At 40.0% G+C, this 115,343-nt stretch carries 108 protein-coding genes (1 of these 108 running past the window's edge); 67 read left to right on the top strand and 41 right to left on the bottom strand.

Translation table 11 applies throughout. The annotated features are described in order from the left end of the window. The 3 genes from JWG40_RS17825 to JWG40_RS17815 all read right to left on the bottom strand — a co-directional run. Positions 1 to 271 carry the 5' portion of a hypothetical protein gene (locus JWG40_RS17825; RefSeq protein WP_232369478.1) on the bottom strand. Its footprint begins 1,382 nt before the window's first position, so the window shows 271 of its 1,653 coding nt (coding positions 1–271); it begins with the start codon at positions 269 to 271; its stop codon lies off the left edge, out of view. A 188-nt stretch (positions 272 to 459) separates the two neighbouring features. After that, positions 460 to 918, bottom strand: coding sequence for a putative lipoprotein (locus JWG40_RS17820; protein WP_205287432.1), 459 nt, complete (start codon positions 916 to 918; stop codon positions 460 to 462). Positions 919 to 993: 75 nt separating this feature from the next. Continuing rightward, positions 994 to 2,880 carry a glycoside hydrolase family 36 protein gene (locus JWG40_RS17815; protein WP_205287117.1) on the bottom strand — a complete coding sequence of 629 codons (1,887 nt, stop codon included), beginning with the start codon at positions 2,878 to 2,880 and terminating at the stop codon, positions 994 to 996. A gap of 54 nt (positions 2,881 to 2,934) precedes the next feature. Between JWG40_RS17815 and JWG40_RS17810 the strand changes: the two genes are divergently transcribed. The 4 genes from JWG40_RS17810 (at position 2,935) to JWG40_RS17795 (ending at position 7,223) form a co-directional block, all read left to right on the top strand. Further along, positions 2,935 to 3,573, top strand: a complete 639-nt coding sequence (locus tag JWG40_RS17810) for a ribonuclease D (protein ID WP_205287116.1) — start codon at positions 2,935 to 2,937, stop codon at positions 3,571 to 3,573. Beyond that, the gene (gene radA, locus JWG40_RS17805; RefSeq protein ID WP_205287115.1) at positions 3,573 to 4,940 is read left to right on the top strand and encodes a DNA repair protein RadA; all 1,368 of its coding nucleotides are present in this window, start codon (positions 3,573 to 3,575) and stop codon (positions 4,938 to 4,940) included. Before JWG40_RS17810 ends, radA begins: the two co-directional genes overlap by 1 nt. 254 nt (positions 4,941 to 5,194) lie before the next feature. Continuing rightward, the gene (locus JWG40_RS17800; protein WP_205287114.1) at positions 5,195 to 6,106 is read left to right on the top strand and encodes an esterase/lipase family protein; all 912 of its coding nucleotides are present in this window, start codon (positions 5,195 to 5,197) and stop codon (positions 6,104 to 6,106) included. Between the two features lie 94 nt (positions 6,107 to 6,200). Beyond that, positions 6,201 to 7,223 (top strand): lipase secretion chaperone, encoded by a 1,023-nt coding sequence (locus tag JWG40_RS17795; protein WP_205287113.1) that lies wholly within the window; start codon positions 6,201 to 6,203, stop codon positions 7,221 to 7,223. A gap of 52 nt (positions 7,224 to 7,275) precedes the next feature. Here JWG40_RS17795 and JWG40_RS17790 read toward each other — a convergent pair whose 3' ends face one another. Continuing rightward, the gene (locus JWG40_RS17790; RefSeq protein ID WP_205287112.1) at positions 7,276 to 8,238 is read right to left on the bottom strand and encodes a putative glycoside hydrolase; all 963 of its coding nucleotides are present in this window, start codon (positions 8,236 to 8,238) and stop codon (positions 7,276 to 7,278) included. An 86-nt stretch (positions 8,239 to 8,324) separates the two neighbouring features. Here JWG40_RS17790 and JWG40_RS17785 point away from each other — a divergent pair, with 86 nt between their 5' ends. Both JWG40_RS17785 and JWG40_RS17780 read left to right on the top strand, forming a co-directional pair. Beyond that, complete coding sequence (locus JWG40_RS17785; protein WP_205287111.1) at positions 8,325 to 8,888, top strand: hypothetical protein; 564 nt, start codon at positions 8,325 to 8,327, stop codon at positions 8,886 to 8,888. A gap of 125 nt (positions 8,889 to 9,013) precedes the next feature. Beyond that, positions 9,014 to 9,955 (top strand): histone deacetylase family protein, encoded by a 942-nt coding sequence (locus JWG40_RS17780; protein ID WP_205287110.1) that lies wholly within the window; start codon positions 9,014 to 9,016, stop codon positions 9,953 to 9,955. A gap of 9 nt (positions 9,956 to 9,964) precedes the next feature. On the opposite strand, the gene JWG40_RS17775 is transcribed toward JWG40_RS17780, so the two are convergent. From JWG40_RS17775 to JWG40_RS17765, 3 genes are all read right to left on the bottom strand, one after another. Then, positions 9,965 to 11,242, bottom strand: coding sequence for an esterase/lipase family protein (locus JWG40_RS17775; RefSeq protein WP_205287109.1), 1,278 nt, complete (start codon positions 11,240 to 11,242; stop codon positions 9,965 to 9,967). A 154-nt stretch (positions 11,243 to 11,396) separates the two neighbouring features. Beyond that, positions 11,397 to 12,683, bottom strand: a complete 1,287-nt coding sequence (locus JWG40_RS17770; RefSeq protein WP_205287108.1) for a DUF1554 domain-containing protein — start codon at positions 12,681 to 12,683, stop codon at positions 11,397 to 11,399. A 73-nt stretch (positions 12,684 to 12,756) separates the two neighbouring features. Further along, positions 12,757 to 14,361 (bottom strand): NADP-dependent glyceraldehyde-3-phosphate dehydrogenase, encoded by a 1,605-nt coding sequence (locus JWG40_RS17765; RefSeq protein ID WP_205287107.1) that lies wholly within the window; start codon positions 14,359 to 14,361, stop codon positions 12,757 to 12,759. Positions 14,362 to 14,444: 83 nt separating this feature from the next. On the opposite strand from JWG40_RS17765, the gene JWG40_RS17760 reads away from it, so the two are divergent. The 3 genes from JWG40_RS17760 (at position 14,445) to JWG40_RS17750 (ending at position 16,909) form a co-directional block, all read left to right on the top strand. Next, positions 14,445 to 14,627: a hypothetical protein gene (locus JWG40_RS17760; protein WP_205287106.1), complete on the top strand. Its 183-nt coding sequence runs from the start codon at positions 14,445 to 14,447 to the stop codon at positions 14,625 to 14,627. Positions 14,628 to 14,698: 71 nt separating this feature from the next. Next, complete coding sequence (locus JWG40_RS17755) at positions 14,699 to 15,877, top strand: MaoC family dehydratase (RefSeq protein WP_205287105.1); 1,179 nt, start codon at positions 14,699 to 14,701, stop codon at positions 15,875 to 15,877. Positions 15,878 to 15,886: 9 nt separating this feature from the next. After that, on the top strand, positions 15,887 to 16,909 hold the full coding sequence (locus JWG40_RS17750) for an MBL fold metallo-hydrolase (RefSeq protein ID WP_205287104.1): 1,023 nt from the start codon (positions 15,887 to 15,889) through the stop codon (positions 16,907 to 16,909). A 126-nt stretch (positions 16,910 to 17,035) separates the two neighbouring features. On the opposite strand, the gene JWG40_RS17745 is transcribed toward JWG40_RS17750, so the two are convergent. Together JWG40_RS17745 and JWG40_RS17740 are read right to left on the bottom strand one after the other, a co-directional pair. Next, positions 17,036 to 18,784, bottom strand: a complete 1,749-nt coding sequence (locus tag JWG40_RS17745; RefSeq protein WP_205287103.1) for a DUF2079 domain-containing protein — start codon at positions 18,782 to 18,784, stop codon at positions 17,036 to 17,038. Then, on the bottom strand, positions 18,785 to 19,576 hold the full coding sequence (locus tag JWG40_RS17740; protein WP_205287102.1) for an aldolase: 792 nt from the start codon (positions 19,574 to 19,576) through the stop codon (positions 18,785 to 18,787). A 112-nt stretch (positions 19,577 to 19,688) separates the two neighbouring features. On the opposite strand from JWG40_RS17740, the gene lepB reads away from it, so the two are divergent. The 3 genes from lepB (at position 19,689) to ilvB (ending at position 22,970) form a co-directional block, all read left to right on the top strand. Then, entirely contained in the window at positions 19,689 to 20,726 is a 1,038-nt protein-coding gene (lepB, locus tag JWG40_RS17735) for a signal peptidase I (RefSeq protein WP_205287101.1), read from the top strand. Beyond that, complete coding sequence (locus JWG40_RS17730) at positions 20,707 to 20,955, top strand: AtpZ/AtpI family protein (RefSeq protein WP_232369476.1); 249 nt, start codon at positions 20,707 to 20,709, stop codon at positions 20,953 to 20,955. Before lepB ends, JWG40_RS17730 begins: the two co-directional genes overlap by 20 nt. 323 nt (positions 20,956 to 21,278) lie before the next feature. Beyond that, a complete protein-coding gene (gene ilvB, locus JWG40_RS17725) occupies positions 21,279 to 22,970 on the top strand; it encodes a biosynthetic-type acetolactate synthase large subunit (protein ID WP_205287100.1) in 1,692 nt (563 codons plus the stop codon). Positions 22,971 to 23,015: 45 nt separating this feature from the next. Here ilvB and JWG40_RS17720 read toward each other — a convergent pair whose 3' ends face one another. Together JWG40_RS17720 and JWG40_RS17715 are read right to left on the bottom strand one after the other, a co-directional pair. Then, a complete protein-coding gene (locus JWG40_RS17720; RefSeq protein WP_100734139.1) occupies positions 23,016 to 23,363 on the bottom strand; it encodes a P-II family nitrogen regulator in 348 nt (115 codons plus the stop codon). Between the two features lie 5 nt (positions 23,364 to 23,368). Next, positions 23,369 to 24,658, bottom strand: a complete 1,290-nt coding sequence (locus JWG40_RS17715; RefSeq protein ID WP_205287099.1) for an ammonium transporter — start codon at positions 24,656 to 24,658, stop codon at positions 23,369 to 23,371. 329 nt (positions 24,659 to 24,987) lie between these two features. Between JWG40_RS17715 and JWG40_RS17710 the strand changes: the two genes are divergently transcribed. The 17 genes from JWG40_RS17710 (at position 24,988) to JWG40_RS17630 (ending at position 41,731) form a co-directional block, all read left to right on the top strand. Then, on the top strand, positions 24,988 to 25,473 hold the full coding sequence (locus JWG40_RS17710) for a glutathione peroxidase (protein WP_205287098.1): 486 nt from the start codon (positions 24,988 to 24,990) through the stop codon (positions 25,471 to 25,473). Next, a complete protein-coding gene (locus tag JWG40_RS17705; RefSeq protein ID WP_205287097.1) occupies positions 25,460 to 25,900 on the top strand; it encodes a MarR family winged helix-turn-helix transcriptional regulator in 441 nt (146 codons plus the stop codon). The genes JWG40_RS17710 and JWG40_RS17705 overlap by 14 nt, the downstream gene beginning before the upstream one ends. 325 nt (positions 25,901 to 26,225) lie before the next feature. Next, positions 26,226 to 27,161, top strand: a complete 936-nt coding sequence (locus tag JWG40_RS17700; protein ID WP_232369475.1) for a hypothetical protein — start codon at positions 26,226 to 26,228, stop codon at positions 27,159 to 27,161. A 228-nt stretch (positions 27,162 to 27,389) separates the two neighbouring features. Further along, positions 27,390 to 27,770: a hypothetical protein gene (locus tag JWG40_RS17695; RefSeq protein ID WP_205287095.1), complete on the top strand. Its 381-nt coding sequence runs from the start codon at positions 27,390 to 27,392 to the stop codon at positions 27,768 to 27,770. Continuing rightward, positions 27,739 to 28,818 carry a F0F1 ATP synthase subunit A gene (gene atpB, locus JWG40_RS17690; RefSeq protein ID WP_408611562.1) on the top strand — a complete coding sequence of 360 codons (1,080 nt, stop codon included), beginning with the start codon at positions 27,739 to 27,741 and terminating at the stop codon, positions 28,816 to 28,818. Before JWG40_RS17695 ends, atpB begins: the two co-directional genes overlap by 32 nt. Positions 28,819 to 28,866: 48 nt before the next feature. Further along, on the top strand, positions 28,867 to 29,151 hold the full coding sequence (gene atpE, locus JWG40_RS17685) for an ATP synthase F0 subunit C (RefSeq protein WP_002975055.1): 285 nt from the start codon (positions 28,867 to 28,869) through the stop codon (positions 29,149 to 29,151). Between the two features lie 2 nt (positions 29,152 to 29,153). After that, positions 29,154 to 29,678: a F0F1 ATP synthase subunit B gene (locus JWG40_RS17680; protein WP_205287093.1), complete on the top strand. Its 525-nt coding sequence runs from the start codon at positions 29,154 to 29,156 to the stop codon at positions 29,676 to 29,678. Beyond that, positions 29,675 to 30,238 (top strand): ATP synthase F1 subunit delta, encoded by a 564-nt coding sequence (gene atpH / locus JWG40_RS17675; RefSeq protein WP_205287092.1) that lies wholly within the window; start codon positions 29,675 to 29,677, stop codon positions 30,236 to 30,238. Before JWG40_RS17680 ends, atpH begins: the two co-directional genes overlap by 4 nt. Further along, a complete protein-coding gene (gene atpA, locus JWG40_RS17670; protein ID WP_205287091.1) occupies positions 30,235 to 31,749 on the top strand; it encodes a F0F1 ATP synthase subunit alpha in 1,515 nt (504 codons plus the stop codon). The genes atpH and atpA overlap by 4 nt, the downstream gene beginning before the upstream one ends. A gap of 11 nt (positions 31,750 to 31,760) precedes the next feature. After that, positions 31,761 to 32,630, top strand: coding sequence for an ATP synthase F1 subunit gamma (gene atpG / locus JWG40_RS17665; RefSeq protein WP_205287090.1), 870 nt, complete (start codon positions 31,761 to 31,763; stop codon positions 32,628 to 32,630). A gap of 21 nt (positions 32,631 to 32,651) precedes the next feature. After that, positions 32,652 to 34,058 (top strand): F0F1 ATP synthase subunit beta, encoded by a 1,407-nt coding sequence (gene atpD, locus JWG40_RS17660; RefSeq protein WP_205287089.1) that lies wholly within the window; start codon positions 32,652 to 32,654, stop codon positions 34,056 to 34,058. A gap of 5 nt (positions 34,059 to 34,063) precedes the next feature. After that, positions 34,064 to 34,444 carry an ATP synthase F1 subunit epsilon gene (gene atpC, locus JWG40_RS17655; RefSeq protein WP_205287088.1) on the top strand — a complete coding sequence of 127 codons (381 nt, stop codon included), beginning with the start codon at positions 34,064 to 34,066 and terminating at the stop codon, positions 34,442 to 34,444. 47 nt (positions 34,445 to 34,491) lie between these two features. Then, positions 34,492 to 34,788 carry a hypothetical protein gene (locus JWG40_RS17650; RefSeq protein WP_205287087.1) on the top strand — a complete coding sequence of 99 codons (297 nt, stop codon included), beginning with the start codon at positions 34,492 to 34,494 and terminating at the stop codon, positions 34,786 to 34,788. Positions 34,789 to 34,797: 9 nt separating this feature from the next. Continuing rightward, positions 34,798 to 37,035 carry a hypothetical protein gene (locus JWG40_RS17645; RefSeq protein WP_205287086.1) on the top strand — a complete coding sequence of 746 codons (2,238 nt, stop codon included), beginning with the start codon at positions 34,798 to 34,800 and terminating at the stop codon, positions 37,033 to 37,035. Position 37,036: 1 nt separating this feature from the next. Then, the gene (locus JWG40_RS17640) at positions 37,037 to 39,271 is read left to right on the top strand and encodes a GAF domain-containing protein (protein ID WP_205287085.1); all 2,235 of its coding nucleotides are present in this window, start codon (positions 37,037 to 37,039) and stop codon (positions 39,269 to 39,271) included. A 10-nt stretch (positions 39,272 to 39,281) separates the two neighbouring features. Then, positions 39,282 to 40,679 (top strand): MBOAT family O-acyltransferase, encoded by a 1,398-nt coding sequence (locus JWG40_RS17635; RefSeq protein WP_205287084.1) that lies wholly within the window; start codon positions 39,282 to 39,284, stop codon positions 40,677 to 40,679. Between the two features lie 8 nt (positions 40,680 to 40,687). Further along, complete coding sequence (locus JWG40_RS17630; protein ID WP_205287083.1) at positions 40,688 to 41,731, top strand: hypothetical protein; 1,044 nt, start codon at positions 40,688 to 40,690, stop codon at positions 41,729 to 41,731. Here the strand turns inward: JWG40_RS17630 and JWG40_RS17625 are convergent. From JWG40_RS17625 to JWG40_RS17615, 3 genes are read right to left on the bottom strand one after another with little or no spacing between them, the layout of a single operon-like run. Further along, entirely contained in the window at positions 41,693 to 41,878 is a 186-nt protein-coding gene (locus JWG40_RS17625; RefSeq protein ID WP_205287082.1) for a DUF5808 domain-containing protein, read from the bottom strand. The two genes, JWG40_RS17630 and JWG40_RS17625, sit on opposite strands and share 39 nt — an antisense overlap. A gap of 26 nt (positions 41,879 to 41,904) precedes the next feature. Then, positions 41,905 to 42,990 (bottom strand): glutamine-hydrolyzing carbamoyl-phosphate synthase small subunit, encoded by a 1,086-nt coding sequence (gene carA, locus JWG40_RS17620; protein WP_205287081.1) that lies wholly within the window; start codon positions 42,988 to 42,990, stop codon positions 41,905 to 41,907. 46 nt (positions 42,991 to 43,036) lie between these two features. Further along, positions 43,037 to 43,597: a hypothetical protein gene (locus JWG40_RS17615; protein WP_232369474.1), complete on the bottom strand. Its 561-nt coding sequence runs from the start codon at positions 43,595 to 43,597 to the stop codon at positions 43,037 to 43,039. 185 nt (positions 43,598 to 43,782) lie between these two features. Between JWG40_RS17615 and JWG40_RS17610 the strand changes: the two genes are divergently transcribed. Further along, positions 43,783 to 44,685 (top strand): porin OmpL1, encoded by a 903-nt coding sequence (locus tag JWG40_RS17610; protein ID WP_205287080.1) that lies wholly within the window; start codon positions 43,783 to 43,785, stop codon positions 44,683 to 44,685. 63 nt (positions 44,686 to 44,748) lie between these two features. Here the strand turns inward: JWG40_RS17610 and JWG40_RS17605 are convergent, their stop codons facing one another. From JWG40_RS17605 to JWG40_RS17590, 4 genes are read right to left on the bottom strand one after another with little or no spacing between them, the layout of a single operon-like run. Next, positions 44,749 to 45,048 (bottom strand): 4a-hydroxytetrahydrobiopterin dehydratase, encoded by a 300-nt coding sequence (locus tag JWG40_RS17605; RefSeq protein WP_205287079.1) that lies wholly within the window; start codon positions 45,046 to 45,048, stop codon positions 44,749 to 44,751. Further along, positions 45,045 to 45,932, bottom strand: coding sequence for a DMT family transporter (locus JWG40_RS17600; protein WP_205287078.1), 888 nt, complete (start codon positions 45,930 to 45,932; stop codon positions 45,045 to 45,047). The genes JWG40_RS17605 and JWG40_RS17600 overlap by 4 nt, the downstream gene beginning before the upstream one ends. Then, positions 45,922 to 46,587: a uracil-DNA glycosylase gene (ung, locus tag JWG40_RS17595; protein WP_232369473.1), complete on the bottom strand. Its 666-nt coding sequence runs from the start codon at positions 46,585 to 46,587 to the stop codon at positions 45,922 to 45,924. The genes JWG40_RS17600 and ung overlap by 11 nt, the downstream gene beginning before the upstream one ends. Next, positions 46,568 to 47,779: a hypothetical protein gene (locus tag JWG40_RS17590; RefSeq protein ID WP_205287076.1), complete on the bottom strand. Its 1,212-nt coding sequence runs from the start codon at positions 47,777 to 47,779 to the stop codon at positions 46,568 to 46,570. The genes ung and JWG40_RS17590 overlap by 20 nt, the downstream gene beginning before the upstream one ends. A 43-nt stretch (positions 47,780 to 47,822) precedes the next feature. On the opposite strand from JWG40_RS17590, the gene JWG40_RS17585 reads away from it, so the two are divergent. Further along, a complete protein-coding gene (locus tag JWG40_RS17585; RefSeq protein WP_205287075.1) occupies positions 47,823 to 48,737 on the top strand; it encodes a DMT family transporter in 915 nt (304 codons plus the stop codon). Positions 48,738 to 48,793: 56 nt separating this feature from the next. On the opposite strand, the gene JWG40_RS17580 is transcribed toward JWG40_RS17585, so the two are convergent. Continuing rightward, positions 48,794 to 49,852, bottom strand: a complete 1,059-nt coding sequence (locus JWG40_RS17580; protein WP_205287074.1) for an AI-2E family transporter — start codon at positions 49,850 to 49,852, stop codon at positions 48,794 to 48,796. Further along, complete coding sequence (locus tag JWG40_RS17575) at positions 49,849 to 50,370, bottom strand: cyclic nucleotide-binding domain-containing protein (RefSeq protein WP_002975024.1); 522 nt, start codon at positions 50,368 to 50,370, stop codon at positions 49,849 to 49,851. Before JWG40_RS17575 ends, JWG40_RS17580 begins: the two co-directional genes overlap by 4 nt. Positions 50,371 to 50,429: 59 nt before the next feature. On the opposite strand from JWG40_RS17575, the gene bioD reads away from it, so the two are divergent. The 7 genes from bioD to serB all read left to right on the top strand — a co-directional run bounded on the left by bioD (position 50,430) and on the right by serB (position 57,029). After that, positions 50,430 to 51,122 (top strand): dethiobiotin synthase, encoded by a 693-nt coding sequence (bioD, locus tag JWG40_RS17570; protein ID WP_205287073.1) that lies wholly within the window; start codon positions 50,430 to 50,432, stop codon positions 51,120 to 51,122. Further along, entirely contained in the window at positions 51,112 to 52,434 is a 1,323-nt protein-coding gene (gene bioA / locus JWG40_RS17565) for an adenosylmethionine--8-amino-7-oxononanoate transaminase (protein WP_205287072.1), read from the top strand. The genes bioD and bioA overlap by 11 nt, the downstream gene beginning before the upstream one ends. 63 nt (positions 52,435 to 52,497) lie before the next feature. Further along, positions 52,498 to 53,553 carry a biotin synthase BioB gene (gene bioB / locus JWG40_RS17560; RefSeq protein ID WP_205287071.1) on the top strand — a complete coding sequence of 352 codons (1,056 nt, stop codon included), beginning with the start codon at positions 52,498 to 52,500 and terminating at the stop codon, positions 53,551 to 53,553. A gap of 92 nt (positions 53,554 to 53,645) precedes the next feature. Then, positions 53,646 to 55,160 (top strand): MFS transporter, encoded by a 1,515-nt coding sequence (locus JWG40_RS17555; RefSeq protein ID WP_205287429.1) that lies wholly within the window; start codon positions 53,646 to 53,648, stop codon positions 55,158 to 55,160. Between the two features lie 24 nt (positions 55,161 to 55,184). Further along, entirely contained in the window at positions 55,185 to 55,364 is a 180-nt protein-coding gene (locus tag JWG40_RS17550; RefSeq protein ID WP_002984132.1) for a hypothetical protein, read from the top strand. 19 nt (positions 55,365 to 55,383) lie between these two features. Continuing rightward, positions 55,384 to 56,109: an SGNH/GDSL hydrolase family protein gene (locus JWG40_RS17545; protein ID WP_205287070.1), complete on the top strand. Its 726-nt coding sequence runs from the start codon at positions 55,384 to 55,386 to the stop codon at positions 56,107 to 56,109. A 2-nt stretch (positions 56,110 to 56,111) separates the two neighbouring features. Continuing rightward, positions 56,112 to 57,029, top strand: coding sequence for a phosphoserine phosphatase SerB (gene serB / locus JWG40_RS17540; protein WP_205287069.1), 918 nt, complete (start codon positions 56,112 to 56,114; stop codon positions 57,027 to 57,029). Here serB and mutS read toward each other — a convergent pair. From mutS to JWG40_RS17515, 5 genes are all read right to left on the bottom strand, one after another. Continuing rightward, positions 57,000 to 59,522: a DNA mismatch repair protein MutS gene (gene mutS / locus JWG40_RS17535; protein ID WP_205287068.1), complete on the bottom strand. Its 2,523-nt coding sequence runs from the start codon at positions 59,520 to 59,522 to the stop codon at positions 57,000 to 57,002. The two genes, serB and mutS, sit on opposite strands and share 30 nt — an antisense overlap. Continuing rightward, positions 59,506 to 60,138, bottom strand: a complete 633-nt coding sequence (locus JWG40_RS17530; RefSeq protein ID WP_205287067.1) for a phosphoribosylanthranilate isomerase — start codon at positions 60,136 to 60,138, stop codon at positions 59,506 to 59,508. Before JWG40_RS17530 ends, mutS begins: the two co-directional genes overlap by 17 nt. Positions 60,139 to 60,154: 16 nt before the next feature. Continuing rightward, positions 60,155 to 60,775: a TetR/AcrR family transcriptional regulator gene (locus tag JWG40_RS17525; protein WP_205287066.1), complete on the bottom strand. Its 621-nt coding sequence runs from the start codon at positions 60,773 to 60,775 to the stop codon at positions 60,155 to 60,157. Between the two features lie 62 nt (positions 60,776 to 60,837). Beyond that, positions 60,838 to 62,037, bottom strand: a complete 1,200-nt coding sequence (locus JWG40_RS17520) for a Mur ligase family protein (protein WP_205287065.1) — start codon at positions 62,035 to 62,037, stop codon at positions 60,838 to 60,840. Between the two features lie 46 nt (positions 62,038 to 62,083). Then, the gene (locus JWG40_RS17515) at positions 62,084 to 62,974 is read right to left on the bottom strand and encodes a shikimate dehydrogenase family protein (RefSeq protein ID WP_205287064.1); all 891 of its coding nucleotides are present in this window, start codon (positions 62,972 to 62,974) and stop codon (positions 62,084 to 62,086) included. 74 nt (positions 62,975 to 63,048) lie between these two features. Here JWG40_RS17515 and JWG40_RS17510 point away from each other — a divergent pair, with 74 nt between their 5' ends. Beyond that, a complete protein-coding gene (locus JWG40_RS17510) occupies positions 63,049 to 63,393 on the top strand; it encodes a hypothetical protein (protein ID WP_040917277.1) in 345 nt (114 codons plus the stop codon). Here the strand turns inward: JWG40_RS17510 and JWG40_RS17505 are convergent. Next, positions 63,298 to 64,140 carry a glycosyltransferase family 2 protein gene (locus JWG40_RS17505; protein ID WP_205287063.1) on the bottom strand — a complete coding sequence of 281 codons (843 nt, stop codon included), beginning with the start codon at positions 64,138 to 64,140 and terminating at the stop codon, positions 63,298 to 63,300. The two genes, JWG40_RS17510 and JWG40_RS17505, sit on opposite strands and share 96 nt — an antisense overlap. Positions 64,141 to 64,142: 2 nt before the next feature. After that, a complete protein-coding gene (locus JWG40_RS17500) occupies positions 64,143 to 64,847 on the bottom strand; it encodes a histidine kinase (RefSeq protein ID WP_205287062.1) in 705 nt (234 codons plus the stop codon). A gap of 37 nt (positions 64,848 to 64,884) precedes the next feature. Here JWG40_RS17500 and JWG40_RS17495 point away from each other — a divergent pair, with 37 nt between their 5' ends. From JWG40_RS17495 to JWG40_RS17465, 7 genes are read left to right on the top strand one after another with little or no spacing between them, the layout of a single operon-like run. Then, positions 64,885 to 66,267, top strand: a complete 1,383-nt coding sequence (locus JWG40_RS17495; RefSeq protein ID WP_205287061.1) for a hypothetical protein — start codon at positions 64,885 to 64,887, stop codon at positions 66,265 to 66,267. Next, positions 66,264 to 67,418 (top strand): S1 RNA-binding domain-containing protein, encoded by a 1,155-nt coding sequence (locus JWG40_RS17490; RefSeq protein ID WP_205287060.1) that lies wholly within the window; start codon positions 66,264 to 66,266, stop codon positions 67,416 to 67,418. Before JWG40_RS17495 ends, JWG40_RS17490 begins: the two co-directional genes overlap by 4 nt. An 8-nt stretch (positions 67,419 to 67,426) precedes the next feature. Next, positions 67,427 to 67,894 (top strand): tRNA (cytidine(34)-2'-O)-methyltransferase, encoded by a 468-nt coding sequence (locus tag JWG40_RS17485; RefSeq protein WP_205287059.1) that lies wholly within the window; start codon positions 67,427 to 67,429, stop codon positions 67,892 to 67,894. A gap of 48 nt (positions 67,895 to 67,942) precedes the next feature. Continuing rightward, positions 67,943 to 68,611 (top strand): ATP-binding protein, encoded by a 669-nt coding sequence (locus JWG40_RS17480; RefSeq protein WP_205287058.1) that lies wholly within the window; start codon positions 67,943 to 67,945, stop codon positions 68,609 to 68,611. A gap of 6 nt (positions 68,612 to 68,617) precedes the next feature. Continuing rightward, entirely contained in the window at positions 68,618 to 70,612 is a 1,995-nt protein-coding gene (gene uvrB, locus JWG40_RS17475) for an excinuclease ABC subunit UvrB (protein WP_205287057.1), read from the top strand. Positions 70,613 to 70,625: 13 nt separating this feature from the next. After that, entirely contained in the window at positions 70,626 to 72,998 is a 2,373-nt protein-coding gene (gene lon, locus JWG40_RS17470) for an endopeptidase La (protein WP_205287056.1), read from the top strand. Beyond that, entirely contained in the window at positions 72,995 to 75,478 is a 2,484-nt protein-coding gene (locus JWG40_RS17465) for a transglycosylase domain-containing protein (protein ID WP_205287055.1), read from the top strand. Before lon ends, JWG40_RS17465 begins: the two co-directional genes overlap by 4 nt. Here JWG40_RS17465 and JWG40_RS17460 read toward each other — a convergent pair. Further along, positions 75,435 to 76,859 carry an ABC transporter substrate-binding protein gene (locus tag JWG40_RS17460; protein ID WP_205287054.1) on the bottom strand — a complete coding sequence of 475 codons (1,425 nt, stop codon included), beginning with the start codon at positions 76,857 to 76,859 and terminating at the stop codon, positions 75,435 to 75,437. The two genes, JWG40_RS17465 and JWG40_RS17460, sit on opposite strands and share 44 nt — an antisense overlap. A 2-nt stretch (positions 76,860 to 76,861) precedes the next feature. Here JWG40_RS17460 and JWG40_RS17455 point away from each other — a divergent pair, with 2 nt between their 5' ends. After that, positions 76,862 to 78,745, top strand: a complete 1,884-nt coding sequence (locus JWG40_RS17455; protein ID WP_205287053.1) for an ABC transporter ATP-binding protein — start codon at positions 76,862 to 76,864, stop codon at positions 78,743 to 78,745. A gap of 14 nt (positions 78,746 to 78,759) precedes the next feature. On the opposite strand, the gene JWG40_RS17450 is transcribed toward JWG40_RS17455, so the two are convergent. Then, positions 78,760 to 79,170 carry a zinc ribbon domain-containing protein gene (locus JWG40_RS17450; protein WP_205287052.1) on the bottom strand — a complete coding sequence of 137 codons (411 nt, stop codon included), beginning with the start codon at positions 79,168 to 79,170 and terminating at the stop codon, positions 78,760 to 78,762. Positions 79,171 to 79,241: 71 nt separating this feature from the next. On the opposite strand from JWG40_RS17450, the gene JWG40_RS17445 reads away from it, so the two are divergent. Beyond that, positions 79,242 to 80,744 (top strand): succinate CoA transferase, encoded by a 1,503-nt coding sequence (locus JWG40_RS17445; protein WP_205287051.1) that lies wholly within the window; start codon positions 79,242 to 79,244, stop codon positions 80,742 to 80,744. Continuing rightward, complete coding sequence (locus tag JWG40_RS17440; RefSeq protein ID WP_205287050.1) at positions 80,741 to 81,994, top strand: FAD-dependent oxidoreductase; 1,254 nt, start codon at positions 80,741 to 80,743, stop codon at positions 81,992 to 81,994. The genes JWG40_RS17445 and JWG40_RS17440 overlap by 4 nt, the downstream gene beginning before the upstream one ends. A gap of 13 nt (positions 81,995 to 82,007) precedes the next feature. On the opposite strand, the gene JWG40_RS17435 is transcribed toward JWG40_RS17440, so the two are convergent. After that, complete coding sequence (locus tag JWG40_RS17435; protein WP_205287049.1) at positions 82,008 to 82,763, bottom strand: SAM-dependent methyltransferase; 756 nt, start codon at positions 82,761 to 82,763, stop codon at positions 82,008 to 82,010. Between the two features lie 42 nt (positions 82,764 to 82,805). Between JWG40_RS17435 and JWG40_RS17430 the strand changes: the two genes are divergently transcribed. The 4 genes from JWG40_RS17430 (at position 82,806) to JWG40_RS17415 (ending at position 87,970) form a co-directional block, all read left to right on the top strand. Continuing rightward, positions 82,806 to 83,072: a metal-sensitive transcriptional regulator gene (locus JWG40_RS17430; RefSeq protein WP_002984317.1), complete on the top strand. Its 267-nt coding sequence runs from the start codon at positions 82,806 to 82,808 to the stop codon at positions 83,070 to 83,072. 99 nt (positions 83,073 to 83,171) lie between these two features. After that, positions 83,172 to 83,396: a YgaP-like transmembrane domain gene (locus JWG40_RS17425; RefSeq protein ID WP_205287048.1), complete on the top strand. Its 225-nt coding sequence runs from the start codon at positions 83,172 to 83,174 to the stop codon at positions 83,394 to 83,396. Positions 83,397 to 83,400: 4 nt separating this feature from the next. Next, positions 83,401 to 84,813 (top strand): TolC family protein, encoded by a 1,413-nt coding sequence (locus JWG40_RS17420; protein ID WP_205287047.1) that lies wholly within the window; start codon positions 83,401 to 83,403, stop codon positions 84,811 to 84,813. Beyond that, on the top strand, positions 84,791 to 87,970 hold the full coding sequence (locus JWG40_RS17415; protein WP_205287046.1) for an efflux RND transporter permease subunit: 3,180 nt from the start codon (positions 84,791 to 84,793) through the stop codon (positions 87,968 to 87,970). Before JWG40_RS17420 ends, JWG40_RS17415 begins: the two co-directional genes overlap by 23 nt. Before the next feature lie 116 nt (positions 87,971 to 88,086). On the opposite strand, the gene JWG40_RS17410 is transcribed toward JWG40_RS17415, so the two are convergent. From JWG40_RS17410 to JWG40_RS17395, 4 genes are all read right to left on the bottom strand, one after another. Next, the gene (locus JWG40_RS17410; protein ID WP_205287044.1) at positions 88,087 to 88,869 is read right to left on the bottom strand and encodes a hypothetical protein; all 783 of its coding nucleotides are present in this window, start codon (positions 88,867 to 88,869) and stop codon (positions 88,087 to 88,089) included. 160 nt (positions 88,870 to 89,029) lie between these two features. Next, on the bottom strand, positions 89,030 to 89,836 hold the full coding sequence (locus tag JWG40_RS17405; RefSeq protein WP_205287043.1) for a hypothetical protein: 807 nt from the start codon (positions 89,834 to 89,836) through the stop codon (positions 89,030 to 89,032). 39 nt (positions 89,837 to 89,875) lie between these two features. Then, positions 89,876 to 90,682 carry a hypothetical protein gene (locus JWG40_RS17400; protein WP_205287041.1) on the bottom strand — a complete coding sequence of 269 codons (807 nt, stop codon included), beginning with the start codon at positions 90,680 to 90,682 and terminating at the stop codon, positions 89,876 to 89,878. Between the two features lie 146 nt (positions 90,683 to 90,828). Beyond that, positions 90,829 to 93,210, bottom strand: coding sequence for a HAMP domain-containing sensor histidine kinase (locus JWG40_RS17395; protein WP_205287040.1), 2,382 nt, complete (start codon positions 93,208 to 93,210; stop codon positions 90,829 to 90,831). 163 nt (positions 93,211 to 93,373) lie between these two features. On the opposite strand from JWG40_RS17395, the gene JWG40_RS17390 reads away from it, so the two are divergent. From JWG40_RS17390 to JWG40_RS17375, 4 genes are all read left to right on the top strand, one after another. Further along, positions 93,374 to 94,030: a transglycosylase SLT domain-containing protein gene (locus JWG40_RS17390; RefSeq protein WP_205287039.1), complete on the top strand. Its 657-nt coding sequence runs from the start codon at positions 93,374 to 93,376 to the stop codon at positions 94,028 to 94,030. Between the two features lie 70 nt (positions 94,031 to 94,100). Continuing rightward, positions 94,101 to 95,303: a hypothetical protein gene (locus tag JWG40_RS17385; protein ID WP_205287037.1), complete on the top strand. Its 1,203-nt coding sequence runs from the start codon at positions 94,101 to 94,103 to the stop codon at positions 95,301 to 95,303. A 3-nt stretch (positions 95,304 to 95,306) separates the two neighbouring features. Beyond that, a complete protein-coding gene (locus tag JWG40_RS17380) occupies positions 95,307 to 97,817 on the top strand; it encodes a penicillin acylase family protein (RefSeq protein WP_205287036.1) in 2,511 nt (836 codons plus the stop codon). An 84-nt stretch (positions 97,818 to 97,901) separates the two neighbouring features. Beyond that, positions 97,902 to 99,071, top strand: a complete 1,170-nt coding sequence (locus JWG40_RS17375; protein ID WP_205287035.1) for a tetratricopeptide repeat protein — start codon at positions 97,902 to 97,904, stop codon at positions 99,069 to 99,071. On the opposite strand, the gene JWG40_RS17370 is transcribed toward JWG40_RS17375, so the two are convergent. Further along, on the bottom strand, positions 99,063 to 100,352 hold the full coding sequence (locus JWG40_RS17370; RefSeq protein ID WP_205287034.1) for a PilZ domain-containing protein: 1,290 nt from the start codon (positions 100,350 to 100,352) through the stop codon (positions 99,063 to 99,065). The genes JWG40_RS17375 and JWG40_RS17370 overlap by 9 nt on opposite strands. Positions 100,353 to 100,444: 92 nt before the next feature. Between JWG40_RS17370 and JWG40_RS17365 the strand changes: the two genes are divergently transcribed. The 9 genes from JWG40_RS17365 to JWG40_RS17325 all read left to right on the top strand — a co-directional run bounded on the left by JWG40_RS17365 (position 100,445) and on the right by JWG40_RS17325 (position 107,637). Continuing rightward, positions 100,445 to 100,972: a hypothetical protein gene (locus JWG40_RS17365; RefSeq protein ID WP_205287033.1), complete on the top strand. Its 528-nt coding sequence runs from the start codon at positions 100,445 to 100,447 to the stop codon at positions 100,970 to 100,972. Further along, positions 100,956 to 101,774, top strand: coding sequence for an enoyl-CoA hydratase/isomerase family protein (locus JWG40_RS17360; protein ID WP_205287032.1), 819 nt, complete (start codon positions 100,956 to 100,958; stop codon positions 101,772 to 101,774). The genes JWG40_RS17365 and JWG40_RS17360 overlap by 17 nt, the downstream gene beginning before the upstream one ends. A 66-nt stretch (positions 101,775 to 101,840) precedes the next feature. Then, positions 101,841 to 102,539 carry a Crp/Fnr family transcriptional regulator gene (locus JWG40_RS17355; protein ID WP_205287031.1) on the top strand — a complete coding sequence of 233 codons (699 nt, stop codon included), beginning with the start codon at positions 101,841 to 101,843 and terminating at the stop codon, positions 102,537 to 102,539. A 182-nt stretch (positions 102,540 to 102,721) separates the two neighbouring features. After that, positions 102,722 to 103,669, top strand: a complete 948-nt coding sequence (locus tag JWG40_RS17350; RefSeq protein ID WP_205287030.1) for a rhomboid family intramembrane serine protease — start codon at positions 102,722 to 102,724, stop codon at positions 103,667 to 103,669. A gap of 49 nt (positions 103,670 to 103,718) precedes the next feature. Further along, positions 103,719 to 104,189 (top strand): LIC11177 family protein, encoded by a 471-nt coding sequence (locus JWG40_RS17345; RefSeq protein ID WP_205287029.1) that lies wholly within the window; start codon positions 103,719 to 103,721, stop codon positions 104,187 to 104,189. 263 nt (positions 104,190 to 104,452) lie between these two features. Further along, entirely contained in the window at positions 104,453 to 105,034 is a 582-nt protein-coding gene (hisB, locus tag JWG40_RS17340; protein ID WP_205287028.1) for an imidazoleglycerol-phosphate dehydratase HisB, read from the top strand. Continuing rightward, positions 105,031 to 105,657: an imidazole glycerol phosphate synthase subunit HisH gene (gene hisH / locus JWG40_RS17335; RefSeq protein WP_205287027.1), complete on the top strand. Its 627-nt coding sequence runs from the start codon at positions 105,031 to 105,033 to the stop codon at positions 105,655 to 105,657. Before hisB ends, hisH begins: the two co-directional genes overlap by 4 nt. 1 nt (position 105,658) lies before the next feature. After that, a complete protein-coding gene (gene hisA / locus JWG40_RS17330) occupies positions 105,659 to 106,405 on the top strand; it encodes a 1-(5-phosphoribosyl)-5-[(5-phosphoribosylamino)methylideneamino]imidazole-4-carboxamide isomerase (protein WP_205287026.1) in 747 nt (248 codons plus the stop codon). Beyond that, a complete protein-coding gene (locus JWG40_RS17325) occupies positions 106,405 to 107,637 on the top strand; it encodes a vitamin K epoxide reductase/DsbA family protein (RefSeq protein ID WP_205287025.1) in 1,233 nt (410 codons plus the stop codon). The genes hisA and JWG40_RS17325 overlap by 1 nt, the downstream gene beginning before the upstream one ends. 13 nt (positions 107,638 to 107,650) lie before the next feature. On the opposite strand, the gene JWG40_RS17320 is transcribed toward JWG40_RS17325, so the two are convergent. From JWG40_RS17320 to JWG40_RS17305, 4 genes are read right to left on the bottom strand one after another with little or no spacing between them, the layout of a single operon-like run. Then, positions 107,651 to 108,643: an N-acetylneuraminate synthase family protein gene (locus JWG40_RS17320; protein WP_205287024.1), complete on the bottom strand. Its 993-nt coding sequence runs from the start codon at positions 108,641 to 108,643 to the stop codon at positions 107,651 to 107,653. Between the two features lie 30 nt (positions 108,644 to 108,673). Beyond that, complete coding sequence (gene feoB, locus JWG40_RS17315; RefSeq protein WP_205287023.1) at positions 108,674 to 110,743, bottom strand: ferrous iron transport protein B; 2,070 nt, start codon at positions 110,741 to 110,743, stop codon at positions 108,674 to 108,676. Positions 110,744 to 110,745: 2 nt separating this feature from the next. Further along, positions 110,746 to 110,979 (bottom strand): FeoA family protein, encoded by a 234-nt coding sequence (locus JWG40_RS17310; RefSeq protein ID WP_205287022.1) that lies wholly within the window; start codon positions 110,977 to 110,979, stop codon positions 110,746 to 110,748. Between the two features lie 9 nt (positions 110,980 to 110,988). Continuing rightward, positions 110,989 to 112,287: an ABC1 kinase family protein gene (locus tag JWG40_RS17305; RefSeq protein ID WP_205287021.1), complete on the bottom strand. Its 1,299-nt coding sequence runs from the start codon at positions 112,285 to 112,287 to the stop codon at positions 110,989 to 110,991. Between the two features lie 115 nt (positions 112,288 to 112,402). Between JWG40_RS17305 and JWG40_RS17300 the strand changes: the two genes are divergently transcribed. Next, positions 112,403 to 114,403 (top strand): helicase, encoded by a 2,001-nt coding sequence (locus JWG40_RS17300; RefSeq protein WP_205287020.1) that lies wholly within the window; start codon positions 112,403 to 112,405, stop codon positions 114,401 to 114,403. An 84-nt stretch (positions 114,404 to 114,487) separates the two neighbouring features. Here JWG40_RS17300 and JWG40_RS17295 read toward each other — a convergent pair whose 3' ends face one another. Together JWG40_RS17295 and JWG40_RS17290 are read right to left on the bottom strand one after the other, a co-directional pair. Next, positions 114,488 to 114,784: a hypothetical protein gene (locus tag JWG40_RS17295; RefSeq protein ID WP_002975054.1), complete on the bottom strand. Its 297-nt coding sequence runs from the start codon at positions 114,782 to 114,784 to the stop codon at positions 114,488 to 114,490. Positions 114,785 to 114,809: 25 nt separating this feature from the next. Next, positions 114,810 to 115,343, bottom strand: a 534-nt coding sequence (locus JWG40_RS17290) for a nitrilase-related carbon-nitrogen hydrolase (protein ID WP_332471001.1), incomplete at its 5' end; no start/stop codon positions are given.

Raw genomic sequence — 115,343 nt, 5'->3', positions numbered from 1 at the left:
ATCCAGCAATAGGTAAAGGAATATCGTATCCTTTTGTAGTGATTTCAGAGGTTTCCCATTCCTGTTCTAATTTCTTTTGATTTTGGATATGGGTTTCTTGAATTAAATAGAGTTCATTCCATTTTTGTCTTAATATTCGTTTGGCGAACTCAGAAATTTCCCACTCGTAAAATTCTATATTTCGATTTTGAACGACACTATATTGGAAACGAAAGTCTTCCCAAGTTTCTCTGACGATATGGAAGATTTTGTCTTCAAAGGAGTATTGCAAATGATAAACGCGATCTCCAAATCGGAGTGCGGAATGTCCGCCACTGGATTGACCAGAATTAGAATCTATATATAAAAATCCGTAAGGGTTTGAATTAGATTGGGAATGTAGGGGGAAAAATAAGAAGAGAAGAGTAAGTAAAACGAAGAAGGAATGGGCGGTATTTCTCCGCCCAAGGACGATCTGAATTATAGATTGTACCCATTTAAGATCAGTTTTGCGACTGTAACATTTTGTTTTGCTACATCTGCTGCAACCAATTTCATTTCTGAAGGAGAAAGGTTTGCTTGTTTTAAACCTTGGCCAATGGCAGTGTAAGTTGCACGATTGGATCTCCAAGACACAATACCGTGAGATTTTGCGATTGCGGAAAGTTGGTTTTCCAATTCTTGTTTTTGGTTTTCGTAACGGATTTGTAAAGCAACACTTGCGATTACATCTTCTTTGTACTCGTTCATTGCTTTTTCTTTTCCTTCATCGGAAATAGAAGAAATACTGTTCGATACTGATTTGACAAGGGCTGAAGCCGAATCAGAAACAGAAACACCTAAACGGCTAACACTACCAGAAGCAGAATCCAGGATGGAACAATTATTAAATGAAATTAGTACCGCGATTACGGAAACTATACTCAAATGTTTGATCATACGCATAAAAAACCTCTTACGACGAATTGCAAAGATTCTAAGTCAATTCCCTAAACCGTCAATTAATTTTCTCATTCAAACAGATACAACCACAGAACCAAAAGCTGGAAGTGTGACTTCAAAATGACCGCCGATAATTCGAAGGTTTACCATGGTGCCTGTCCAGAAGTCCAAAAAAGGCTCTTTGGTTTTTAAACCCTGCGGAACAGCAAATCGTATGGTTTGTTCTTCTTCTGTTGGATTCCAAATTCCAAGGTATCCCGCAGGATTGTACATCGCTCGTGGAAATTCATCCTCAAAGATACCAATGGGAACAGGGGTATAAGCCTGACATTCTCTGTTCAACTGGAAGGCCTTTTTTAAAAGGTCCAAACGGTCAGTTTCCAGTTTTGTCAAATCATCAGAAACAAGTAACATCCCACCTGACACTGCCATGACGGATGCCATCAGTTTGGTTTGTGCCTCGTTCATTTTGTTTCTTTTTTTACGAACAAGCAGGCAATCCGGATCATTCAACCAAAGATGTCTATGCATCGATGCTCGAGTGATATCGTTGATAAGAGCAGTCCTAGTCGAGAGTGCGTTTCTATCGTTTAAGAAAACACGTAATTTCTCTGGATACCAAAAAGGGGCTACATCACAAGAGATCCGCATTCCATCAAAAATCCCCACTGAAGGCAACATCGGTGCCCCGCATCCGAGTAAGAAGGTATTTTTTCCCACCACTTTTCGAATGAGTTCTAATGCATTTCTGTATCTAGCTTGCGGCGACAAACTTTTGTTATATACATCGCCTGGCAATAGACCGGCATAAAGAAAATCCAACTTTAGGTAAGGGTATCCCCATTCTTTGACAATCGTTGAAAATACTTTTTCTAAATAAGATAATGCTGTGGGATGAGTGATGTCCAGAGCATAGGTATACCCTCGTCCCCAGAGTGGTTGGTAGATGGCAGGAACCGGTTTTCCATTTTGGTCTTTGAGAATGGCTTCAGGGTATTTACGAAAGAACTCCGATTTTTTTCGAACAAGGAAAGGGGCAAGCCAGATCCCTGGTTTTAGTCCGACTCGTTTGATTTCATCGGCAAGGATTCGCATCCCTCCGGGGAATTTTTCATTGGGTTCTAGCCAATCTCCGATTTCTTTTTGGTAACCATCATCAATTTGGAAAAATTCAAAAGGTAAATTAAGTTCTCTAACTTTTGTTAGATTGTCTAATATGGTTTTTTGATCGATCTTAGTGTAATAATAATACCAAGAACACCAACCAGTGGGAACTTTTTTTGGTAAATTTCCTGGGCCTTCTTTGATTCCTAGTTCTTCAAAGTATTTGGCAAGTTTAGATTCCGGGTTTCCTTTGAAAGTTAGAACTTTGATTTTGGCGATACTAAGTTTGGCATTGGGGCGAAGGTCTGGCAAACAATGAAAATCATAAATAACTTTAACTGATGTTACATTCCCTGATTCACCGAAAATCACTTCAAACTTTGTTCCAAATTCTCCCTGTTCGATAGGCGCATATAAAATTCCATTTCCGGAATCTTTGTTATACACAAGGGTCAAGTATTCGGAAATAAACTTCCCTACTTTGGATTCGTGTTTGGAATAGATATTCTCTTGTGAGTATTGCAAAAAAGATAAAAACGGTGGTTTGTCAACGCCCGTACTTTCCACTTTTCGTGAGATGGACCAGGACTGATACCCATGTTGGAAGAGGGAATACCCTCCGCCTTCCGGTAGGATGGATAGTTCCAATTCCAAATGGTCTACGGAAAATCCGACTTCAGGCCTTGTGGACTCCCGCCAAATGAGTTTGGGACTAAGTACAGTTCCTGTTTTTGGATCCGTTGTGGACGTAAGTAATAGTTCGAATTTTTTACATTCGGATTGGTAAACCCCTGCCTTAACGGGAAGGAAGTTCGAAATGGTGACGGAATTATGAACTCTGTATTGAATTTTCATCTTGGAAAAATCTATTTGATGATTTTGATAGGGTGGTTTCCATAGTAAGCCATTATGACCCAAAAACGTTCAACTATAAAACCAGTCGTATTACAAGGAGATCTGAACGAAGATTTTTTTGAAGCCTTTAAAAAGGATGACCGGTTGGCTGTGGATTGTGAAATGATGGGGCTCAATCCCAGAAGGGACAGACTCTGTGTTGTACAAATTTCCGATTCCAAAAATAAAGTGGCACTCGTTCAAATTCTCCCTGGACAAACAGAAGCTCCTTTTATTCAAAAATTATTTGAATCCAAGGACATCACAAAGATCTTTCATTTTGCTAGAATGGACATGACCTTCCTTCGGGCAAGGCTTGGGATCAAAGTACAAAATGTATTTTGTACAAAGATCGGAAGTAAACTCGCAAGAACCTACACCGACAAACACGGATTAAAGGAACTCATCCGCGAATTTTTTGAAGAAAATATCGATAAAAAAAACCAAAGCTCTGACTGGGGTAAAAAAATCCTTACCAAAGACCAAGTGGACTATGCCTCCACAGATGTTCGGTTTTTAATTTCCCTCGAGTCGATACTTACAGAGATGATGATCCGTGAAAACAGATTTGCTATTGCCGAACGTTGTTTTGCCTTTTTGGAAACACAAGTGGAACTGGATCTTTTGGAAGTACCAAATCTTTTCGAACACTGATGGCAAAAAAACAACTCCCCCAATACCAATGTAAATCCTGCGGGGAAACTTTTAGTCGTTGGGCTGGAAAATGTCCTTCTTGCGGGGAATGGAATCAAATTGATGAAGTAGGGATTGCCTCTACGGGTAGGTTTGATTCCCCTGTTTTTGAAAAACCAAAAGACAGAAGGTATACCGATCCCAAATCCATTGGGTCTGTGGTGAGTGATGCTCACATTCGCACAACCACTGGATTTAGCGAATTGGATTTGGTTCTGGGTGGGGGAATTGTTCCCGGCAGTTTGGTGTTAGTTGGTGGGGAACCAGGAGTGGGTAAGTCTACTCTCGTTCTTGAAATTGCCAAAAACATTGCGAGTGAAGGAAAGGTTTTGTACATATCTGGGGAAGAATCGGCTTCGCAAATTGGACTTCGAGCCAAACGAATGGGCGTCACCTCCGAAAACATTTTACTCTCATCTGAGGTGTATGCAGAAAATATCTCACAAATGATATCGGACTTAAAACCAAGGGTGGTTTTTATCGATTCTATCCAAACCATCTTAAAAGAAAGTTTAGTCAACCAAGCCGGAACCATCACCCAACTCCGTGAGTCCTCACAAATCTTTTTAGAAACCGCCAAACGAACTTCCGTGCCCATTTTCCTTATCGGCCATATCACCAAAGATGGACAAATTGCAGGCCCGAAAGTGTTAGAACATTTGGTGGATACAGTTTTGTATTTTGAAGGGGACAGATTCAATTATTACCGAATTTTACGCGCCGTGAAAAACAGATTCGGGGCCGTGGGAGACACAGCCATATTCGAGATGGTATTTGGCGGACTCAAACAAGTGTTAGATCGCCATCGTTTATTTATTTCTCCCGAATCGGAAGAAAGGTCTGGAAGTGTGCTTTCGTCCGTGATGGAAGGATCTCGTGCCATCAGTGTCGAAGTACAGGCGTTAGTTACCAAATCTTCTTATGGACAAGCGCGTCGTATGGCTGAGGGACTAGACAACCGCCGTGTGATTTTACTCTCCGCCGTTCTTGAAAAGTATTTAGGATTTCCGTTGTCCGAATCGGATATTTTCAGTAATCTTGCTGGGGGACTTTCCATAGATGAACCCAGTCTTGATTTAGCCATAGCGGCATCCATTGCTTCTTCCTTTAAAGACAAACCGGTATCTCGAGAGATTGGTTTTCTTGGAGAGGTAGGACTTTCCGGAGAAGTGAGAAGTGTGGGCCAAATCAGTTTACGCTTGAAGGAACTGGCAGGGATTGGAATTTCTAAAGTTTATATCCCCCAAGGAAACTTCAAAGAAGTAGAAGGAGTTTTTCCTTCTTTAGAACTCACTCCTGTGAAACACTTACAAGAGTTAGGTTTTTGAAGTTCAATCGCACTTCACTCTTTCGGCACTCCCCACATACTGAAATTCTTAAGATCAATATCCGAATGGCGAAGGTTTCAAATTAACCGACAACTGACGATTATTTTCAAACTATATTAACTTACGCGGCAGGAATTAACAGCGTTTGCCAAGAACATTGTTCGGAAACATTTGACTCAGTATTGCCATAAGTTATTGACTCGTGTCATTATTGTGAACTTATGTTGTAAAAACATAGAAAGTTCAGGTGAAATATGAAAAAGAAATTCTTAATTGGGTTTTTAGCGACCCTCCTATCCGTCCCCACCTCCGGTCTGTTCGCCGGTCCTCTTGATGGTCAGTGCATTGCACTCGTACATGGAATCCTTGGTTTTGATGATACCCAAGGTCTCGCTGGTGGACTCGTAAAGTATTGGGGGGGCCTTGATGGTTACCTTCGTAGCCAAGGTGCCAAAGTCACCACTCCTGGAAGTTCGGCTACAAACTCTATTCCTACTCGTGCCAGCCAAATCCAATCTTCTGTTTCTACATGGATGACAGCAAACGGTTGTTCTAAGGTTCATTTGATGGGCCATAGCCAAGGTGGACTTGTCATTCGTTATATGGTCTCTAACTTAGGTTTTTCTGGAAAAACACAAACAGTCACTACCATCAACTCTCTCCACCAAGGAGCTCCGATGGCTGATATCGTTCTTGGAGTGATTCCTAGTTGGTTACAACCATTCGCAAATTCTGCACTTAGTTTACTTGCTAAACTAGTATACCGTGATGGTCGCCCGCAAGATGTGATCGCAATGGGAAAATCATTAACAGTCAGTTATGTGAAAACTTTCAATGCAAATTCACCAAACAAATCGGGAATCAAATACTATTCTTACGGAAGCCAAATGGCTTGGGCTGACCTCATCCAACACCCTATCATGGCTCTCACTCATCCAATCACTTGGGCCGGTGGACTTTTTTATGGTCTTGGTGGTGCGAATGACGGTGTGGTTCCACTCAATTCTCAAAAATGGGGAGCTTGGAAAGGTACACCTTCTTCCTATTGGTTTGCAACAGGAATTGACCACTTACAAGCAACAAACTTAGCTTGGAGCGGACAAAACTATTACGACGTGCAAGGCCATTACTTAAATATCGCAAAAAACGCAAAAGCTGGTTTATAAAAATCAGATTCAAAAGCCGGATCTTATGGTCCGGCTTTTTTATTTCTAAACAATTTCTAATCTAAATTCCTCATCAGGTTTCAATACATTCAGAATGGATTTCAAAAAAATTATTATTATCGTTGTCCTCTTATTCATTTTCTTCTTGGGTTTACTTTACTTTTTAAAACAAAACGGAAGCCAAAACCAATCAAAACAAACACTTTCACCGGAAGAACAAATGGCGATGGAGAGAATTTCCCCCCTAGGAACAGGAGAAGGTTTTTGGGAAGAAGCAATCTCTCCTTTTCGCGAAGACAGAACCAAACCCTACTTAGAGTTGTTAGACGATCTAAAATCGGGTAAAGTCAACTTTGTTTGGGAAGTTTGGGCACTCAGACGTAAATGCAAAGCCGAATACACTCCTGATCAGTGTAATGCGACCATCCTTGCTTATCTTGATTCGGAATACGAATCACCGGATAAAGAAAAAGTAAAAGATTTGTTTTTGTCTTACTTTCGATATGAAGAAGAATATCGGAAATGGGAACAACCTACCGATTTATCCTTTGTGGAATTGTATGAAAAAATCAAAGCCAAACGTCGGGATGTCTTAAACGATAAAGCAGATTTGATTTTTGGAATGGAGGAATCTCAAGTTTCCTTTTTGGAAGGGAGTCAAAATTTCATCAAACAATCGGCAAACTTACCTACAGAACAACGAGTCAAACAATTTGAAGACTTGAAGAAAAAAACATACGGAACCTACTATGATGCTCTCGTATCTAGAGAAGATAAGTTTGATCATTACCAAATGGAAATGAGTCTTCGCGACAAAGAATTGAATTTGATTACCGATCCAAAAGAAAAAGAGAAATATCTCAATCGGATCGAAACCAAATATTTTGGAAAGGAACGTGCGGCGAGTTTAGCTGAGGAAAGAACAAAAGAATCCAAATTCAATGAGTCTATTTCCAAATATGAATCGAAAGAAAAAGAATTTTTAAAAGAAAATGCCAATCTATCGGCTGCAGAAAAAGAGAAGAAACTGAAAGACTTACGAATCCAATTCCTTGGTTCGGAAGAGGAAGCGGATGCTTATGTTAGGCGGAAAAATATAGAGGAAGCGGGAAAATAAACCCCCGCTTTATCATGTTTTTAGTGGGTTTTTTCGTTTAGGAAAAGATCCACTAGTTTCCGTTTTGGCTTACCTTTTGATTACTCGGGGTGGGTTCCGATTTGTATTTTTCGTATGCATTCATTGTATCTATGTATTCGTTTCCGGCATTCCAAACAATAAATCCATGTCCCAAAGAATCTTTGGCCCCTTGCATTTGCACTTTGATATAGTCCGTATAACTGAGTTTACTTGGGCCCACCATCATATTGAATCCTTGGATCCAAGCGATGGCTTTGGTTCCTTGTTTAGCACGTTTGACGGTTAGATCCAGTCCATCCTTAATGGTTCCATAAGGGTCAGCAACTCGTTTGGTTAGGCCGTAAAAATGTGATGGATACAACATCGGGTAGAGTCCATTCAGTTCTTCACTAAACGGCTCTACTTTTTGACCAATCACATCGTTTTCGATAAAGGGGACACGTCCAAATACGTCTGCTGTCCATCGAATGTCTTTGGAACAACTTTCTTTGGTTTTTTCCTTATGTTCTTTGATGATTCCGAGAATGGATTCGTAACGTTTTTCGTAACTCATGCTAAAATTGGTTCCGCCGTCCGCAAAGCGGATGTAATCTAACTGAATTTCCGGAAATCCTAATTCACAGGCCTTCTTTATGGATTTTTGAATGGATGCCATCAAATTTGCGTTAGGTGTTTTTTCGGTCAGTCCACCTTCAAAGTTTACCACACGTGCTACCATATAAAAACCAAGTGCTTTTGCCTCTGCGACTTGCTCTGGTGTCGGCGGGTGTGGTTGTATATCCACAACAGCTGCATTCATTCCCGCTTCTTTCATCACTTGAAAAAGTAGGCTCCACCTTTTTTTATCACGAATGGTTTTGGTATTGATATAAAGTCCTTCGATGAAATCGGGACTGATCCCAGAAGCACCTGAATTTTGCCTTTTTTCAATCTTCGTAGCTGACTGGCAGGAAATTAAGATTAGAAGGAGGATCGAAGCGGTGAGTTGTTTCATGGTAGTAATGACAAGATTTTGATTTGGTTTGGAAAATTCAAATCGAATCGATTGACGAAAATAACTAACCCAGAGAAAATTTGGGCATGTTAGAAATTTCCAATGACTTTAATTTGAAATCTTATGGTCGATTTCCAGAAGAACTCTCTGATCCAAAAAATTTTAAAGATCGTATGGTGGAAGTTTCCCGCCTTTTTCAAGCAATGGGCGAATCCTATTTACAACATTTAGGTGATGATTCCAAAATCAGTGGATCGGAGAAAAAGAATCTGATTGAGTTTTTGGAGAATATTTTACTTGTCCTTGTGATGCTTCGTAAGATTGATTTTTCGCCGGCAGATGCGGAAACCTACATTCGAAAGGATCGGGGACTCTTTGAGCTTAGGCTTCGGTTTACCGATGGTTCTGTGTGGGAACTGACTGGTTCCATCAAACCAGAATACCAAATGAAACAAAGGTTGTTTAAAGAATGGTTCAATACAACCTTTTCGAAAGAAATCAAAACTTTCTATGCGGAATATGGAAGAGCTGGAATGGACAAAGTCATTTCCCCAGAAGAAAAAATTCAGATCACAAAACAGATCGATCGCACCATCGCGGAAATTGTGGAAATGATGGTGTATATCGAACGGTTTATGTTGTTTCAGTAGAATGATTCGAAAGGCATTATTGTTTGGATTCGTTTGTTATTATTTCCTTAGTTTAATTATATTTCTTTGAACTTAATTATGGAAGATCACCGCCAATTAGAAATTACGAAAAATAGGATGGATGAATGGAGTCTTTAAAAACAGGAATCACTTTCCATGATACATTTTTAAAACACAATACAGGTCCAGGGCATCCAGAAACTCATGTGAGATTGGAATCCATCTTGGATCATTTGAGTGATTTACCTTCCAAAAATTTTATTTGGAAAAAAGATTTTAAAGAAGCACCACTTTCTATTATATCCTCCATCCATGATCCAAATTACATTCGTTTGGTGGGACGTACCTGTGAAGAAAAAGGATCTGGGTATTTGGATGGAGATACAGTTTTTTCTTCTCATTCTTTTTCGGCTGCTAGTCTTGCTGTGGGCGCTGGCCTTCATCTTGCGGATGAAGTTCTTTTGGGGAACCTAAAAAATGGAATGGCACTCGTTCGTCCTCCCGGCCACCATGCTGAGTCTGACCACGCCATGGGGTTTTGTATTTTTAATAATATTGCTGTGACAGCAAAGTATTTACAATCCAAAGGTATCAAAAGGATTTTGATTTTAGATTGGGATGTTCATCATGGAAATGGCACCCAACACCAGTTTTACGAAGATGATTCTGTGTATTTTGTTTCTCTCCACCAGTATCCGTTTTATCCAGGAACCGGGGCAATGTCTGAGCGGGGTAGGGGAAAGGGACTTGGAATCACAATGAATCTTCCTTTAGCACGGGGTGCCGGTGAAACGGAATACCTAAATAGTTTTGTATCCATCCACCGGGCCATGGAGGAGTTCCAACCGGAGTTTGTTTTGGTTTCGGCGGGGTTTGATGCCCATAAAGACGATCCGTTAGGTGGGATGAACCTGCCAACTTCTGCCTATGGAACCTTCACAAATGAAGTAAAAAAAATTGCAGATACTTATGCGAGTGGTAAACTCATTTCCTTTTTGGAAGGGGGTTATGATTTCCAGGCCTTAGCAGAATCGGTAAAGTTACATCTGGAAACCTTGGCAACGTAAAACATAAACTCAATCTGCGGGTGTTACACCGAAGACCACTTTCACCCAATGGATAAGAGGTCTTGCGCTAATGATGGAAAAATGATTTTGTTTATTCAGTTCTAATGTGCGTAAGGCGGGATTTGTTTTTTTGTTAAATACCTTGTCCGTCAAGTAGGTGAGACTTTTTTTCTCCACAATCCCATCACCAAGGAAATTTTGTAAGGGATTCTCCGCTCCTTCCATCAGAGCATAAGCTTGGTAGACATCCATATCATCCAATTCACCAAAATAGGTTTCTCCAAAGTAACCGGAGATGGTTTCCATCCAACCTTTCTCCTCTTTCCGGATGAGGCCAAAAGATAAGTCTTTGATGGCATCACTGCGAAGGTTGCCAATCATCCCAATAATTTTAAGGGCCGTATTGGGGCTTTTTTCAAATAAAAACCCGAGCCAAAATCCGATTTTTTCCAAATACGAACCTTTGTTTGGTGCAGCAATCAATACAATTTTCCCAAACTTATGGAGCCATTCTTTGTTTTCTAATTTGGCATGGTAGAGGCAAGATCGAAAGATAAGACATCCCAAACTATAACAAATGATATCAGGTTTGGCATCTGGGTCTTCATTAAAAAATACATCCAAAAGATGCATTAGTTTTTTTCCATTTTCATGGATAGGGAGTCCATGATTGTATCTTAGGTAAAATGGATAGTATCCTGCTGCTTCTAAATCGGTGGCAAGGCCAGGGGAGGTTATTTTTCTATCTTTGTATTCTACCGTTTGTTCTTGCCAAACAGTTTCATCTGTAAATAGACCAGGCAAAAATAAAACGGATTTTGTTTGATTCGATTCCTTAAAAGCAGCGATCGTTTCTTTCGCTGTAATGTCTTTGCCGATGGTTCGAAAACTCATATCGATTTTTGTGAGTTTGAATTTTTGATTATGAGAACTGCCAAGAATACTCGAGACCATACGGTTATCAAAAACCATATCGTCACTTTTTTGCGCAGTAAGTTCCACTTTGAAGAGGGCTTTGTCAAAGGCTTGGTTTGTTTGTTCTATCGTTTTTTGTAAACTTTCGTTAGATTTGTGACCTGTTTCCTTCACTTGGACTCCGGCCTTTTGTAAAGCTTCTCTCCATTCCGGTTTATAAAAAAAAGCATTGGAAAGTAAGTCTAGCCCTCCGCCTGTGCTTGTTAGGCTACCTTTCACTAAAAATTGAATGCCTTTGAGTAGGGAGTCGGTTGTCTTTTGTGTAAGAGAAACGGTTTTTCCGGCCAGGGAATTGATTAGGATTTGGATCACGGGGAAAGATTGTAACCGCTTTTCTTTGAAAAGCGAGTGAAAAAAGTAACTGGGTTACCTTTTCCTGCAGGGTTCGAATTCGTTTGAGTGGAAAAATCGGATCCCTGAAAATTGCGAATCATTTGAAAAATTAAAGCGCCGAAAATTGGAATTTTTATTGTTCTACACAGATAAGATAGTATAGGGCATCGCAACTTCTACCACCTCCAGAACGGAAGGCACTATAGTTTGTACTATTAGAGGCTCCAACTCGTCCACCATCACTTGCAGTAGTTGTGTTCGTGCCATCTGTCCAATTGGAGCAACTATTTGAAGATTGAAAGGTTGCCTCTTGCCAATAGTTGGTTTGGGCAAACCCAGTCCAATATTCCTTGGTACTACCTGAATCAAAGGAATGGTTGAGTGTATACGGATTTGTGAAATTACCAGCAGTCACCGGTAAAATCCCTGCTGGGTTCGGACTTAGCAAACTTGCGGAATCACTCGAACGAATATAAATCCGTCCTGATTGGAAAACCCAATCTACGTTCTCACCTACACCCCCTCCGCAGTTATCCGAGCTACACGCATTCCGAATACTCCCATCCGTTAACATTGCCTTGAATGTTCCTGTTGCTGGTTTGTTTGTATCTGCATTGCATTTAGCATCTGCTCCGGTAATTCCTTGAAGATCACCATTATAGGTTTGAGCTGTAATAAAAACTTTGTATACGGTTGGTTCTATTTGAATTGTTAGATTCTGATTCGCCGAGTCGGTTCCATTCGTCGCAGTAACAGCATACGTCGCCCCTACTTGCGGATCCACAGGAGTTCCCGATATGACGCAAGTGCTGGTATTGAGGTTTAAGCCGTTAGGCAATGCCGGTGCCACCGAACAAGAAGTATAGGAAAAGCCGATTGTTGGTGTTAGAGATGGTGCGACTACATCTTCTTTGAAGATAAATGAACTAGCAGTATAAGTAATATTGATGTTTCTATGGCTGATAGAAACATTACCAGTTACATTATCATAAAAGGTATCTGAACTATTTGTTGTAATGCTGAGTGTGGAAGTATCTAAACTTTGAGTAGCTGATGCCAAACTTACAGTTTGGGTTACATTGTAGTCTCCTGGAGTAAAAGTTAAAACATTTGTTAGTGGAGAATTTGATCCATTTACCTGCAATTTAGAAGAAGTGAAAGTGAGGGTAACCGTAACATTTGCTGTTGGAAGTTTTACAAGTGAAATCCCAAAAAGTTGGGAAGCCGGGTAGGTGAGTGTTACACCAGTGCTAGAAACATTGATCTTTGCTGAGGAACCAATAGAAATCGAGGAGGAGCTTGCGTTAGCTGGATTCAGTCCACTGATGAGAGTAAATAACAACTCATCCCGAGGGTTGACTTGGTTACATGAAATAAGCCAACCCAACCAAAGGAAGGAAACGAACCAATTCCGACGCATGTTGTTTACCTCCCTTATCCTCTAAAACAATTTAGGGATTTGCCTTTCTCAAGTATCGGAAAAAGAAAACTGGTTACAAGTGAAATTCTTGACTTAAGTAGTTGGAAGCCCTTTCCTTCAGTACTTCTCCTAGAAGATTACGTCCCATTTCATTATCTTTGAAACTCACAACGGTGCGAATGGAAAAAACACGGAGGGCGTCAGAAACCGAAAGTGTTCCATCGGCCGAGTCTTTGCGTCCAGAGAAAGGAAAGGAGTCAGGCCCGCGTTGGCACTGTGCATTCCAATTCACACGAGCCACTTGGTTCACTAGAATGTCTATAAGTTTGCCTACAGTTTTTGGATCTTTTCCAAAGACACTGGCTTGTTGGCCCATATTGGATTGAAAGATATACTCTAAAGGTTCGTCAATGGATGAGAAGGGAATAATGGGAACGAGTGGGCCAAATTGTTCTTCGTGATACAAACGTGCGTTTGGTGATACGGGAGAGAGGATGGCTGGAAATAGAAAGGATTCAGTTATTTCTCCTCCACCGGGATTTAGAACTTTGGCTCCGTGAGTAATAGCATCATCTAAAAGTTCCTTTAACCATTTGGTTTTTCCTTCTTCGGGGAGCGGTGTAAAATTCACATCCTTATCCCAAGGCATTCCCGCTTTCCATTTTGAAAATTCTTCCAAATAAAGTTTTGTAAACTCATCCAAGATATCTTTGTGAACAAAAAGAATTTTAAGGGCTGTACATCTCTGCCCATTGTAAGCAAGGGATCCAGAAAGAATTTCCGGAACCATTGTTTTTAAGTCTATATCCGGTAAAATGATTGCAGGATTTTTTGCATTGAGTCCAAGAACAGACCTTAGGCGGTTGAGTTTGGGATGTTTTTTTGTGATGAGATTGGCCGTGGAACTTGATCCAATAAAAGCAAAAACATCAATTTTCCCAGATTCCATAATGGGGGAAATTACTTTGGATCCATCACCGTAGACGGTGTTGATCACGCCTGGTGGGAATGCTTTTTGAAAACATTCCAGGAGAGGTTGGAGGAGTAAAACTCCATATTTGGCCGGTTTAAAAACAACTGTATTTCCCATAAGGATGGCTGGGATGAGAGTACAAAATGTTTCGTTTAAAGGATAATTAAATGGTCCCATACAAAGAACCACTCCATAAGGAGAACGTTTGATTTGTGCAATGAGACCTGCTTCTTTGATATAATTGGCGGAACTTGTTTCTAATTCTTGTAATGATTCAATCGTATTGACTAAGTATTCGATGGTTCGATCAAATTCTTTTGTAGCATCCTTTTCCGTTTTTCCAATTTCCCACATCAGAAGTAAAATAATTTGGTCTCTTTTACCTTTCATAAGTTCAATAAACTTTCGAACCGCATCAATTCGTTCTTTAGGCGTGGCAATGGGCCAAACGCCTGTTCCGTGATTGTATGCTTTGACCGCTGCATCAAGTGCTAGTAAACTTTGTTTTTCATCAAAGTTAGGATAGGAGCCTAAAATGACCTGTTCCAGTTTTCCATTTTTATTAATAAATATAGGAGATTTTACGATTTGCGATTCTCCTTCCCAAATTCGAATTTCTCCACCAAGGAGGTATTCTTTTTGGTGGATGGGTTTTGTGCGGTACTTTTCTGGAATGGAATCTTCGGTAGGAAAAACAAAGCTCATGATCCAGAATCGAATGGTGACCGAGCTAAAAAAGCAACATTTTAGGTAAAAGATCGGCCGATATAAAATTTATGGAACCATGGATGGACCAAAACAAAGAAGAGTGGGAGGCTTTGACCTTACGACTTTTCCGCCGCGTGGAAGAGTTGGAATCATTGATGTCGGAAGTGCGGAGTGATCTCGTTCGGTACCGTGCTGTCCGTGAAGAATGGTACCATTGGCATAGCATTTGGAAGGAGGAATACGCCAAACGTGCGACCGGCTGAACCGGAAAAATCGTTTTCGCTAGGGCCTCTCTTGGAAAATTAGTCCTATCCCATTCGAAAAAGGAATTCCCATGGCCGAAAAACCTATGTCCCCCTTTGGTGAGTTAGCTCCAAGCACACCAGCCTCACTCTCTGATATAAAAAAGAACATTTACGGACGATACCTAGAAGAATTTAACTTAGGGGATATTTATGTCCACCCGCGCCAATTCACAGTCGACAGAAGTTTTGCACAGGAATTTGCCACTGTATTTATGGATACAAACCCATTGTATCTTTCTGCTGAGTATGCCAAAGCACATGGATTTGCAGACTTACTTGTCCACCCACTTATGGTTTTTAATTTGGCACTTTCCATTGGTGTTCAAAATAACAGTGAGAAGGCGCTTGCGAACCTAGGTTATTACAACGCACAATTTTTAATGCCAGTATATCCAGGAGACACTCTCTCTTCTCGCACTAAAATTTTAGCAGTCGATGACAAAGGCCCAGAAAAACCGGGAATTGTCCATGTAAGAACCCTTTGCCTCAATCAAAAAAACGAAGTGGTTTTACAATACGAACGTAAAATCATGATTTATCAATCGAATGGAAAACCAAAAGGAAATCCAAAACCGGGTGATTCTTCTGCATTTTTCCCAGAATCAAAAACTCCTGCTCTCAAACTCCCTAATTTAAAATTTCCTAAAGAAATGAAGGATGTCACTTGGGGACATACTTACTTTGAAAATTTCAAACCAGGTCAAATTTATGTACACCAAAATGGAAGAACCATTACGGATGAACATGTCCAGTGGACTTTCCGTGTAGGAAACACTCATCCTCTTCATTACGACAAATTATATTCTGCAGGAATTTCTGGCCCGATGGGTGGAGAACCAGTGGTTTACGGTGGACTCGTATTTGGTTGGTTAGCTGGTATGGCATCACGTGATATTTCTGAAAATGCCATTTGGGAACTTGGATTCACAGAAGGATACCATACACAACCTGCTTTTTCTGGTGATACCGTAACTTGCATTTCTCGAATCTTAACCACAGAAGACAAAGGAACGGAATACGGAATTCCTGCAGGTGAAGTACAAATCCAGTTCATTGGTTTAAAAAATATCAAAGCCAATGATGCCTTGGATAAATTCGGTGCTGATCTATTCCTAAAAGAAAATGATAAAAAGAAATTGGGAAAAGAAAAAATCCCAGAGAAAATCTTCGAAATTGAAAGAAGATTAATCATCAAAAAACAACCATAAGGTGAAAAATTGAAAGTCACTATCCCCAAAAGAATTCCGGACATGGAAGACATCGGGGATGGTGTCTTTAAAATTGTCCTTCCTCAACCTTTCTACGCACCTAACAACATTTATATGTATCACGGAAACGATGGGCTTACCCTCATTGATTCGGGATATATTGAATCAATTCCGATGTTACAAGCGTCCCTAAAAACAAAGGGATTTTCCTTTAAAGACATTCGCCATATCATTTATACCCATAATCATCTGGATCATATTTCTTCTTCTTTGGTTTTGAAGTCCTATGCAAAAAATGTAACCTACTACGGGTATCGTTCGATGGCGGACGGAGTGGGAAACTATTTAGAATCGATGATGCTTTTTGAAGAAGCAACAGAAGACCTATTCCATAAAGCCTTTGGTGATAAAGAGGAATTAGATAGGATTTTAGAAGAATCACGCAAAGGTTGGAGGCAGTTTTTCAGTAAATTTAGCGAAACCAAAAAAGGGGATCCTGTTTTACGGATTGATGTGGCCATCGACCATAACGATAGTTTGGAGTTAGGTGGGAGGCTCTTTCGGTTTTTACACACACCTGGTCATAATTTGTATCATATCACTCCAGTAGATCCCTCTACCGGAATTTATTTTTCGGGAGATCTCATCATAGCCAATCTCACGGCCATTTATTCGGAAATGGATGGAAGTTTGGGGGATTATTATTTCACTTTATCCAAATTATTGGAAGAGCCCATCAAACGGATGTTACCTGCCCATGGGAGCGAAATTGAAGATCCTAAAAAAACCATCACTCTTGTGAAAAAAACATTGAGTATTTTGGAAAAGGGAGTCCTTCGTCGGCTCAGGGAAGGGGAGTCCGACCTAAAAATTTTAATGGAAGCTGCCATTGGAAAAAAAGTCCATAATGGCGGCCATTTACCGACTGCCCTTGGTTTGGTTTATAGTATCATCCAGAAACTAGTGTTAGAGGGACAGATTCGGATTGAAAAACGCGAAAATGGATATGAGGTTTTTCATATCGCCACATAATTCGACTTATAAGCTAATTGTTTTTCACTTTTGAAAAGTGTCTATTTTGGTTACATTGGGATTTTGGAAACTATCTCCGAGTGAAACTTTGGACGTGATTTGAAATTCAAAACCAAAGTTGATTGTCTATAGTTTCCAAACTTCGATTTGTTTTCCTTTCCAAACCAAAATTCCATTTTTATTTTCTAATTCTTTTTTATATTCCAAAATTCTAGATGAGGGCCATAAAACTTTATCAGTAAACTCCGAGGCAAAGACCGCATAGCAAACATTTGTTATTTTGCAGATAGATTCTGCATTTTTGATTTGTTCTAGTGGATAGGTTTTGGCTTTATCTGTGAGAAAGAAAGATAAGTTGTATTGAGAAAATACAAAAATTCTTTCTATCTTACTTTGGTTTTTCACAAGAAATTTTTCTACTTCCTTGTCCCCGCCGAGAAGGACGACATTGACATCCTTCAATTCCGATTGGATTTCCTTTCGGATCTCGGAGTTTGCATAAGGACTTTCGATTTTGGTATCTAAGGGAAAATTGTAATCGAGTGAGTTTTTCCAGAATAGACAAGTGAGTATTAGAAACGCAAACGAGATCGAAATTTTTTTCTCTGATTGGATCCATAAAATTCCCGTGTAGAGGACAAAAGGAATTAGCGAATAACAGTAATACGTATATATTTCATGGTGCCAGGGTCTTGAGGAAAAAAAATGGGTCGCATAAATAAACAAGATTCCAATCAGTTCTGGTATCAATTGAAAGATCCCGAGTCCTCCGCTTACAATGAGTTCCAGAAAAATTTGAAATGATTTTTGAAAACCTGTGACTTGTTTGAAGGCCACATGGTATTCCTGAGTTAAGACTTTTGTCCATGGTGCTTTTGTCGACGAATCACCAAATATTGGATAAACGATGAAAACGTAACTTAGCCAGAAAATGGTTAGTATCAGAACTAAAGTATAAGCTAGAAAATTTTCATCACGATAAATTCGTTTTAGTATTTGTGATGAGTTATGTATATGATTTAGTTTCGCGGTTTTGTATAAAAATCCAATAAAGACGGGTAAGAAAAAAAGGAGTAGGTAAATACCAATGTCTTCTTTTATGCTCAGATAAAAAATTGTAGATAAGGTTAAAATGCAATAATGAATCCAACGAATTGAAGAACTAGTGTCATGAATCTTTTTCCTTAGTTCCCAAGTAAAAAAAAAGAAAAAACTGAAAATAAGAACAAGCACCTCAAAATGAAAACTGGATCCAAGCCGATATAAATACAATTGGTTTGTGAGAAGAACCCAAAAAACCAAAAATTTGATTCCCCATTCCTTTAGATTTTTCTTTGAGATTCGATAAGCCCAAAGAATCCAAAGGACGGTTCCCAATTGGTAAGTGAAAAAAACTCCTATAGCGAGTCCCGATCGGTTCGGAAAGAAACTGACAAAGGGGGATAGGGCTGCCAACCCAGGTGCAAAGTGGTGCGGGAGATAACTACCTTGTCCTGATTCTGAATAGTAGGTACTGGTAAAACCATCTCCGTTCGCCAAAGCGAGGAGAATATCCGATAAACCAATATAATCTGCATCCTGGAATAAGAAGGCATCAGCCAAGGCTTTTGTTAGGTGAAATGCATGGTAGCTGCTACTGATTAAAAAAACAATACAACTAATACAAAGTAAATAAGGTAGAGATCTGATTTGTCTTTCTGTTAATAAACCATTTACGAATGAGTTGTCTTTCGATTTTTTCTCTTTCCAATAACTAATGAGTGTTAGGACAAATAAAAAAAGAAATACCCCCTTTTGGAAGGGGGCATGAAAGTGTTTAGGAGAAATAAGGAGAAAAGAGGAAACTAAGCTGAATAAAAAAAATAAATAAACCACTTAACGTATGAAGTACAGGACCTTCCTCTCACCGATCCGTTCCCGGTTGATTTCGACTCGGTTTCTGTAGTAGTAACCTTTCTCTGGAAATGTTTTTGAGAAAAATTCAAATAAATCCATTTCGAATAACAACATACATTCGGCAACGTCCATAGCACCAATAGACATTGCTTTTTTTGTATCTACCATTATATGACGTGAATTGATATAATCTGGTTCGATTTCGTTTGCAATGAGATCGAAATTTGTTTTGGTGATGGTTCCACCTACAGAAGTTTTTTTCCCTCTGCTTTTTGCTTCAGAAATGATCTTTTTAGCCACCCTTGTGACTTCTTTGTCATCCGGCTTTTTGTCCATGGACGCGCTTAAATCAGATCTAGCAGCTGTTACTTGCTGTAATGCCTGAAAAGAAGCAGAATCGAAAATATCCATCAAATTTCTGTATCCAGTGATGGTTTCCATATTGATCGATTTATTATAAGATTCGTATTCTGCTGGAGTGAGGAGGTTTTTCATAGTCTGGATGAAGTTTTTCAGCGCATACTCCGACTCTACCATGGGAGCAGAAATCCCTGAAACTCCAATCCTCTGGCAGATCCGAATATCGTTTCTGGCCTCCGGGCCACCGATTTTGACATAGATTGGCAAAATTCCTGCCGTGATCGTTTTTAATAGGGAGATTTCTTCCTCACCCATATCTTCCGTTTCCGTTCCTGTTTTGATGCAGACAAAAGAGTAATTCTCTTTCATCTCCTGTAAGGTTTTTCGTAAAACGTGGATTGATGTTTCCATAAGCAGAAGATCTCCATGTATGGTATCGTCGATTCCCGAAAATAGTACAAGTCTTTTGCGCTTTTTTTCCCCCTTTCTTGACAGAAAATTCCAATTCCCTAGCTTCGAACCTATGGGAATATTCTCCTCCATCTTCCAATCCAAACCTAAACAAGAATCTAAGGAACCTGCAAAAGAGGGAGCTGCCGCTTCCGGAATCTCATTCGGGATCATTGTGGTTCTTGTTTTTGCCTTCAAATCATCTATATTAGATGCTAATAATATTCCTTCAGGTTCTATGATCCCCACGCTCAAAATCGGGGACTTCTTATTTGTAAATAAAATGCGTTACTCTTTTCGTATGCCATTTACAGAGAAGGAACTCTTTAGGATTGATGATCCGAAACGTGGTGATATCGTAACTTTTATTCCACCGGCTACGGCCCTTGCGCAAGAAGAATCGAGAACAGGAATTTTTGCCAAACGATTTGTAAAACGGGTCGTTGGACTTCCTGGAGATACAATTCGAATCACAAGAAAGTACATTGATACAAAAGATAGAGGAAGGGTACACTTTGCACTTGTTGAGTATAAAGAAGTCGGTGCAAATGATTTCCAATCCTATGCACCAAAGGAAGTTCCTATTGGAAAAGAACTTTCTGACTTGGACAACTTAGAAGCAACTCAAAGAGCCCTGTTTAAAGAAGTAAAACCAGGTTTCGAACACTTCATTCTAGAAGGTTTTGAAGATGATCGTCGAGCCCATATCTTCGAGTATTGTGATTTTTTACATGGTTGTGTGATCCCGGAAGGCCAATATATGGTGATGGGTGACAACAGGGATGACTCGCACGATTCACGTGCTTGGGGTTTTGTAAAACGAGAAGATATTTTAGGTAAGGCACTAATCATTTACTTTTCTATTGATTGGAAAGACTCCACTTGTGAATACAAAGACGGGCAGGAGCTCGCAGAAAAAGGGCCAGAAATCGCAGAACGATATGAAGGCGACGCGTTAGATAGACGTTGTCACTATTCTGAAATCTTCTCTTCACATAACGCTCGCTATAGAGATGATGAGTCTAGGTTTGGGTGGATTGAAAGAACCTTACGGTATCGTTTGTGGAGACTTGGTGTCCGTTGGGATCGGATTGGTCGCATCCTCCAATAAGATGACTGGAGAACCTGAAAAACCATCGGATAAAAAACCAGAGAAGTCATCCATGGCGATGGCTGGTGCCGGATTTGAATTTGTATCTTCCATCGCACTTTTTGTGGTGGGAGGATACTACCTAGACGAATATCTAAAAACCGAACCACTTTGGCTTCTTATTGGTTTCTTTTTCGGTTTTATCCTGGCTTTCTATTCCCTCATCAAACGGGCCAAAGAAAACGAATAGGCAACTCGTTTTCTTTTCTTCCCTTTGTTAGTTCACCACTAACAAGAAGATCTGATTCAGGGAAATGTTTTCCATCCTCATCCTGATAAATTCTTGACGACACTAGTAAATATAAAAAACCTTGGCTGTAATGGCTTTAGAGACAACCACTCACTACGAGATCATGGATTCCATGCCCGCTCTTGGATTGTCTAGCTATGTCCTCTCTACTCTCGTCGTCGTAGTCTCCTCATACATACGTAGCTTTCTGTCATAATCTTCCTTCGTTTCCTCGGTCGACAGAAAGCTGAAGTCGACGGGGAAACCAAATCGGGAGGATCTTTATGCGGGAACAAATCACCGTAAGTCAATATATCATACGTTTTTTAGAATCTAAAGGGGTTCAGTGGATACCTGGGGTTCCTGGTGGAACCATATTGCCATTGTACGAAAGTTTGGCCGAATCGAGAATTGAACATGTGTTAGCTCGTCATGAACAAGGTGCCGGATTCATTGCGCAAGGTAGAGCAAGAACTACAGGTGAAGTAAGTGCTGTATTTGTTTCCTCAGGTCCAGGTGTTGCCAATCTCATCACTGCGGTTGCTGATGCCCAAAGAGATTCAATTCCCTTATTGGTTTTTTCTGGACAAGTTCCCTTGGCCTTAATTGGAACCGATGCCTTTCAGGAATTACCCACAGCAAGTATTGTCTCTCCTCTTGTTAAGAAAGTTTATAAGATAGAAGAACCAAACCAAATCATAGAAATCTTGGATGAAGCTTATCATTTATCTGGTTCTGGAAAAATGGGCCCAGTATGGATTGACTTACCAAAAGATATCCAAATCCAAACCATTAAGATTTCCAATGATCATCTTATGTTCAATCCACAAAAAAAAGATGAGCTTTTTGAGGCCAAAGAAATTGAAGATGAATCTACTGATGAAAGTTTGGATTTCTTTTTACAAGAGTTTAAATCACTTTTGGAGGCTTCTGACTTCCCCTTACTTTACATAGGTGGCGGAGCCAAAAAAGAATATTTACGTTTGCGCGATTTTGTTTCAAGGTTCCAAATTCCTGCAGTTACTACCCTTATGGGTTTAGGTATTTTTGAAAAAGAAGATCCAATGAATTTAGGGATGATGGGTATGCATGGAACCGTGGTTGCCAATGAAGCTTTGGGAGTATGTGACCTTCTCATTGCGATTGGTGTTCGTTTTGACGATCGGGCCACGGGTGCCATTCAGAAGTTTTGTAACCAAGCGAAAGTCATACATATCGATATTGATGCACGTGAAATTGGTAAAAACAAATCAGTCCATTTGAGTTTGCAGAAGGATATCTCCGAGGTTCTTCCCTTTCTGATCGAAGAAGACTTTTGTATTCAAAATACAAAAGCATGGGAGCAAATTGAAGTATGGAGACAAATCCCAGAACAACATCCGATGAAAAATATACTTTTGGATTTTGCTTCTGTACTACCCGAAGGGGATCACTACGTTCTTACGGATGTAGGCCAACACCAGATGTGGGTGGCACAGTATTTTCCCTTTGCAAATCCTAAATCTTGGATCACTTCTGGGGGACAGGGGACTATGGGTTTTGGCCTTCCTACGGCCATCGGTGTAGCCTTAAGTCAGAGAGAGGCTCATGTGTTTTGTTTTTCCGGTGATGGTTCCATTATGATGAACTTACAAGAGTTATCTACTTTAAAGGAACAGAATCTGAATGTAAAGGTGATCCTGATCAACAATGAACATTTGGGCCTTGTGAAACAACAACAGGATTTGTTTTACGGAAGTAAACATTCTGGTTCTAAATTTCATTTTCATCCCGACTTTTCGTTGTTATGCCAATCGTTTGGAATCGGATATTCGGAATGGGATTGGAGTTTGGGTACAGATGAGCTACAAAGGGTTTTGGAAAAAAAGGGGCCGGCTATGATTGAAGTGAGAATCCCTGCCAGTTGGGGAGTATATCCCTTTGTTCCAGGAGGAAAGTCGAATCAGGAATATGTCCTAGACAAGGTTACAATGTAAAGAGTCCATCCGAGGGATTAATTTCCCTCGGATACCAAATCGTAGTTAAATGGCTTTGCTCCCGCGTTCTCCGCTACGAATGCGGATGACTTCTTCTAAAGGCATAACGAAGATCTTTCCATCTCCGATTTTACCTTCAGGTCCCGTTTTTGCTGCTTTCAAAATTGCATCGACGGTGGGTTTGACAAACTCATCGTTGACTGCGATTTCTAAACGTACCTTTCGTAAGAGATTCACTTGGTATTCATGCCCACGAAAAACTTCTGTTTTTCCTTTTTGTTGGCCATAACCTTGAACATCACTTACGGTCAAACGATAGATTTCGTTTTTGGTAAGTTCATTTTTAACTTCTTCTAGTTTGTGTGGTTGGATGATTGCGATGACTAATTTCATATTGATTACCTAATGTCATATCCTTTTTCACCATGGATTTCTTGGTCAAGTCCGGTGATTTCTTTATCTTCTTCAATTCTAAAACCAATTGTTTTTTCAATCACAAGTGCCAGTATGTAAGAAACTACAAAAGAATAAAATCCTGTTGCTGCAACACTGATTACTTGCGCAGTCATTTGGTTTCCTAAGGTCATCCCTTCAGCTAACTCCAAAGCAAAGAGTCCAGTGAGAATGGCTCCGAATGCTCCACCAACACCATGGATCCCGAAAGCATCAAGTGTATCATCATATTGAATTTTACCTTTCATAAGAATTGCCATATAACAAATGGGAGATACTAAAACACCCATAATCATTGCACCTTGGACTCCCACATAACCAGAAGCTGGTGTGATGACTACAAGTCCTGCTACAATTCCAGAAGCAGCACCGAGTGCCGTTGCTTTTTTTGTATGTAACCATTCAATGAGTAACCAACTGGCTCCTGCAGCTGCAGGGGCAATCAGTGTTACCAAAAATGCTCTAGCCGCAAGTCCATTGACAGCAAGTCCTGACCCTGCGTTGAAACCAAACCAACCAAACCATAATAGGCCTGATCCAAGTAACGTATAAGTCATGTTATTTGGATGAGTCAGTAAACCGGAATCACCTTTTCGTTTCCCTATGACAATTGCTGCGGCAAGTCCTGCAATCCCTGAGATCAAATGGACAACAGTTCCTCCAGCAAAATCTAGAGCATTCATTTTTAGCAGCCAACCTGAATCTGCCCAAACCCAATGTGCCACTGGGTCATAAACTAACGTTGACCAGACGAGAATAAAAACTACATAAGCGGAGAGTTTGATTCTTTCGGCAATCGCACCTGAGATTAGGGCTGGTGTGATGATAGCAAACATACCTTGAAATAAAAAGTGAACATAGGTAGGGATAGAACCCTTTACAGAATCGATATCAATTCCATTGAGGAATGCTAAATCAAAATTTCCGATATAAGGGTTATCTCCGGAAAAAGCAAAACTATATCCGAAGATCGTCCACTGCAATGTCATTACGATGATAGCAACAAAACTATGCATCATAGTTGAGAGGACATTTTTAGATCGGACAATCCCTCCGTAAAACAAGGCAAGTCCCGGGATCATAAAAAACACCAAAGCAGACGAAACCAACATCCATGCCGTGTCTGATTTATCGATGGCTGCGGGAGAAGGAATTTCCCCTTCTGCGGCTAGGAATCCCGGTAAAAGGAAGAGTAGACATACCAACAAAGGTCGTACGACCAATTGTATTTTCATTGTTTGCTCCAAATATCGTTTTTGAAATGAGAAATAAAATTCGTATCATTACGAATGGTTTCCCTCTGAAAGCGAGCCAATTCTGCAAAACTAAGAACTTTTTTGTAAAAAAACTGAGGGAGTTGGGAAGCTGGTAGTCAGTTTCCCTTGGTTGTGGTAAGGAGAAGGTATTGGGTGGTGGGTCTAGTTCCCCACCCGAGTCAGGGCGGGGATACACAGATTTGCAATCTCCCCTTGCTAAAAACTAAAAAAAATCCCAACAAAATTTAAATAAAAAGATTGAACAAAATTAGATTGTGCACAATCTAATGTGTATACGGAGACCAAACATGTCAGATGATTTTTACAATATCAAGGTGAAACGGGGTTCTGAAGAAGTTCCTTTGGAGCAGTTTAAAGACAAAGTACTATTAATCGTGAATACGGCAAGTGAGTGTGGATTTACGCCTCAGTATAAAGGCCTTCAGGAAACTTATGATCGCTGGAAAGGTAAGGGTCTCGAAGTTTTGGCGTTTCCTTGCAACCAATTTGGACAACAAGAACCAGGGTCTGATGCAGAAATCAAATTGTTTTGCGAAAGAACATTCATGACGACCTTTCCCATCTTTTCAAAATTGGAAGTGAATGGACCAAATACGGACCCACTTTATAAACATCTCAAAAAACAAGCTCCTGGAATCTTCGGATCCTTAGATATCAAATGGAATTTTACAAAGTTTTTAATCGATAAACAAGGAAATGTTGTAAAACGATACGCGCCCATCACAAAACCGGAAGATATTGAAAAGGATATCGAAAAACTTGTCAAAGGTTAAGAATCCAACGGATGAGGTTCTTCTTTTGAAGAACCAAGTTTGTTTCTCTTTATATTCGTCTATGCATCGATTGATGAAAATCTACCGTCCGCTTCTTGCAGCAGTGGGTCTCACCTATCCGCAATATCTTGTGATGTTGGTTCTTTGGGAAGAGGAGGAAAGCACGGTTAGTGGGCTTGGGGACCGGTTACAGTTGGATTCTGGGACGTTGACACCGTTACTCAAACGATTGGAACAAGGTGGGTTTATCCAAAGAAAAAGAAACTTAGATGATGAACGCGTTGTGATTGTATCACTCACAAAAAATGGAAGGCAGTTGCGTGAAAAAGCAAAATCAATACCAGAACAAATCTTTTGTTTGTCGGGGATTGAAGAAAAACAGGCGATTCAATTAAAAGAAATCTTGGACCATTTTGCTTCCATCTAAAAAGGAAATTTCATTTCAGGAGTTTGATTTAGTCTTTTATTCTTGACCATAAAAAGTAGATATTAGAATCATTTAACATTATTTAATGTTAGCTTGTCTTTTGAACTTCCATGGTGTGACCTAGGTTATGTGCATATTGAAATCCTACTTGCCATTTTGTCTTTTCATAATCTTCTTTTTTATCTCCTGTAAAAATCCGCTCTCTGATAATCCGTGCGATCCTAACGAATCCACTTTTCGAAACACCTTATTGGTAAAGTGGTTCACATCCGACTATAGTCAGACTTGCGGCAAAATCTATTTACCTTCAATACCGAAAGAGATTTTGGAATATTCCATTCCCAGCCTTGGCGTAAGAGGAATGATTCGTGGTAACCAAATTGTGATTACTTCGGAAACCATTACTTCCATAACTTCCTATATTGCTAATTTTAAGGCAAATGGTCGTTCGGTAACGGTCGATGGGATCGAACAAATCAGTGGCGTAACATCGAATTCATACGCATCACCATTGAAATACATTTTAACAGGTGTTGATGGTAGTACCAACGAATATACCATACAAATGGTTGCTCCCCGCGTTTTGGGTTCTGGTTCTCTCCGCCTTTGGTTTAAAGCAGACCAACTAACGCTTAGTGATGGGGATGGAATCGCAGCTTGGTCGGATGTGAGCGGCTATGGGAATCATATTTCTCAAGCTAATGCGATCCAAAGGCCTGTTTTCCGATTGAATCAAGTCAATGGTTATCCAACAGCCGAGTTCAGAAGTTCAACAACATCGCGTATGGATTTATCATCTGGGGCGGTTGGGTTGTATGTAACTAATAGCGGGAGTGCCTTTTTTGTGATGAGACTAGTTGATACGATTACTGGTGGAATCACTTTATTAAACTTACATGGTGGCCAAGGAAGAGAGATTTCCATCAATCATCCTATTTCGCAATATTTAGTTTGTCGAAATGGAGCAAGCTGTGCCCTTATATCAGCTTTACCTCTCCCCAAAGCAGAATTTCTTGCTGTGGGCTCAGTCCAAGTCTTAATGACAATAGCTCTAGAGTATTGGAATGGTAATTTGAAAGGCCAAGTCCCCATATCGTACGATTATTCGGGTGGCTCAATACCCAATTCTCTTTATTTAGGGAATGGAAACTTGGACGCAGATTTAGCAGAGGTTTTGTATTTTAATACGGATCTATCGGAAGCGGAAGTTCAGAAATTGTATTTTTATCTCAACACGAAGTATGGCCTTTCGTCTATTTAAATTGTATCATTCGCTGACTTCTAGCAAAAAGACGAACTTTCTAAGATAAAAAATTTGCGAACGACAATTCCGTCTTCACATACCAGCAAACATGTGATATATGGAAGCCATTGGGTGGCGGGTGGTTAACCCCACCCAGTTCGATTAGGGCGGGGAACTATACCATTCTATCCCCTCCGCACCGCAATCCTACTTGCCCCCATTTCCGCATCTAGTAAACTGCAACCAATGGATCTAAATACCATCAACCTAAAACGATTCCATTTACATTACTTTACATATTTAACCGTTATATTCATTTTAAGTCTCCCGCTAACTTCTGGTTTGGTGGCGGATGGATACCGTATCATCTTCTATTTCGGTGGTGCTATGTCCTTTGCGATCCAAATGGCAATCTTACAACTTCGGTTCCTACCAAGAAAAATCCCTGCTCTGTCGGAGTCGGGCTTCCCCTTTTTCACCGTATTCCTCTCCTTTTTTCTAAATCTGGGCATTTTGACCTCTTTACAGGTCCTAGAGTACCCTTTTGAGGCAACTTCTGGATTTTTAATTGCCTATTTCGTCCACCTTCTTTTCCTTGTATTTGCGAGCTATTTCAGTGGAAAATAAGTCTAAATATCGGTTTTTTTTATCTTTTTTATTAGTTTTTTCCCTTAGTTTTACGAATCTTTTTGCGAACGATTCGGAAGGGCACAGCTCTGACGAGGGCTTCGATTTCAGTGAAGTCATGGCGCACCACTTAGGTGATGCCCCTGTGTTCCCACTGAACTTTGGGGGAACCATTGTCACAGAAGGACAACCAGGGTTTGATGCAGAAAACCACGATGTCTTTGTAAACCATGATGGAGTGAAGTATCACTACTTAGGTGGACTCGACCTTCACATCACCAAACGAGTGACCATGATGTGGATCGCTTGTTTTTTTATGTTCCTCGTTTTTATCCCAGCAGCCAATTTGATTTCTCGGGATCCAAAAAAAGTTCATAACAAATTCACATCGGGTGTAGAGGCTTTTGTTTCTTATTTAAAAGAAAACGTTGTGGATGCATCTCTTGACCACCACGGACATTCTTACTACCACTACATCTTCTCTTTGTTTTTCTTTATCCTTTTTTGTAACCTTTTTGGTCTCATCCCATCTGTGGGTGAACTCACTGTGGCTGCCTCTGACGCACTTGTTGCCGTTGGGGTAGTGGAACACACACCACATTCCCTTCACACATTTGGACAAATTTGGTCAGGGATCACTCCCACAGGTGATATCAGTGTCACTCTTTCTTTAGCATCCATTACTCTACTTACGATTTACGGAACGGCTTTTTCTTACCAAGGAATCTCCTTCGTAGCACATGCAGTTCCTAAGGGAGTTCCGCTCCCCCTTTGGCCACTCATGTGGGCCTTAGAATTTATCGTAACTCACATTGCTCGCTCTTTTGCATTGACCATGAGGTTACTTGCCAACATGACAGCGGGACACGTTATGATCCTTGCTTTACTTGGATTTATCTTTATGAGTGAAAGTTGGCTCATTGCACCAGTGTCTGTTCTCAGTTCGGTGCTCATTTACTTTTTAGAACTACTTGTAGCCTTTTTACAAGCGTTCATTTTCTCTCTGCTCACAACCGTGTTCATCGGAACAGTGATGCACAGACATTAAGATTGGTTTTATTTATATTATAAAACACACAGGAGTGAAACGAAAACAATGGAATTCGGTTTAGGATACATCGCAGTAGGACTCGCAGCAGGCCTTGCATTACTTGGTGCAGGAATCGGTATTGGTAGAATTGGTGGATCAGTGGCAGAAAGCATTAGCCGCCAACCAGAAGCAGCTGGAAAGATCCAACTCGTTCTTTACGTAGCAGCAGGTATGATTGAAGGGGCAGCACTTTTCGCAGTGGTGATCGCTCTTCTTATCGCGCTCAAACTCAATGGCTCAATTGACAAAACAATTGGTGCTGGTGCCACTAAAGTAGAACAAGGACAATAGTCTTGGTTATCCTCGCGGCTTCCGGCTTCAATTTGCTGAAAGTCAATCCGGGTCTGGTTATCTGGACCCTGGTCACTTTCGCAATTGTTGTCTTCGTTCTTAAAAAATTTGCATGGGACAAGATCCTTCATGCTCTCGAAGAACGTGCTTCCGGCATCCAAGGCGATATCAACAAAGCAGAATCTCTTCGCGTTGAAGCAGAGAAGTCTTTAAAAGAATACAAAGACCAACTCTTCAAAGCGACAGAAGAAGCACATAAAATTGTCGATGAAGCTAAGAAAGATGCAGTTGCTCTCCGCACAAAGTTGACGGATGAAGCGCACAACGAAGTAAAAGGCATTAAAGACAGTGCAATTCGCGAAATCGAACTAGCGAAAGGCAGAGCTTTATCTGAAATGCAACACCAAATTGTGGAAATGTCCGTTCTCATCGCGAGTGAGATCTTGGAGAAACAATTAAAGAAGGAAGACTATGCTTCCTTTGTCGAAAAAGAGATCGCAAAACTCGATAAACTTAAAATAAAATGAGTCTGAACCAAATTTCAAAGGTTTACGCAACGGCACTTTTGGAGTTAGCTAAAGAAACTAACTCGCTTGAGTCAACGGAAGAGGAACTTTCAACCCTTGTTGATATTTTCTTTTCCGATGATTCAATCCGCCATTATTTCCTTTCTCCGTTAGTTGATCCTTCTGAGAAAGAAAGAACTGCTGAAAAGTCAGTTCAAGGGAAGGCATCGGAAATCGTTGCCAACTTCATTACACTTGTGGTTCGTAAGAATCGATTTCTATACCTCAAGGATATTTTGGAAGATTATAGAACAGGAGTGGACCGACTTAAAAATCGTAGTTCTCTTCGCATTGTTTCCAAAGATTCTTTAGGCAAAGAAGCTGTAGATCAAATCACCAAGTCTATCTCTTCCAAGTTCGGACGCGAAGTTCGTGTCACAGAACATACGGATCTTAACCTCATCGGTGGGTTCAAAATCTATATAGACGACTTTTTAATCGATGCCTCGATCCGTGCAAAACTTGCCGGAACTCGCGAGGCTCTCCTCCAAAAGAAAATCCCAGTCGGAGCATTTGAATGAAAATTAAAACAGACGAAGTAACGTCGGTACTAAAACAAGAAATTAAAAACTTCAAAAAAGACCTTCAAGTTGAAGAAGTTGGAACAGTTCTCGAAGTAGGGGACGGGATTGCGAGAGTTTACGGACTCACAAACGTAATGTCAGGAGAGCTTGTGGAATTCCAAAACGGAGTTCGAGGACAAGCCTTCAACTTAGAAGAAAACTCCGTTGGGGTTGTTATCTTTGGTGATTATATCAAAATTGAAGAAGGTTTTTCCGTTAAACGTGTGGGAAAGATCTTCGAAGTTCCGGTAGGACCGGAACTCCTTGGTCGAGTGCTAAATCCTCTTGGGGAAGTGATCGACGGAAAAGGCCCCTTAAACGCAAAAAAAACAAGACCAGTTGAGTCACCAGCTCCTGGGATTGCGATGAGAAAATCCGTTCATGAACCAATGCAAACAGGAATCAAAGCAATCGATGCGATGATCCCCATTGGTCGTGGACAAAGAGAGCTTATCATTGGAGACCGCGGAACTGGAAAAACATCCATCGCAATCGATACCATCATTAACCAAAAAGGAAAAGGGGTCATTTGCGTTTATGTAGCGATTGGACAAAAAGCATCTACTGTTGCTTCCACCATCGAAATGTTACGCGAAAAAGGTGCATTAGAATATACAATCATCGTATCGGCTAACGCGTCTGAGCCTGCTCCGATGTTATACATTGCACCGTATTCTGGTGCGACTATGGCTGAATACTTTATGTATGAAGAAGGGAAAGCAACACTTGTTGTTTATGATGACCTTTCTAAACAAGCCGTAGCTTATAGACAGATGTCACTTTTACTACGCCGCCCACCAGGTCGTGAAGCATACCCTGGGGACGTATTCTACCTTCACTCGCGCCTACTTGAAAGGGCAGCGAAACTCGATGATAAATTTGGTGGTGGGTCTATGACAGCACTTCCGATCATTGAAACTCAAGAAGGGGAAGTATCAGCATACATTCCAACCAACGTAATCTCCATCACTGATGGTCAGATTTACCTTCAGTCCAACCTATTTGCATCGGGTCTTCGCCCTGCGGTGGACGTGGGAATTTCTGTATCACGGGTGGGATCTGCAGCGCAAATCAAAGCGATGAAAAAAGTAGCGGGAACGTTGAAGTCTGACTTAGCACAGTTCCGTGACTTGGAAGCATTCGCTCAGTTAGGAACCGAACTAGATCCAGTGACACAAGCACAGCTCGATCGTGGATACCGAGTTCTTGAAATTCTAAAACAACCAAACAACTCACCAACTCCAGTAGAAGAACAAGTGATCTCTATTTTTGCGGTGACAAAAGGGTTTATGGATGCAGTTCCAACGGCAAAGGTTCGTGAATTCGAATCTTTCCTACTTAGAACGATGCGAGAACAACACCCAGAAATTTTAGAAGAAATCAGAACTGCAAAAGAAGTAAAACAAGAAGCAGCTCTGCAAAAAACAATCAAATCGATTGTCGAACATTTTCTGACAAAGAATAATTAAGGGGAAAGATCTTGGCGACACCGCGTGAGATAAAAAAGAGGATTAACTCGGTTAAAAACACGAGAAAAATCACTCGAACCATGGAGATGGTCTCCACGGCAAAGGCAAAAAAAGCGACTAACAAAGTCAATGCGGCGAAACCATACGCTGACTTGACACGAGAGTTGGTTTCTTCTTTGTCTAGCCTTGCTTCGATCATCCACAGCCCTTACTTAAGGAAGCCGGACAAAATCCGAAAAGTGGCTATCCTTGCAATTGCCGCTAACCGTGGGTTATGCGGTGGTTTTAACTCCAACCTCCTTCGTATGGTAAAAAACCGTATTGAAGAGTTGAAGTCCAAAGGTGTGGAAGTCGAAGTCCATGCTGCTGGAAAAAAAGCGATCGCCTTTTTTAAATTTGCAAAAATCGAATTGGTGACTTCACAAACCAATATTGATGACAAAGCGGGAAGTAAAGAAGCAAATGATCTTGCTTCTTATTTTATGGAACGTTTTGCAAATGAATCGGTGGATTCTGTTGAAATTATTTCCACTCACTATTATTCGGCAGCCAATCAAAAACCTGAGATTACCACTGTTCTTCCTTTAAAAATGGAAGAAACGGGATCAAAAGGTTCTACGGGGCCAGATGTATTGTATGAACCAGATCCAAAAACTATTTTGGAAAACCTTCTTCCTATGGTGATCAAAACAACTTTTGTTAAAATCATTTTGGAGTCGGTCGCATCCGAACACATTGCACGACGAGTGGCTATGAAAGCGGCAACAGATGCTGCAGGTGAGATGATCAAACTTCTTACTCGCGGTTACAACCGAGTTCGTCAGGCAAAAATTACGCAGGAAATTTCAGAAATCGTAGGGGGAGCGGAAGCCATCTCCTAACAAAGGTCTTTCGGAGTATATATGAATAAAGGTAAAATTAAACAAATCATCGGTTCGGTATTGGACATCAGTTTTGATTCCGGGAATATGCCTGAAATCTACAATGCCGTAGAGATTCAATCTAAAGTAAACGGCAAAGATGTTACCATTACTGCTGAAGTGCAACAGCACATCGGAAACAACACAGTTCGCGCCATCTCCCTTCAATCCACTGACGGATTAAAAAGAGGATTGGAAGTTGTTGATACAGGAATCCCAATCTCTGTTCCAGTCGGAACAAAAACGCTTGGTCGTATTTTCAATGTGCTCGGTGAGGCAATCGACGAGTTAGGTGATCTACCTAAAGACGTAAAAAGAATGCCAATCCATAGAAACGCACCTTCTTATGATGAAATTAAACCTAAAACGGAAATCTTTGAAACTGGGATCAAGGTCATCGACCTTCTTGCTCCTTATATCAAAGGGGGAAAGACTGGTCTTTTCGGTGGTGCCGGAGTAGGAAAAACCGTTCTCATCCAAGAGCTTATCAACAACATCGCAAAACAACATGGTGGTTACTCTGTGTTCGCTGGTGTTGGGGAAAGAACTCGGGAAGGAAACGACCTTTGGAACGAGATGAAAGAATCGGGAGTCATCGACAAAACAGTACTTTGTTTTGGTCAGATGAACGAACCTCCTGGTGCTCGTCTTCGTATTGCACTTTCAGCACTCACGATGGCGGAAAACTTTCGTGATGAGTCTGGGTCTGATATTTTACTTTTCGTAGATAACATCTTCCGTTTTTCACAAGCTGGATCTGAAGTATCGGCCCTTCTTGGTCGTATGCCTTCTGCGGTGGGTTACCAACCAACTCTATCAACAGAAATGGGTGGACTACAAGAGCGGATTACATCAACGGTTCGCGGGTCCATCACTTCGGTGCAAGCGATCTACGTTCCTGCCGATGACTTAACTGACCCGGCTCCCGCTACTGCATTTGCTCACTTAGATGCAACGACGACTCTTTCTCGTGCGATCTCTGAAAAAGGAATTTATCCTGCGGTGGATCCACTCGATTCTACTTCTCGCATCATGAACCCACAAATCGTGGGAGACGAACATTACAACACAGCGCGTGAAGTACAAAGAATCCTTCAAAGATACAAAGACTTACAAGACATCATTGCGATTCTTGGTATGGACGAACTTTCTGAAGATGACAAAGTCCTTGTGTCTCGTGCTCGTCGTATTGAGAAATTCCTCTCACAACCTTTCCATGTGGCAGAGCAGTTTACAGGTCGACCTGGTAAGTATGTGAAATTGGAAGATACCATCCGATCCTTCAAAGGAATCATTGAAGGAAAATATGACACACTTCCAGAGCAAGCGTTCTACATGGTCGGATCGATTGACGAAGTAATCGAAGCGGCAAAGCAACTCAAAGGTTAATCAGGATGAGTAAAGAACTGACTTTAACAGTCATCTCACCCGACAAAATCCTATACCAAGGGAAGGCAGAGTCTGTGATTCTGCCGGGTTCTGTAGGATATTTTGGGATTCTACCGGGGCACGCCACACTTGTGTCCCAGTTGGACTTTGGGCTTATCAAATTGCATACTTCCGGAAAAGAGTTCCGAATTGCGATCGATGGGGGATTCTGTGAAGTGAGAAATGACCAAATCCGAGTCCTTACCGAAGGTGGGGATTCTGAGGATGATTTGTCCCATGACCATGCCGTGGAACTCCTGGAAGAGGCGGAAGCCCTTCCATCCTCCAAAGACAAAGAAATTCTTCTAAAGAAAGCAAAAGTTCGCATTTTACTACACGAACGTTAATTTTTTTCCCCCCTTCTTGCCGAAAATATACCAGAGGGGGATTTCCTTTGGCTGTAGATTGGATTCGACGTTTTGTATTGGTATCGATACTATTTGCCGGATTCTATTACTTAAAGGAAAACCCTGATTTGCGAAAAAGAATCTATTCCGAAGAGCCGATTCGTGTTAAAATTGAGGGGCCAGTATTGAACCCTGGGTTTTATTCATTGGACGCAGGTTCGAATGGAAAGGATTTAATTGAAATGGCGGGTGGGTATGTACCCGGAGCGCAAATCAAAACGGAGGACAGTATCTTGGAACAGCCGTTAGAGGATGGCCAGATACTAAATTTGGGAAAACGGTAACCGAGGCGAATGGCGGATCAAGAAAAGAATAAAAACGAAGATCTAGATAACATCGAACCTGTGCTCGATGAAGACTCGTTTTCCTTAGATTTGGATGATTTTGATATGGGCGATGATGATATGGATGTGTCGCCAGGGATTGAAGCCCCAAACCTAGATGATATTTCTGGATTTGATGATGAAGACGATTCCATATCGGATATGGTTGCCTCCTCCGATACCTATGACGATTTATTAGATATCGATTTAGATTCTGACCTTAATTTACTTGGGGAAGAAGATCCCATTTTACATGATGAAGACATTCATGCAGATTTTTCTGATTACGAAGAAGAATCGGAAAAAGAACAAAACAAAACTCCTAATAAATCCAAACAATCTTATAACGCTAACGATACTGATGAAGATGATCTTGAATTAGAATTCGATGATGATTTGATTGATCTTGATAAAGAAATCGAATCGATACTCAACGGTGAAGATGGAATCCTAACTTCTAAAAAACCAAAACAAGATTTAGAAGAAGAGGAAGGTCCTATTTCTCTATCTTTGGAAGAACTCGAAAATATTACGGGTGATTTAGAAGAAGAAGACCATTCAGGAGAACCAGATCGTTCTCAGTTTGATGAAGAAGAACATGCTCTTATCGATGAAGATTCCGATCTAGATTTAGATTTGGATGATTCCGAAATTGATACCAACCTTTCCTTTGATGAAGAAGGAAAACCTGAGTTTGATTTAACAGACCATGATGCAGAAGATACATTCACACCTAAAGATGATTTAGGTCCAGGGACAGCGGAAGAAGATTCCACTTTTAAACCTCTTGTGGATCCTGAAGAAGAAGAGTTATTTGGCAAAACCAAAGAAGACGAAAATCTAACTCTCTCTGACGAAGAATTAGGCAACATTCTTGGAGCTGGTGGTGAAGCCAGCTTAGAAGAAACCCTTGGCTCAGAAGAAGAATTTTTAACCACAGATGATGAATCTGACCTTCCTAGTTTTTCAGATGAAGATGAAGAAAGTTCCTTTGATCTGTTAGGTGGAGAGTTTGAACCTGCCGAAGAAACTGAGTCTTCGGAGGAAGAAGAGGATGAAGGACCTCTCACTCTATCTTTAGAAGAATTAGAAAATATCTCTGGTGAGGCAATCGAAGAAGACTTTGAAGAACCGGCTTCTGATATCTTAAATGAAGAATTAGAAGACGAATCCATCACCTTAAGTCCAGACGAACTTGGAAATATCATTGCTGGTGATCCAGTAGAAGAATCGGTAGATTCGGAAATGGAAGAAACGCATGAATTGGACACTGATCTTGGTGACGACTTTGATTTTGCTTTAGGTGAACCGGAATCGGATCTGGAAAATTCAGAAAACTCGGAAGAAGGTCTCGAAGGTCAAATGGAAGGTTTCGAATCTTCGGACGACGACGAAGGCCCAATTGCTCTTTCTATGGAAGAGTTAGAATCCATTGCCTCTGATGCAGAAGAAAGTTCTGAAGAGGAGCTGGTGGATAGTTTCGATCGTGCTCCACTCCCTTATGAAGAAGAACTTGCTCCGAAATCAGACGTATTGGCGGAAGAGGAAGAAGATGAGTCCATTGCTTTGTCAATGGAGGAACTAGAAAACATCACAGCCTCTGAAGAAGAGGATGTCGAACAGGAAGACGTTACTCTTTCCCCTGAAAGTTTAGATGAAATTTTAGGTGAAGAACTTCCTGGAGAAGGTTTAGAAGACATTGCTGACCTTCCGGTTGAAGAAGAGTTTTCTTTATCAGAACAAACCGGAAACGAAGAACCTTCCGATTTCGATCTTACTGCAGACGATGCCGAAAACTTAGTGGAACATGAAGATGAGTTTGACTTTGGAGACTTACCTTCTGATCCCACAATCGATGACAGTTTTGATTTAACAACTAACGAACCTAAAGAAACCAGAGTTCCAACCCTTGCCTCTGATGATTCAGAAGAGTATGAAGTTGATTTAGATGAGTATGCAATGGAAGGAAAACTTTCTCCATTGGAAGAACTTCGTAAATTGGATGTATCTACCACAGAATCAAAACAATCTTCCGCCGAGGCTTTTGCCGATGCAGGGGGAGATAATTTATCTGTTGGTGATCGGAAAAAGGTTTTAGGTTATTTAGACAACCTACTCGGAAATCTTCCTGACGAAGTGATCCGAGAGTTCTCGAAATCGCAATACTTCGAGTTATACAAAAAAATGATGAAAGAATTGGAGTTATAAAGTGGGACTTCTCGATAGAGCCGAAGAAATTAAAAAAACTTCGGGTTCTCAGGCTCCAAAATCTCCAGTAAACTCGAAGGACAAACCGTCTTTATTGAAAAAAGCGGAACATTTTCGTGAAGAAACAGTTCCACAAAAAAAAGACTCGATACCTGTGGTAGATTCCGACTCGGATTGGTTAGACGATAGTTTCCCGGATACACTCGCTACAGAAATTGGAGATCTCCCAAGTCCTGATGGGGAAGAAGAATTTGATCTAAGCGATATACCTGAACTAACAGATGCCGACTTCGGTGGGTTAGCTGATGAAGCCTGGGACGAAAATCCGCTCCCACAATTAGAAAACGATTTAGATGATAGCCCAAGCGACTACCAACCGATTTCTGATGAAGATTCCGAACCGGAGACTTTAGCGGAACCTGATTTAGATTTTGATTTGCCTTCTTTTGATGAATCTTCTCCAGATTTAACTGCAGAAGATGCAATACTACCAGAAACTGATTCAGAACCACTAATAGAACCCGATCTCCCGAAATCCAGCGAACCAAAGTTTGATGATGATCTTATCGATCGGGATTATCATGATGATATTTCGGAACCAGAGGCCCCACTTCCAGAAGTCAATATATTTGATGAGTGGGAGAACGATGCAAAAAAAGAAGCAGCAAAACAGCCACTGAGACCCATAAAAGAAGATCCGGCTCCTATAGGAGAAGACGTACTCTTTGATGATGAATCTGATTTTGGTACTGCCCCCATGTCGTATCATCTCGCCTCCAAAAAAAGAATTGAGAACTACCAAGCCATCTTTGAGATCACAAAGGAAATTGCTTCTTCCAAAGAATTTTCTGATTATTTTGACAATCTAGTTTATAGTCTGATTGGACAAGTTGGCTGTAATTCGGTGGTGGTTCTTACCTCTACAAATCCCAAAAATCCTAAATGGGAAGCTGTTGCTGCGCAAGGGATCCAATCGAAAGATAGTTGGTATTTATCTCCTAATGATGAAATTTATTCTCGAATAGCCGATTCAGAAACTGTCATTTATGCCGGTGAATTTAAATCTTCTCGGTTGCCTAATCGAGAATTGAAATTATTAAATGAAATGGGTTCTGAAATCCTTGTTCCGATTCGGCATGGTCAAAAGTGTTTTGGAGTATTATCTCTTGGAAAACTAATCAATGGCGAGGAATACATTACCGATGACTTAGAATTTGCAAAAATTGTAGGCGATATTGCGGGTTCTGTATTTGAAAGGGTATCTGAATTTGAATTGATGAATGACAGTTTATTACAAGCAAAAGAAGTCATTGAAATCAATGAATCCGTTTTGCAATCAGCTCGCGATTTTGCGCGCGTTCGCAAAATGGATGAAGCTTATGATCTTTTGGTTGATAATATAAAAAATAAACTCGGTGTAAAACAATTCTCGTTCTTGGTTTTGGATTCTGAATCCAGATCCGACTATATTGTATTTGGTTCCAATTTTATTTTACCGGAACGGGCCAAAGATTTTAAACTCAGTAAAGATTCTGATATTGTTGGTATGGTTTCTAACGTTCCTGGGGTTTATAAATTAGAGAACTTCAGAGAAGATGCTGAATTAAAATCAATTTTTACAAATGATGAATTAGGTATCATGAGCGAATTTACAATTCTACCAATCATTAATTTGAATTGGCTTGTAGGGATGGTCATTGTGCATTCAACTGGCTCTGCTTGGACTGATACCACAAGAGATGTAGCCGTAACATTACTCGAAACTTCTGCTCCCGTTTTTGCAAACCTCCTTATTTTACAGGAAAAAGAAGCATTATTTAGAAATCCATTCAATCCATTAGAATCTCGAATTTTGAGCGAAATCGAAAAAGCCTCACAGATGAATTTGAATTTTACTGTTTCCTTATTTAAAATTCAAAATGTTTCCAGAATGGTCCATTTAGTAGGTGCGGGAACATTTGCTCGTTACGCGGATGCATTACGAAAAACTATGATGGATCATATCGGAGAATTGGATTTTTTCACAAGAGTAGGGCAAGGGAAGTTCGCTATGGTTCTTCATGGAAAAGACAAAGAAGAAACAGATGTTGTGATTAAAAAAATCAAATCATCTTTTGCGAAAAAAGAAGAAGCCATCATCGGATCTTTCCGTGCAACTTACCGAGTTTTGAATTTATCTTATCCAGATGACACCAAGGACAAAAACCAATTTTTGGAAATGGTTGAAGAAGCCTAAGTAACGACCTGTGTTATTTAACTCAATTTCCTTTCTTACGCATTTTGTATTCTTCTATATAATCTATTATTTTGTTTCTGACAGAATTCGGAAATACTTACTTCTATTGTTTGGAATTTATTTCTACTCGCAATGGAATTCCAATGCCACTATATTGCTGTTACTTTCTATTTTGTTTAACTATAGTTTGGCGAAGTATCTTTTGTCGACCTCAGGTCAGACACGTAAGTTTTTTTTTGTATTCGGTCTAACATCCAATTTACTATATTTGGGTGTTTTTAAATATTTTGTCTTTGTTTGGGAATTGTTTTCCGACTTAAAGATTGGCTTTGGTTTTTCCGGATTAGAATGGAAACCGGAAATTTTATTACCCATTGGGATTTCTTTTTACACTTTTCACAATATTAGTTATTTGATTGAGGTTTACGACAAACGCATTTTGCCATGTAAGAACTTTTTTACATTTGCCATTTATGATTTATTTTTTCCCTTATTGTTACTTGGTCCGATAGAAAGGCCAGGAAATCTTATCCCTCAAATCGAATCGAAACAAACAATCACGAGAGAAAATATTTGGAACGGTCTCTCTCTTTTTATTTGGGGTGTGTTCATTAAGTCTACGATTGCTGACCCTTTTTCTCGGTATGTGGAAATCCATGCCCAAAGTTTCGAATCTCTGGAGCCGGGAATTTTATGGATTGTTGCACCGGTGATTGCCTTCCAGGTTTATGCAGATTTTTTTGGTTATTCTCTTTGTGCGTTGGGTCTTGCTGAAATGATGGGGTTTCAATTGATGAATAATTTCAAAAGACCATTTTTTTCCTCGAATCCATCTGAGTTCTGGTCCAAATGGCATATCTCTCTTTCGACTTGGCTACGAGATTACGTCTACATCAGGTTAGGTGGGAATAGGCATGGTTTCTTTCGAGAAAATGCAAACTTGATGATTGTTTGGTTTTTGGCAGGAATTTGGCATGGTGCGGGATACGGTTTTATCATTTGGGGAGTGTATTTGGGGCTTTGTTTGGTTCTTTATCGGTGCCTAAAACAATATGGGTTTGTAAAAGAAAATAGCCGGTTTCAATCTATTTTAGGAATTTTCTTTACCTTTTATACTTTTTCTTTAGGACTCCTTTTGTTTCGTATCCATTCTCCCGCAGAGACAAAACTAATCATAAAAAATCTATCTTATTTGCCAGAAATATCTTCGATTCCACTGATGATCCTAATCACTGCATTCCCATTGTTAGCATTTGATTTTTGGCAAGAACGAAAGAAGACGGAACGTCCTAACTTTTTTATATCTACAAAACCATATTCATTTCTCCTTATGTTTTTCTTTTTGTTTGTTTGGTTTTCCCTATTCTCCCCTTTTGGAAAACAGGATTTTTTTTATTTTCAGTTTTAAACACGATCATGAAGTTACGTTATATTTTATTTACACTTCTTTTTCTCTCTTTCGTAATGCATTTAACAGAGGAATGGGTGGTTCAATTTTGTGAGACAACGTCTTCCTATTGGTTTTTTGCTAAACAACGTAAAATTCCCACTGATGCAAAAATATTAGTATTAGGTGATAGTCAAATTGTAAGTGGGATGTCTCCTGATACAATTGCAGAGATAGAAGGAATTTCAGTGGAAGAAGTTTTGTATCTTCCAAAACCAAGCCAACAACCTGAGGGAATCCTTTCCGACTCTTTGGATGTGGTATATAAACTCCCTAAACTAAAAAAAGTCTATGTAAATCTTTCTCCATTAAATACTAGTAAAAACTCTGTAACCGATGCCAGCAGGCAATTGTTTTATTCTTTTGGAAATTTATCTTCTTATACAATCACTCATCCTTTGTTGCGGAAGGCATATTTTTCTAACCTAACTGATTTTAGTTGGAAATTGGTAGTATTAGTATTTCCCTATTTTGGACTAAGCTCAAATCTAAATCGGTTGGTGTATGACCCGATTGCCCAAACAGACATTCCACGAAGGATAGAAGAATTTAAGTTTATCGAAGAAAGTATGAAAAGGGACCAAGGATCTTGGGTTTGGAAGTCCATCGGCGAAGATCCGACTTTAAAAGAATCAGAAGAATTCCCGAACTTAAACACTCAGGTTTTGGCTGGAAGAAGAGATCTTTCGATTCAATTATGGCTGGAATGTTTACGGTTGTGGGAAAAACGAAATTTAGAAGTGGTTTTCCTTCGCATCCCATTTTCTCCAAAAATGGAAAAGGATATAATTCAAACAAACGCTAACTATGTAGCAGATATGTTTTTTAAAACAATCACATCTGACCCTAATAAAAAGAAGGTAGTTGTTATTGATTTTAAGTCGGTTTTTTTAGAGGATTATTCGTATTTTGCGGATCTAACACATCTCAACCAAAAAGGAAGAGATGCGTTCTCAAAGATTTTGAAAAAGGTGTTATTTGATCACGCCCACTCTTCGACCCAGGGCATGTAGGTTGATTCCCCAACCAAGACCAAAAAATTGTTTTGGTGTTAGGATTTCTTCGGTGCTTGGATCCCAAATATCTTTTACAAATGCTTCTGCAGTGATTTCGGTTGCGTATGGGATTCCCCAAAAATTTTTATCTTCATTGTATGACATGAATTGCCTCACTTTTTTACCAAATCTTACGATTTAGAAGATTCTACCATAGTATAAAATTCTTGGAAATGGTAGGCTGAGTCATGGGGACCAGGGCATGCTTCCGGGTGGTATTGGACTGCCATCACTGGTTGGCCCGCAATTTTTAGACCAGCCACTGTATTGTCGAACAGGTTGATCCTTGTGATCGGCATCTCGCTTGTGGACTCACCTAAAACATGAAAACCATGATTTTGGGATGTGATTTCAATTTTGCCAGTTTCTTCGTTTCGAACGGGATGGTTCCCTCCACGGTGACCAAACTTAAGTTTGGCTGTCTTTTTCCCGAGCGCAAGCCCGATGATTTGGTGGCCTAAACAAATCCCAAAAAGCGGTTTTTTTGCATCCATAATGGCCTTTGCTGACGCAATCGCATAATCTAAGGGAGCTGGATCTCCTGGGCCATTGGAAAGAAAGTAAGCATCATATCCCTCTTTCAATAAATCTTCTGCCTTTGTTTTTGCTGGAAAAACATGGACATTGAAACCTGCTGCATCCAAAAGTTTGAGTATATTACGTTTGATTCCAAAATCGTAGACAGCTAGTTTGAATTTACTAGGAGAATGAGCTCCATAGACATATGGTTTTTCACAAGTGACTACTTGGGCTAGGTCTTGCCCTTCCATGGATGGTGCATTTTTGACCGCTTCTAGGAAGGAATCTTCATAAGTTTCACTGATAAAAATCCCACAGGACATGGCACCGGAATTTCGGATTAAGCGTGTTAGTTTGCGAGTGTCTATCCCTTCAATCGCGGGTACTCCGAAACGAATTAGAAACTCACTCAGAGTTTCCTTGGATTGAAAGTTGGATGGTCGTTTTACGTATTCTTTGACAATCAGTCCCGAGGCCTGGATCCGATCGGATTCCATATCATCTGGATTGATACCATAGTTCCCAATCATGGGATAAGTGAGGGTCACGAGTTGGCCTTTGTAAGAGGGGTCAGTGATGATTTCCTGATAACCCGCCATTGAGGTGTTAAAGACTACCTCACCAATCGAATTCTTATTTGCACCGAAGGATCGGCCCTTCATGACCGTTCCGTTTGCTAAAACCAAAAAAGCCTGCATCAAATCCATTCCAAAGAACCTGGCCCTAATGACGAACAAAAATTCATCAATCTTTTGTGTAATAGCGTTTTATCCTGTCATAGCGGTAGTCTCCGTTGATTTCTACCGTTTGCATTTTGGCGAGGGATTCTGCCATTGCCTTTGCCAGAGAGGGCTCAATGGTTAAATAAGAGCGTTTTCCCCGGACTAAATAAACAATTTGACCCGTTTCCCCATCTGCCTCAATGACCTGGCCTTGGATCCTTTTGGATTGAGAGGTGGGAGAACTTACCGAAACCTGAAATTTTTGGAAGACATGGGGACGACCGACACAAAGCCAAATATCGGACGTGGGGTTTAGTTGGGTGGCTTTTCCTTCGATATGGTGATTTTCAAAGGCCTGTTTTTTCAGGACCAACTGCATGGTCTCTTTGTCGCAATAGACGGTTTTTTCTCGGAGGCTCGTACTATCCAGATAACGAAACTGCGGTTCGGGTCCAAGTGTATCCCAATGCACCAATTCGCCTGAAAAACGAATGACCTTCCGATCCAGAGCAAAGCGGTCGCTCGAAAACAGAACAAATAGCAAAAACAATCTGCAAATAAGGAAAAGTTGTTTAGACGGCATTAGACTCATTGGAATTACCACATTTAACACAATTTTCGTTTAGATTTAACAATTTTATTTGACAAATCCTAGAAGAACGACTAGTTTCATTGCAATTGTCGGTATGAACGGCTGCTCACTTGCATTCGTTTGTCGGCAGGTACGAAAAAAATTCAGGAAACAACTCACTAAGGAGTAATCATCAAATGCTGAAATCTCTACGTTTTGGAATGCTGGGGTTCTTACTTTTGTGCTTAGCTGGTAGCTTAAGCGCACAATCTGGTCCTCGTTCTTATTTTATGGTCGGTCTTGGTATGCAATTCGACCTTGCTCAACTCGGCGGAACTATCACTAAAGATGGTCTAGATTCTGGAAGACCAAGACTCGATGGTGCAGGTCAACCTTATGGAACTCCTCAAAAAGCAATCTATGCAGAAAATACATTGATCAGCTTAAAGAGGACCACTGGTGGGGCTATTGGTGCAAAAACTAATGGAGCTATGGTTGGAGGAAACGTAAACGTAGGTTACGAAAAAGAAGGGGTTTTTGGAATCAATAGCCTTTTTTGGAGAATCAACGTAAACTACACTACTAAAATCTCTGGTGGTGATACATCTTCCACTGTAATGGGTTACAAATGGTTAGACCAAGAGTGGCATTACACTGCTTGGACTGTTCCTACTTACTTAGGTATTAAATTGTATAACGCTGCAAATGATACAGCGATTTACATCGGTGGTGGTGTGAACTACTTCCAAGGATGGTGGGGAGTTTCTGGAACTATCAACAACCCAGGACTTCAAACTTTTGCTCCAGGTCTTCTTGGATCAGGAGGATCACTACTTGGTGACGCTCCAAACCCAGGAGTCCACAAAGAAAACGTTCGTTTTGGTGCAAGCGGAATCGGCTTAAACTGGTTAGTTGGTGCTCAAACTAAAATCACTGACAAAGGTCACCTTTTCTTTGAACTTGAAACTATCCTTTCCGCAGGAATGGGAGTTGGTGGAGTTCAATCTATTGGTGGAGCTTCTGCTCTTGCCCCTTGGGTTGCATACCCAGTGGTTATCGGTGGACAAACTTACCGCGTAGGTTACAAAATCGAGATTTAATCAGTTCTTTACTGATAAGTCAAAAGCCGGTGTTGGATTCCAACCCCGGCTTTTTTTATGCCCTCACTCCTCCATTAATTGAGTGATCCAATCCTTGTCTCTTGTGGTGAGAGCGTTTGTTTCATGGGTGAAAAGTTTTAGTCGTACTTTGTTGTATTCATTCCAAATTTCTGCATGGTGGTCTAATTTTTCAGAAATAAATGCTAGTTTTGTGATGAATCCAAAAGCCTCTTTAAAGTTTTTAAATTCCTTCTGAAAGGCAAAAAAGGAAATAGTTTCCTTGGTGTCTAATTCCCAACCTTCATAGGTTTCCAGAATATTTTGAATTTCTGAATCAGTAAGGTTTTTTGGAAGTTCTCTCATGGTTTTAACCTTTGTTTATGAAATACAATCAGATAAAGTCCCGTAAGGATTAGCCCTGCACCTGCAAGTTTTTGGCTGTCGATGGGTTCTTTCATAAACAGAATCCCCACAAACATTAAAAAGATAGGTTCTACAAGTAAGGTTGCGTTGAGTTTGCTTATGGGTAAATAGTTGTGTGCTTCAAAGTAAAAGGCTCGTCCTAAAAAATAGCCGAGAAGAGAGAACAACCCAAGGGCTACAATGATAGAAAGGTCTGGAATTTGAAAGCTGCAAATCCACAAAGAGTAGAGAAAGAAAAATACACTCAAAAGGAAAAGTCGTAAATATGCATATTCAAGGCCTAAAATTTCAGGAACATATTTTTTAATCATATAACTTTGGATCGCAAAGAGAAAGGCACTGAGTAAAATACAAAAGGCAGATAGAATTTTGATTTGTCCTTCTAATGTAGAAATCATATAGATTCCAATAATCGCAAGGACGATTCCAAAAACTTCCATCATCTTTAGTTTTTCCCCGAGGAATAAAACTCCGAGCATTACATTATACAATACAGTTGTTTTGATAAGGATTGCGGCCGGACCCAAATCTGTTTGTTTGAGTGCATAGTAATATAAAACAATACCAATGGCATTGGAAATTGTTCCCAGGATAAGGATGATTCCATCTCGCCTAACGGTAATGATTACCTTCGCTCTTCGTTTTTTAGAGCTGAGAAAATAAGGTGTAACAAAAAAAAATGCAAAACCTACTCCAAAGAGTGCGGCAATTTCCGGTTCTGTATTGTACTTTCTGAAAATTTCTTTGAACCCAATGACTTCTAGAGCAAAAAATACCCCTGTCAAAAAAACAAAGAAATATCCTTTTCTTTCGTTACCAGTCAATGGGTTCTAATCCTTTTGAGAGTAAATATTCGTTAGTTTTAGAAAAATGTTTATTACCTAAAAATCCTCGATAAGCAGATAATGGTGATGGATGTGGTGACTTTAGGACCAAATGTTTGTTTGGTGGAATAAGTCCTTCTTTTTTTCCGGCAAAGGATCCCCATAATAAAAACACGATGTTTGATTTTTTCTCAGCCAAAATTCGGATGGTAGCGTCTGTAAACTCTTCCCAACCTTTGTTTTGATGAGATCCTGCCTTGTCTTTTTGGACAGTGAGGGTTGCATTGAGAAGTAGAACACCTTGGTTTGCTAAACGAGTTAAGTCCCCGGTTTTAGGGATAGGTTTTTGTAAGTCGTCTGCAATTTCTTTAAAGATATTTTGTAAGGAAGGGGGGAAAGGGACCCCCTCATTCACAGAAAAACAAAGGCCATGGGCTTGGCCTTGTCCATGGTAAGGGTCTTGACCAAGGATAACTACTTTTACTTTATCAAAAGGACAGGAGTCAAAAGCATTGAAGATTAATTTTGCCGGAGGGTAAACCGTCTTGGATTTGTATTCACTTCTGACCCATTCCCGTAAGTTAGAAAAGTAGGGTTTTCTAAACTCTGATTGTAGGACTTCTTTCCATCCGGGTTCAATTTGTACGTCTTTCAACTTTCCCCTCCGAATGAAAGTATAATACTCGCAAGTCGATTCCGCCATGCGTGACATGGATTGTTTTTTTAGAGAAGTTTCTTAGTTCTCGCATACAGTCGCTCCATTTTTCTTCAGTGGGGCAAAGTATAAATCCAATAAGTTTGGGACGATTTTTGGTGAGTCGCAACAGTTCTTCCAATCGTTTCCCGATTTTAGAATAGAGTTTTTCTTCCGATTCTGTCCTTTCATTTTTTCTAAGTCCGTAAGGTGGATTTAGCGGTAAAAAATAATGAGAGGTTTCTCCGTCAGTTTCTGGCAAAACAGGAAAAGTTCTAAAAAAGTCGGAAATACTATGATCCCAATTGTTGACTTGAATCAATTGTCTCCATCGTTTGAATTCCTCTAACCAATAACTTTCTAAAGCAGGATCAGTGTCTTGGATGACAATGGGTGTGGAATAAGAACTGGAAGCCAAACTTTCTTTCTGCTTTTTCCTATAATGATCCAATGATTTTTCTGGAAACAAAACCATTTGTTGGAAAAGAAACTTTCTTGGTAATGCTAAGAGCGGAATTTTTTCTGATTGTAATGCCCATTCGGTAGCAAATGTCAATGTGCCTGCAAATGGAATGTACAGCGCTGCTACATCTTGCTTAGGCACGAAAAAGATATCAAAACATTGTTGGATTAAAATTTGGCTCAAGTCTTCGGGTACAGGTGCACTTGTTGGGAAGGTGGCTTTGATTCCCCGTTTGTAACCTGGTTCTCCAAGTATCGAGAGAGAAACAGTGATTTCATCTTCAAAATAACTGATATGTAAGTTCTCTTTAATTTCGTAAAATTTTATATTAGGATCAGTAAATAAAGGTTTTGCGATTGTGACTGCCTCTGTTAGAATCCTGTCCCATTCTTCTTCCCGTGCGTCAGCAGAACTATCCCAATCCTTTGTTCTTGCTATGATAAGTCGTATATCGCGTAAAAAGAGACCATGAAACAAAAGATAGGTGATTTGATGAGAATTTGTGTTTTCTAATTTAATTTTTTCTGAAAATACCCGAACACTTGGTTCCGGTTGGTTTGGTAATGGCACGGAACTCAAAATTTCTTTGATTTTTTCGCCAACTTGTGTGGCAGTGCCTGGTGGAAAATAAATCTCCCAACTGAGAGTGGTTCCGGTTTGCGGTTTTCGGATTCTAAATTTCCAATTCATCTTTTCCTTGCTCTGGACCTTTCTTCCTTTGAGATTGGCTCATATGTCCAGGATCTTCACTCCGGAACTCTTTTTGGTGATTGCGGCCATTCTTTGGGGTGGAACCTTTGTGGTCATCAAACTTGCACTCGATTCGGTGCCCCCCTTCCTATTTTTAGCGGTTCGATTTTGGCTCGCCGGAATCATTACCTTACTCCTTTACCGTAAGACTTTGTTTTCAAAAGCAAACCGAAGGTGGGACTATATCCTGCCCGCATTCTTTGTAGCTTGTTCTGCTCTTTTGGGATATGCCTTTCAGACTATTGGTCTTGTTTATACCACTGCCACACAGTCAGGTTTTATGACCGGTGCTTATGTAGTGTTTGTGCCTTTGTTACAAATTTTGATCGAACGAAAGTTACCATCACTACGCACTTGGGTTGCTGTTCTCATTGTTGTAGTGGGTTTGTTTTTGATTTCACAAAATGGAAAGTCTTACGCAGAGATCACTGCTTCTCTAGGGTTTGGGTTTGGTGATGGACTCACTCTGATTGGGGCTTTTTTCTTTGCAATTTACATCATCCTTATCGATATTTTTAGTAAAAAAATACCCACGCAGATTCTTGTTTCCTTTGAGATCCTTCTCATTGCGATTGTTTCCACAACTTTATTCCCAGTAGAATCTTTCTTTTTAAACCAATCTATTTCCATTCAGTTTGATTTGAAATTTTGGATCGGGATTTTATATACCTCCGTTTTTGCTACCATCTTCACAACTCAGATTCAAGCCAGATACCAGAAAGCAGTTCCGCCGGCAAGAGCGGGATTACTCTATAGCTTGGAGCCAGTGTTTTCCTTCTTTCTCGCTTATTTGATATTAGGTGAAAGATTGGAAACTGTTGGAGCGATTGGCTCCGGCCTTACCCTTTTCGGAATTGTGTTTTCAGAAATGGGTAAGTGGAACAAAAGAGAAGAATGAAATTAGAAAAACATTTGTAATCTTTTTTAATCTATATATTTTTTCGCTGAGATAAATTAAATGATTTGGTGTTCTTTCAATGCATGGTAAAGAATTCCAATCGTTACTTTGAGGATAGATAATACGGGAATGGCGAGTAACATTCCGAAGATCCCAAAAAAGTTTCCTCCTACAGCAATCCCAATCATAATCGCCAGTGGATGGAGAGAAACCGCATTGGCAATGACAACAGGTTGGACTATGGCATTATCCACCAATTGAGCCACTACTACGACAGAGGCAATGGAACCAATGGAAGGCGACATTTCAGGGAAGATGATAGAAAATAAAATGGGAGGAATGGCGCCAATGAGTGGTCCAAGGTAAGGAATGGAATTGGCTACACCCAAAAATACTCCAAAGAGAATAAAAAATTTTACTCCTACAATATAAAAACCAACGGAAGCAACAATTGCCATAATCCCGCACTGGATCACCAAACTTTTTAAGTAACTAGTGATCTGTTGGTTCATTCGATAGAACACCATAAGAAACATTTCAAAAAATCGATTGGGGATAAAGCTAATCACGGTTTTATAAATTAAATTCGCATCCAATAATAAAAAGAAACTAATGATAGGAATGATAATCATCCAACTAATAAATGTTGGAATCATCACAACAAGCCCTCGTAAAAATTCTTCCAAATTGCTTGTTGCCATTTTTGCAACTTCTTCAGGATTAATGATTTTTTTCCACAGCTCTGGATTTTGGGAAACAACGGGAAGTTTATTAAAATCTAATAACTGAAAGTTGGGATCATCCATCTTGGTTGACCATTCAGATACAATAGGTTGCACCTTTTCAAAAAGATTTGGTAAGTAAAAAGCTAAAAACCAATAAGCTACGGCAATCAAAACGGAGAAGATGGCAATGGTTGTAATTGCCCGATGAATCCCTCTTGATTCAAAATAATCTACAATACCATGAAAGATATAAAAATGAATTCCTGAAATGAGTAGCGGGATCGCTAAAAATTTGACTCCCACAACTCCAATTAAAACGGTAAGTGCAATGAGACCAAAAAAAGCACTTCTTAAGATAAGCGATGATAGATTGAATTCTTTTAAATTCATTTGGTTTTATTTTTTTTGCTTTTGAAGTAAGCAGCTTCTAGTGTATCGTTTGTTTTGCGAAGTCTATCGGCAATGATGGATGCAAAACTTAACAGAAGATCGTTCCCGACTCTTGGTTTGGTTTCTAAAAGAGTTTTTAATTCTGGTTGGAAAAACCCTAGTAGAATGGAATCCACAAGTGCCACAGCAGTGGCTGACCTTGGAAAATCTTGAAAGAGGGCAAGTTCTCCAAAAAAAGCACCTTTCTCTAGTTCGGCGAGCTTTAAAGTAACACCTTCTCTCTCTGAGAAAATTTCCACCTTTCCTTGTAAGATTAGATAGACTCCAGTTCCGGCTTGGCCTTGGTAGAAAATGGTTTCTCCAGCGTAATACTTACGTTTGTGGATAAGCCTCGCGACCTCACGTAAAGTCCTGCGAGACATACCTTCGAAGATAGCAGTTTCGCGTAAAAAATGTGAAATCTCCGTAATCGGGTTTTCGTCACGTTTGAGAATGGATTTCCAAAGGGGAAGTTGCATAGAGCCTCTCCTATATAAATCGGATAGACGGGGCCAAGAATTGATAAAACTTGATCCGTATGGGCCAAGCTTTTTACGTTGCAGGAACCGGAACGGATATAGGGAAAACTTTTTTTTCGAGTCTTTTTATGGCCAAGTATGCAGAAAGTTATGGCTTTCGTTATTGGAAACCGATTCAAACGGGGCTTTCTGGACTGAGCGATACAGAATTAGTCCAAAAAACAGTGGATCTACCCGATTCGTTCTTTCTGAAACCTGTTTACGAATTTTCGACTCCCGCAAGTCCACATTATGCCTCCAGACAGGAAGGGAAAATTTTAGATCCCAAATCGCTGCTTAGTCTTGTTACCAAAGAAAGAAAAACTAATACACTGATCGAAGGTGCCGGTGGGGTTTTTGTTCCTTGGACAGGGGATTACCTTGCCATCAAGGGGATTCAAGAAAGTAACCTACCAGTGATTGTGATTGGATCTACTGAACTTGGAACCATCAATCATACACTTCTCACTTTAGATGTACTAACTGCACGGTTTGTTCCCGTACTCGGATTCTATTTGGTGGGACCCAAAAACTCATTACAAACTGATAATGCAGAAACCATTCAAAGGTTAGGTGGTGCACCTTGTTTGGGGGTAACTAACTTTCCAGAGCAAAAATTATCTCCAAGTGCATTTATTTCCTTTTCCAAGGAACATTTTGATGCAGATCGAAATGTCATCGATACTCTGCTCAATCCCGAAGATGAAACTTAATCCCATCCAAATACATACCTGGGTTCCTCTGACCATCCAAGAAGAGGGAGAAACTTTACTTAATATTATTAAAGCGGAAGCTGAGTTTGTTACAGACTCCGAAGGAAATACTTGGATTGATGCCATCGCTAGCTGGTGGACAATGATTTTTGGCCACCGTCATCCTAAGTTAGTATCTGCACTCAAAACACAAATCGAGGTGTTGGATCATATTATGCTTGCAGGTCATATCCATCCTCCAGCAGAATCTTTATCTACAGCTTTATTGGAACTAACAAACTTCGATTTTCATAAAGTTTTTTATTCGGATAACGGATCTAATGCGGTTGAAATTGCTTTAAAACTTGCGATCCAATACTACCAAAACCATCCAGACCTAAAGCCAAGATCTGAATTTCTTGTTTTTTCCAACTCCTATCATGGGGATAGCATTGGTGCTATGAATGTTTCTGGAAAAAATTACTTCAATCGAATCTTTTCCGATCTCAGATTTCCTACCAAAGAATTTACCGCTCCTAATTGTATGAACTGTCCCTGGGGAAAGTTAGCAAACAGTTGTTCTACGGAATGCTTAGATGATTTAGAATTGGAAATCAAACAAAAAGATTATGTGGGAATCGTGATTGAACCATTGGTATTTGGTGCCAATGGAATGTTGTTTTATGATAAAAAGGTTCTCGTTAAACTAAGAGAGTTGGCCACAAAAACCCATACCCTTCTTATTTTCGATGAAGTCTTTACAGGAATGGGAAGGCTTGGAGAGGGGTTTGCTTACCAAAAGGCGGAAATAAAACCAGATCTTCTTGTGATGGCTAAAGGCCTTACAGGGGGAATGATGCCACTTGGTGCCACACTTGTCTCGGAATTCATTTATAAACAATTTTTATCCAAAGATCCGTATCGTGCTTTTTTTCATGCACATACTATGACGGGAAATCCACTTGCATGTAGCGTCGGTTATGCGTCTGTAAAACTTTTACAAGAGATAGGACTTGGCCAAGTCAAAAAACTGGAAGAAACATTACAAAAGCGAGTAGAACCATTCCAAAAATCCTTGGGAAAACGAATTCAAAATCTGCGAGTCATGGGAGGAATCTTTGCCTTCGAATATAAGGAAACCATCGCTGAAGATGAATATTTGAACCCGATCGGAAAACAAATTCGTGAAAAAATGAAAGAATTTCGTGTCCTATTGAGACCCCTTGGTCGCACCATCTATATCACTCCTCCCTATACAATTTCAGACCAGTCGCTCGACCAAATTTTTTTAGCTTTGGAGCAAACTCTCCTTAGTTTTCCCGAATCAGATTGAGACTAAATATACGAAGAGATTTTCTTCGTTTACACAGGTTCCCACAGCCCGAAACCTGTTCTCATGATTGCAGAAGTCCAAGAAAAAACATTATCTTCAGCTCCGTCCTTAATTACGGAAGCGGAAGCCCTGGAAATCCTAGAAGGAAAAACTCACTTGCTGTCGGTTGTCGCTCGGGCAGCGGAAGAACGAAATCGTTATTATACCAATCGTGTTCGCATTCATATATTAGATAATATCAAAAATGGTTACTGCCCTGAAGATTGTGGCTACTGTGCCCAAAGAAAGGGAGGAGATTCAGGAATCCAAGAGTATTCTTTGAAGTCACCCGAAGAGATTTGGGAAGATGCGAAACGTGCGAAAGACAACGGTGCCTACCGATTTTGTATGGTCACCTCGGGTCGAGGTCCCACTGACAAAGCTGTGGATAAACTGGCAGAGACCATCTCCAAAATCAATGGAGAGTTGGGGATGAAGGTTTGTTTGTCTGCAGGAATTTTGGACGCAAAAAAAGCAAGAGTTTTGAAAGATGCAGGTCTTGATAGGTACAACCATAACCTCAACACATCGGAATCCAAATACAATGAAATTTGTTCTACACATACTTTTAAAGATCGGCTAACAACATTAGAGGCGGCAAAAGAAGCTGATATTGGACTTTGTTCTGGAATCATTGTTGGAATGGGCGAAGAACTGAAAGATCTCGTGCAAGTCGCATTTGAACTCAAACGACTTGGTGTGATTTCGATTCCTGTTAACTTTTTTATTCCTATCAAAGGCCATGCCATCCAGAAGTCGTCACTCACTCCTGAATTTTGTATTCGTGTTTTGTCGGTATTTCGTTTGGTCAATCCAGATTCAGAAATTCGGATTGGAGCAGGAAGAGAAGGCCACTTGGGTTCATTACAATCCATGGCACTTTTTGTAGCCAATTCATTGTTTGCTGAAGGATACTTAAACGTAAAAGGAAGCGAAATGGTTCAAACAATGAACTTGATTCGGGATTGTTCTATGGTACCAGAATTTACAGAAGGTGTTCCAGAAGGATGGGATGAGTACGAATCACAATTCCTTTACGACGAGAAAAATTTTCCCGAACTCTACAAACATAAAAAGTAGTTTGCCTTTTTTACTTTTGGCGGTATCATGCTCCTACTTTACCGCCTCTAGTGAGAAACATGCGAAAACCGCCTTTACCATTTCGAAAGCAGATGAGTTATGCGATCGGCCAATTAGGTTGGTCCACTCTCATCAATATCATCGGTCTCCATCAAGTTTATTTTTATCTTCCTCCTGCGCCAAAACCGGGTCAGGATTGTTTTCCTGATCTAATTGAAAAAATGGCCTTTTGGGGTCTTTCTACGATAGGAGTCGTGGCTGCCGTAGGCCGATTGTGGGATGCTTTTACGGATCCAATCATTGCTAATTCTTCGGACAGGTTTTCTTCTCGATTTGGTCGTCGTATTCCCTTCCTTTTTTTTGGTGGTGTGCCCGCAGCCGTCTTTTGTTGGCTAATTTTTGTTCCTCCTCACAACTTTATCTCTTCAACAAACCTTGTTTGGATGACGGGGTGTATGTTACTTTTCTATTTATTTTTAACAGTGTATGTCACTCCCTTCTTTGCTCTCATCCCAGAACTTGGACATACTCCCGAAGAACGTTTGAATCTTTCTACTTATATCTCTGTTACCTATGCTTTGGGGATCATTGTGGCATCTACAGAACCTATGATTGCCAATGTATTGAAATCTAACTTTGTTTTTGATACAGACATTTCCGTTCAGACTTTAGTTTCTCGCCAATATGCTTTAGGAATTCTCTGTGTGTTTGCGGCTATTTGTATGTATTTCCCTGTTTTTTCGATTCATGAAAAAACCTATTGTGAAGCGGAAGCATCCAGTGTTCCCTTCAGGGAGGCTATCTTGCTTACATTCAAAAATAAGAATTTCCTATACTTTGCTTTATCTGATCTTTGTTATTTTCTTGCCCTCACCATTCTCACAACAGGGATCTCTTACTATGTGACTGTTCTTTTGGAATTGGAACGGGAATTTGTAACACAACTGCTTACAGTAATGTTACTTCTTTCTTTTGCCTTTTATCCAGTGGTGAATTGGATCGCAAGGAAGATAGGTAAGAAAAAAACAGTTTTATTTGCATTCTATGTCTTTCTCGCCTTGTTTCTTTCTATCTATTTTATTGGAAAAGATGAATTACCATTGCCACCGTATATCCAAGGTTATTTGATCGTTGCCGTGGCAGCCATTCCGATTGCCATTCTTGGTATTTTGCCAAACGCTATCTTGGCGGATATCGCTGAACTTGATTCATTAAAAACAGGTTCTAAAAGGGAAGGATTGTTTTATGCCGGTAGAACTTTTATGCAAAAGTTGGGGCAAACACTGGCAGTTCTTGTCTTTAGCACAGTAATTCTTTTGGGGCTTGATCGTGAAACAAAGAAAAACGTTTCGCCCTCCGTAACAGGAATCCTTGCTCCTTCTGTGACTGAACCTAAATCTAATTCTGAAAAAAATCTAAAGGGAGAGACAAAAATAAGTATGGAATCTACTATTTGTAAAGTCGAAGAAGTAGAAGCAGGCGGGGAACTAGGTGTCCGCTTGACTGGTCCTCTGGCTTCTGCATTCTGTCTACTTGCCATCTTTCTCTTTGGAAAATACAAGGAAGATGAAACTTTAGAAGAGATTGCAAAGATACGTGGAAATTAAATCCTGGTTTTTGGAGCTATTCAGATGAGATATCGCATTGAGACAACCAAGTTAAAGAACGGGTATATCGAAGCCAAACTCATCGAGACAACCACAAATAACCCGATCGAGTTTCGGATTTGTGACACGGAAGAATATGCGCAGGCCCAAATCAAAGATTGGCAAAAGCGCTTCCGAATGAATGAACCGCAAGAACAGGAATAAATTCTTCCTCCGATGGGGCATGGTTTTTGCCCTGTTTTTGAGTGTAATCGATTGTAGATTTTCCTCAAAACGTGACTATTTCGATACCAGTTTCCAATGTTTTGCAGAGCCGGGATGGCGAGATGACTCTAACTTTAAAAAGTATATAGAGAAAGCTTGGCTCCCCACACGGCTGTTATACGCACAAGATAATTTAAAAATCAAAAAATCGAATATTGTTTTTGCAGGTGATAGTTTGGTACATTTGTTTTTACCAGACCTTATGGCCAAAGAATTTCCAGGTCAATCGGTCACCAATCGTGGGATTGGTGGAGATATGACAGAAACTCTCCTTTCTCGAATCGAAGAGGATGTCCTTGTGTTACATCCAGAAAAGATCGTGATCGAAATTGGCGGAAATGATTTTATCCAAGGTAAGTGTTTGAGTTTGGTTCAAAATAACCTACTTTCCATCATTCAAAAAATCCATTCCAAAAATAGAAATACAAAGATCTTTCTCATTGCGGTTCCTCCAACAAGAGTGAAAGAACTGAATCAAATTGTTCCTGTGTTCAATTTGTTTTTGAACCAAGTAGCAAGGACTACAAATCATGTGGAATACATCGAAGTTTGGGATAGTATGAGAAAAATTGATTCTCCCACTCTACGCGAAGAATTCATTCGCCCCAATGGGGACAGTCTCCATTTTAATGAAAAAGGATATGAACTTTGGGGTAAAAAACTAAGACCCTATCTGCAAAAGTAAAAATGAATTCACTGCTTTTAATTTCTCGTTCTCCTATTTCCCACTCTATTCTTTCCGAAACCTTTCCTAATCCAAAGTCAGATATTACAAATTCATCGACCGAGAAAACTTTTGAACTCAAAGATTCCCATTTCCAAATCATTCGTGCAGACAGATTTGGGTTACACTGTGTTCGGATCGTTCAAGAGGAATCGTTAACGAGAGACCAAGTGCTTACAATCCGAAATCACTTGGCAGAATACCAAATCGACTTTTTATCCTTAGGTTCTTTGTTACCTAAAAAGAAAGAGTCTCTTTTTGTATTTGATATGGATTCCACTGTTATCAAAGAAGAGGTCATTGATGAGTTGGCCAGAAAACATGGGGTTTATGAGGCAGTAGCCACTGTGACCAAACAAGCGATGGAAGGCGGGATGGGGTTTGATGAAGCCCTTCGTTTGCGAGTGAAACACTTGAGCGGTCTTTCTAAAGAGAGTTTCAAAGAAGTGTATGATCTATTAACGCTGAACGAGGGAATGGAAAAGGTATTTCAGTTTGTTCCGGCAAATGGATGTAAGTTGGGAATCCTCAGTGGTGGGTTTACTCCTGTATTACAATTATTTTCAGAGAAGTATCCCGTGAATTTTTATAGAGCCAATGGATTGGAAGAAGTGAGTGGATTCTTCACTGGTTCTATTCTGGGTGAGATCATCAACAGAGAAAAAAAAGAATTTTATTTGAAACAATATGCAAAGGATTTTTCAATTCCCCTTGAACAAGTGGTGGCGGTGGGGGACGGGGCCAATGATGCTTTGATGCTTTCTGCTGCAGGAATCGGAATTGGAATTCACGCGAAACAAGGGTTAAAAGATCAGATTACGAATTGGATCGATTATACCGATCTATCGGCCCTAGTCTTTCTCTTTGAGGATACGTTTTAATTCATCTAAAATAGATAATGCCTCGAGCGGTGGGATCTGGTTAGGATCGATTTGTTTGAGCCTTTTTAAAACCTTTTCTTCGTTTGGTGATAGGTTGGGTGCATTATTATCCATAAGACTTGCAAATAAACTTGGTTCTTCATTTTTGATTTTAATTTCTCTTTTTTTGGATTCAAGTCCTGTAAGAATTTCTTTGGCTCGATCGGAAACGGATTCCGGAATCCCCGCTAGTTTGGCTACATAGATTCCAAAAGATTGTTTGGATTTCCCTCGTTTGACTTTTTTAAGGAATAGGATTTCTCCTTCCTTCTCAAAAGTATCTAAATACAAATTAAAGATTCCATTTCCTTTTTCTAGTTCCGTGAGCTCATGGTAGTGAGTGGCAAATATGGTTTTGGGTTTCGGAAATTTGACTGTTAAAAATTCTAAAATGGCCCAAGCAATGGATAACCCATCATAGGTGGATGTTCCTCTACCTACTTCATCAAAGAGAATGAGACTGTTTTCTGAAAATTGATTGAGGATGGTTGCTGTCTCTTTCATCTCTACAAAAAAAGTAGATTCTCCTTTTGTGAGATTATCTCCGGAACCAATCCGAGTAAAAATTCGATCCACAACCGAAAGAGATGCTTTTTTTGCAGGAACATAAGAACCCATTTGGAATAGAATTTGGTTGATCGCAATTTGGCGCATAAAGGTAGATTTACCGGCCATGTTAGGACCAGTTAACACCGCTATGGCGTTGTCTTTGGGATTGAGTTCCAAACTATTGGGTACAAAACGTTCGCCAATGGGTAAAAAAGTTTCTACAACAGGATGGCGAGATTCAGAATAGTTTAGAATCCCATCACTACGAATTTCTGGTCTTGTCCATTGGTATTCTTCTTTGATTTCCGTAAGAGAAAGATGGTAATCTAGAGAGGCCACTTCATTGGAAAGAGTTAGAAATTCTTCATAAAGTGAAATGCAGTGGGCCACGAGTTCATCAAATTTTTCTTTTTCAATTCTTTCTATAATTTCGTCAGCTTGTAGGATGGCCCTTTCTAACTCTTCTAACTGAAGGGATGTAAATCTTTCTCCTGTCACTAAAGTTTGTTTTTTTAGAAAATGTGCAGGCACTTCTTTGGCTTGGGCTTTGGAGATTTCAATAAAGTATCCAAGGATTTTGTTGTAACGAATTTTGAGCGAAGATAAACCTGACCCTTTTTTTTCCTTCTCTTCCAAATCTAAAATCCAATCCTTTCCCTTTTCGCGAGCAAGGATGGCATCATCGTATTCTTTATTGAATCCCGCCTTTAGGAAGGGAGAATTTCCAAGAAAAACAGGAAGTTCTCCTTCATAGAGAGTATCAAAAAATAATTGGGAAAGCTTACTTAGTTCCTTGGGTAGTTTTGAAAAGTCATAACCAATCCCATCTAAAATAGTTTTGGTATTGGCTGTGGATTCTAAACTTTTATCGATCCCACGAAAGTCTCTGGGTAGGGCTTTTCCCACGCGAAACCGAGTGAGGACTCGTTCCAAATCGATGAGGTCACCTAATAGTTCTTTGATTTGGAATCTTTCTTTTTTATTTGCTGATAGGATTTCAATTTTATCCCAGTGGGCTTTGATTTTATTTTCATCGCGAGTCGGGAAAAGAATCCTTTGTTTTAAATACCGTTTGCCTGTGGCCGTGATGCACCGGTTGAGAACTCCAAAGAGAGTGTGGTTTTTATCATTTGGATTTTCCACAAGTTCCAAGTGAGAAACTGTTTGTTCATCCAATACTAAATATTCACTTTCATCAATTCGTCTGGGAGATTGAAACACAAAGTTTTGTTTGCGGTAGTTGTATTGGAGGTAGGCATCTAGTACATGAACCACTGTGTCAATTCCTGCACCCCTCTTTTTAGGTAGATAGTCAGGCGGAATTTTTGATAAAATGATTTTTGATTCTTTGGCTATAGGGGGAATTTCATCGGTAAAAATGATTTCTTTTGGTGAAAATCGTTTAATGGTATCGTTGATGCGTTCTGTTTCGTTTTCGGAAAAAAAGAAATATAGAAGTTCTGAAGTAGAAACATCAGCAAACGCTAGATATACGGAAGTTTTTTCTTTATAATACAAAGATAAATAATTGTTTTGGTATCCGCCGAGTAAATTGTCTTCAACCACTGTGCCTGGAGTGATGATTCGCACCACTTCCCTTGACATGATTTTCGCTTTCGGATCGTCGGGTTTTGTTTGTTCACAGACCACAACTTTTTTGCCTGCTGCAATTAACCGCGAGATATAACTTTCAGTGGCATGGTAAGGAATTCCTGCCATAGGAATTTGGTTTTGGCGTTTGGTAAGAGTGATGTCTAAAATCTGTGCGGCAATTTTTGCATCCTCTAAAAACATTTCGTAAAAGTCTCCCATACGAAAAAAAACAATTCCATCAGGGTGCTGTTCTTTTACTTCCATATACTGCCGCATCACGGGAGTATTTAATGCTTCATAATGTTCGGACATTTTGTACCAGTGTTTTTATCTTATTTGGATCTTTTTTCCCATTGGTTTCCACTCCACTTGCCACATCGATTCCATAGGGATGAACTGTTTCTAAAGCAGTTTTTACATTTTCAGGAGTGATTCCGCCAGCGAGTAAAAAAGGTCGCTTTACGGATGTTACATATTCCCATGGAAAACTATATCCAGACCCACCACCCAAATCTTTATGATAACTATCTAAAATCACTAAATCTGATTTTGGTTCTAAGTCCTCGTCCGAAGTTACCTTTTCTTGGATTCGAATGGCAGGAAGGAGTGATTTTTTTTCTGTCAGGTTGTCCCATAGTTCTTTTGTGAGAAATTTGTCGCCACGAATCAGTTGCACCAGGTCTGGTTGAAAATCGGTATTTAAGTTTTGGATTTCGGAAATAGAATTTTCAAAGAATAAAAATACAAGTTTTGGAAATCCGGGTCTCTTCCTTAATTGAAGTAAGGATTCAGCGGTTTCTTGCGTGATACCGCGTGGGGAACGGGGAGAGAAGTTGAGACCTACAAAATCGACCTGGAGGTCTACACAGAGTTCTAGAGTAGCCAGGTCTTTGATTCCGCAGATTTTAATTTTGTATCCGGTTCCCATCGAGAACCAGATTGATTCAACTCAGATCAGAGGCAATCGATCCTTTGTATCCGAAGTGTAAAAATTTAAGGAAACTATCCTGGTATACCAACATATCTTGTTTGGAGATTCCTTGCCTTACCATCTGAACGAAGATGTTGAGAAAGAAAGAAAGGATGTTTCGCACTACAAATTCGCTGACTTCTCCTCTGTAGGAAGGGTTTTTTTCTTTGAAGTTGCTGTACTGGTCGAAGTTGATTTTGGTAAGTCGAGTGAGAACTGTATCAGGGAATTCTTCTAGATGAGATCCTTGTGACTTCGTAAGCAAAAGGATAAAGTCATCTCGATTTGAATCTACATAGTCTAGAGCAATGTTAAATCGTTCCTGCCATGCCTCATAACTGTCGTTAAATCTTTTTTCAAAATAATCGGGATGTGAAACGTAAGCAAAGGCTTTCTCCATTCCAGAAAGAACGGGTTGTAGGATTTCTGTGAGTAGGTGTTCTTTGTTTTCAAAGTAATTGTAGATATTACTCGTGGATACCTTTGCTTTTTTAGCAATGGTCCGCATACTAGCCTTCTCAAAACCGAGTTGAATGAATTCTTCTCGAGCCGCTTGTAAGATTTCTTTTCGTGTATGTTCTTTGGGAGTTTGCATGGTCCTGAACGATGTTTCCTAAAAGAACAATGTCGTTCAGGATTCATTTGTAAAGTCCAATTTTACATGTTTGTTGTATTTTGTATTAATTTTGCCACAATTCCATAGAGGCGAAAACTTCCTAACACCAATATCGGAAATCTGCCTTGGAATATGGGCACGAGTTCTTCTTCGTTTTGCACTCTTTGGGTGATGGGTCTTAAAGGCTCGGGAAGCTCCGGAAAGACTCCAAATCCCGGTCCTTCCCAAAGATAGAGGGATGAGAGGGGGAGGGCCAACAGTTCCTTTAGAATCCCTTCCCTGTCTTTATCGGGGAGACTCCCCAAAACCAGAGAAAAGGAGGAATGGGACCTTCCGAACTCGGTGGTTGTGGTGGCGATCGCTTCTGGATTGTGCGCAGGATCAAAGACAATTTCAGGAGAGGATTTTAGGACTTCCATCCTTCCGCGTGGCCGTTCGGTGGTTTCCCACAAAATGGATTGGATCTCGTCTATCTTTTCAGGAAGAACCTCTGTGAGTGCTTCCTTTGCAAAAAGAAAGTTAGTTTCTAAATAGCTTGGTTTTGGTTCTAGAGGGAGGATATGAACATGGGTTTGATTTTTCGGAAAATTTTGGAGGACGGCCCGTAGCGAGGAGTCCTCCGGATCCATTGCCACAAGTTTTCGGCAAACATTCGTTAGAATTCCGAGTTTTTCTTTGCAAATTTTTTCTTTCGTATCTCCCAGGATTTCCGAATGGTCTATCCCTATTTTTGTTATCATAACATAATCGGCTTGTACAAGTTTTGTGGCATCGAGTCTTCCCCCAAGTCCTGCTTCCCAGATTTCAAATTCTGTCTTTTGGGAAGAAAAGAAAAGATACGAAAAAATGGTTAGGAATTCAAAATAGGAGAGCTTGGAAAATCGGTGGAGATCGGGAAGGATGGTTTTTCTAAAGAAATCTTCCACTTCCTCTTCTTTGGGAAGATGTACTTTGCCTTTTTCAAAAACTTGGAACCGTTCCAAGGGAGTGAGGAGGTGCGGGGAAGTATAAAGTCCTGTTTTGTATCCTAACTTCGAAAGCAGAGAGGCTAAGTAATGTGAGGTGGAGCCTTTCGCATTGGTTCCTACAACACTAATTCGAATGGGTTTCTGGACCTTGTGTTTGGAGATTACATATTGGAAAAGTTCAGATAACCCATCTAAGGTATATTCTTTGAAGACATTGAAGTTTCTTGTTTTTTCAATATTTTGTAGGCTATATAAAAAATCTAAAAACTGCATTGTTTTCTTTATTGGATCAAACGATTTTAATTTATACTTATAAAACTTAAGATCTACTCTTTAGTTGTTTTAAAAGTAAGGATTCTACTTTATCTATCCATTTGGCTTTTACTTTCGAATTCGTAAATAGCTCAAATTGTCGGATGCCTTGGTAGAGTAACATATGATATCCTGGAATGATTTCTGCTTTTTTTTTCTTTGCCTGTTTTACTAAATCAGTTTCCAGAGGATTATAAACAATATCGAATAACGTGTGTTTTTTGGTGAAAAATTTTGAATCGAGTAAGGATTCTCCGCCGTATCCCTTCATACCTACGGGGGTTGTGTGGATGATTAAATCATACTGGTCTTTTTCTTTTTGGCATTCTTCTTTTGAAGTGAGGGAAAGCCATTCAGGATTTCCGAGAGATGTTTGGATTTCCTTCGACGTGGTTGTATTTCTTGCGAGAAGTTTGATTTTTCTTTGGATCTTTTTGTCACGAGCGTTATTTTTAAGGCTCTCCGCTATGGCAAAAACAATCCCTTTGGCACTCCCACCACTCCCGAGGATTAAAATTTCTTTTTCGATATTTGGATCTAAAAGTTTTGGATTCGATTTGGTGATGGATAGGATAGCACCCGTGCCATCTGTGTTTACCGCTTGGATTCCGTCTCGGAGGAGTAAGGTGTTGGAGGCTCCCATGGTTTTGGAGGTGGTACAAACATCGTTTGTTTGCCCATAGGCCCATTCTTTATACGGAATGGTAACAGATACACCCTTCACACCTAAATCAATCAATGGCCGAAGTCCGATCTCTTTCCATCTCTCGTTTTCAAATACTAGATACACTCCATCATATCCAGAGAGTTGGAATAATGTATTATGAATCCAAGGGGACAGGGTATGGCCTAAGGGATATCCCAAGATTCCAAATATTTCGGTATGTTTTGAATACAAGGAAAACCTCTTTTTTTATCTTATGGACTAAACAATGGCTTACCGAAAATAGGTAATAGACAGGTACAAGAACAATGATTTCATTACCGCTTGCCGCACCATCGGAACCATGGACAATTCTAGTAGATATTTTATTCTTTTTTCTCGCATCCGCAGCCTGTGCCTATTATTTTTATTATTATAAACGTAAAGACTTACTAGGAAAATTTTGGGGATCCACTTTTGTTGCGGGGATTGGCGCACTCATCGTGTTTGCCACCTTTCAAACTTACATTCGTGATATCATTATGTGGCTCATGTCACCAAAAATTGGATCGACTCAGTTATCCAACGTGAACTTGGTTGCCATCTTTCTTGGTGGATTTACTGCTCTTTACATCATGAACCGAATCAACCATAACAAAGAAAGAAGAGATTGATTTCGATTTTTCATATAACTTTAAATATTTAAGAAAATTATAATAAAACCCTAGAAGGGCCAGAACAAAACCTTGTTTCCCATCTAGGATTCCCAACCGAATCCAGTACATATAAAATCCTTTAAAACACGCTTTTAAAAAAGCCCAAAATACAGAACTGGATTTTCCTTTTCTAAACTCTTCTTCTGCAAACAAACTCGAATAACGATCAATGAATTGTAGATGATCGGAAATATTTTTATAAGAGTAGTGGTAGAGTGGGTTTTTTAGTTTGATTGGTTTTCCGATGAGTTTTACTCTTTCGTGCACCAAACCGCCGCTAAATTCGCCAGCAGTTTTTTTGAACAATCGGATTTGGTAGTTAGGATAGTATCCACCAAAACGAATCCATTTTCCTAAATAATAAGTCAAACGTGGAACAAGGTAACCTACAGACTCTAGTTTGTGGTTGTTAAATAAATCCGTAATTTCTGTTTGTAAACCGTCCGATACGACTTCGTCGGCATCAATGGCAAGAACCCAATCAAATTTGGTTTGTTCGATCGCAAAGTTTTTTTGATCCGCGTAGTTTACAAACTTACGATAAAAAACACGGGCACCAAATGATTTTGCAATTGTTACTGTTTTATCTATGGAACCAGAATCGATCACCACAATATCTTCTATAAAGGAAAGGGCTTCTAGGGTGCGAGAGATATTATCCTCTTCGTTGAGGGTAATGATGGCGCAGGATAAAGGAAGGGGCATATTTAAATTTGATTGGGATCGCGGACGGAGATAAACTTATCGGAGAGTGGAATTTCCAACCTTGCGATGGTGGAATCTTCTCCGATAATGATACGAAAGAAATTGGGATCAATACCTTCCCCTTTGAGCATAATCAGAATGAGAGCAAGGCCAAGGCCGGCACCTTCCGTGGTATCAGCATTGTCCATGTAGAACTGAGCGATGTCGTCATACACCATTCCTTTCTCCAAACGTTCTCGGATTGCTTTTTCTTCTTCTTTAGCAATGGGTGTGTTGTTGATGACTTCGATGGTGATTCCATCGTCGTTGAATTTGAAGTTAATTAAACAATAGTATCCTTTCTTTTTGGCTTTGATTCCAAATTCGTTGGACATCTCTTCTGAAAACATTTCACGATACTCTCTCACTCCCCTTGCATATTGCGATGGGTTTAGCATACTGTACCCACGTTCTTCAAAAAAAACACGTTTTTGGTTGGCTTTGCAGGCATTGATGGCCAGTTCTTTGATGATGGTATAAAGAGTGGGGACAAGAGTGGGGTAAGTCAGACGATCCAAGATGAGGCCTACGGCTTCTTTGATGTGTTCCTCAACGGATTTGGAGACCCGGTGAGTCTTTAGCGAGAGAATTTTCCCATTTTCGATGTGTAATTTGATGTGATCAGAAATCTCGCTTGTTTCCTTTCCCATACCCGAAATCTTTTCCATTCTAGTCCTTACTGTCAAGGTAACTAAGACCGCTAGTATGAAAAACCGCAGGCTTCTATTCCTCTCCTTATTTTTATCGGCTATTGCCCCCACCAACCTTTTGCCGCAAAATTTGAAAATGAAATCAGTTCGGATCTGGAACAGTGAAAAAGCTAATTTTGGTGGATTTATCGACTTAGAAGTGGTCCAGGGAAAAATCATTTCCTTAAAAGAAGGAACACCTATTGTACATCCTAAGTACTTATTGCCTGGATTTTGTGATGCCTCAGTCACCTTGGGATCGAATGCTCGCGGGGGAAAAACAAGCCGAGAAGATCTTCCTACGTATCTTTCTGGGTATTTGGCGGCCGGATTTAGCCATGTAGAATCTGTAGCTGATCCCAATCTATCAAACGTGCAAAATGAAATCATCAAATCAAAATGGTTTTCTCCCATCCTTACCCAAGGACAAAAACCGGCCCTCTATTCGGAACTTTCTCTGGGAGAAGGGGCCAATTATGTTTCGGGTCTTGGTCTCACCGCCGACACCAAACGGAACCGCCACCTCCCCATTTTCTTAAAGGAAGTGGAAAACAGAGGGTTTTCACAAACAGAACTCTATGCCAAACGGCGGGAAGGGGAAGAGAAAGGTTACCTTCCGTTGGCTTATACCTTTGCTGACAAAACCAGTTGGGAAGATGCTTTGGATACCGGATTTCCTGTCATTTTTCATCCCATGCCCGAGGGAACCAATCTCTACCGTGCTCAAAAACGAGACTTTTTATGGGCGCCCATGCTTTCCGTTTTGTATCTGCAAAATTTAAAAACGAACCCAGAGCTTTGGAAAACGGAAATCCAAATTTGGGCAAACCTCCATTCTGTTTTTGGAGCTCGTTGGAAGGATTTGCTTTCCACGGAATCCGAACCGGCAGAGGAGGAAATCGCTCCGAAAGAAAGTTCTTTTTCGGAGTACGAGGCCACGTTCCAAAGAGAAGCTGAGGCGAGAAGGAATCTCCTTTTCGCCAGTGGAGCTGGGCACTGGGGACTATTTCCTGGACAAGCTGCCATAGTCGAAGTGCGACTTTGGGAGGCACTTTTGGCAAAACCAATGGAGAGGAAAGTAGAATCTCCTTCCGGCCGTCCTGGATTTTGGGCTTCGCTTTTTGGATCCTTTTCTCCTGGGTTACTTTCGACCAATGCGGACCCCGAAACCTTACCGCAAATCCGAAGAGAAATCATCCAAACTTTGACCCTAAGGACTTGTTCCTTTATCGCTGCTGACCACGAAGGAAAGATTCGGATCGGTGGCCCCGCTCATTTTTCCGTACATGACGAAAATCCTTTGAAACGTGCTTCCGGAATATTTCCAATTGAATCCATGGTATTAGGAGGAAAATTGGTTTATACCCCAAAACCCACCAAGGAAGGAACCACAAAATGAAAGGCCCATCCTCAGAATTTGAACGTTTATTAGAAGAAAGTTTTAAAAAAAGACAGTCCATTGAACCCGGCTCACGTCATGAAGCCAAAGTAACAGCTGTTAAGAATGATTATGTATTCATTCGCACTGTAGAAAATAAAATCACAGGAAACATCTCTATTGAAGAATGGAGAGAAGAAGTTTTGCCTAAAGTTGGCGACACTCTTGTTGTTTATTTTTTAAAAGAAAACTCTGGAGATTTTTATTTTACCACCTGTCTTTCTGGCGACAACCTAACAGAAGAACATATGGAGATGGCGGCGCAGTATGAAATTCCTGTGCTTGGCCAGATGCTCGTGGAAGCAAGCGGCGGTTGGGATGTCAAACTTGGTAGTCACCCTGCCTTTGTTCCCTTTAGTCAATTGGATGGTTCCTTAAAAGGAACGAACATCGCTGGAAAACGAATTAAATTTGTGATCTCAGAGCTTGGCAAAAAACAAAACAAAATTGTTTTATCACAGAAAAAAATTGCTGATAAAGAACGAGAAACCAAGAAGCAACTGTTACGTGAAGAGTTGAAGGTAGGAATTTTTGTTTCCTGTACGGTCAAAAGCATTCATAAATTTGGACTCATTGTGGACATGGATGGGTTTGATGCTTTGGTTCCGCAGTCCGAAGCCACTTACAAAAAAAATGCTGACCTTACCACTGAATTTCGTGTGGGAGAAACCCTTCGCGCTAAAATTCTCACTCTTGACTGGTCTACAAACAAAATCTCTCTCAGTGTAAAAGACTTTTTGTCCGACCCATGGTCAGGAAAACTTCCTTTTAAAGAATCCGACATTGTGACGGGAACTTTAGAATCGATCAAACCCTTTGGCCTCTTTGTTCGGTTAGGTGATGATTTTTCATGTCTTGTTCCAAACAAAGAAACCGGCGTTCCTTCTCGTACACCTTTGAATACTGTGTTTAACCCAGGACAAAAGATAGAAGTTTTCATTATGGAGATCAATCCTGAGAAAAGACAAATTGCAGCTTCTATCTCCAAAGCAGCCGAAGCGAAGGATCGAATGGAATACCAAGAGTATATGTCCAAAGAAGAAACTTCTGGATCTGTCTCTAGTTTTGGGTTGGCACTTCAAAAATCTTTGGAAAAAAAGAATAAAAAGTAATTCACGAATTGGAAATCGCATTATTTCGTCCCGAAATTCCACCTAACACAGGTAACATCGCGAGGCTTTGTGTCAATGTCGGTGTTCCTCTGTCTATTGTTGGGGAGCCGTCCTTTGACCTTTCAGAAAAGGCCGTCCGGCGCGCTGGCCTGGATTATTGGAAGGATTTGGATCTTCGGAGGTTTGCCGATTATGAAGAATTTCGGTCAAAAAAAGAGGAAGAAGGGAGTCGGATTTTCCTTGTATCCAAGTTTGGGATCAGAGTGTACTGGGATGTGGAGTTTGAAAAGAATGATGTCTTTCTTTTTGGGAGGGAAACCTCGGGTCTGCCGGAAGAAATCCACAAGTCCTGCCCTCCAGAACATATTATTTCCCTACCTATGGCAGAGGTGAGTCGATCCATCAATCTTTCCAACGCAGTTGCCATTGTACTTTATGAAGCACTGCGCCAAGAGAAAACACGGACTAATCCCTAAAGGATAAAACAATTTACAACTCCTCCGTTCCCATTGAAATGGGAATATATGCCGTTCCCTCTCTCCAGAACTGAGTTAGAGAAAGAAGTGAAAACTTTGTTCTCCAATGGCCTCTCGGGGAATGTGAACGATTTTTACTCTTGGGTGTTTATGGAAACCCAAAGAAAATTCAAGGACCATCCCAATACCACTTTGGAAGGGATCACTTCTCTCCTTGAAGACTTAATCAAAGACGGAATCATCACTACAAACCCAATTGATCCGAGAGAATATTTACTTCCCGATACTTCTCCTATCATTCGTAAGATGGGAACAACCGAACAGTTTGTCATTTTGGGTGCTCTTTCCTACAACCCTATGCAATATGTTAGGGCCAGGCTTGATTATTTTCTAAAGCGCAATGGGATTCAAGAAGAGTTGCGAATGGATCTTTGTATTGCCACTGTTGAAGCTGTGGAAAATGCAGCCAAGTATGGTGACGGTGGCGGTGTGGAAGTAAATTTTCAAATCGACAAACACAAAATCTTTAGCATAGAAATGATCAATACCGTAAAAGACTTTAATCTAGAAGATGATATTCAGAGAGGTAAGTTTTCTTCCACTGCAACACTCATGCGTGGTATGATGGTCATGCAAAAACTTTTCGATTCAGTAGATTTAGAGATCAGCGACAATCGAAAACAAGCTATACTGAAAGCAACTCGTAAACTAACATAGGTTCCTATGGCAAATTTCAAAATGGTTTCTCCTTTTAAGGCTGCCGGAGACCAGGTCGAAGCAATTGAAAAAATTGCGAAGTCCTTCGGTGAAGGTAAAAATAAAATCACTCTAGTTGGTGTGACGGGTTCAGGAAAAACCTTTACCATGGCCGAGGTTATTACTAGAGTCAAAAAACCTACTCTAATATTATCTCATAATAAAACACTCGCAGCTCAACTCTTTCGTGAGTTTAAAGAGTTTTTCCCAGAAAATGCTGTAGAATACTTCGTTTCTTATTACGATTACTACCAACCCGAAGCTTATGTACCGTCTTCCGATACATTTATTGAAAAAGATATGTCAATGAATGAGGAGATCGACAAACTTAGATTACGTGCCACATCTAGTTTACTCGAACGCGATGATGTGATTATCGTAAGTTCCGTTTCTTGTATTTATGGTTTGGGCTCTCCCGAAGATTATATGAATTCGGTTGTGATGTTACATGTGGGAGATAAAATCGATCGGGATCAAATCATTCGAAAGTTTCTCCATATCCAATATGCTCGTAATGATATTGATTTTAGTCGGGGAAATTTTCGTGTTCGTGGGGATACGATCGAGATTATGCCTTCTTACCAAGAGGAAGGAATTCGGATCGAACTTTTTGGAGATGAGATTGATGGACTCTCTAAAATTGATCCACTCACAGGAAAAGTAAAAACAAAGTTAGATCGAGTGGTTGTATATCCTGCAAAACACTTCATTACCTCTGGCCCTAAAATTAAAGATGCCATTGAAAAAATTAAAGATGAGATGGCAGAACAGAAGGAAAAATTTCTAAAACAAGGGAAACATTTAGAAGCAGAACGAATTGAATCCAGGACCAATTATGATATGGAAATGCTTGTGGAACTTGGGTATTGTAGTGGGATCGAAAATTATTCTCGCCACCTAACGGGAAGATCTGAGGGGGAAAGGCCTGCTTGTTTACTCGACTATTTTCCAAATATGGATTTTTTACTGATCATTGACGAATCCCATGTAACACTTCCACAAATTGGGGGAATGTATGCAGGAGATAGATCCAGAAAACTTACGTTAGTTGATTTTGGATTTAGACTTCCGAGTGCTCTCGATAACAGGCCATTGAATTTTCAAGAATTTGAAACTTTAACTCCAATGACTTTGTATGTGTCGGCAACACCTGATCAAAATGAAATTAACAAAAGTGAGGCGGTGATCGAACAAATCATTCGTCCCACAGGACTACTTGATCCGGTGGTGGAAGTTCGTCCCACCACAAATCAAATTGAGGACTTATTAAACGAAATCCGGCTCCGCATAGAACAAAAAGAGCGAATTCTCATCACCACTCTGACAAAAAAAATGTCAGAAGACTTAACGGATTATTATAAAGAAGTGGGTTTGAAGATTGCCTACCTCCATTCCGAAATTGATACCATCGAAAGAACGGAAATCATTCGGGATTTACGTAAGGGAGTTTATGATTGTATTGTAGGGATCAATTTGCTCAGAGAAGGACTTGATATTCCAGAAGTTTCTCTTGTTGCCATTTTAGATGCGGATAAAGAAGGTTTCCTTCGAAATTATAAATCACTTGTGCAAACCATCGGGCGTGCAGCAAGGAATGTAAACGGCAAGGCCATTCTTTATGCAGACCGGATGACTGATTCGATTAAAAAAGCAATCAGTGAAACCGAACGACGCCGTCTAATCCAGGAAGCCCACAACACGAAGATGGGAATCACCCCTCAAAGTATCATTAAGGAAATTCATGATATTTTACCGCGAGAGATGGCGGAAGAAGATAGTAAGGAAGAAGCTCTCAAGGAAATGGAAAAAGAATTTACCTTGAAGAAATACAAAACCAAAGACAAGTTACGTGATGCTTTGAAACGAGAAATGTTACGTTACGCATCCGACTTGGATTTTGAAAAAGCTGCCATGTTTCGTGATAAAATGTTAGCACTTGGGCCCGATAAAATAGAATCATAAGGTAGGATACGGATTGGAAACAAATGAATTTTGGGAAAACCCAACAAAATTGGCGAGATTGGAAGATTCTCTCCCGAAACAAATTTTCCTTCTCCCGATTAAGGTGCGGCCTGTGTTCCCAGGGATCATCACTCCCTTAATCGTACCACCGGGTCGTTTCATCCAATCCATTGAAGAGTCCTCAAAAGGTGCGGGGTTTTTGGGTCTGATTCTTTTAAAAGAAGATGAGTCAGACCTTCCTTCTGAAGACAATATATTTCAGATTGGAGTGGTGGCTCGTATCTTAAAAAGAATCAATTTACCCGATGGAGGGATGAATATTTTAGTAAACACCATCCAAAGATTCAAAATTCATTCCATCCATACGAAAGAGCCAGTTCTTGTTGCCAATGTAAGATACCCAGAAGAAGAACTAGGTACAAGTAAAAATAATATTAAGGCTCTTATGAGAACTTTGCTAATTCTGACAAAGGAACTAGCACAAAACAATCCTCTGTTCACAGAAGATATGAAACTTACGATGATGAATGTAAACGAACCGGCAAAAATGGCTGATTTTGTTTGTTCCATTCTGAACCTAGAAAAAGAGGAATACCAATCTGTCATTGAAGCCATCCAAATTAATGATCGATTAGAAAAGGTATTATTGTTTCTTAAAAAAGAAATCGAGTTAGTAGTTCTCCAAAAAAAGATCCAAGAACAAATTAATGATAAAATAGATAACCAACAACGTCAGTTTTTCCTTCGTGAACAATTGAAGGCCATCCAGCAAGAGTTAGGTGCTGGTGAAGATAAAACAGAACTCAAATACGAAAAACTTTTGGAACGATTGAAAGCAGTTCCAGTAAGTGATGAAATTATCGTGGAAGTAGATAGAGAAATTGATAAATTCAAAAACTCAGATCCAATTTCCAGCGATTATAATGTCATTAGAAATTATTTAGATTTAGTGGATGCCCTGCCATGGGAAAAACCGGCTGAAAAAGATGTGAATCTAATTCATGCCAAAAAAATTCTGAATCGTGACCACCATAAACTAGAAGATGTGAAGGAACGAATTTTAGAGTTTTTAGCTGTTCATAAATTGAATCCGAAAAGTAAAGGGTCTATCCTTTGTTTGGTGGGTCCACCGGGTGTGGGTAAAACATCCATTGCCAAGTCTGTGGCAGAAGCTTTGGGTCGAAAGTTCTACAGGTTCTCTGTAGGTGGGGTGAGGGACGAAGCAGAAATCAAAGGCCATAGAAGAACGTATATTGGAGCCATGCCAGGAAAACTCATCAGTGCTTTGAAGATCACTAAAGAAAGAGATACGGTGATTCTTTTGGATGAAATAGATAAGATGTCGCAAGGTTACCAAGGCGACCCGCAAGCGGCACTCCTCGAAGTTCTAGATCCAGAACAGAATTCAAATTTTAGAGATCACTATTTAGACTTACCTTTTGATTTGTCGGATGTTTTGTTTATTGCTACTGCTAACACTTTTGAACCAATCCCGCGTGTGTTACTCGATCGTATGGAAGTGATCCAACTTTCTGGATACATCACAGAAGAAAAAGTGCAGATCTTCCAAAAGTATCTTTGGAAAAAGATTTTTGAAAAAAATGGATTAAATCCAGATTCTTTTTCTATGAAAAAAGAAACGGTAACAATTCTCATCAATTCATATTCAAGAGAGTCGGGCTTACGCGGCCTTGAAAAAACATTCGATAAATTAGTCCGAAAAATTGCCTTAAAACAAGTGTTAAAGGAAAAGTATTCTAAAGAAATCCGAGAAAAGGATTTGGTGGAATACTTAGGTTCTCCTCCGTTTGTCGATGATCGAATGACTATTCCTAAAGTTCCAGGAACTGCACTCGGTCTTGCTTGGACCAATGCAGGAGGATCTACCCTTCTTATCGAAGCAGTCCTCATTCCAGGAAAAGGTGGGCTCACTCTTACGGGACAAATGGGAAAGATGATGGAAGAGTCCGCAAACATTGCCCTCTCCTTTGTTAAAAATTATATTAACAACGATGTTTTGTTTGAAAAGAAAGCCATCCACTTACACGTTCCCGACGGTGCCACACCCAAAGATGGCCCAAGTGCGGGAATTACGATGGCTACAGCTATTTTGTCTCTTGTAACCGATCAAGTGATTGCTCCAGGTTTTGGTATGACCGGTGAACTTACGTTAACTGGTGAAGTCCTTGCTATAGGTGGACTCAGGGAAAAAATCGTAGCCGCAAAACGAGTGGGGGTGAAAAAAATCATTTTCCCTAAAGACAATGAAAAGGCATTCCAAGAAATTCCCGATTACGTAAAACGCGGGGTCACTTTTTATCCAGTCACTCGTTTCGAAGAAGTGGAAAAACTCGTTTTCCCGAAATCCAAAGGTAAGAAAAAATGAACAACCAGACCAATTCCTTTTTCCTCATCCTAGAAGTGTTGTATGGCCACCTAACGGATCTTCTTCGTTTTTTTTGGATTCGGCGTGTTCAGCTCTTCACACTGGGAGTGATCCTTGGAATCTTTTTGTCTTTTTTCTTTTTGGGTGGAGCATATGTGGTTTGGTCAGGAGAGGAAGCTCGAGTGCATAAATCGCTCGAAAAATACCGATCAGAAGTATCAAACTTTTATGATAGTTTTCAACCTAAGTCAGTAAAAATCTTAGATCGCAGTGGAAAAGTGATGGGTGAGTTCTATCGCAGAAACTTTAGACCCATACGCACAGATAATTTAGCAAAACACAATGTCATCGTTTGGGCCGTATTATCTTCTGAAGATCGTGAGTTTTTTTCCCATTCAGGATTGAATTACACTGCTATTGGTCGTGCGGTTGTGACTAATTTAATTCAATTTCGTTTGTCTCAAGGTGGGTCTACTATCTCACAGCAGTTAGCGAAACTAACTTTAAATTTAGGAAAACGTAATTTATTCAATAAACTAACAGAACTCTATTGTACTTTTTATATAGAAAGCCAATACTCGAAAGAAGAAATTTTGGCTATGTATTTAAACCAAATTTTTCTCGGTGAAGGGAACACGGGTGTAGAAGAGGCCGCCAGATATTATTTTCGTAAACCTGCTTCAGAGCTTAGTCCAGAGGAAGCAGCCCTTCTCGTAGGAATCATTCCGGCTCCGAGCGTTTATAATCCAGTTCGCAATTTAGGGATTTCTCTTTCTAGGCAAAAACGTGTGTTATATGACATGGCAAGAAATCCCGAACTGCATCCTTCAAAGAAAGAAATTCCACATAAGTTTTCTGATTCGATCGAACTGGGCTTAAAAAAATTCCGAACTATTTATAAAATTAAAGAAACAAAAGATGAAGAAGGAAATCCAAAATACTCAAGCGAAATTGGAAAATATGGAGCCGATAAGGATTTCCGAGTCAATTTAGCTCCTGATTTTAATTCGGAAATTCGAAGATTCATTTTGGAACGATTTTCTAATGAAGATTTAGAAGAAAGGGGTTTACTCGTTTACACTACTTTGGATTTAGAAAAACAAAGACTCGCCGAAGAGGCGTTACGTGTGGGTGTTGATTCTGTTAGAGCCGATCTAACAAAACAAGAAGCCGAATACCAAAACAAAGGTAAGGCGGATTTGGCAGAAGTCACTCGTGCCATTTTACCACAGCTTAGTGGGTCTATGATATCTTTAGATCCCGAAACAGGAGATATCGAAGCCATGGTGGGTGGATACAAAATATCCAATGTATTTCGGTTCAATCGTGCAGAAGATGCCAGACGCCAACCAGGATCGACGATCAAAGCTCTTGTTTATGCTCTTGCATTTGAAAAGCGGATCGTAAACCCATCATCCAAAATCAAAGACGAAAAATTAGACATCTCTGGTTATTCACCCAAAAACTGGTATAAGGGTTATAAGGGTGACATCACAGTTCGGCAAGCTCTTGCCCAGTCAGTGAATACTGTCTCTGTAAAGTTATTACATGAAATCGGAATTTCCTACTTTATCCAAAAATTAAGTGCCATCCTTTCGATTCCCGAAGAAGAAGCAGAGATCCGATTCCAAAGAAATTTATCTTTAGCTCTTGGGTCAGGGGAACTAAGCCCTATGGAACTTTCTGTCATTTATGCTACCCTAATGAATGGGGGAAGGCGAGTGACTCCAAGAAAGATAATCAAAATTACCGATTTGGATGGGAACGAATTTTATAACACTGTCGCCAATGAGGCCGCCGAACAAATATTAAATCCCGTTGCCTGTGCTATGGCCATCAATACCTTACAGTCTGTTCTTACAGAAGAAGGAACGATGACTCTAAAGAAGAAGGAAGGCGAACCATTTCTGTATGCTGGAAAAACGGGCACAGTTCAATCTCCTAAATTAAAAGCGTCAAGATGGAAAGGCCTCAAGGGTGTTCGCGATGTTTGGTTTGCGGGGCTCACTCCAAGAAACGTAACAGTAGTTTGGGTGGGCCATGACGAAGGGGCACCTTTTCCTGGTTCGGGATCTGGAGTATCTGGTGGGATTTGGTACAGATACACACAAAATGTAAAATCAAAACTAGGAATGGGGAATCAGTTGATTTCTAATTTTGTGGGAGATTTTGTAAAGGTGGATGTTTGTGCTGATGATGGAACCATTATGGAAACTACACCCGATTACATCTGTAAGGTGCCACTGTATGCTCAGTATTACTATATTGGGGACTTACCACCCAAACGTGCAGGCTTTGTAAAACAAGAATCCCCTACGCAAAACACAAATCTGCGGCCGGAGCTGATTGATGATGATTCCGAAATTTCTACTTATGATGCACAAGGAAGTCGGATCCAACCAACAGCAGTAGACTCTGTGGAATTAGAGCCACCGCTTATAGAAAATCGGCGAGCGCGTTATAACGAAGAAACTCCTTAGAAACCAAATAATTCTCCTGGATGGACCAAAGAAAAATCCAGGGTTTATCTTCTCTGACTCTCTCAATGATTTGAAAGGCATGTTTTTCATTTTTGAAGGGTTTGTCTAGAAGTTTGCCTACTTCCGTATTTCTATAAAAAGAACGATTTCCCCCATTGCCTACTTTTTCGGGATGGAAGAGTGGGTCTAAAAAATTCCAAACAGAATCAAAATCAGAATACCAAGTGAGAAGGGTTAGATCTCCTTTTCCTTCTCCATTCTCTTTATATAAAGGCGCTTTTTCCATTGGCCTAAGTTTAACAGTAAGCCCAATATCTTCTAATGCTTGTTTTATGGCCCGGCCTTTAGCTTGGTTTTCATCATCACCTCGCATGCGGAATTCCAAACTAGTAGTTAAGATTTTTGGGTAACAAGTGGACTGTTTTAACTCATCAATTGCTAATGGTTTGTTGTATACTTCCCCATTTCTATTTTCTCCATTGGACATTTTTTCCATATAATTTAAAGGAATAGGTCCGTAGGTGAGGTCTGCATGATTTTCTAATAATTTTTGAATGATCAAATTACGCGGGATTGAAAGATTGAGTGCTCTTCGAAAGTGTTTGTCGAAACAAGGATTGTTTTGATTGATCGCCACATATTGAACAGACCTTCCTTTTTTTGTGAGGGTAAGTTCTGAATTTGCTTCTGGCAAAGAAAGAAGAAAGTCTGTCAGCTTAAAAGCGTCTAACTGATGTTTGCGATATAAAAATAGAGAAGTCGAAGATTGAGGTAAAATGAGAAAACGGATTTTTTTAGGAAAGTTCGGATCCACTTCGCCTTGGAAGTTTAAGTCTATATATTCATTTTTTTTCCAAGAGACTAGACTGTATTTTCCATAAGACTTTAAGAGATCCTTTTTCCATTCTTCTTTCCCAATGATGGAGGCAAACGGTAAACTAAGTTTCTCTTTCCATTCCGTTTCCCTCGTGGCTTCTTTAAATTCTAACTCTAATTGAGTTTCCGATATAGAACGAACCCCAAGTAAAAATTGATAGTCTCCTTTTCTAGGATAAGTTTCGAAGAGCAAACGAGATAAACTGTATTCTATATCTTGAACCGAAGGAGCCGAGGAATTCAGTTGGAATAACCAAAGTTCCTTTTTTGGATGCGGAATTTTTTTGTAAGAGAAAATCCAAGTGGAATGGAACCCTTGCGAATCTTGGAAAAATAGGCCTTGGTGAAGAAATTTTGCCAATTTTTGGCCGGACAAATCGGTAATGAATAGCGGATCCAAATGCGCAGGATCGGAAGGGAGCGCAATTTTTAAGTCAAATTCGGGAGTTTCCTCTCGGCAAAAAGTGAGGGACAAGAGAAAGAAAACAAGGGATAAGGTTCTCATACGTGAAGATTTACCGAAAACTCTGGCCATACTTGACAAAATACAAATACAGACTTAGTCTCGGTGTTTTCTTGTCTATATTTGTTTCCATTTTCAATGGGGCATCCCTCACGTCTCTCATTCCTATCTTTGATTCTTTGGGGACTGGCGAAAATTACAAGTTCCAAATTGCTCTAACAAAAAAAGACCAAACATTACTGTCAGAACACAAAAGACCTGACCATCTAGAAGGACTGACTTATTGGGAATGGCAATTTGCCAATCTCAAACAAAATACAAACGAGGAACTTGCAGATAAAAAACCAGACGACTTGGTGTATCTGTTTTGTCTCATCATCCTTCCTATCTACTTTTTAAAACTCATTTGCCTAGCCGGTACTGTCTACTTTGTCAATTCGGCTGGACTTCTTGCCGTCAGTGACCTCAGGCAAGCGCTCTATAAAAAACTCCAAGTTTTGCCATTAAATGAGTTTTATCGTGAGAAGACCGGGGTTCTCATGAGTCGGGTGATCAACGATGTCGATATTGTCGGAAAAGTAGTTTCGAATGACCTAAAAGATGCAATTAACGATTTTTTTTATATCGTCACACATTTAATCATCTTACTCGTGTTAAGTTGGAAGTTATTCTTTTTATTATTTATTGTAATTCCTTTAATTGTGGGGCCAGTGAGTACATTTGCCGATCGAATCAGGCGAACCACCAAAAACCAACAAGAACAATTGTCTGAATTGAATGGTGATCTTCAGGAAGTGATTTCAGGAATTCGGGTCATCAGAGCTTTTTCGATGGAAGACAAAGAAGCAGATCGTTTTTTTAAAGTAAACCAAAACCTTTCCGATAAAACTTTCAAAACACATTTTTATCACCAAATTGGTCCCGCATTAACTGAGTTATCTGGTTCGGTTGTGACCATGGTATTTTTGGGAATTGGTGCTTATTTGTTAGAAGATGCTAGTTTTTCCAAAGGAATGTTTATTGCTTTTTTTCTTACCTTAATTTTTCTTATGCGTCCATTAAAACAGATGAGTATTTTGGTGAACTTAATCCAAGCCTCTGTGATTGCTAGTGATCGTGTCTTCGAAATTTTAGGTAGAGATGTAGATATTAAGGAACCAAAAACCCCAAGTCCACTCGGCCAACTTTCCAAATCGATTGATTATAAAAATGTATCCTATGTTTATCCCAATACGGATATTTATGCACTGAAAAATATTAATCTGACATTACCTCGTGGCGGTACCATTGCTATCGTTGGGTCTTCTGGTGCCGGTAAATCAACGTTAGTTGACCTTTTGCCTAGGCTTATTGATCCAAGTGAAGGTGGAATTTTTTGGGATGATGTGAATGCAAAAGATTTGAGTTTGGATAACCTACGGAAACGAATTGGTGTTGTTTCTCAAAATATTTTTTTATTTAATGGTTCTGTTCGTGAAAACATTGCTTTTGGAAGGCCAGACGCATCCGAAGAAGAAATTCGACGTGCTGCCGAAGACGCATTTGCTTCTGAGTTCATTGAAAGTTTTGAAGAAGGTTATGATACCATTGTTGGTGAACGTGGTGTGATGTTGTCCGGTGGACAAAGGCAAAGAATCTCTATTGCTCGGACACTGCTTGCAAATCCAGAAGTATTGATTTTGGATGAAGCCACATCTGCTTTGGATACAGAGTCGGAAAGACTCATCCAACAAGCGTTTGTTCGTTTGTATGAAAACAAAACTGTAATTATTATCGCTCACCGTTTATCCACGGTAAAAATTGCTGATACAATATATTATTTAGAAAATGGCGAAATTGTAGAAAGCGGAAGCCACACAGATTTATTAAAAAATCAAAACTCTAAATACAAACGTTTGTATGATATGCAGTTTTCGAGTTCTACTTAAACAAACACTAAAGTTTAAGCAAGACGACCTGTTCCACAATTCGGACAAAACTTTGCATTAGGAACAGCAACAAACGAACCACAGTTGGCACATGTCCAATTTTCGTTAATTTTTGGAGAAGGAAGGATCGCAACATTTGCCTTTTTTTCTCTGAGTTCTGCTTCTACAGAATCTAAGGCTTCTATATAGGGTAGAGACTGTGTTTGGAATTCTTCTTCTGTTAATTTTCCGGAATCAAAATCAGATCGGATGTCTTTGAGAGAGTCGAGGAGGTTACTCTTCTTTTCTTTAATGGGTCGGAGATAAGCTCCTTCTTCTTTCCCAAAGGGTGATTCGTCGATTCGGAACCTATAATAAAATAATAGGAAAGGAGCGATCAGAATGATTCCAAAGAGCAGACAATACAAATATAAGAGAAAATCCATACGTTCAGAATTTGGACTTTTTATTTTTAGGCAATCTCTTTATCTTTGGTCAAAGAAGAGAATTTACACTTATGGCCGTTACTAACTCATTAATTGAAGAAAAACTCAAAACAGCAGAAGATGTCGCAGCATTATTGCCGAGGCATGTAACTCTAGGATGTTCTGGATTTACTCCGGCGGGTTATCCAAAACTCATTCCTGTCGCATTTGCCAAAAGAATCGAAGATGAAAAAAAGTTGGGAAAAGAATTCTCCATCAATCTGTATGCAGGCGCCTCCACAGGAGAAGAATTGGATGGTGTTTTGGCGAAAACGGGTGCTCTTAAATTAAGAATCCCTTACCAATCCAATTCCCACCTTCGGAACCTTATCAATCAAGGCGAAACCGATTTCATTGATATGCATTTGTCTCATGTAGTAAAATACATCGAACATGGAATATTACCAAAAATTGATGCCGCTATTGTAGAAGCCATTGATGTTACAACTGACGGTAAAATTTATCTGTCCACATCTTCTGGAATGAGTGCCACTTACATTCAAAATGCGGAATCCGTCTATATTGAGTTAACGGATACCCATCCTTTGGAATTAAAAGGGTATCATGATATCTATCTCCCCAATCACCACGAAAAGGGACTTCCTATTAATATTCTCACGCCAGGAGACAGGATCGGCCTTCCTTATATTCAAGTCCCTCCTGATAAAATCAAAGGGATTGTGCGTTCAAACAAACCAGATGCGGCTACAGTTTTCAAAACACCTGATGAAGATTGCCAAAACATCGCGGCCCATGTTTTATCTTTTATTCAACATGAAATCAAGATGGGAAGAATTCCTAAAGAATACCTACCATTTCAAAATGGAGTTGGAAACATTGCCAATGCCGTGCTTGCGAGCATGGCAAAAGATCCCAACTTCCATTCCATTCAAATGTATACCGAAGTGGTCCAGGACTCGGTATTTGATTTGATTGATGCTGGAAAATTGGAGATTGCTTCCACATCCGCTTTAACTTTTTCCGAAAAGGGACTGAAACGATTTCATGAAAACATTAATGAATGGAAATCGAAGTTTGTCATTCGTCCGCAAGAGATTTCAAACCACCCAGAAGTGATCAGGCGTATGGGCCTCATTGCTATGAACACTGCTATTGAAGTAGATATTTATGGAAACGTAAATTCTACTCATGTGATGGGGACTTCGATGATGAATGGAATTGGCGGTTCAGGTGATTTCACAAGAAACTCTCATTTGTGTATTTTTATGACACCTTCACTCGCAAAAGAAGGAAATATTTCTGCAGTGGTTCCTATGGTATCTCATACAGATCATAACGAACATTCAACAATGATTTTTGTTACAGAACAAGGGTTAGCTGATCTCAGGGGATGTCCTCCTAAAAAACGGGCCGAACTCATCATTAACAACTGTGCTCATCCCATTTATAGAGACAAACTCCGTGAATACTATGAAAATGCTCTTCGTGTTTCCAAAGGGAAACATACTCCGCATGATTTAGAAAAAGCACTTTCTTGGCATGTCCAATTTTTAAAAACAGGAAGTATGAAGTGATCGCAATAGTCGGTTCTGGAATTACGGGACTTACTGCGGCCTGGGCTTTGAAAAAATTTAAAGATGTAACCTTATACGAAAAACATCAAGAGATAGGGATGGCCGCGTTTGGCGCCAAACAAATGGTAGATGGTAAAGAGGTAGAATTTGATATTCCCTTTAGAACCATCAAACGTGACTACTATCCCACTCTCTTCCAGATTTATGATAAAGCGGGCATCCGAACAAGGGCCGTTGATTATTCCTTTCGGGTGGAGTCAAATGAAGAGGCAATATTTGGATTTCGTTCCCACCAATTGTTTGGGATTCCTTTTGGTGTGCCCACAATGGATTCTTTAGTTTCGTCCAAAGGACGTAGGATTTTTTCCGATCTATTAAAGTTTTACACCAACGCAAAAGACGACTGGAAAAGGGAGAACCCGTCCATTTCTATTTTAGATTTTCTAATAAAGTATGGATACTCCAAAGAATTTATTTATGAATTTTTGCTTCCAACCTTTGCCCTAGTAAACACTTGTAAGACGGAGACTGTGGGAGCATATCCTGCAGAAACCATAATCGGATACCATTCCCGAGGTTATTCCTATACTCCGCAAGAAACGGCAAGTTTTGGAACGAGAGATATTGTCAATCGCCTCACCAACGGCCTAAACAACTTGCAATTAAATGCCGGGATCCAGCGAATCTATAAAAAAGCGGATAAAACCATCATTCGATTTGCAAACGAAGAAAAAGAATTTGAACATGTAATTCTTTCTACACAGGCAAACCAAGCAAAAGATCTGCTCGGTGAAGGATTTGATTTAGAAAAAGAAATTCTAAATGAGTTCCGTTATGAATCAAGTGATGTAGTTTTGCATTCGGATGAATCTTATTTTTCTAATCCATCCGTTTCTTTAGTTTTTAAAATCAGAAATAATTATGACAAACCTGAAGTGACTTTGGACTTGGGTAGGATCATTCCAGAGCTGCAGGGTAAAAAAATTTTTCAAACATGGAATCCCCACAAACTTCCCAAAGAAACTGATACTTTAAAATTGGCAAAGTTTGAAAGACCAGTGATGGATGACCGGACCGCCAAAGCCATCGGGAGAATTGCAACGTTACACTCTAACCCACAGTGTAATCTTTGGTTATGCGGTTCGTATTCTCTCTACGGAATTCCTCTTTTGGAAGCAGGAGCAAAGTCAGGATTACTTGTTGCTGCTAGGTTAGCTAATCAACAGATTGATGATTTAATCGATCTTTAATCCAATTTCGATTTTATTTTTCAAAAACATAATATTGGTAGGTAAGTCCCAAATGATTTACAAACCAACCTAAAACTTTAGTAAATGCCTTTAGAGAAGTTGGAAAATTTATAGATCCATTGATAAAGCCTTGTAAGACAGGTTTAGTCCAATCAAGGATTTGAATTTGTTTGAAGCCAGCACCTTCTAAATCGGAAACAGTTTCTGTGGTTTGTTTTAGATTTCCCTTCGGGATAAGAAAGGGTAGGTAAAGCCACCAAAGTTTTTTAAATTTTTTATCTGCAACTTGAAAATGAGTAAATACAAACTTTCCACCGGGTTTCAAAACTCGGTAACTCTCTCTATAAAATAGAGGAAGGTTTTGGAAGTGATAAGATGCATCTAAAGAGAATACAAAATCATAACTTGCATTTGGTAACGATTTCATTATTTCCCAGCTTCCCTTGAGAAATGGTTCGACTGCAACATGATTAGAAGCAAACAATTGTTCAGCGAAATCTGATTGTTCTCCTGGAAGATTAATCGCAGAGAGAAGTTTTGGATGAAACTTCTTTTGCCAATACACCAAACTGCCACCGAGACCTGATCCCACCTCCAAAATTTTTGTTTGAGACGCCAGTTGGCAAGCTTTGGCAAATTCTAGGACAAATCTAAGACCAGCAGTTTGATAGGAGGATTCCCCATCCCAATATCCAAAATTGGAAACGTAGTAGGGTGGTGATTGGGGAAGGATGGATGCGGGAGATTTAGAAAAGGGGAAGGGGGTCATTTTTTACTTGATGAATTCTTTATACCCTGCCGGGTATGTAGAATGAGCCTTTCGGAAAACCAAACTAAACTGATCCACCGTATCAATCGAATCCAGGGACAGCTGGAAGCAATCAAGAATACAATTACAACCGAAGAAAAAGACTGCGAAAAAGCAATCCTACTCTTAAAAGCAGCCCACCAGGCCATGAAAAAATTTGGGGAGGCCTACATCCACGAGTATATGGATACCTGTTTTAAAGAAAAAAAGTCCAACCAAAGTATCGAAACTGACGTAAAAAAAGCCATTACCGCCGCATTCTCACTTTAATCTCGCCTACCTTCTAGAAAAAATCCATAATTCGCTTGCCACATATACCCCACGGGGTATATGTGGATTTAGATTCTATATACTATAGGGGGTATGGTAATGTTTCTAGCTTCAACAAAAACTTGGTATTTGGAACGAGTGGTTTATTTCATCGCTGGGCTATTTAGTTTGGTGGGAGTTTCACTCGGAACCTTTGTTTCACCTTGGTGGTATCTTTTGAACCTACTTGTGGGTGTGAACTTGGTTGTTTTTTCAACCATTGGTTTTTGTCCGATGGCAATTCTTCTGAACAAACTTGGTTTTCAACCGAAGGTGAGGGATTAAGAATATGAAATTTATCATTAGCATTTTGCTTTTGGTCGGTCCGATGGCTCTCTTTGCGGAGGGCGTCGGATTTGAAAACTTATGGAAACGAATCGAAGAGAATTCTTCAGCAAGAAAATCTAAATATTTGGAATGGAAAGCGGGAGAAATTGCAAGGGATCGATCCGACAAACACTGGTTACCTAGGGTTTACACAGACTTACGCACTTTTCAAACGAATGATCCCACTCTCAACTTTATGGGAAAACTAAGCCAAAGGAGTGCTACCGACTCTGATTTTTCCACAGCATCTACAAGATATAGGCCAGGAAACTTTTTAGATTCGAATAACCAACCTTATTCCACGCTGAATTCGGATACTATGAATCTACTTGCCAAAGATACACTCAACTATCCAGGAAGTCATACTTATTCCCGTGGAACACTTGGTATGGATTTACCACTGTATGAAGGTGGTTCCGGAAAAACACTCGCTGCAATGAATGAAAAAAGATCTGTAGGTCTTAAATTTGAATGGCTTGCGGTTCGAGACAGAGAATTTGCTCAAGCAGGATTTTACTACAGGGCCATACAAACGTTAAATGAATACAAACACAGGTTAGAGCAAATTAAAAAAATTGAATCTAGATTCCAATCCAACTACTCCCTCGGGAATAAGGGAAATCCAGTTGGGTATGCCGGTTACTTAGCTTTAAAATCCATAAAAAACCAAATCGCCGTTCTTGAAAAACAATCAGATCTGCAAATTAGCGACTACAAAGAAACATTATATGTTCTATCAGACCTCCCTCCTTCTGATTTAGAAATTATTGAATCAGATTTGAATGTATTTTTGGACACTCATTTCAAACGTCCCACAGGATACGAAAGATCCAATCAGATGAATGCCCAAATCAAATATGCCGAAGGGGAAAAACTCAAGAGCGAAATGGAAATGGCTAAGTTTTTACCAAAGGTCGGTGCTTATTCTGAAGCTTACGGGTATCAAGGAAGTCGTAATACAGCGAACGCCTACCAAGCGGGTGTGTATCTGCAAATGAATCTCTATAATCCCAAGGATATGGGAGTTGTGGAAGAATCCAAACTCAATGCAGAAGCAGCCTTAAAAAAAATAGAAGAGAAAACTAAAGAAGAAGAAGCCCACGTAAAATCTCTTTTCCAAAAAGAAATAACTCTTTCGGAAAGTCTCGAGTTAGTCAGGGAAACCGTAAAATACCAAGACGAACAGATTGTGAATATGCAGAGATTGTTTCAAAGTGGTGCGATCAATGCTGTCCAATTTGCAGAAACACTCAATAAATCTTTAGAACTCTCTCGTGTTTTAATGGAAACGGAAGTCGCTCTTTTACAAGTCAGAACAGAAACATCATTATTTTCAAATAAGGAAGAATCAAATGAATCCATTGGAAGAAATTAGAAAAGGATTTGCAGGAAGGCTTGCGGAAACCTTTCTGCATTCTCGTCTCACTCCCGTCATTGCGGTTGCAAGTTTGGTGCTTGGTTTGTTTGCCGTATACCTAACACCAAAAGAAGAAGAACCACAAATTTCGGTTCCTATGATTGATATCCAGATTCCTGCTCCTGGATTTTCTCCTGAAGAAACGGAACGCAAAGTCACAGAAGCTGTAGAACGAGCGGTTTGGGGATTGGAAGGAGTCGAATATGTTTATTCCACAAGTAAATGGCATGGCAGTTATATTACGGTTCGATTCAAAGTGGGAGAACCCATCGAACCATCGCTTGTAAAAATCCACCATAAATTGATGGAGGTAAAGAACTCTCTTCCACAGACCACACTAAGTCCCATCGTTAAGTCTTATTCTATTGACGATGTTCCCTTTCTTGCCTTGAGTTTCAGTGCAGAAACAATGAATGACTATGAGTTGCGCCAAATTGTTGCACCACTGGCTCGTGAATTATCTTCCACTCCTGATTTAGCAAGTGTGCAAATGTTAGGTGGACTTAAAAAAGTGGTTCGCGTTAAGGTGGATCCTAATCTTCTAAACCGTTATGGAGTTACTGCCATTGAAGTAGCTATGAGTTTAAAACAGAACGATGCGCTCATCCCTGCTGGGAAAAATTGGTCATCCGATTCTGTGATGGATATCGAAGTAGGTGGTGTACTTAAAAAAATATCAGATGTCAAACGCCTTCCTGTTGCACAACGCGGGGGACGAGTGGTTCGTATCCAAGACTTAGCCGTCGTAGAAGAGGGGCCAGAAGAAAGAACCAGATCTTCGGCACTCTTTGACAAATCTCTCGGGGAAACAAAACGAAATGCGGTCACAATCGTATTTGCCAAACGAAAAGGCACAAACGTTGTCAATTTATCTAAGGATCTATTGGAAAGAGCCAATTTATTCCAGAAAGATTTACCAAAAGAAATTCGTTTGAGTGTGATCCGTGACTATGGAAGTACAGCCGAAGACAAATCACATGAATTAATCGAACACCTTCTTATCGCAACCATTTCCGTGACGATTCTGATTGCGTTATGGATGGGTTGGCGTTCAGCACTTGTTGTTGCCATTGCCATCCCCGTCACATTGGCACTGACTTTAGCAATCTACTATTTCCTTGGGTATACACTGAACCGTGTCACTCTATTTGCTTTGATCTTTTCTATCGGGATTTTAGTCGATGATGCAATTGTGGTTGTAGAAAACATTGAACGGCATTTGGAAGAAAATCCAAAGTTAGGAATCATTCGTGCAACACTTGTGGCTGTATCAGAAGTGGGAAATCCGACCATTCTTGCTACCTTTACTGTGATTGCTGCTATTTTGCCTATGGCTTTTGTGCGAGGACTTATGGGGCCTTATATGAAACCAATTCCTGTTGGGGCAAGCCTTGCGATGATCCTTTCCCTCATCGTTGCTTTTGTCATCACTCCTTGGGCCTCCATTCGACTTTTGAAAGAGAATCATACTCATGCTGAGAGTGAAACCGGTGAACATAAAATCTCCAAACTAGATCAAATTTATATTCGTTTTATGAATTGGTTACTTGGATTCAAAAAGAATGCCACTGTGTTTGGTGCGATTACTATCGGATTGTTATTGGCCTCTATGGCATTTGTTGGATTCAAGTGGGTGAAAGTGAAGATGTTACCTTTTGACAACAAAGAAGAGTTCCAGGTTTTACTTGATTACGAGCCAAGAACCACACTCACTCAAAGTATGGTCCGTTCCGAAGAACTGACAAAAATTCTTCTAAAAAATCCCAATGTAGAAAAAATTCAAATTTTCGCTGGGGAAGCGGCTCCGTTTTCTTTCTCAGGTATGGTGAAACATTCCTTTCTTCGAAACCTTGATTCTATGAATGATTTACAAATTATTCTAAAGAACAAAAACGATCGTAAAGAATCGAGTCATGAGATTATAGAATCCTTACGATCCGACATACGAAAGTTTGGTGATCGTTATGGAGTAGTGACCAAAGTATTGGAAATCCCTCCGGGCCCACCGGTGATGGCAACGATGGTAGCAGAAGTATATGGCCCAACAGCTGCAGAAAGACAACGTGTGACCGAAGAAATTTACAATATTTTTCGGGAAGAGCCAAGTGTTGTGGATTTGGATACTTCACTTCGTAATGGCCGGCCCAAGATGGTGTATCCCATTGATTTTGAAAAATCTGGACTTTATGGAATCAAAACTTCCGCTTTGGCGTATACAGGTTCGATTCTTTTCTCTGAATCTTCTCTGGTCAGTTTAGCCACGGCTCTGGAACCTGAGGAAGTGACGGTCAATTTATCTGTGATCCAGAATGCTCGTGGTTCCAAAAATCCTTTCCAAAACCAAAACATCATGTCAATGGAGGCAGGTGTGGTTTCCTCGGAACGGGTTTTGGGAAATCCATATAAGGAAGAAGACCGAGCGTTATTCCGTAAAAATCTAAAGCCAGTCAACTATGTGATGAGTGAACTTTCCGGGGCCGAAGAAGCTCCCGTTTATGGAATGTTGAAACTCGCACCGAAAATCAAATACCAAACACAAACAGCCGACGTTCCTTGGAATACAAGGGAACCTGTGATTAAGTGGGATGGGGAATGGTTTATCACCTATGAAGTGTTCCGTGATCTCGGGGGAGCATTTGCGGTTGTGATTTTACTGATTTATGTTTTGGTTTTAGGTTGGTTTAAAAGTTATACAGTTCCCCTTGTGATCATGGCACCCATTCCTATTTCCCTAATTGGAATTTTACCGGGCCACTGGGTGATGGGAGCTTACTTTACAGCCACATCAATGATTGGGTTTATCGCAGGAGCTGGGATCATCGTTCGAAACTCGATCATCCTAGTTGATTTTATCGAAGGAGAAATCAAAAAAGGTGTGCCTCTCAAGGAAGCGGTGGTTCATGCGGGAGTGGTTCGGTTTCGACCCATGTTACTCACTGCTTCTGCCGTTGTGGTGGGATCCTTTGTGATGTTATTCGATCCTATTTTTCAGGGTCTTGCCATCTCACTGATGTTTGGTGAAATAGCAGCAACTGTTCTTAGCCGGTTTGCTGTTCCTGTTTTATACTACTGGTTTATTGGGAAATCTAGACAGGGTGTCATCAAACACGGATAAAAGAATATATTTCTTGGATTGGAATTTAAAATAAAAAAGGCTGAAATATTTTCAGCCTTTAAAGTAAATACCCTTTGGTGTAAAATACCAAGGGGTATTTTGTATCAGACAACTAATTAACGAGTTCCCTCGTTTTTAATTTCACTATGGTTCTTATACAAACCAGTGGCTGTTAGAGAAGGTGCTCTCACATGTCCTGTGTATTGTGTATAAGTAGTGCTACCACTCACGATGGAAGATTGGCATTTGTCAAGCCCACCAGAACGGTTGTATCCACAAGAAGAGTGGTATGCCACAGCATAGTCATCTTCTCCTGGTAGAATTGCAGATGGTCCGAATGCACCTTTATAACCAGGTACATGGTGGATCTGAATTCCGCCCGTATTGTTGTGATTGAATGCCCCGCGAGCTGTGGATACGATGAGAGATTTGTCCATCGCATTTCCACCAAACCCAAACGTTGCGCCGTTTAATGCAGAAGCCAGTTCCGATCCACCAGAAGCTGCAGCAAGAGCTGTTACTTTTGTTAGATTAAAACCTTTTGCCGATGCCGTCGAACCAAGGTTAGACAACCAAAATTCGATCGCATAACATCCTGCTGAGTGGCAAACTACTTTGCAAGAGTTAGATCCTTTGCAATAGTTAGTAAGCCCCGTGGCAATGTTTGTTTGTGCACGAGCCGATCCGTAAGTTCTCGGGTCAGTTTTTCCGTCGTAACCGATGAAAATCTTAGATCCAGAAACCGTATTCGCTGAGGTTCCCCAATACGAATTTACGTCTGTCGTACCCACACCGTTGTGGTTTTTGTCTGATTTTCCGTGAATGAACACGGTGTATGTTTGTGCACTGAGCGATCCCGCAAATAACATCGCAAGTACAGTGGTGATGGTCTTTCGCATTTTTTTTCCCTTTCCTGATTTTCTTTATTACGACACAAATTACATAAATAAGTCAAATGTGTCAATTTATATATAGTGAAGGCAAAAAAAAGGCCAGCCGGTTTGGGCTGACCTTCGTCCTGTTTCCTCTTTTAGAGAAGAATCGGGAGTATTTCGAATCCTATCGGTATCCTTCTTTTTTGATTTCACTGTGGTCGAGGTAAAGACCAGTAGAAGTCACGGAAGGAGCACGGTAGTGTCCACTGTATTGTGTGTAAGTTACGTTGGAATTGAATGGCCAAATTCCTTCACTTTGAGTGAGAGAAGATTGGCATTTGTTCAATCCACCGGCTTTGTTATAACCGCAAGAAGAGTGGTAAGCAACAGCATAGTCATCTTCTCCAGGAAGAATTGCCGATGCTCCGAACATTCCTTTGTAACCAGGGACATGGTTTACAGCAACTCCAGCAGTATTGTTGTGATTGAAGGCACCACGAGCAGTTCCTACGATGAGAGATTTGTCCATCGCATTTCCACCAAACCCGAATGTAATCCCATTCAGAGCAGAAGCCAATTCCGATCCACCAGAAGCTGCAGCAAGAGCTGTTACTTTTGTTAGATTAAAACCTTTTGACGAAGCCGTAGAACCAAGGTTAGACAACCAATACTCGATCGCATAACATCCCGCAGAATGGCAAACGATTTTACAAGAGTTAGATCCTTTGCAATAGTTAGTAAGACCAGTGGCAATGTTTGTTTGTGCACGGGAAGATCCATAAGTTCTAGGGTCAGAAGTTCCATCGTAACCGATGAAAATCTTAGATCCGGAAACGGTGCTAGTGGAAGATCCCCAGTATCCGTTTACGTCTGTTGTTCCCACACCATTGTGGTTTTTGTCTGACTTACCGTGAATGAACACAGTGTAAGTTTGAGCACTGAGCGATCCTGCAAACAGCATCGCGAGTATTGTTGTGATTGAGCTACGCATCTCTTTTTTCCTTTTCCTTCTTTAAATGATTCCGATTATCTATCTCCAACCTTCGGTTTTGATTTGACCGTGGTCTAGATAGAGTCCTGTAGATGAAACAGACGGTGCACGGTAGTGACCACTGTATTGGTTGTATGTTCTGTTGGATCCAAATGGCCAAAGTCCTTCATACTGAGTGAGTGAAGATTGGCATTTGTTTAATCCGCCTGCGCGGTTGTAACCGCAAGAAGAGTGGTAAGCAACGGCATAGTCATCTTCTCCAGGAAGAATGACAGAAGCGCCAAACATTCCTTTGTAACCAGGGACATGGTTTACAGCAACTCCAGCAGTATTGTTATGATTGAAGGCACCACGTGCTGTAGTTACAATCAGCGACTTGTCCATTGCGTTTCCACCGAAACCAAAAGTGATCCCGTTGAGAGCATTCGCCAGTTCCGATCCACCGGAAGCTGCAGCAAGAGCTGTTACTTTTGTTAGATTAAAACCTTTTGCTGAAGCCGTAGAACCGAGGTTAGACAACCAATATTCAATGGCATAACATCCTGCAGAATGGCAAACGATTTTACAAGAGTTAGATCCTTTGCAATAGTTAGTAAGACCAGTGGCAATGTTTGATTGTGCGCGAGAAGATCCATAAGTTCTAGGATCGGTTTTTCCATCGTAACCGATGAAGATTCTTGTTCCACCGACAGAGTTTACTGAGGAACCCCAGTAGCTATTTACATCAGTAGTCCCAACACCATTGTGATTTTTGTCTGATTTTCCATGAATGAAGACTGTGTAAGTTTGGGCACTTAGGGATCCCGTTAAGAGAATGGCTGTAATTGTCGCTAGTATGGTTCGCATCTGATTTTCCTATTTCCGAAGGTATGTTCTCTTTGTTTTATAAGTTTGGCAAAAGATTGACAAGAAATTTTTTCCTAAATTTAGACAAAATTTTAACATAATTTTGCCATTGTCAGGGTTTCTCTGACAATGTTTAGGGCTGGAACCTAGGATTTTGCTAGGGGGATGTGGATGGAAAAGAGGGTTTTGCCAGGTTGGCTTTCGACTTGGATGCTGCCATTATGGTTTTGGATGATCTTTTGAACGATGGAAAGGCCGAGTCCTGTCCCCATTCCCAGTTCTTTGGTGGTGAAAAATGGTTCAAAAATACGTGGAAGTATGTCTTCCGGAATTCCTTTCCCATTGTCTTCAATAGTGATGAGTGCCTCCGTTTGTTCTTCTTTCAGAAAAATTCGGATTTTCCCACCTTCTTTCGGACAGGCCTGGATGGAATTGTAAATGAGGTTGGTCCATACTTGGACAAGTTCGTCGGCATGGCCGAGAATCACAGGATCCCCGCTCACCTTCCATTCAATTTCAATATTCTGTTTCCAACTGGTGGAATACATGGAGAGAACTGAATCAATTCCTTCTTTGAGAGAGAGGAATTTTTGCGATTCCTTGGGACCGGAGTAGGAATGGTGTTTGAGGGCAAAAACAATTTTGGAGGCTCGTTCCACTGCGGTTTCAATAATCCCCAAATGAAATCCAATGACAAAGTCATTGAGTTGTGACTGGAAAATGCTTCTTCCTTCTTCTGTATCGAATAGGGTTTGGTATTCTTCGGGAACGGTCTCTATCTTAAAATCAAAACAGGTGTCTGCCAGGGAAATGGGATCGGGAATAGATTTTGATTTAAAGAAAGCAATGAGTTCTTTTTTTCTTTTAAACCGGGACGTGACTTCCGAGCGTTTTTGGTTTTTGAACTCTGCGATAAATCTTTCCGCTAAAAGAAAATTTTCTGATTTTTCAGGGTTTGGAATGTTGGATTGTCCATCTTTAATAAACTGGATACTCCCTTTAATGGCTGCTAGTGGGTTGTTGATTTCGTGGGCAACACTGGCCGCAATTTTTCCTAGAGTCGACATCCGCTCTGCTTGTAGAAGTTGTTCTTGGGTTTCTCTTAATTCTAAGATGGTTTGGTTTAATGATTCTGTCCTTTCTTCAATTTTTTGTTCCAATTGAAGTCTCGCATCCCGAACAATCGATATCATTTCATTGAAACTGTTTGATAACTCTCCGATTTCATCTCTACTTGATACTTTGACTGTAACAAATAAATCGCCCGAATGCATTTTTCGAATTCCCGCAAGTAATCTTGTCAATGGATAGACGATACTTGTTTTATGTAACACTGGATACAACATAAAGATCGTAAACAGAGAGAATAATAACGTGACAATTAGCCAAACAACGGTTTGGTGAACCGTGTTTCTGTATTCTATATAAGGGATTGCAATTAGGAAATGATGGTTTTTAGCGTAGAATTCAGAAACCCAGTAAATCCCCTTGGGTTCTTTAGAAAAGGACTCAACTGTAAACGATTCAAAAGAATTTGGTCTGTTTTGGATCTCTGTTATGTTTTCTTTTGTGAAATTGATTTTGTTGATACGAAAAGATTGATTCTGCACATCAATAACAAGATCTGAAAGATATACAAAAGGATAAATGGTCCCCAATTCAAACTGAGTTTTGATGCTATGTTTTTCCCGACTCATTTCATTTTGAAAGTCGATTCTAAATCGGTTGAAAAGAAAGTTTGCAACAATCGAAAGGATTAAATATAAAACAGTTAAGTTGAATGTCATGATTTTGAATCCAACTGTCGAGGGGATGGTTTCTTGGTTGAGTGAAACTAACACAAGAATGGTCATGATAATGATCGTTAGGTTGGTGAGTAAAAATAAAAATGTTGGTTTGCTAAAGTAGTTTAGATCAACTAAGATATCTGCAAACGCTAACAAAAGAATCCCTAGTATCGCTAAAAGAAATCCGCCCGTATTTCTTTTTTTTGATCCTTGAAACCGAAAAAACTTCGCCGTGAGTGCTGCAATCGTATTCCCAAGAATTAAACACAAAACGCCTGCTATGGAAATAATCGATAATTGAACAATCTTTGAGGCTGAATTTTGATCAGGAACATAAAATTCCATTTTCGGATCAAAATGTATCTCTCTGTAAAAAAATCCAATCCCATTGGCTACGATGGCGGCAGCTGCAAAAATGATGTGAATCCGAAGGCTCCACTTTCTCCATCTAGGAAAACTATTTTCCTGGAACCCAAAGGCAAGATGGGAAGAGGAGACTCCCAAAACCAAAATGACTGGATTTTTTAGAAATACGAACACATAGGCGGTCCAAGGTGCCACAAAAGAATTACAAATCGACCATGCCACAGACCAGAAAAAAAGACAGAATAAGGGAATCAAGAGGCCACGAAAGGTAGGAGTGAGATCCTCCTTACGGGACATAAAATAGACAAAGGCAATCCCGCTCACCAAACAGAGCCCAAAATAGAAAAAACTATAAAGATTCAGTAAGGGGACCAAGCAATCCAGATATCCCTGATGTTTGACTTTAGGCAAGCATTTCGTTTTTCCTGGGGGATTGGTTTGGTGCGATGCACAAAATTGGGCTTGCTCGTGAGAGGCCTAGGGAAATCATGGGCTTATTGTGCGATGCACAAAGGAAAGTCTCCTACAAGAGGACCTAATGCGAAAAAGAAACTCACTCACCCAAATCCTTGGAACTAGTTTTCTAGTTCTAGTCTTTCTTATGGAATCTTATGGCAAGATTAGTTCGGCCGGCCTTGCCGTTCGAAACGAATCTTCTAAAAGAAAGTTGGAAGTCTACATTGCCAAATACCGCCCCAGTTTATCTCCCCAGGAGAGGTCAGATCTTGTTTCCGCAATGGAGCGAGCATCTCTGAATTTACGCCTGCCTATGGGAAAGAAACACGAACGTTATGACAAATTAGGATTTTTGGTAGGCCTGGTGCATACAGAATCCCAATTCCATAAACGGGCCAAGTCACATAAGGGCGCTCTCGGCCTGATGCAAGTGATGCCAGCGACTGCCAAATGGTTGGCAACAAAAGAAGGAATCCCCTTTTCTTCAGAAAAAGATTTATATGATCCAGAAACCAATTTGTATCTTGGTGTTTTGTATATGAATTATCTTTTGGAACGGACCGACTCGGTGGAAGCAGCATTATTATCTTATAATGCAGGACTTGGTGGTTATAAACGGTTTGGAGGCATTCCAGAGTATTCACGATCAGTGTACCGTTACTATGAAGATTGGAAATCCATGCCAGTTCCAACACAAAGTATGATTTCGGAAACGGTTGCGAGTCTTCTTTCCATTTAAATTTTACTTTACATAGTTCCAAAACCGACAAGGCTCTTATCCGTTTTACAAAACAAAAGGATGGGAGCGTATGGATTTAATTCGTAGATACGGTGTGTATCTAGCAGTTGTTATATTGGTCGTGATTGGCCTTATCTTCTTTTTATTTAAGGATAATGCAGGTTCTGATCAAGATGCTAGAGAGAAAGCCAGACAAGAACGGATGGCAAGTAGCTCTGATCCAACGCAAGCTGATGATAGTTCTGGAAGTGGTTCTGATGGATCGAGTGGGATTCCCGACGATGGAGCCACCCCCGAATATATTTTAGAAAAGTATTTAGAATGGTCCGAATACCCTCCGTTTTCAAGACCGATGTCTATTTTAAATCATGATTTAGCATTTCCTTTTATCATCGAAACCTCTCCCGACTATTCCATTGATCCAAAAACGAACGAACCAACAGGTTATGTTTGTCTATTCCAACCCAAAACTTGGGCTGTCATTGGAAACAAAGACATGATGTATGTGACTTTAGAATGCCGTGACAAAGCAAGAAACCGTGTGAAGGTATCTATCGATTCTCACCAGGTATTTAAAGAATGGGAAGGTCAAAGGTTTGGAGTTGTCAGTGCATCAGTGAATGACAATGGAACAGATGGTGACCAAACAAGAGGAGATAACATTTTTACTTTTTCATGGAAACCACAAAAACCTGATTGGGGTCAAATGTCTCTCGTTGCAGAAATCACTTACGGGCCAGAGAATCTTAAAACAACTTTAACCTCTAGTTTTTTTTCCAGTCCATCCATCCCTGCAGAATTTAACGGAGTGTTTTCTGACTCCTTACAAGATGGTTCTCTCATTGTGAGAGCTGTTGTGAATGTTTACAAAAAAGGGAAATACCATTTGGAGGCGAATTTAAAGGACGAAAAGAATGGAGAGTATGTCGCCTATTCAGTGTATGATGGTGATTTGGTTTCCGGTTCCAATGAAGTAGAGTTTACTTTTTATGGAAAAATCCTTCGGGATAAAGATTTGGACGGTCCATATATCGCCACATCTTTCCGTGGACATCGTGTGAATTTACCAATTGATCCGGAGTGGTTCAACCAAGGTGCCGAAGGCCTTCGTAAAATCCAAGCGGCTAAAACAACAGAACCAGACCGTGAACTTGTCATCCCTTATAAGGATGAATACAAAACAAAGTATTATAAAGTGGAATCCTTCTCGAATGCAGCTTGGGATTCGGCAGACAAACAAAATCGCATTCGTCAAATTAAAACATTGCAGTAACCTATGTTAGACAAAGTAAAAACATTTACAAGAAAGAGACCATTTACCAGTCTCTTTCTTGTTTTTATCCTCACCCTTCCAGTTTCCCTACACTTTTTGTTTTGGGGACTCGTATCCTTAAAAGCTCCGAACTACAATGGAGAGATTGTTTCTGATAAACTTACTTCCAAAGTAACTGTGATTCGGGACGGTGCTGGGATTCCGCATATTGTTGCTGGAGACGCCAAGTCCGCCTACTTTGCATTAGGTTATACGATGGCCCAGGATCGTATTTTCCAAATGGAATTACAAAGACGGATCGGAAAAGGAGAACTCACGGAAATTTTCGGAGACAAACTTATACCCACGGATCAGTTTTTAAAGTCTCTCCTTTTGAAAAAAACGGCAGAAGAATATGCCAATCAAACAAGTCATATCCATCCAGAAGCCTGGAATCAATTGGATTGGTTTTTGGATGGGGTGAACCATTTTCTCTCCGAAGACAATTTGCCGATCGAATACACAATTCTTGGCATCAAACCAAGGCCATTTGATAGAGTTGATGCTATTTCCTTTTTGTTTTATATGGGTTTTTCTTTTGCCGAAGGAATCAAATCGGACAGTTTGTACACCATCATGGAATCGGAGTTAAAGGGTCGTTCTGCAAGCGAACTTTTCCCGAGGTATGACTTTGAAAAAAATGCAACTATTTTGGAAACACAACCTGGTGTTCGGAAGTTGGCACAAAACCAGGATGTTAAAAAATTAAATCCAATTCAAAATCAGAATCATTTTCTAAAACCAAATCAACAGAACCTAACCAGTGGATCTGATGTTCTTAATCTAAAACAACTTGTATCCTTTGTGAATCAACTCCAGTTGCCAATTGAGCCTTTGGAAGGAAGTAATTCATGGCTTGTGGGACCGAGTCGATCAGAAAGTGGTGGGGCCGTTCTTGCCAATGACCCACACATTGCATTATCCAATCCTGGTGCTTGGTATGAAGCTTATATTGAATACCCTGGATATGAAAACTACGGATACTTTTTATCCATCATTCCTTTTCCCCTCATTGCACATAACAGAGACAAGGCATGGGGACTAACCATGTTGGAACAAGATGATGTGAATTTGTATTTGGAAACCATTGATGGAAACAAATTCAAAACCGGAGCTGGTTGGAAGGATTTGACTTACTACCGCGATCCCATTCGTAAAAAAGATGGTACAGAAATTCCATTTGAAGTGGGAATCACAAACCATGGCCCACTCATCACTGAACATATCAAAGGATTCAAAGGTCGACCAGTCAGTTTGTACTGGGCTCACCACCATTTACAAAACCCACTCCTAGATGTTCTCTTTCAAATGGGAAAATCAAAATCATTCACAGAACTCGATGCCGCGTCTTCTATGATTGGTGCTCCTGGTCTTAATTTTAGTTATGCGGATAAAAATGGAAACATCGCTTACTATGCAGTAGGCCGGTTCCCAATTTTAAAGTCTGGAAATTCACGTAAAATTTTAGAAGGTTCTACGGGAGAAAACGATGTGATTGGTTATGTTCCGGTAAAGAACAATCCAAAAATCATCAATCCTAAAAATGGAATCATTGTCACGGCCAATAACCAAGTGACAAATAAACCCCTTCCAGGACTTGGAATACCTGAAGGAAACTGGCAACCACCAGATCGTTTTCAGAGGTTAGTTGGAATTTTGGAAACAAAGGAAAAATGGAGTTTGGAAGAACTGGCGGCCATTCAGAACGATACGGTATCTTCCTTTGCACCAGAATATTTGGATCTAGTTTTATCGACAGTTAAGGATGCCAAAACACCGAACGGAAAAAAGGTATTAAGGATCTTAAAAACTTGGAACTTTGAACATTTTCCCGAATCGCAAGGTGCTGCTGTTTACGACGTTTTCTTTTATATCACTCTTCGGGAGTTGTTAATCGATGAGATGGGAACCACCAATTTTGAGTTATACGGAGATATGGCTGAATATTGGATTGCTTACCGTCGTTTTCTGCGTAACCCCAGTTCACCTTTTTGGGATGATTTACGAACAGAAGGGATCACTGAATCAAGAGAAGATATTTTGAAAAGGTCGATTGAGGAAACAGGAAGGTATTTGGAAAACCATCTATCTGCTTCCCCAAGCCTTTGGACTTGGAAAAATCTGTATAAAATCAAACACCCACATCCCCTTGGCGTATTGCCAGTGGTAGGTGGGATTTTTGATATTGGCCCTCTCCCTTCCGCAGGTGGGTCAGAGGTTGTGAACAATTTGAAATACAAACTCATGAAGGAAGATTGGACTGCCTTCGCTGGACCTTCTAAAAGACGAGTGATTGACTATGGTCGTTTTGAAGAGTCGGTCACCCAGCTTCCGATTGGAAATAGTGGAAACCTAGCAAGTCCCTTTTATGGAAACTTGGTGGATGACTATATCAATGGGGTTCATAGAAAAATTCTCTATTCGAAGGAACAAGTGGGGGAAGGTAGGTTTCGATTAGAATTTCGACCTCGATAATTTTCTAAATTTTCCCCACCTAGTGGTGGGGATTCTCCTTTTTTCTTCTACGAGACAAACTCTTTTGGTCGATCCTTAAACTAGATGTTCCGTTTCTTTCTACTCAGCACATTTCTTGTGACGGTTACCTTTGCACAGTCCTCTTCGGATCGAATGGCCTTTGCCTTCCGTAGCCAAGCCTCTCTTGACCCGCTCCGAATGATTGTTGTGGGTGAGGTTGTCGGAATCGAAAAAGCTAGTTATTATGAAGTAGATACACTTTCCCAAGAATTGGAAGTGGATACAAGACCCGATACGGTCACAATCAAAGTCGCAGATCCTAAGGGAATTCGCGTCGGACAAATTTTATACTTACTAGAAAAGAACCAAGACCACAAAACATTCCGAGATGGAAATATTGTGGGGATGATTACTGTAAAATCCGTATACCAAACTACTTTTTTTGGATGGCAGGTCCGCGGGGAAGGATATCTTCGTTTGATTGAAGATCGTCCAGTAACTGCCGCTAGGTTACTTGACACAACCAAATACGACGAAGCCTTTATGGCCAAAAAACAAGGGGATCATTATTTTGCGAAAGGTCAAATGGATGAAGCTCTCCGAATGTACAAACATTCGGTATCTCTTGACCAAGGTTCCCCTGATTCTCATTATGCGCTTGGGAAAGCTCATTGGAAAGACGGAGAAGGGTATGTGTCTACGGCATTCGAATATTCGATGGCTTGGAAAAACAGGGAACGATTTTCTAATGCCCAAGAACGATTGTTATTTCTTTTAGATTATATGCGATTTTTGACTTTCTATTTCAAAGTAGAAGGGAAAGAGAATAAAAAACAATTGGATCTTATGCCTCAAGTGGCAAAAGAAGCTCGTAATCTTTATCCAAAAAATTATGAAGTTTGGTTGTATAGTTTTGAAACATCTTTTTTGAATCTTCTTCATTCTAATATGGCAGATACTGGTGTTGATGGCAGGAAAAAAAGAGAGGAATGGGCAGAACGTTCGGAAGAATATCTAAAGAAAGCATACTCTTTAAGAAAGTCTGATTATTACCTTCATAAATTGGCTTGTGAGTTCTATCACCTGAAATGGAAAGAAACTCGCGGTTCTATCAAAGAAACTGAATACAGAGACAAACTTGTAGAACACGGAAAGTTGTTACGCCTCTACTATACTGGGGAAACTACTTTATCAGAAGATTTATTAAATGCGATTCGGTTGGCAGAAAAACAATCGGGATCTGGATCATTCTGAGAGAATTTTCATACTCTTTTCAAAAAGATAAGACTCTAAATGTAACATATCGTCTGGGGCCGAACTGAAATAGTTTACCCCAAGGTGGTAATGGTCCCCTTTGTCTAAAAATCGAATGATTTCCCCACGGATGATCATGGTACGTTCTTTGTTTAATGGGATAAACATTTTGATGATATTGTGTCGTTTCAAATACTGAAACAGACGTTTGTCATAAATTTCAAATAAAAGACCATCGAGAGAGATATCCACTACCTTGGTAGTCGATTGCATGGTTTCATAACTTCCATGTTGGATGGCGATTTTTGTGAACACATAGCTGATGATTTCTGCTAACTCAAAAATATAGACTGCTTGGTTTTGGGAGATGGTAAACCGTTCCATGGCAGTGGAATACACTTTAATGAATCCAACCACATCCTCATACAATCGAATGGGTGTGATTACATAAGAAACATAAAAGTCTCTAGATTCATGTTTACGCATGGATTCAAAAAAATCCAGAGCAAACTCTTCCCCAAATTCCTTTATCATATCTTTGTGTTCGTTATGGTAGTTAAAAAGAACATCATCTTGTGCGTCATTGATATAAGAGGTAATACGATTGCAGTCGGGGATATAAATTGATTTCCCAGTTCGCAAGATGGTTTTTTTTATAAAGTCTTCGTATTCATTTAGTTTTTCCTCTGGTTGAAAAAAATGAATTTCATAGTCTTTGGAAATTCGTTCGATAGCCTCCGTTAACATTACATTGATAAGTTTGCTATCCGGTCTATCCTTTCGTACTTCTTTCATTAGGTGAGGGAATCGGCTTTCCGCATAGAGGTTTTTTCCCACTTCACGCGATCCACCAGTTAAACTTCTAAATAAAATAATAAAGTTCATAAACAAATCGTCTACAGGAATCCGTTTGTTTGTTCTTAATTGGTAGGACTGTAACTCAGTGGGAGTTTTGATTACGGTTTTTTCTTTTTGGATATCGAGAATCACAACCTCAAACTGATAGTTGATATTCATGACTTCAAAACGGACCCGGGCCCGCCTTGACCCTTTTTCCACTAAATCAGGAATCAAAAGAGTGACTGTATGTGATTCGATTTCTTCGACTGCTGCGACAAGAATGTCTTCTTCGTAGATAAATTCAAATTCTCTGTTATCGGCTTTCAGGTAGTAAAATAGGTGTTTTACGATATTGACGTCTGATCCAATGATGGTTTCTTCAAATAACGATTCTAAGATCGTTATGAGTTCCTGCATCGAATCTGTTCTGCCGATCGCCATACTAGAATTATCGATTTCTTTGGGGCGAAAATCGATTTTCGAGTGAGGAAAATGTGCTAGGAAACTACAGAATTCGCCGAAATGGGAAGTATATGGAACTAACTCTCCCAAAACATGTAAATCCTGAACTTATGCCGATGATCCGACAAGGGCTTCTCAGTCCGGAGAAATTAGCCATCCTAACCGAATTGCATACCATTGTGGAACGATTTGCTGGTTCCTTATATACAGACGAGGATACACAAAAGAAAATTTTGGAACGGACAGGATCAATTCCTGATCTCATCACTTGGGGCGATTATTTCCAAACGGAAGTGGCCTCGCGTTATTTTTTAGAATCAGAAGAGTCACTCCAGAGAATCGTAGATACCATCCGTTTTGACCTAATCTCTGCTCATTTGATCTTTAGTGGAAAACCGGATCATTATAAAGACAAAATTAGAGCAGAAGTTTTGGTGAGTAAAGGGATCGATGCCGCACTTCCGAACCAAAATTTGGAAACCCAACACCTAGAAATCCTACTCAACTACTTTGAAAATATGGAGATCGGGAACAAACCTTTATCTTTACAAGATAAAGCCTGGTACGAATCCTTTCAGATAGATGAAATCGCGATTTGAATCCAAAGAGTATGAATTCCTAGAAATTGAATCCCGTGAAACTGAAGATGGAAAAATCGTTTCCATCTTCTTAAACAATCCTACTTCCCGCAATTCCATGACCTGGAAAATGGGGGAAGAATTCGCAGACCTTATCCATTCCATTAAAAAAGAAAAAGTCCTACCGCGGGCTGTAATCATCTCTGGACGTAGCGATGTGTTTTGCGCCGGTGGTGACTTAAATTTGTTACGATCTTTTTCTGAGAAATCGTTCTCGCAAAACAGACGTGATATGAGAAAGTTCTACGGTTTCTTTTTATCTGTTCGCAAATTACCTGTTCCTGTCATTGCAGCCGTCAATGGACATGCCATTGGAGCCGGTCTTTCCTTAACCTTTGGTTGTGATTTAAGAATTTTTGCTGAAGAAGGTAAGTATTCTTTTAATTTTGTAAGACTTGGAATTCATCCAGGTATGGGTTCTAGTTTTCTTTCCCCAGAACTACTTGGGAAAAGTTTGGGGGGAAGGCTTTTACTTACTGGAGAAACATTTGATGGTAAGTTTGCAAAAACTTGTGGCCTAGCCCTTGACAGTGTTCCTAAAACAGAAGTGTATTCTCGTGCTATGGAACTTGCCTTATCATTATCTAAAGCAGCACCTCTCGCCTTACAAGAGTTAAAGAAAAATTTATATTCCTGGAAACAGCTCGATGGTGCTCTAAAAAAAGAAGCAGAATCTCAAGCACGAAACTTTATTTCAGACGACTTTAAGGAGACGATAAAAAGTATCTTAGAAAAGCGGGAACCAAAGTTTACCGGCAAATAAAAAATTTAGAAAGTTTCTAAATTTATGACTCGACAAGGATTTTTTAAGAGGTTACATCAAAACTGAATGGCTGAACTTCCGCTCAATCCTGACTGTTTTGCTTGTGATTATAAAAATCACAATGTTTTGCACTGTGCTGCACATGAAACCATAGAAAGGATCAATGAAGGGAAGGACTTTACTATCTTTCCTAGGGGAAAGCACTTAGTGACTTCCGGGGTCAAAGCAGATGGCTTTTTCTTTATCAAGACTGGTCTTGTTCGCAGTTATGTCCAACTCGCCAGCGGAAAAGAACAAACCTTACGTCTCAGTGGACCGGGAGACTGGGTCGGATTTAGGGATTGTATTTCCGAATCTATTTCTCATCATAATGTAGTCGCTGTGGAAGACACCCACGCCTGTTACATCACAGGTGCGCTTATCGAAGCCTTAGTGGCGGATGATATCAACTTCCAAAAAGAAGTCTTCCGTCAAATGGCAAAGGAATGGCAGGAAATGGAGGAACATGTGGTTTCTCTAGGAACTAAACAGGTCCACGAAAAATTAGCAGAAATTCTCATCGTTTTAGACAATGCCCAAGGTCGTAAAAACCAAGTGGAGCTGAAAGTGACTCGTGATGTCCTCGCGACCTTTATTGGAACCAAAACCGAAACATTGGTTCGTGCTCTTTCGGATCTCAAAGCTCGGGAATTCATTTCCGTAGACAAAAACCGCATTGATATTCTGAACAGAGAAGCTTTGTATTCCCTCTCAAAAATCGCCTAAATTTTTTCCCCTATCTATTAAGCCCCTGCATCGGAATTCCGATGGTAGAAATGATTGATAATCAAGGTAGGGTCTGTTGCCTGATTTTACCTTAAGTCACTCCCGGGGGGGCTTTCCGAAAGGATTCCCCCTTTTTTTATTTCCCTTGTTTCTTTCCAAGCCATCTAAATCCTGGAGGTTACATGTCTAGAAACCGAGGCCAGAGTCCTAGTTTATTTGGGAATCCCATCCTTCATCCCCTGAATGTAATTCTCATAATCAATTGTCTTATTTTTTTCCTTCAATACTTTGCAAACCAACAGTTAATTTATCGATTTGGATTAACACCTGATTTTGTGTTAGGTGGTGCCATTTGGCAAGTATTCACTTATGGTTTTTTACATGCGGTAGAACTCATTCCATTTCACTTACTTGTGAATATGTATGGGATGTACATGTTAGGAACAAACATCATTCCTATCATCGGAAAAACTAAATTTACCATTTTGTATTTTGCGTCTCAAATTGGGGCAGGAATTTTTGTGGTTCTCTCTGCTTATCTGAACGAACTGCTCGGTGGGAATATTCCTATTTTAGAATCGATGACCACACAAACCATCGGTGCGTCTGGCGCTCTATTTGGGCTGCTCGCTCTCTTTGGTATATTTTATCCCAATGCGGAATTGCTTTTATTTATTTTTCCAGTGAAAGCAAAAAATGCGGTTTGGGTTTCTCTTGTGATTGGATACCTGATTTCTCAAATTGGGAATGGGGCCATTTCTAATACCTGCCATTTGGGTGGGGCACTTACGGCTTTACTCCTTTACAAAATTTTCCAAAAACAAATCAAACCAGGAAGTCTCCCTTACATTCCAGGTTTGGAATGGGAAGCTCCTAGAGAAACAAAAATCCAATCCAAAGCCAAACCGGCAGCGGTGGAGGATCTTTTTCTCGATCAGAAAAAATTCAATGAAAACGTGCTCAGTCAGATTCATTCTAAAAAAGACCTGCCATCGGTAATAAATTATTTACAAGGAATGCAAGTGGAGAATGCGAATATTTGCCCGCCGCCTACGTATAACACCGAGGATCCGATTTGTTTGCGTTGTGAGTGGTTGGTAAATTGTGCCTTACGAAAGGCAAAAGAATAATTTTTCGTCTAATTTCTTGACAGTCTCTTAAGATGGGGATAATGAAATCATGCCTGTAGACAAGAAATCCTCTGTAGAAGAGGTTCTCAAACGCGAAAAATTAGCAAAAGAATTCGAAAAAGAAAAACGTAATTCGGAACAAAGAGCGATCGAACAAGCAGCCGCTAAGTTGTCGGCGCAGAGTCCAGAAACAAGTCCAGACACTGCTAAAACCTCGAAATTCATTACCAATATCGACATTGCCTTTTCGCAGGCAAAAACTGACCTTCGTTTCTATTTCCTAAATGATGGAACCTATGCGGATGATTTTAAGAGGATGTTCCTAGAGAACGAATCTATATTCAAACGGTATGGAATTACGAGTCAGAAGTATTTGGAATATGTTCGTGAGTCTTTTGACCGTTATAAAAAAATTCATGATATGATGCCTTTGGATCCTATGAAACCCAAACACTTTAAGTACGTAGAAGATTCCATTTCGGAGCTTGTACGTATGTTCAACCAACGTTTTGGGAAATAAAATTTGCCTTTGATTTCCCCTTTAAAATCCATAGGATTTCCCTAAAAAAACTGAGAAAAATCCTTACCTGAGTTGTTGGTTTCTATAGAGGGATTTTTTTGCAGGAACATTGGAAACGCATTCTTATTTTTTCCGTCATTGCTATGGTTTATTTTTTTTGGGTGTTTATTGGGTATGATTTGGCCGGAGTCTTAAGTCTCGCCTCATAAATCTCCCCACATTCTCTCTTGACACCTGGGTTTTCTACCAAACATGCTAGGAATATGGTGGAATCAAGAAAGACATCCGAAACAGACATCCGGCTCGACCTAAACGTCCGAGGAACCGGGGTCTACCAGTTTGATACAGAAATCCCGTTTTTTGAGCATATGCTCTCTCATATTTCCAAACATGGTCTCATTGATATGGACCTCAAACTCAGAGGAGATATAGGAATCGATTGCCACCATTCGGTGGAAGACACCGCCATCCTTATGGGCCAAATGATTCACAACCAGTTAGGTGACAAAAAAGGAATCTTTCGTTACGGTCATTTCACTTTGCCTATGGATGAAGTATTGACAACCGTGGCTGTGGATCTTGGTGGAAGGTTTTACTTTAAATACACGGGCCCACCAATTGATGGGAAATTTGGAATTTATGATGCAGAACTCACGCTCGAATTCCTTCAGAAATTTGCTCTCAATGCCAAAATGAATTTACACGTAGTCGTGCACTACGGGGAAAACCGCCACCACATCCATGAATCTATTTTTAAGGGACTGGGTAAGGCTCTTCGTCAAGCGATTGCGATTGATAGTGTGGCAAAAGATCAAATTCCTTCTACCAAAGGAATGTTGGAGTGATTGCAGTTTTAGATTTTGGAATGGGGAATATCCATTCCTTACTGAAGGCTGTTTCTTTGTACACAAGTGACTTCCAATTTACAAGTGATATAGAAACAATTAAAAAAGCAGATAAAATCATTTTGCCTGGAGATGGGCATTTTGACAAAGCCATGCAGAATTTAAACGAAGCAGGTTTTTCTTCTGTTTTAAAGGAACATGTGGAAGCTAAAAAATCATTGCTTGGAATTTGTATCGGTTATCAAGTGTTATTTGAAGATTCTGATGAAACTTCGAAAACGGGAACAACCATTCCTGGCCTTGGTCTTATTCGTGGAAAAATTAGAAAGTTTGAAGGAAAACAAAACCTCAAAGTTCCTCATATGGGTTGGAACAAACTTTTCGATATCAAATCTAAAAATACAAAATTACTCAAAGGAATTCCCAACGAATCCTTTATGTACTTTATCCATTCCTACCGGCCAGTGGGTGTAGACAGGTTGGATATTACAGCTAACTGTCATTATTATGGGGAATCTTTTCCTGCGGTTGTGGAAAAAGAAACTGTATTTGGAACCCAGTTCCATCCTGAAAAATCGGATACAACAGGGCTTGGAATCCTGAAAAATTTTATAGAACTTTAATATGTTAGTATTACCTGCTATAGATCTTTTAGATAACGAAGCTGTCCGTTTACTCCAAGGGGATTATTCCAAAAAAACGGTGTATTCTTCTGAACCCGAGAAGATGATCCAAGTATTTGAAGAACAAGGTGCCACTCTGATCCACATCGTGGACTTAAACGCAGCCAAAACCGGTAAGTCGGAAAATGAGAAAGCCATCCGTAAAATCAAAGACAAATGCTCTGTGGAACTAGAGTTAGGTGGCGGGATTCGTTCTTTAGAAAATATGAAATTCTATGATGGACTTGGGGTCTCTCGATTTATTTTGGGAACCGTCGCTATAGAAGATCCAAAAGTTGTGGAAGAGGGCTTAAGAAGTTATGGCCCGGATCGCATTGTGATCGGTGTGGATGCCAAAGACGGACTTGTCCGAACCAAAGGTTGGGAAACCAACTCTGGAATCAAATACACTGAATTTTTAAAGTCGATGTATGGAATGGGGATCCGCCATGTGATCTTTACTGACATAGCCAAAGATGGGATGATGGCAGGACCAAACATTGCTGTGTATTTGGAGTTGTTGTCCCTGTTTCCCGATTTGCAACTTGTGGCATCGGGTGGGGTCTCCTCAACACAGGATTTAGTAGATTTGTATGAAACCTCAGGGGGTAAGCTCTTTGGAGCCATCACTGGAAAGGCCATTTATGAAGGAAAATTAGACCTAAAAGAAAGTATCAGGATTCTAAGTAAGAAGAGGAATGAAAATTGATGAATCGTAAGAATTTAGCATTAGCAGGAGTGATCGGTGGAGTCATTGGACTCATTGTCTCTTTCCTATTGGCAATCGAATACTTTGGCCTTGGATCAGAAAACATAGCCAATTCCGCATGTTCTGCATTAGGTGGAGGAGACTCTTGTTTAAAAGTTGCAGAGAGTTCTTATTCGGCAATTCCAGGAGTCCCTTTTTTGGGGAATGTTCCAATCGCCTTACTTGGGTTTGGGTTTTATGGATTACTTACCTATTCTTTCTTTTTGATCATCAGAGCAAAATCAAACGAGGAAGTTTCAAAAATGATTTCTCTCCTCTTTCCTGTTCTGGCTTTGGGACTAATTTTTGATTTGGTTCTGTTTGGCATTTCTGTGGGAATCATCGGAACGATTTGCCAACTTTGTTTTGTAACTTATATAGTGACCATTTTCCTTCTTGGTATTTTATACCTCCTTTGGAAAACAGAAGGAAAACCAACATTCAACTTCCCTGTGGCAATCAAAGAAGGAATCACTACTTTCGGTCTCGTTTATTTTTTCAGTTTTTCTTTGGGATATGCTACAAGCAAAATGTGGGTGAGTGGATCCAACTCGAATACTTTAGCGACTTCAAAAGGAATGGATTCAAAAGAAATCCAATCTAAAATCGCAACTTACTTCCAAGAGCCAACTCTCGGAATTCAAGTAGCAGGGTCCCCGTTTATTGGTAAAAAAGATGCTCCCATAACAATTGTTAAATATGCAGACTACAACTGTGGGCATTGTTTACATACAAGCCATATTTTACATACAGTCCTTTCTGAATACGATGGAATGGTTCGGGTGGTTTATAAGAACTTCCCGCTCGATGGAACTTGTAACCGTCTGATGCAACAACCAAGACCTGATGCATCTTCTTGTGTGGCAGCCATTGCCGCAATTTGTGCAGACAAACAAGGAAAGTTTGAGCCAATGTATCGTGGGCTTTATGATAATTTAGAAAAGGGTGTCGCACACTCTGGATCTAGTGTTGTGAATTTAGCAAATGCGATTGGCCTTAATGTTAATTCTTTGAAGGTATGTATGGCTTCGAAAGAAGCACAGAATCAATTGAACGCAGAAATTGATGAAGCAGAAAAATTGAACATTCAATCCACTCCTTCCCTCTACATCAATGATAGGAAAATAGAAAGTGGAACACCAAATCCAATCTTTTTAAAGACACTTCTGGAACAAATCATCCAAAAGATGTAAATTGTTTTATCACCTACTTGGAAGTAGGTGATAATCGAACCGGTCCTTCTGGGAGTCCAGAAGGATCTCCCACTCTCTCTATCTCCCAAGAATCCAAAACATTTTTGTCTTTTGTATGTAGCGCAGGCCTAAGACTAAGAACTGAATTTCCTTTTTTGTATAAAGACCTTCTTCCATAGAACCAACCACCCGTTTCTTCTGGATGTGTATTTTTTCCATACTTCCCACCCATTTCAAAACTTTGTTTTAAGTCATTGGCAAGCTTAGAAAACATGTTTGGATCCATCGAAATTCCATGATCCGGCCCTTCTAAATTCCGATCTAAGGTGAAATGTTTCTCAAAAACAACGGCCCCCAAACCACAAGCGACAGAGGATGCCAAAGTTCCATCCGAGTGGTCACTAAATCCCACCACATAGTCTGTTGTATCTAAGTAAAAGGGAATGGACTGAAGGTTCACTTTATTTAGGGGAGTGGGATACATCGAAACACAATGAAGTAAACAAACTTCTGTTTGGTTGTTTTGTAAAAACGAAATGGCTCTTGTTACTTCTTCTGGTAAAGCCGCCCCCGTGGATACAATGAGGGGTTTTCCCGATTGGACCGATTTTTTGAGTAAGGGGAGATTGACAATATCACCAGACGCAATTTTTAGAACAGGAACATTCATTCCACATAACAAGTCTACTGCGGACTCGCAAAGTGGAGTAGAAAAAAAATCGAGTCCTAAATCGAGGGCCGTTTTTTGAAATTCTCGATGTTGACTTTCACTTAATTCATATTGTTTAAATATATCAAAAAGAAACTTCACATCGGGATTGGACGGATCAATAAACTCTTCCGTCCTGTAGGTTTGGAATTTGACTGCATGAGCTCCAGACTCTTTTGCTTTGGCGATGGTTCGTTTCCCAATTTCCATATCGGCATTGTGATTAAGGCCGATTTCAGCAACCAAATATGGTTCTGACTTTCTAGTTAGAGTTGTTGTGCCAATTTTAAAATCCAAGTTGTCCTCGTTTCCTTCATTGTCGGCAAATTAAGAAAATCCTAAAATTTTTCCCAATTGGAAAATGAGAAAGGATACGCTAATCGCAAGGATTGTCATATATAAAAACTGCACGATCGGCCAAAAGATAGTTCCTGTTTCCTTTTTGGTTACAGCAAGAGTTGACATACATTGGCTCGCAAATGCAAAAAATACTAAAAGTGATAGTCCAGAAAGTGGTGTCCAAACAAGAGTTCCATCTGCCCTTGTTTCTGTACGAAGTGTGGAACGTAAAGATTCATCTTCTTCGTTCTCTTCAGAACCATATAATACGGCTAAGGTGGAGACCATTACTTCTCTTGCAGCAAAGGATGTAATAATTGAAATCCCTATTTTCCAATCAAAACCAAGTGGTTCAATGGCGGGTTCCATTACTTTTCCTATTGTTCCAATATAAGAACTTTCAATGGGACTGGTTTTCCATTCGTTATTTTTATATTCTGCAGGGAAGTGGCTTAAAAACCAAAGAAGGACAGAAATATAGAGGATGATCTGACCTGCAGTCGATAAAAAGGATTTCACCTTCCCATACACTGTATGAAATAAACTTTTTAGAGAAGGCACGTTGTATCGTGGCAGTTCCATCACAAAATAAGATGCATCTTCTTTAAACACTGTTTTACGAAAGAGTAAAGCAAAACCAAAGCTAGTCACCATTCCTAAAAAAAACATGGAGAACAAAACAAATCCCTGGATATTAAATATACCAAAAACGGGAGGAAAACTAAAAACTGTTCCCACAATTAGAATATAAACTGGATATCTTGCAGAACACATTACGAGTGGTGACACCATAATTGTTGTAAAACGATCGGATTTGTTTTCGATGGTCCTTGTTCCAAGGATGGCCGGAACAGCACAAGCTGCAGAAGAGAGTAGGGGGATAAAAGATTTTCCAGAGAGGCCAAATTTCCCCATGATACGATCCATTAAAAAACTAGCACGTGCTAAATACCCAGATTCTTCTAAAATTCCTATGAATAAAAAAAGTAGAGCAATCTGAGGAATAAAAACAATCACACTTCCCACACCGCCAATAATTCCTTCGGTTACTAACGATCTTAAGAGGCCTTCGCTTAAAAAAGATTCCACAAACGATTGTAAGGATGCGATCCCTGATTCAATTAAATCCATCGGGAGTTCGGCAAAACTAAATAAACTCTGGAAAAGAGCTCCCATCAAAAGAAAAAAACAACCAAACCCAAGGACAGGATGTAATAAGATTCGGTCCAACTTTTCTTCCCAACTACCAGGAAGGGATTTAGGATAAGTAATCACATCAGCCAAAACTTTTTTAATAAAAAAAGATCGATAGATCATTTCCTCTTGGTAATAAAAAGAAAATCCTTTTCCCTCTACGACAGATCGTAACCAATCTTTGGTTTCTTCGGGAAACTTGGTGAAGTAACGTTCTTCACTCAAATGTGGATCTTTGTTCAGATATTTTAGAGATTGTGATAAAAAGAATTCGGCTTCGTTATTCGTAATTCCGAGTTTTTGTTTCGCGGTAGTTAAAAAGGATTCTTCTTTTGTTCCCCAAGTCCATAAACGAGGACGTTTTTGAAAAGCATTTGGGTTTTTAAGAACCTCTTTTAAGCTATCGATTCCTTCTCCTGATTTTGCATTTACCAAAATAAACTCGAGTCCAATGGATTTTTTTAGTTTTTCTAAATTCAGTTGGATTCTTTTTTTTTCGAGCACATCTTTCATGGTAAGGACCACAACAGTGGGAACTCCCATATCAATGATTTGAAGTAAAAACTGAAGTCCCCGCTCTAAGTTTAAGGCATCCAAAACGTAAATGACTTGTTCTTCTGGTTTTCTAGAAAGTAATACTTCGTAGGCGATTTTTTTGTCTTCTGCAATCCCACCAAGACCATATGTACCCGGTAAGTCGGTAATGATCCATTCGGATTCTTCCAAGGTAAGGATTCCTTCTCGTTTTTCTACAGTGACTCCGCTGAAATTTCCTGTTTTTTGTTTTAGGCCAGTGAGTTGGTTGAAGAGTGTTGATTTCCCACAATTGGGATTTCCAACTAAATAAATTCGGTTTTCTTTCATGTTTATTTTAATTTGATTTCTATTGCATTTCCATCATGGATTCGTAAGGCAATGGTGGTTCCACTCAAAGTACAGATCATTTTTCCAAGCAATAATGATTTGTGTTTGAGTGTGATTTCGGCACCGGGAAAAAATCCAAGTTCCAATAACTCTGTCAACATAGGTTTTGGAAGTTGTTTGGAATCCAAAGAAACGATCTCTGCCGTTTCTCCAATTTTTAAATCTTGTATTGTCATGGATTTCGCTTAGGAGATTGCAAATTTCTGTGAGTCGCGGAATAGATTGATTTCGGGAGCCATCGATTTTACGTAACGATCAAAGTATAACATTTGTTTCATGAGAAGTGCAAATTCTCTAGGAATTTTTAATCCATTTTTTTCGGCAATTTCCTTCATGTCATACATGATTCGGTTGACCCTAGATTCGTCAAACATCTCATTGTCGGCTAAATGTACATAGACTGATTCTAATTCATTAAAAACTGAATCTAATTCTTTCGCTAATACTGTAGGATTCACCCCGCTATCAGTAGAATCCATTTCAACCAGTCCTTGTGCAACTAACGTAGGTTCACCAATTCCAATCCCTTGGGTAAATAACATAAGCCCCTTCCATATTTTGGGAGAGATCCTTCCTACAATTCCAAAATCGATAAAACCTATGGTTCCATCTTTTAGGATCATTAAATTCCCTGCATGTACATCTGCATGAAAAAAACCTTGGTTGGATAAAGAAGAGAACCAAATTTCTAAGGCATCACTTAAAACCTTCCTTGGATTGTTTGTAAACTTGCGAAGTCCAGCTTCATCAGTAATTGGTACACCATAGAATCGTTCCATGGTTAAAACTTTTTTAGAGGAAAGAGTATGGTAAACTCTTGGAACTCTAGCCCTTGATTCTTTTACTCGTAATAAATATTCTTCAAACTCTTCGATATTCTTTGCTTCTTGAATAAAATCGATTTCTTGTAAGATAGAAATTTGGAACTCATCAAACATAGCAGTGAGTCCGGATTTTTTAAATTCAGGGGCAATGAACTCTAAAATTTTTGTTAAGATTCCTAAGATCTGCATGTCGGTTTTTAAAGTTAGGTGGACATCTGGCCTTTGGACTTTGACAACCACATCAAGGCCTTCTTTTGTTACGGCCGCATGGACCTGAGCAATGGAAGCTGAGGCTAGGGGAGATTCTTCGAAACTATGGAATAACGATTCTAATTTTCCACCCAATTCCCGTTCTACGGAGGAACGAATATCCCTAAAAGCCACGGGGCGAACGGAGTCCAAACAGGCCTGCATTTCCTCTACGTATTCCTTGGGGAAGAGAGAAGGGGCACTGGCAATGAATTGACCTAATTTGATGTAGGTGGCTCCGAGATTGGAAAATGCTTCTCTTAGGGTGATGGCAATTTCTCTATGATTGGGTTTGCCCTTTGCCAGCTGGGTGAGAATCCCAATTGCCTTGGAAGTGAACACAAAACTGGAATGAGCGACTCGAAGGCTTGATTGCCAACCAAAAGAAACTAGGTCAGAAAGGGAATCCATACGCCCTAGTTTGAGACCTAAATCGGGATTGGAAACGAGAAAATCCCCTTCGCTTCTGCAATTGAAATAGAGTTGCAGGAATAGGTCTCAAACAAAAACTTATCAAATCGCACCCATGAGCCAAGAAACTGTCCTGTACCAAGAGTTAGAGAAACTCGATCTCAACGAGATCAAAAAAATCGCAAGCCTTTGGAACATCCAAAAGATCCCGGGAAAGGACAAAAAATCGACAATTTTGGGCCTCATGGAGACTTTCCAGAACGAGTTTTACCTAAAAGGGATCCTGGAAAAGTTCACCCCCTTACAAGTCAATATTCTAACATCCATTTTAAAGAACAAAGGGGTGATGACACTCGGAGAAATTTCGAGAAAGGTCAACATTCCACCTATCAACGTGGAGATGGAACTAAATGTTCTCCGCAAATACTACCTTCTTTACCAAAGAAAAAATCGCGAACGCCTAACAAACAATTTAGACAAGTATCATACTTATGATGAATACTTAAGACTCATTAAGGTAGAGACAAATCCGAAAGGTGAGAAGTTTAAATTCTCGATTGAGAAGGCTTTACACAAATCTACTCTTGCGGAACTTCCTGAGGAATGGAAAGAAGTTGTTGGTGCTAAAAAAGGCGAACACATTGAAACATTCTTAAAGAATGCTCTCGATGTTGAATTCCTTCAAAAGTTAATCGATGAACTTTCTGATTTTGACAAAGATGTTCTTCACCAAATTTATATACACGGTGGTGTGATTGAAGCGGATACCATCCGCAACTATATCACTGTGAACCGAGGTAGGTTCGAACAGACCATTCCTCATCTAACATCTCTTTATCTTGTTCGTGATTTATATTATGTAGAAGATAAATTCATTCGGGTCATTGTCATTCCGAAAGAAATTTTAGACCACTTACAGTTTTCTCCTATTTTACCTCCGGTAAAAAAAGGCACTCGAGTTCGTCAGGAAAAAATTTCAGCCAATGGTCTTGATTTTTTCTTAAACGTAAAAAAACTTATTTCTTATATTTCACGTAAAGGTTTGAACCTTGCGAAATCAGGAAAAATCAAACAAGCAGATCATAAAAGAACGGAAACAGAACTTTTATCTCCTGATATTGAAATTTTCCCTGAAAAGAGCCAGGTTTATCAGATTGAACTCATTCTCCCTATCTTAAAACTTTTGGGTTATGTAGATATTAAAGGTGAGAATGTAATTCTTGTTCAAGATACAGATGAATTTCTAAAGAAAGATATCTTTGAAATCATGAAACTTGTCATTCATGAAGTCAATGAAGCAAGAACTCGTCGCCTCAATCCTGCGGAAGTATTTACGGCAACCGAAGTTCCTTTTTATGAAAAGGGGATTTTGGATAAAACTGTAAAACTCATTATGGCACATGGAAAGATCAACTCATCCGTTATCTTTTCCCATATCATTCGTGATCATCTGGTTTTTTCCCCTACCTTCCAAATCAAAACTTATGAAGAAGATTTGGCTGATTTACGAAAAGAGATCATCTCTGCTATTTTTTACTTACAACTTTTTGGCCTCATCGAAGTGGAATACCCACAACGAAATCTTAGCCTTTCTGAACTCGGTGCCCATTACTTCAACCATGAAGCACTTGTTACGGTAACAGAAAAAGGTGGAATCACCATTAACCCAGACTTCTCGATCATTGCTTTCCCTGATCGGGTGTCTTTACATGGAATTCATTTGCTAAAGGCATTCTGCGAATTGAAAGATTACGACAGAGTATACACTTTTTTACTTACGAAAGATAGTTTCCAATTGGGTATCCTACTTGGTTACGACAAAGAAACATTTATTCATTTTCTTCGTGAATCATCGAAAGCAGAGCTGGCACAAAACTTACTCTTCTTGCTAGATGATTGGGGTAACAACCTACCAATCGTAACCATTACCGAAGATTCGGTTCTTCTCAGAACCAAAGATTCACAGGTGATGGAACTTCTCCTTGGTCAAATTAAGGGAAAAAAGTTTGTATTGGAAGAAGTGAGTCCAACGGGAATCATCATTGAGAAATCGAAGGTGATGGAAGTGATAGCCATCGCAGAAAAATTGAACATGATCATCCGATTGAATCGGTAGTTTGTAAAAACATCTCTTAAATGAAAAAAGACCAACAGCTGTTGGTCTTTTTTTTAGATACGAGCCAGTTCGATAGAACGTGGCTTACTTTTTTTCGCCGACGGTGAGTTCTGGATCTGTGACCTTGATTTTGTTTTTAAAATCCCATTTGCGAAAGGGAGAGACTGCATCCAAACGCTCTTGAGTTACAAAGAACAATCTTTCCCCGTATTTAACTAGCCCACCTTTATAATAAGCATACTTCGTTTTGTGGTCTACCATGCCCACTTCCACGACCTTATTCCAATCTTCGCAGGTCTTTAAAGAAGGTACCTTTCGGAGATACAATTCCTTAATTGAGTTTTCTTTGACTGCATCGCGAAGTATTTTTTCCCATTCCATATTAGAATAGCCTTTCTTTCCTTACCTAAATTTCAATTTCATTTTTCATTTTATGAGTAAGTATACGACGTGGACTGCGGAAAAAAACAAAAAATAGAAGAAAAACAGCCATGATTCGCCAGGGACTTGCGCCAAATTGCAGAAAAGGAGTGGTTCTCTCCTTTAATACTGTCGGTAAATCCAAATAGCCAATGGCTTTTTGGAATGTTTGTAATTCTCCCATCATCTCTCTTCCCCATGGATCATAAGCCGTCGTTAGTCCAGTGACCGCGACTCGAACCACAGGCCTTCCTGATTCTATAGATCTAAGTCTGCCTGCCCCCGCATGTTGGCTGGTTTCTGTTTGGCTTTCAAACCAAGAATCATTAGTGAGATTGAGAATGAATTCAGAAGGAGAATGTTCCATCATTTGCCGAACCAAATCAGGATAAAGCACTTCATAACAGATAAGCGGACTAAATGTAACCACCTCTCCTGTTTTAGTTTGAAAGCCCAAAGCATTTGTTAGTTTTCCTGGAACATGCCGACTCGTTTCTGGAAATAAAGTCCGGAGCCACGG

The organism is Leptospira abararensis (assembly GCF_016918735.1).
GTDB lineage: Bacteria > Spirochaetota > Leptospiria > Leptospirales > Leptospiraceae > Leptospira_A > Leptospira_A abararensis.
The sequence above is the reverse complement of the archived record's forward strand: the minus strand, read 5'-3'. Positions and strand labels throughout refer to the sequence as shown.

Coding starts and splice junctions, on each gene's coding strand:
- JWG40_RS17695 (WP_205287095.1), top strand. CDS start 27,390: ATGGATCTAAATACCATCAACCTAAAACGATTCCATTTACATTACTTT.
- JWG40_RS17295 (WP_002975054.1), bottom strand. CDS start 114,784: ATGGAATGGGAAAAAATACTTCGCGATGCAGTCAAAGAAAACTCAATT.
- feoB (WP_205287023.1), bottom strand. CDS start 110,743: ATGAAAGAAAACCGAATTTATTTAGTTGGAAATCCCAATTGTGGGAAA.
- JWG40_RS17305 (WP_205287021.1), bottom strand. CDS start 112,287: ATGGATTCCCTTTCTGACCTAGTTTCTTTTGGTTGGCAATCAAGCCTT.
- lepB (WP_205287101.1), top strand. CDS start 19,689: ATGGGAATATTCTCCTCCATCTTCCAATCCAAACCTAAACAAGAATCT.
- JWG40_RS17385 (WP_205287037.1), top strand. CDS start 94,101: ATGGATTTAATTCGTAGATACGGTGTGTATCTAGCAGTTGTTATATTG.
- carA (WP_205287081.1), bottom strand. CDS start 42,990: ATGCAGGCTTTTTTGGTTTTAGCAAACGGAACGGTCATGAAGGGCCGA.
- JWG40_RS17460 (WP_205287054.1), bottom strand. CDS start 76,859: ATGAGAACCTTATCCCTTGTTTTCTTTCTCTTGTCCCTCACTTTTTGC.
- JWG40_RS17410 (WP_205287044.1), bottom strand. CDS start 88,869: ATGCGAAAGACCATCACCACTGTACTTGCGATGTTATTTGCGGGATCG.
- atpE (WP_002975055.1), top strand. CDS start 28,867: ATGGAATTCGGTTTAGGATACATCGCAGTAGGACTCGCAGCAGGCCTT.
- JWG40_RS17770 (WP_205287108.1), bottom strand. CDS start 12,683: ATGCGTCGGAATTGGTTCGTTTCCTTCCTTTGGTTGGGTTGGCTTATT.
- JWG40_RS17555 (WP_205287429.1), top strand. CDS start 53,646: ATGAGTTATGCGATCGGCCAATTAGGTTGGTCCACTCTCATCAATATC.
- JWG40_RS17360 (WP_205287032.1), top strand. CDS start 100,956: ATGAAATCGCGATTTGAATCCAAAGAGTATGAATTCCTAGAAATTGAA.
- JWG40_RS17545 (WP_205287070.1), top strand. CDS start 55,384: ATGGTTTTTGCCCTGTTTTTGAGTGTAATCGATTGTAGATTTTCCTCA.
- JWG40_RS17345 (WP_205287029.1), top strand. CDS start 103,719: ATGCCTGTAGACAAGAAATCCTCTGTAGAAGAGGTTCTCAAACGCGAA.
- JWG40_RS17350 (WP_205287030.1), top strand. CDS start 102,722: ATGTCTAGAAACCGAGGCCAGAGTCCTAGTTTATTTGGGAATCCCATC.
- uvrB (WP_205287057.1), top strand. CDS start 68,618: ATGGCAAATTTCAAAATGGTTTCTCCTTTTAAGGCTGCCGGAGACCAG.
- JWG40_RS17785 (WP_205287111.1), top strand. CDS start 8,325: ATGTTAGAAATTTCCAATGACTTTAATTTGAAATCTTATGGTCGATTT.
- JWG40_RS17510 (WP_040917277.1), top strand. CDS start 63,049: ATGATTTCATTACCGCTTGCCGCACCATCGGAACCATGGACAATTCTA.
- JWG40_RS17405 (WP_205287043.1), bottom strand. CDS start 89,836: ATGCGTAGCTCAATCACAACAATACTCGCGATGCTGTTTGCAGGATCG.
- JWG40_RS17415 (WP_205287046.1), top strand. CDS start 84,791: ATGAATCCATTGGAAGAAATTAGAAAAGGATTTGCAGGAAGGCTTGCG.
- JWG40_RS17755 (WP_205287105.1), top strand. CDS start 14,699: ATGGCCGAAAAACCTATGTCCCCCTTTGGTGAGTTAGCTCCAAGCACA.
- bioD (WP_205287073.1), top strand. CDS start 50,430: ATGGGCCAAGCTTTTTACGTTGCAGGAACCGGAACGGATATAGGGAAA.
- JWG40_RS17355 (WP_205287031.1), top strand. CDS start 101,841: ATGGCTGAACTTCCGCTCAATCCTGACTGTTTTGCTTGTGATTATAAA.
- JWG40_RS17605 (WP_205287079.1), bottom strand. CDS start 45,048: ATGAGAGAACTTCCAAAAAACCTTACTGATTCAGAAATTCAAAATATT.
- JWG40_RS17450 (WP_205287052.1), bottom strand. CDS start 79,170: ATGGATTTTCTCTTATATTTGTATTGTCTGCTCTTTGGAATCATTCTG.
- JWG40_RS17795 (WP_205287113.1), top strand. CDS start 6,201: ATGGATTTCAAAAAAATTATTATTATCGTTGTCCTCTTATTCATTTTC.
- JWG40_RS17710 (WP_205287098.1), top strand. CDS start 24,988: ATGTCAGATGATTTTTACAATATCAAGGTGAAACGGGGTTCTGAAGAA.
- JWG40_RS17810 (WP_205287116.1), top strand. CDS start 2,935: ATGACCCAAAAACGTTCAACTATAAAACCAGTCGTATTACAAGGAGAT.
- JWG40_RS17780 (WP_205287110.1), top strand. CDS start 9,014: ATGGAGTCTTTAAAAACAGGAATCACTTTCCATGATACATTTTTAAAA.
- JWG40_RS17500 (WP_205287062.1), bottom strand. CDS start 64,847: ATGGAAAAGATTTCGGGTATGGGAAAGGAAACAAGCGAGATTTCTGAT.
- JWG40_RS17820 (WP_205287432.1), bottom strand. CDS start 918: ATGATCAAACATTTGAGTATAGTTTCCGTAATCGCGGTACTAATTTCA.
- JWG40_RS17760 (WP_205287106.1), top strand. CDS start 14,445: ATGGACCAAAACAAAGAAGAGTGGGAGGCTTTGACCTTACGACTTTTC.
- radA (WP_205287115.1), top strand. CDS start 3,573: ATGGCAAAAAAACAACTCCCCCAATACCAATGTAAATCCTGCGGGGAA.
- JWG40_RS17530 (WP_205287067.1), bottom strand. CDS start 60,138: ATGGGAACCGGATACAAAATTAAAATCTGCGGAATCAAAGACCTGGCT.
- JWG40_RS17575 (WP_002975024.1), bottom strand. CDS start 50,370: ATGCAACTTCCCCTTTGGAAATCCATTCTCAAACGTGACGAAAACCCG.
- JWG40_RS17590 (WP_205287076.1), bottom strand. CDS start 47,779: ATGAATTGGAAATTTAGAATCCGAAAACCGCAAACCGGAACCACTCTC.
- atpC (WP_205287088.1), top strand. CDS start 34,064: ATGAGTAAAGAACTGACTTTAACAGTCATCTCACCCGACAAAATCCTA.
- JWG40_RS17465 (WP_205287055.1), top strand. CDS start 72,995: ATGAACAACCAGACCAATTCCTTTTTCCTCATCCTAGAAGTGTTGTAT.
- JWG40_RS17400 (WP_205287041.1), bottom strand. CDS start 90,682: ATGCGAACCATACTAGCGACAATTACAGCCATTCTCTTAACGGGATCC.
- JWG40_RS17740 (WP_205287102.1), bottom strand. CDS start 19,576: ATGGAAACATCAATCCACGTTTTACGAAAAACCTTACAGGAGATGAAA.
- JWG40_RS17310 (WP_205287022.1), bottom strand. CDS start 110,979: ATGACAATACAAGATTTAAAAATTGGAGAAACGGCAGAGATCGTTTCT.
- JWG40_RS17430 (WP_002984317.1), top strand. CDS start 82,806: ATGAGCCTTTCGGAAAACCAAACTAAACTGATCCACCGTATCAATCGA.
- JWG40_RS17425 (WP_205287048.1), top strand. CDS start 83,172: ATGTTTCTAGCTTCAACAAAAACTTGGTATTTGGAACGAGTGGTTTAT.
- JWG40_RS17325 (WP_205287025.1), top strand. CDS start 106,405: ATGAATCGTAAGAATTTAGCATTAGCAGGAGTGATCGGTGGAGTCATT.
- bioB (WP_205287071.1), top strand. CDS start 52,498: ATGATTGCAGAAGTCCAAGAAAAAACATTATCTTCAGCTCCGTCCTTA.
- JWG40_RS17630 (WP_205287083.1), top strand. CDS start 40,688: ATGAAGTTACGTTATATTTTATTTACACTTCTTTTTCTCTCTTTCGTA.
- JWG40_RS17550 (WP_002984132.1), top strand. CDS start 55,185: ATGAGATATCGCATTGAGACAACCAAGTTAAAGAACGGGTATATCGAA.
- JWG40_RS17765 (WP_205287107.1), bottom strand. CDS start 14,361: ATGAGCTTTGTTTTTCCTACCGAAGATTCCATTCCAGAAAAGTACCGC.
- JWG40_RS17495 (WP_205287061.1), top strand. CDS start 64,885: ATGAAAAACCGCAGGCTTCTATTCCTCTCCTTATTTTTATCGGCTATT.
- JWG40_RS17585 (WP_205287075.1), top strand. CDS start 47,823: ATGTCCAGGATCTTCACTCCGGAACTCTTTTTGGTGATTGCGGCCATT.
- JWG40_RS17375 (WP_205287035.1), top strand. CDS start 97,902: ATGTTCCGTTTCTTTCTACTCAGCACATTTCTTGTGACGGTTACCTTT.
- atpH (WP_205287092.1), top strand. CDS start 29,675: ATGAGTCTGAACCAAATTTCAAAGGTTTACGCAACGGCACTTTTGGAG.
- JWG40_RS17790 (WP_205287112.1), bottom strand. CDS start 8,238: ATGAAACAACTCACCGCTTCGATCCTCCTTCTAATCTTAATTTCCTGC.
- JWG40_RS17715 (WP_205287099.1), bottom strand. CDS start 24,658: ATGAAAATACAATTGGTCGTACGACCTTTGTTGGTATGTCTACTCTTC.
- JWG40_RS17520 (WP_205287065.1), bottom strand. CDS start 62,037: ATGCAGTTTTTAGATTTTTTATATAGCCTACAAAATATTGAAAAAACA.
- JWG40_RS17800 (WP_205287114.1), top strand. CDS start 5,195: ATGAAAAAGAAATTCTTAATTGGGTTTTTAGCGACCCTCCTATCCGTC.
- atpD (WP_205287089.1), top strand. CDS start 32,652: ATGAATAAAGGTAAAATTAAACAAATCATCGGTTCGGTATTGGACATC.
- JWG40_RS17490 (WP_205287060.1), top strand. CDS start 66,264: ATGAAAGGCCCATCCTCAGAATTTGAACGTTTATTAGAAGAAAGTTTT.
- JWG40_RS17445 (WP_205287051.1), top strand. CDS start 79,242: ATGGCCGTTACTAACTCATTAATTGAAGAAAAACTCAAAACAGCAGAA.
- JWG40_RS17365 (WP_205287033.1), top strand. CDS start 100,445: ATGGAACTAACTCTCCCAAAACATGTAAATCCTGAACTTATGCCGATG.
- JWG40_RS17435 (WP_205287049.1), bottom strand. CDS start 82,763: ATGACCCCCTTCCCCTTTTCTAAATCTCCCGCATCCATCCTTCCCCAA.
- atpA (WP_205287091.1), top strand. CDS start 30,235: ATGAAAATTAAAACAGACGAAGTAACGTCGGTACTAAAACAAGAAATT.
- ilvB (WP_205287100.1), top strand. CDS start 21,279: ATGCGGGAACAAATCACCGTAAGTCAATATATCATACGTTTTTTAGAA.
- JWG40_RS17525 (WP_205287066.1), bottom strand. CDS start 60,775: ATGCAAACTCCCAAAGAACATACACGAAAAGAAATCTTACAAGCGGCT.
- JWG40_RS17580 (WP_205287074.1), bottom strand. CDS start 49,852: ATGAATTTAAAAGAATTCAATCTATCATCGCTTATCTTAAGAAGTGCT.
- JWG40_RS17625 (WP_205287082.1), bottom strand. CDS start 41,878: ATGTCATACAATGAAGATAAAAATTTTTGGGGAATCCCATACGCAACC.
- JWG40_RS17505 (WP_205287063.1), bottom strand. CDS start 64,140: ATGCCCCTTCCTTTATCCTGCGCCATCATTACCCTCAACGAAGAGGAT.
- JWG40_RS17610 (WP_205287080.1), top strand. CDS start 43,783: ATGCTGAAATCTCTACGTTTTGGAATGCTGGGGTTCTTACTTTTGTGC.
- JWG40_RS17380 (WP_205287036.1), top strand. CDS start 95,307: ATGTTAGACAAAGTAAAAACATTTACAAGAAAGAGACCATTTACCAGT.
- JWG40_RS17300 (WP_205287020.1), top strand. CDS start 112,403: ATGAGCCAAGAAACTGTCCTGTACCAAGAGTTAGAGAAACTCGATCTC.
- JWG40_RS17420 (WP_205287047.1), top strand. CDS start 83,401: ATGAAATTTATCATTAGCATTTTGCTTTTGGTCGGTCCGATGGCTCTC.
- bioA (WP_205287072.1), top strand. CDS start 51,112: ATGAAACTTAATCCCATCCAAATACATACCTGGGTTCCTCTGACCATC.
- JWG40_RS17815 (WP_205287117.1), bottom strand. CDS start 2,880: ATGAAAATTCAATACAGAGTTCATAATTCCGTCACCATTTCGAACTTC.
- hisB (WP_205287028.1), top strand. CDS start 104,453: ATGGTGGAATCAAGAAAGACATCCGAAACAGACATCCGGCTCGACCTA.
- JWG40_RS17615 (WP_232369474.1), bottom strand. CDS start 43,597: ATGCCGTCTAAACAACTTTTCCTTATTTGCAGATTGTTTTTGCTATTT.
- JWG40_RS17480 (WP_205287058.1), top strand. CDS start 67,943: ATGCCGTTCCCTCTCTCCAGAACTGAGTTAGAGAAAGAAGTGAAAACT.
- serB (WP_205287069.1), top strand. CDS start 56,112: ATGAATTCACTGCTTTTAATTTCTCGTTCTCCTATTTCCCACTCTATT.
- JWG40_RS17645 (WP_205287086.1), top strand. CDS start 34,798: ATGGCGGATCAAGAAAAGAATAAAAACGAAGATCTAGATAACATCGAA.
- JWG40_RS17390 (WP_205287039.1), top strand. CDS start 93,374: ATGCGAAAAAGAAACTCACTCACCCAAATCCTTGGAACTAGTTTTCTA.
- mutS (WP_205287068.1), bottom strand. CDS start 59,522: ATGTCCGAACATTATGAAGCATTAAATACTCCCGTGATGCGGCAGTAT.
- hisA (WP_205287026.1), top strand. CDS start 105,659: ATGTTAGTATTACCTGCTATAGATCTTTTAGATAACGAAGCTGTCCGT.
- JWG40_RS17370 (WP_205287034.1), bottom strand. CDS start 100,352: ATGGCGATCGGCAGAACAGATTCGATGCAGGAACTCATAACGATCTTA.
- JWG40_RS17720 (WP_100734139.1), bottom strand. CDS start 23,363: ATGAAATTAGTCATCGCAATCATCCAACCACACAAACTAGAAGAAGTT.